Source organism: Pseudonocardia nematodicida (assembly GCF_040105385.1).
In the GTDB taxonomy this organism is placed as follows: Bacteria; Actinomycetota; Actinomycetes; order Mycobacteriales; family Pseudonocardiaceae; genus Pseudonocardia; species Pseudonocardia nematodicida.
Genome location: NZ_JBEDNQ010000018.1, coordinates 1 through 86,118, shown reverse-complemented (window position 1 = coordinate 86,118; position 86,118 = coordinate 1). Strand labels below are relative to the sequence as shown.

The following is an 86,118-nucleotide window of genomic DNA, read 5'->3' as shown; positions in this document are numbered from 1 at the left end:
CGGTATGGCCGAACTAAAGCGTCATGAGTGGGGTTCCAGATGGGGCGGGTGGGGCGGGTGGGGCGGGTGGGGCGAGGGGGCGGGTGGGGCGGGTCAGGCGCGGACGATGCCGGAGACGTGGGCGGCGACGCCGTCGCGGGGGATCTCGATCCGCTCGCCGGTGGCGCGGTCCTTCAGCTCCAGCTTCCCCTCGGCCAGGCCCCGCCCGACGACCAGGATGGTCGGGATCCCGACCAGCTCGGCGTCGGCGAACTTCACCCCGGGGCTGGCTTTGCGGTCGTCGAGCAGCACCGACAGGCCCGCCGCCTCCAGCTCGGCGGCGACCTCCTCGCCCCCGGCCAGCAGCTCGGCGGACTTCCCGGCGACGACCACGTGCACGTCGTAGGGCGAGACCGACCGGGGCCAGATGAGCCCGCTCTCGTCGTGGCTCTGCTCGGCGATCACCGCGACCAGCCGGGACACACCGACCCCGTAGGACCCCATGGTGATCCGGATCGGCTTGGAGTCCGGGCCCAGCGCGTCCAGGCCGAACGCGTCGGCGTACTTGCGGCCGAGCTGGAAGATGTGCCCGATCTCGATGCCGCGGGCGGCCTCCAGGACGCCCTGCCCGTCCGGCGACGGGTCCCCGGCGCGCACCTCGGCCGCCTCGATCGTGCCGTCCGGGGTGAAGTCCCGCCCACACACCAGGTCGACGACGTGGTGGTCGACCTTGTCCGCGCCGGTCACCCATGCGGTGCCGGTGACGATCCGCGGGTCGACCAGGAACCGGACGCCGTTCGCGGCGAGCGAGCCGGGCCCGATGTAGCCCTTGGTCAGGAACGGGTTGCGGGCGAAGTCGGACTCCTCGAGCAGCGCGACCTGCGCCGGCTCGCACGACGCCTCGAGCCGCTTCATGTCGACCTCGCGGTCGCCGGGCACGCCGACGCCGAGCAGCTCCCACTCCGTCGCCCCGGGCGGCTTGATCTTCACCATGACGTTCTTGAGCGTGTCCGCCGCGGTGAAGGTGCGCGTGCCGTGGGCGTTGAGGAAGTCGACCAGCGTCTCGATGGTCGGCGTGTCCGGCGTGTGGTGCACCTGCGCCGCGGGCAGCCCGTCGAGCGGAACGGGCGGGGGCGCGGGCGTCGTCACGGCCTCGACGTTCGCCGCGTACCCACCCGGGCCGCGGACGAAGGTGTCCTCGCCGGTCTCGCACTCGGCGAGGAACTCCTCGGACGCCGAGCCGCCCATCGCGCCCGACGTCGCCGCCACGATCACGTAGTCCAGCGCGAGCCGGTCGAAGATCCGGATGTAGGCGTCGCGGTGGCGCCGGTAGCTCTCGGACAGGCCCTCGTCGGTCAGGTCGAACGAGTAGGAGTCTTTCATGACGAACTCGCGGCCGCGCAGGATGCCCGCGCGCGGACGCTCCTCGTCGCGGTACTTGGTCTGCACCTGGTAGAGCACGACCGGGAAGTCCTTGTAGGACGAGTACTCGCCCTTCACCGCGAGGGTGAACAGCTCCTCGTGGGTCGGGCCGAGCAGGTAGTCGCCGCCCTTGCGGTCCTTGAGCCGGAACACGGCCGGGCCGTACTCGGTCCAGCGGTTCGACACCTCGTAGGGCTCGCGCGGCAGCAGCGCCGGGAAGAGGATCTCCTGGCCGCCCATGGCGTCCATCTCCTCGCGGACGACGGCCTCGACGCGACGGAGCACCTTCAGGCCGAGCGGGAGCCAGGAGTACACGCCCGGGGCGACGCGACGGACGTAGCCGGCGCGGACCAGCAGCTTGTGGCTGGGCACCTCCGCGTCGGCCGGGTCCTCACGCAGGGTGCGCAGGAACAGCGACGACATCCGGGTCAACACCCGCAGAAGGGTAGCGACGCCGGCGAGATCGCTTCATCCCGGTTCTCCGCGCGCGGGAACAGCCGGTCCCGCGCGGCACGTTGGCCGTACATGGGTGACGAACAGCACGAGCTCCTGGCGGCCGCGAAGCAGGGCGTCCTGGCGACGATCAAGCGCAGCGGGATGCCGCAGCTGTCGCCGGTCACGCCGCACTACGACCGGGCCGCGGGCACGATCGCGGTCTCGATGACCGACGGCCGGGCGAAGACCGCGAACCTGCGCCGCGACCCCCGGGCGGCGCTGAGCGTGGAGAGCGACGACGGCCGCGCCTGGGCCACCGCCGAGGGCCCGGTCGAGCTGGTCGGCCCGGACGACTCGCCGGACGGCCCGGCGGTGCAGGCTCTCGTCGACCACTACCGCTCCGCGGCCGGGGAGCACCCGGACTGGGACGAGTACCGCGCGGTCATGGTCCGCGACCGCCGGGTGCTGATGACCATGCACGTGCAGCGGGTCTACGGCGAGCGGATCGGTTAGCGGAAGCGGGCGTTCAGCCGGTGCCCGGCCGCACCGCCCACCGCCCGGGCAGGTCGTAGAGCCACGGGCAGCGCGCGCCCCGCAGCAGGCGGTGCAGCCCGATCGGGACGACGACGGCGGCCGCGGTCACCAGCGTGACCGTCCCGTACCCCACGGCGTCCGGCAGATCGGCCGGCAGCCCGGCCAGCAGCGCCGTCACGACGCCGATGACCAGGGTGTTCGACAGGTAGATCGGCAGCGTGCGGCGACCGAGCAGGACCGCGACCCGGCCGGCCCGCCACCGCACCAGCTCCGCGGCGACCAGCACCCCGGCCGTGACGGCGACGAGGTTCAGCACGAACGCCACCCCGGGGATCTCCCGCAGCCCGAGCAGCACCGCGCCCCCGGCCGCGGCGCCGGCGAGGACCCCGGCGGCGACCACCCGCAACGGCGAGGTCGCGGCGGCCAGGCGCTCGACCAGCGCGCGGCCGTGCCAGCCGAGCACGAAGAACACCGCGTAGCGCAGCATGAAGTCCCAGGCGAACGACCCGACCTCGAGCACCCCGGCGCCGACCAGGGCGCTCGAGGTCGACGTCACGGCGAGCAGCAGCCACGCGGGCGCCCGGCGCAGCGCGCGGGCCGCGACCGAGAACACCGCGAGCGCGTACAGGAACCACATCGACGGCGCCGGGAGGACCGGGCTGAGCAGCAGGCTCGTGAGGTCCTGGGTCGCGATCACCGGGGCGGTGCCGGCGGGCAGGACGGCGAACAGCACGAACTGCACGAGCGTCCAGATCAGGTAGAGCCAGCCGAACAGCGCGACGCGGCGGTGCAGCAGGGTCCGCCACGGCCGCCCCAGCACGGCCGCGAGGAACAGCCCGGAGGCGAGGAAGAACAGCGGCATCCGCAGCGACGCGAGCGCGGTGTTGAGCAGGTCCAGCGGGGCCGGGACCAGCCCCCTGGGCTCCAGGAACATCACCACGTGGTGCAGGACGACGAGCGCGATGCACAGCCCCTTCGCCGCGTCGACCCAGTCGGCGCGGCCGCGGGTCCGGTCGGCCGGGCGCAGCGGCTCCGGGGCGGGGCGGGCCGGGCCCGGCTGCACCGGAACCGGCACCACCGGCGACGGCGGCGCGTCCGGTCGCGACACCGGCCCGGTCTGCTGCTCGGGCACCGGGGTCGGCGCGGCGAACCGCTGCGGGCCCGGCGCGACGGGCTCCGCGTTCTGCTGCAGCGGGACCGACCACGGCCCGAACGGCCGCGGCTCCGCGCGCGACGACCGTGACATCGGGCTCCGGCCGGACTCGGCCGAGGTGTGCGGCGGGTTCCACGCCGCACGATCCAGCCCTGCTCGATGACGCGCCACGCTGTGCTCCGACCGACGGGTACACGATCGGGTGAACCCTAGGAAGCGGAACCTGTGAGGAGCCTGAGCGGACCGACCGCCGCTACGACGCCGGCTCGTCCAGCAGCTCTCCCAGCAGCCGCGCGACCGTGGGCGTCTCGATCAGGAACCCGTCGTGCCCGTAGGGCGAGTCGATGACCGTCAGCTGGTCGACGCCGGGGATCCCGTCGACCAGTTCCTGCTGCTGGGCGAGCGGGTAGAGCCGGTCGGAGGTGACGCCGGCGACGGTCGTCCGGGCCCGGACCCGGCCCAGCGCGGCGGCCGTCCCGCCACGTTCCCGGCCGACGTCGTGGTGGTTCATCAGCTGGGTCAGCCGGACGTAGGACGCCGCGTCGAACCGGTGCACCAGCTTGGCCGCATGGTGGTCCAGATAGGACTCGACGGCGTAGCGGCCGCCGTCGAACGGGTCCTCGCCGTCCTGCGGGGACCGGCCGAACCGGGTCGCCAGCTCGTAGCCGGACCGGTAGCTCAGGTGCGCGATCCGCCGGGCCACCCCGAGCCCGCGCCAGGGCCCCTCGGCCAGGTCGTGGTAGTCGCCACCGTGCCAGTGCGGGTCGGCGCGGATCGCCTCGATCTGCGGCGCGGCCCAGCCGATCTGGTCCGCCGACGACGCCGCGGGCCCGGCCAGCAGGAACAGCCGCCGGACCCGGTCCGGCTCGGTGACCGCCCACTCCAGGGACCGCATCGACCCCATCGAGCCGCCGAGCACGCAGGCGAACGTGTCGATGCCGAGCGCGTCGGCGAGGTGCTGCTCGGCGGCGACCGTGTCGCGTGCGGTGACCAGCGGGAACCTGCTCCCCCACGGCCGGCCGTCCGGCGCCGCCGATGCCGGGCCGGTGCTGCCCTGGCAGCCGCCAACCGCGTTCGGGGCGACGACGAACCAGCGCGCCGGGTCCAGCGGCCCGCCCGGGGTGATCAGGCCGGGCCACCAGCCGGGCGTCGGGTGCCCGGGACCGGCCGGGCCCTCGAGGTGGGTGTCGCCGGTGAGCGCGTGCAGGACCAGCACGGCGTTGGAGCCGTCCGGGGCGAGCTCACCCCAGGTCTCGTAGGACAGCCGGACCTCCGGCAGCTCGCCGCCCGCCTCCAGTTTGAGGGTGGAGGGCAGGTCGAGGAACCGTCGTCGGCCGGGGTCGTCCCCCTCCCGCCAGGCACCGCTGGCGGGAGGGTGTGCAACGTCGCTCACGACCAAGAGTGGATCAGGTGGTCTTGGCCGCCCGGAACCCGGCGTCCAGGTCGGCCTTGAGATCCTCGATCCCCTCCAGCCCCACCGAGAGCCGGACCAGGCCCGGCGTCACGCCGGTGGAGGCCTGCTCGTCGCCGGAGAGCTGGCTGTGCGTGGTGGACGCCGGGTGGATCACCAGGCTGCGCACGTCGCCGATGTTGGCCAGGTGGCTGTGCAGCTCGAGCGCGTCGACGAACTTCTTGCCCGCCTCGACCCCGCCACGCAGCTCGAACGACACGATCGCGCCGCCGCCCTTCGGCAGGTACCTCTTCTGCAGCTCGTGCCACGGCGACGACGGCAGGCCGGCGTAGTGCACCTGCTCCACCTCGTCGCGCTGCTCCAGCCACTCCGCGAGCGCCCGGGCGTTCTCGTTGTGCCGCTCGATGCGCAGCGACAGCGTCTCGATGCCCTGCAACAGCAGGAAGCTGTTCTGCGGCGAGATCGCCGGGCCCAGGTCACGCAGCAGCTGCACCCGCAGCTTGATCAGGTACGACTGCGGGCCGAGAGCCTCCCAGTAGTTCAGCCCGTGGTAGCTCGGGTCCGGTGTGGTCAGTCCCGGGTAGCGCTCGGCCTGGGCACCCCAGTCGAAGTTCCCGGAGTCGACGACGACGCCGCCGATCGTGGTGCCGTGCCCGCCGAGGAACTTCGTCGCCGAGTGCACGACGACGTCGGCGCCGTGCTCGATCGGGCGCAGCAGGTAGGGCGTCGGGACGGTGTTGTCCACCATCAGCGGCAGCCCGCTCTCGTGCGCGACCGAGGCGACGGCGGCGACGTCGAGGACGTTGCCGCGCGGGTTGCCCAGCGTCTCGGCGTAGAGGACCTTGGTGTTCGCCCTGATCGCGGCCCGCCACTGGGCCGGGTCGTCGGGGTCGTCGACGAACGACACCTCGATGCCCAGCTTCGGGAACGTGTAGTGGAACAGGTTGTAGGTGCCGCCGTAGAGCGACGCCGACGACACGATGTGCGATCCGGCCTCGGCGATGTTGAGCAGCGCCAGGGTCTGGGCGGCCTGTCCGGAGGCGAACGCGACCGCGCCGATCCCGCCCTCGAGCGCGGCGACACGCTGCTCCAGCACGTCCTGGGTCGGGTTCATGATCCGGGTGTAGATGTTGCCGACCTCGGCGAGGCCGAACAGGTTCGCGGCGTGCTCGGTGTCGCGGAAGGCGTAGGACGTGGTCTGGTAGATCGGCGTGGCGCGGGCGCCGGTGGTCGGGTCCGGCGCGGCGCCGGCGTGCACCTGCTTGGTCTCGAACGACCAGTTCGCGGTGATGTCCGGGTCGGTCATGTCGGCTCCTGTCGATCGGTGCCGTCCGTCGGCGACCGGGCCTCCCTGGGGTCGCGTACGCGGACCGGGCGGCGCCGCCGGCGTCGGCGGGTGGAATCGTGCGGAGGTGCCGGGCCCGGTCTGCACCGGTCCCGGGTCGAGCGCGTCGTCAGCGGCCGGGGCGACAGGACGCGCTCGTGATCCGCATGAGGTCGACATGCAGGCGCGCCACGAGGCAGGTCACACACCGAACCTAGCCACGCGTGGCCGGTGGCACAACGACAACTAGGCTCGTCCGCCGTGCTCGTGCTGCTGCCGCCCTCGGAGACCAAGCGCGCCGGCGGGGACGGCGCACCGCTCGACCTCGCCGCCCTGTCGCACGACGCCGACCTCGGCGCCGTCCGCAAGGAGCTGGTCGACGAGCTGGTGGCGCTGGCCGCCGACCGGCCCGCCGCCCGGGCCGCGCTCGGCGTCTCCGAGCGGCAGGACGCCGAGATCGACCGCAACGCGCAGCTCGCGGCCTCGCCGACGATGCCGGCCCTGGACCGCTACACCGGCGTGCTCTACGACGCCCTCGACGCCGGTTCCCTCACCGCCGCCGTGCGGCCGCGGGCGCGCGCCCGGCTGGCGGTGTGCTCGGCGCTGTTCGGGCTCCTCGGCGCCGACGACCCGATCCCTGCCTACCGGCTCTCGTCCGGCTCGAAGCTGCCCGGCTCCGGCACCCTCGCCGCGCGCTGGCGGCCCGCGCTGGACCCGCTGCTGGCCCGGATCTCCGGCGGCGAGCTCGTCGTCGACCTGCGCTCGGGTGGGTACGCCGCGCTCGGCGCCGTGCCCGGCGCGGTGACGGTGAACGTGCTCGCCGAGCGGCCCGACGGCAGCCGATCGGTGGTCAGCCACCACAACAAGGCGCACAAGGGCGGGCTCGCCCGGCTGCTGGCGTCGTCGCGGGCCGAGCCGTCCGACGCGGGAGCCGTCGCCCGGATCGCCCGCCGGGCCGGGCACACCGTGGAACGCACCGGCGACCACCTCGATCTCGTCATCCCGGCCTGAGGCAGGCGTTTCTGACATCCGTCACGGCTGCGCCGTGCACCGGTCTCGCGGACCCGTGACAACCGGGCGTACCGGACGATCCGGCGTTACTCCAGGATCAGGAGCATGGTGGAACAGCTCAATGCCTTCGTCAGCTCCTGGCCGCCCGCCCTGCAGCTGCTCGCGGTGTTCGTGATCGGGATCATCCCGTTCCTCGAGTCCTACGTCGGCGCGGGCGTCGGCGTGCTCGCCGGGATCCCGGTGGTGCTGGCCACGACGGTCGCGATCGTCGGGAACCTGGTGGCGCTCGGCGTGGCGGTCTGGCTCGGTGACCGGGCCCGGCGCGGGGTGACGGCCCGGCGGCAGAAGCCGGAGAGCGAGCGCCGGAAGAAGATCATCGCCCGGGTCGACCGCTACGGCGTCCCGGTCGCCTCGCTGGTCGCGCCCACCCTGATGGCCATCTCGCTCACCGCCTTCGCGATGGTCACGGCCGGCCTGAACCGACAGCAGGTGATCGTCTGGCAGGCCATCACCGTGGTCGTGTGGGGCGTGCTGTTCGGCGCGCTCGGGATGGGCCTCGTCTCGGTCGCGACCTGACGACGGCCGCGCGGCACGGCTGGACGCACGTCGGCCGGGGCGACGCCGAAAACCGATGGCGGCGCACGGCAGGTCGCGGCAGGGTACGGGGATCCGGAGGGACCGGGGCGCGGATCGACCGCGCGAGCGGACGGAGGAGGTGCGGACCGATGGACGCCACCCGTCATGGGGCGCCCTCCGCGCGCCCACGCAGCCCGTTCCCGCCCCGCGGCTGACCCCTCGTCGAGGAGGCCGCGCGGCACCCTGCCGCCTTCCGGAGCCTCGAGAGTGCATTCCTCGCCCCACACCGAACCCGTCCGCCGTCGTCGCCGCTTCGACGACGATCCCCGCAGCCACCGGGCCCCCGATCCATCCGATGTGGACGAGCGTGCCGGGCACGACCCGGACGCCCCGCCCGAGGGCGACCGGTGGAGCACCTGGACCTCGGTACCGGTCTCCTCCCGGGGGCCCGCCCCGCGGCCGTCCTGGCTGGTCACCGACGCCGGCGCGGTCGACCACGAGCGCGGCGTCCTGAAGACCGGCAAGGAGGCCGACGTCCACCTCCTCGAGCGCGCGCTACCCGGCCGGACCGGCGTGCTCCTGGCCGCGAAGCGCTACCGGGACTCCGACCACCGGATGTTCCACCGGGACGCCGGCTACCTGGAGGGCCGCCGGGTACGCCGCTCCCGCGAGACGCGGGCGATGGCGCGGCGCACCGCCGTCGGCCGCGAGCTGGTCGCGGGGCAGTGGGCGGCCGCCGAGTTCGCCGCGCTGTGCCGGTTGCACGAGGCCGGGGCGTCGGTCCCCTACCCCGTGTCGGTGGACGGCACCGAGGTGCTGCTGGAGTTCCTCGGCACCCCGGGCGGCGTCGCGGCGCCCCGGCTCGCGGCGCTCCGCCCGGACCCGGACGAGCTCGACGCGCTGTGGACCGGGCTGTCGGCGGAACTGGGGACGCTCGCCGACCTCGGCTACGCGCACGGCGACCTGTCGGCCTACAACGTCCTCGTGCACGAGGACCGCCCGGTCCTGATCGACCTGCCGCAGGTCGTCGACGTCGTCGGGAATCCGCAGGGGCCGGGGTTCCTGGAGCGCGACGTGCGACGGATCGGCGAGTGGTTCGGGGCCCGTGGCCTGGACCCGGCCCGGCCCGGGCGGCTGCACGCCGAGTTGCGGGCGCGGGCCCGGCTGGACTGAGCCGCGCGTTCCGGTCCTGTGGGCGCCGTGACGTGCCTCTCGCACGGCGCCCGGTACCGGGGCCGGGACGGGCCGGCCGGTGCATGAGGCGTACCGTCGATCTCCGAGTGCCCGGCCGCGACAGCCGCCGGGCCGAGCCTTCCCATCACGGAGCGCGGCCGCGACGACGCCGAGCCGCGCCCGGGCCCGTCGGCCGAGCACCGCTACCCAGGTCTCCGCAGGACGTGCCACGTCACGCGAGGAGCCCTGTGTCCAGGCCTCAGTTCCGTCCGCCGTCGCCCGATACCGCCGAGGCGCCGGGTGGTCGACGTCCCCGCCGCCGCGCCGCCCGGCCCGCCGGTCCGGCCGCCGCCGGCCACGAGCGCCGGAGCGAGTCCGGCGACCAGCGCCCGGCCGCACGCAGCGCCCGCGGCGCGCACCACGACCGTGCCCGCACGGCCGGCGACGAGGTGCCCGCCGGCCGTCCCGCCGGATCCGCCCGTCCCCGCGGCGGCGCCGACACCCGTCGTACCGACCGGGGAGCCGGGAACGCCTCGGAGGCCTCGGCGCGGCCGGGACGCTCCGGCCGGCGTCGCGGCGGCCGTGGCGGCGGGGAGTCCCGGCCCGCCGCGGCCGCCCCGGCCCGGTCGGCCGCGAACTCCCCGGCCGGCGGCCCGCAGAAGTCCTCGGCCGGCGCCGACGTCGCCGTCTGGACCGCCCCGGAGTCGGGGATGCCCTCGTTCGCCGAGCTCGGCCTGCCCGAGCGCCTGGTGAAGTCGCTCGCCGAGCAGGGGTTCACCGCGCCGTTCCCGGTTCAGGCCGCGACGCTGCCCGACACCCTCGCCGGCCGGGACCTGCTCGGTCGCGGCCAGACCGGCTCCGGCAAGACCCTCGCCTTCGGCCTCGCCCTGCTGGCGCGGCTGGCCGGCGAGCGCGCCCGCCCGACCGCGCCGCGGGGCCTCGTGCTGGTGCCGACCCGGGAGCTCGCGACCCAGGTCGTCGAGGTCCTGCGTCCGCTGTCGGCCGCGGTCGACCTGCGGGTCACCGACATCGTCGGCGGGATGTCGATGAACAAGCAGATCGCCGAGCTCCGGCGCGGCATCGACCTGCTCGTCGCCACCCCCGGCCGGTTGGCCGACCACCTGCAGCAGGGCACCTGTGCCCTGTCCGAGGTCACGATCACCGCGCTCGACGAGGCGGACCGGATGGCGGACATGGGCTTCCTGCCGCAGGTCCGCAAGATCCTCGACCGCACCCCGTCCGACGGTCAGCGGCTGCTGTTCTCGGCCACCCTCGACGGCGAGGTCGACACGCTGGTCCGCCGGCATCTCACCGACCCGGTGACCCGCTCGGTCGCGCCGCCGACCGCGAGCGTCGACACGATGGAGCACCACGTGCTCGTCGTCGACCGCGACGACCGCTCCCGGGTCATCGCCGAGATCGCCGCCCGCGAGGGCCGGACCATCATGTTCGTGCGCACCAAGCACGGCGCCGACCGGATGGTGCGGGTGCTGCGCCGCCAGGGCGTCGCCGCCGGGCCGCTGCACGGCGGGCGGTCGCAGAACCAGCGCAACCGGGCCCTCGACGAGTTCCGCAGCGGGGAGGTCCCGGTGCTGGTGGCCACCGACGTCGCCGCCCGCGGCATCCACATCGACGACGTCGGCCTGGTCGTGCACATCGACCCGCCGGCCGACCCGAAGGCCTACCTGCACCGGGCCGGGCGGACCGCGCGCGCCGGTGAGGAGGGCATCGTGGTCACGCTGGCGACGCCGGAGCAGCGGTCCGAGGTGAACCTGCTGACGAAGCAGGCCGGGGTGCGCCCCGAGGTCGCCGTCGTGACGCCGGGCCACCCGGACCTGGTGCGGGTCACGGGCTCCCGCGAGCCCACCGGCGAGCCGATCGCCGCGCCGAAGCGCGAGCAGCCCAAGCGCGCCCAGCCGAAGAGCGGCCAGCCGCGGCAGGCCGGACGCGGGCGCGGCCGGCGCCGCTGACGTCCGGCACGCTATCTCGGAGTACTTCACACCCCGAGACCGCACTTCACACCCCTCGCTGCGGGTGTGAAGTGCGGTCAAGGGGTGTCAGGCTGCTCAGTGCCTGCGGGCCTCGCGGCGCAGCTGCAGGATCCGGCCGGTGCCCGGGATCGCGACCAGCAGCACGCCGGCGATCGCCGCGAACAGCAGCGCGACGCCGGTGGGCAGGCTCCCGGTCAGCCACAGGAACGTGATCTCGACCGGCGTCGTGTTCTGCAGGATGAACACCAGCAGGAAGATCAGCACGATCGCCGAGAGGATCAGCGCCGACCACAGCCCGCCGGTGCGGGTGGCCGGGATCGCCCGTCGCACGGTCGTGGAGTCGTCGCCCTCCGGGCCGTCCGGGGCCTCGCCGGTGGGGACGGCGACGGTCGGCTGCTCCGAGACGGCGTCCGGGACGCGCAGGGCGGGGTGGGTCGCCGGGTCCGCCGTCGGGTCCTCCGGCCCGACCCGGCCCCAGGTGGGGCTGTCCCCGCCCCGTCGCTCGTCACTCATCCGTTCCGCTCCCTTTCCCACGAACGCCTTCCTCACCGCCGCCTGTCGTGCGAGTCGCATCGCTGCGCCGCGCGAGTATCTCCCACGCCGGTCACGATGTGAGCACGGCGTGCGAGCGCCGGCGACCGCGCGGCACGGACACCGCGCCGTGTGGGAGGGAGACGCACATGGACCACGCCGAAGCCGTCCGGATGTTCTTCGCACCGGCCCCCGACGCGACCATGATCCCCGCCCCGGTCACCGACGCCGCCCCGGCCCGATCGCTGCGCGACGCGCTGGAACCGATCGCGATGCACGACGTCTGGTCCAGCCGGGTCGGGGACGCGCTCGCCGCGCACGGCCACGACTTCTTCTCCGGCTACGTCACCGGCCGCGGCGGCCCGTTCGGCGAGGACGCCCCGCCGGAGCTGATCGCCGCCACGTTCGCGGTCTTCGAACCGGACTTCGTCGGTAGCACCTGGACCCGGGGACGCGCCCTGCTGCCGCTCGAGCCGTTCCAGGCCTTGCGCGACATGGAGACCACCGCGAGCCTGCGCGAGGTCCTGGGCGCCGACGCCGACGACCCGGCCATCGCCCACACCGCCGACGTGCTCGAGGAGGCCGTCGACGCCGTGTCCGGTGCCGGACGGCCGCTGTTCTCGGCGCTGCGCGCGCGGCCCCGGCCCGCCGACCCGGTCGGCCGGCTGTGGCGGGCCTGCGACCTGGTCCGCGAGCACCGCGGCGACGGGCACGTCGCGGCCTGTGTCGCCGCCGGGCTGGACCCGGTACGGATGGGGATCCTCGCCGAGCTCTGGGTCGGCTACCCGATCGGCGAGTACTCCGGCACCCGCGCGTGGCCGCAGGAGGCCGCGGCCGCGGGTGCCCGCAGCCTGGCCGACGACGGCCTGATCACCACCGCCGGCCCGGACGCCGCGCTCACCGCAGCCGGCCGCGCGTTCCGGGACGGGATCGAGGCCGCCACCGACGCGTCCCAGGACGCTCTGGTCGAGGCGCTCGGCACGGACCTGGAGCCGGTCACCGAGCGGCTGGCCGGCTGGTCGGCCCGGTGCGTCGAGGCGGGCGCGTTCCCGCCCGACGCCCGCAAGCGGGCCGCGGGCTGACCCGCGGTCTCAGGACCCTCCGCGCGCCATCGGCAGGTGCGGGATGCCGTCCTCCATGAACCGCTCGCCGGAGACGGCGAACCCGTGCCGCTCGTAGAACGCCACCTGCTGCTCCTGGGCGTCGAGCACGCAGCGCCCGGAGCCCACCTCGGCCAGCGCCGCCGCCATCAGCCGTCCGCCCAGACCGTGGCCGCGTGCGGGGAGCCGGGTGCAGACCCGCCCGATCCGGTACCCACCGTCGGGCTCCTTGAGCAGCCGGAGCGTGCCGAGGACCTCGGCGTCCGGACCCGCGAGCCAGTAGTGCCGGGTCCGGGCCTCGAGGTCCCGCCCGTCGAGCTCGGGGTAGGGGCAGTCCTGCTCGACGACGAAGACGTCGACGCGCAGCCGGATCAGCTCGTAGAGGGTGGCGGTGTCGAGATCGGAGGCCCAGCTGCGACGCACCGTCGCGCCCGGGGTGTGCACGGTCATGCACCGTGGGTACCAGAGCGTCTCCCGCGGCCGGTAGCGGTTAGCGTGGAGAGGTGGCCCACCATGATCTGGTCGTCATCGGCACCGGCTCCGGCAACACGTTCCTCGACGAACGGTTCGCCGGGCTGGACGTCGCGCTCGTCGAACACGGGGTGTTCGGCGGGACCTGCCTGAACGTCGGCTGCATCCCGACCAAGATGTACGTCTACGCCGCCGACGTCGCCGAGCTGGTGCACCGCGCCTCCACCTACGGCGTCGACGCCTCCGTCGACAAGATCCGCTGGACCGACATCCGGGACCGGGTGTTCGGCCGGATCGACCCGATCTCCGCCGGGGGCCGGGAGTACCGGGTCGAGCGCAGCCCGAACGTCACCGTCTACTTCGGGCACGCCCGGTTCACCGGCGAGCGCGAGGTCGCGGTGGAGCGCACCGACGGGTCGGGCTCCGACACGATCACCGCGGACCGGGTCGTCGTCGCGGCCGGTGGGCGCCCGTCGATCCCCTCGGTCGTCGCCGCGTCGGGCGTGCCGTTCGAGACCTCGGACACCGTGATGCGCGTCGAGGCCGTCCCGCGCCGGCTGGCGATCCTCGGCGGCGGCTACATCGCCGCCGAGTTCGCGCACGTGTTCTCCGCGCTCGGCGCCGAGGTGACGGTGATCTGCCGCAGCCCCCGGCTGCTGCGCCACCTCGACGACACGATCTCCGACCGCTTCACCGAGCTCGCCTCGGCCCGCTGGGACACCCGGCTGAGCCGGCTGGTCACCGGCCTGTCCGGGGACGGCTCGGGCGGCGACGGCGAGGTGCGGCTGACCCTCGACGACGGCAGCGAGGTCGTCGCCGACACCCTGCTCGTCGCGACCGGGCGGACCCCCAACGGGGACCGGATGGACCTCGACGCCGCCGGGATCACCGTGCACGCCGACGGTCGCCTCGCCGTCGACGAGTACCAGCGCAGCGTCTCCGCCGAGGGCGTCTGGGCGCTGGGTGACGTCAGCTCCCCGCACCAGCTCAAGCACGTCGCCAACCACGAGGCGAAGATCGTCGGGCACAACCTGGCCCACCCCGACGACCTGCGCGCGACCGACCACGCGTTCGTCCCCGCCGCGGTGTTCACCGACCCGCAGATCGCCTCGGTCGGGATGACCGAGACCGAGGCCCGCGCCGCGGGGCTGGACATCACGGTGAAGGTGCAGAACGTCGGCGACGTCGCCTACGGCTGGGCGATGGAGGACACCACCGGGCTGTGCAAGATCATCGCCGAGAAGGGCACCGGGCGGCTGCTCGGGGCGCACCTGATCGGCCCGCAGGCCTCCACGCTGATCCAGCCGCTGATCCAGGCCATGGCGTTCGGGCTGGACGCCCGGTCGATGGCGACCGGGCAGTACTGGATCCACCCGGCGCTGCCCGAGGTCGTGGAGAACGCGCTGCTCGGCCTGGAGATCTAGCCGACGAGTACGACGTCGACGTCCAGGGCCCGGTAGGTGCCCAGAGCACGTCGATCCCGCGTGACCAGCGGAACCGCCGCGTGCGCGGCCGCCGCGCCGACGAGCGCGTCGTAGACCGATCCACCGCTGATACCGAGGTCCGGCAGCCGTCGCAGGAGGTCGTCCGTAGTAGCCCCGTCGAGGTACGTGGTGTGCGGGAAATTGCGTCGGATCAGGGTCCCGACGGCCGACGCGGTTCGTCGACCGGGCGCGGGCAGCCGGGTGAGTACCGAGTACGTCTCGAACGCGGCATGGCCGGCGAGACCGATCCGGCGGCCCTCGACGACGGCACGGCAGGCCGGGCGGGCCTCGTGATCGGCGGTGCTCAGCGCGACCGCGACGCTCGTGTCGACCAGGAATTCGGGATCAGCGCTGGTCGGCATCGCGGAGCCGCTGCACGTCCTCGTCGGTCACCGGGTTGCCGGTCGGCGGGACCAGGAGCCAGCCGTCCTCCTCGACGAGCGCGTCATCGGCCGCTGGACGCACCCGCAGGTCCGCTCCGTCCGCTTCGACATCGACCTCACCGGGAGACAGGCCGAGCCGGTCCCGGAGCTGCTTCGGAATGACCAGCCGCCCGGCGCTGTCGATGGTGGCCTTCATGCCACGACGCTACCAGCGCCGTGGCATCACGAGAACCATCAGCTCGCCGGGCGCTCGGCGAGCCCGTCCCCGGTGCCGGCGACCCGACCCCCCGGTGACCCCGGCGACTCGGACCCCAGCGCCGGGGCCTCCGGGTCGAACGGCACGGCAGGACGGGCCTCGCCGCGCATCTCCTCGAGCAGGCCCGTCACCGCGTCCATGATCTTCTTCGTGGCCGCGTCCAGGGTCGTCCGGGTCAGCGGCTTGCCCGCGAACTCGGACAGGTCCACCGGCGGGCCGAGCACGATCCCGACCCGGCGACGCGGGAACAGCCGCGGCTTGCCCTCGGCGGGGAGCACGTCCTGGGTGCCCCAGTTCGCCAGCGGGATCACCGGGGCGCCGCTGCGGAGCGCGATCCGGGCGACGCCGTTCTTCGGGCGCATCGGCCAGCCGTCCGGGTCGGCGGTGTAGGTGCCCTCCGGGTAGACCGCGACGATCTCGCCGCGCTCGAGCGCGTCGATGGCCCCGGTGAAGGACTCCGCGGCCCGCTTGGACGCCCGGTAGACCGGGACGTGCCCCCCGCCGCCGAGCACCCACCTCACGACCGGGACGCCCCACAGCTCGGACTTGGCCATGAACCGCGGGATCCGGCCGTGCGTGGTCGCGAACGCGATGTCGAAGATCGGGTCGGAGAACGACACATGGTTGCCGACCAGCAGCGCACCCCCGGTGCGCGGGAGGTGCTCGCCGCCGCGCCAGCCCAGCCGGGTCCCCCACAGCACGAACGGCCAGATCACCGCGATCGCCAGGCCGAACCAGAAGCCCGACCCGCTCCGCCGGCGTCGCAGCGTCGCCGCGATCCGCTGCCGCACCGTCAGCTCCGGTGGCATCCCCGTCTGCTGAGCCGCCATCTCCTGGCCCTCCTGTTCCCCGGCCGTTCGCGTCCGCGTCGGCCCGCCGCGTCCGGTTCGTCCGGATCGGCCGCTGTCCTGCTCACATTGTCGTCTCCCGCCGGTGGCCGGATTCCCCGGGCCGGGTGATGATCCGACGGTGTAGGCGACGTCGGAGGCCATCGTCCACGCCGTCCGGCTCCGCGGCGTCGGTGCTCCTACGCATCGTCACCGCGTACCGGCGCGACCCGTATCCCACTCACCCGGAGGTGTCCGGTCCACCCGTCGCCAGGGTGGCGCCCGTCCCGCCCGGCCGGGCTGTGACACCCGTCCCACGAGCCCACCCGGGACGGGCATGTCCGACGAATGTCGAGAAGAGACGTCCACTCCGGTGCTGTCCGCACCGGCGCAGAAGGAGGTGCCCCGTGGCCGACCCCGCCCCGTGGCTCGAGCCCGCGGGAACGCCCCCGCCGGAACCGGCCGGTGTCGTCCTGCTGGCGCACGGCGGCAAGGCCCACTCGCCGGCTCCGGCGCGCCGCGGGCTCGCCTACTGGCGGATGCGCCCGTTCGCCCACGACCTCGAGCGGGCCGGCCGGGGGCACGTGACCGAGCGGGGCCGCGGGGTCGCGGTGTACCTGCTGCGGTACCGGGTCAAGGGCTGGAACGGCGCCGCGATGGACGCGCTCGCCGACGTCGAGTGGGCCCTCGCCGAGCTGGCCCGCCGGCACCCCGGAGGCCCGGTGGTACTCGTCGGGCACTCGATGGGCGGGCGGGCCGTGCTGCGCGCGGCCGGCGGCCCGGGCGTCGTCGCGGTGTGCGGGCTGGCCCCCTGGCTGGACGGCACCGACCCGGTCGGCCAGCTGGCCGGCCGGGGCGTGCTCATCGCGCACGGCGACCGGGAGCGGATGACCGACCCCGCGGCGTCGTTCGCCTACGCGGTGCGGGCCCGGGAGGTCACCGACCGGGTGGCGCGGTTCGACGTCCTCGGCGACGGTCACGCGATGCTCCGTCGGGCCGCCGACTGGACGGACCTGGTGCGCCGCTTCGTCCTCGGCGAGCTCGGCGCCGAACCCCCGGACCCCATGGTCACGAACGCCATGCGAGAGCCCGCGCCCGACGGGTTGCGGGTGGCCCTGCGGGGCCCGGCAGTACAGGAGAACCGATGACCGACCGGCCGACCGTCGCGGTGGTGGGCAGCGGGGTGTCCGGCCTGACCGCCGCGTACCTGCTCTCCCGCGCCTGTGACGTGACCCTCTACGAGGCCGACGACCGGCCCGGCGGGCACGCCCACACCCACGAGCTGGTGGCCTCCGACGGCGGCACCACCCGGGTCGACACCGGCTTCATCGTGCACAACGACCGCACCTACCCGAGCCTGCTGCGACTGTTCGGGGAGCTGGGCGTGGCCACCCAGGACTCCGACATGTCGATGTCGGTCCGGTGCGACGGCTGCGGGCTGGAGTACGCGGGCGCCCGCAAGCTCGGCGGGCTGTTCCCCCGGGCGTCGAACGCGGTGCGGCCGCAGTACCTGCGGATGCTCGGCGAGGTGGTCCGGTTCCACCGGCACGCGCGCCGGGTGCTGTCCGAACCGGACGCCGGGGACGTCACGCTCGGCGCGTTCCTCGCGATCGGCGGCTACTCGCGCTACTTCGTCGAGCACTTCATGATCCCGGTGGTGTCCTGCGTGTGGTCGTCGGGCTCGGGCGTCTCGACCGACTACCCGGCCCGCTACCTGTTCACCTTCCTCGACCACCACGGGATGCTCGGGATCGGCGGCTCGCCGCAGTGGCGCACCGTCACCGGCGGTTCACGGACCTACGTGGACCAGATCGTCAAGCAGATCCCGGCGGTGCGGACCGCGACACCGGTGCGGTCGGTGCTGCGCACCCCGGCGGGCGTCGAGGTCCGCGACGACGCCGACACCGTCGCCGGCTACGACCGGATCGTGCTCGCGACGCACCCGGACCAGGCGTTGGGCATGCTCGCCGACGCCTCCGACTCCGAGCAGGACGTGCTGGGCGCGTTCACCTACTCGCGCAACGAGACCTGGCTGCACCACGACACGTCGCTGCTGCCCCGCTCGCGCGGCGCGCGGGCGTCGTGGAACTACCTCAAGCCCACCTGCTCGTCCACATCGGACACACCGGTGCTGGTCAGCTACGACATGAACCGGCTGATGCGGCTCACCGACCCGGACCCGTGGGTGGTCACGCTGAACGGCTCCGGGCGGGTGGAACCGGACGCCGTCGTCGCCCGGATGTCCTACGAGCACCCGATCTACACGCCCACCTCGGTCGCCGCGCAGCGGCGGCTGCCGGAGCTGAACACCCCGGTCACCGCCTACGCCGGCGCCTACCACGGCTGGGGCTTCCACGAGGACGGCTGCGCATCGGGGGTCCGGGCGGCCGCTGCGCTGGGGGTGTCCTGGTGACAGCCGTCTACGACGCCGAGGTGCGGCACGCCCGCCGGCGCGACCTGGCGACGTCGTTCGCGCACCGGATCCACCTGTGGCTGGTCGACCTCGACGCGCTGCCGGACCTGCCTGCCTGGCTGCGGCCGTTCGCCCGCTTCTCCGCGCGCGACCACCTGGGCGACCCGGCGCGCACGATCCGGGAGAACGTCGACGCCTTCCTCGCCGCGCACGGCGTCGACCTCGGCGGCGGGCGGGTGCTGATGCTCGCCCACCCCCGCACGCTCGGCCACGTGTTCAACCCGATCTCGGTGTTCTGGTGCCACCACCGGGACGGGACGCTCGCCTGCGTCGTCGCGGAGGTGCACAACACCTACGGGCAGCGGCACTGCTACCTGCTGCACCCGGACGACTCCGGCCGCGCGAGTACGGAGAAGCAGTTCTACGTGTCGCCGTTCCTCACCGTCGACGGGCACTACACGATGTCGCTGCCGGTCCCCGGCGAGCGGCTCGGGATCACGATCACCCTGCACCAGGACGGCGCGCCCGCGCTGGTCGCGACGCTGACCGGCACCCGGCGGCCGACCGGGACGCGGGAGGTCGTGCGGACCCTGCTGCGCGACCCGCTGGTCACCCGGCGTACGTCGGCGCTGATCCGCCGGCACGGCATCGCGCTCTGGCTGCGCCGACTGCCCGTCGTGCGCCGCCCGGCCCGTCCCCCGCAGGACCAGACCACCCAGCTCGACCACACGGACGCACCGTCCCAGGAAGGGGTCACGCGATGACCACGCAGCAGGACCTGCCCCGCGGCACCGGCACCCCGGATCCGGTCACCCCGGGGCGGGCGCCGCGACGCCGCTCCCGCGCGGTGCCGCGGCCGAACGAGGGCGTCTGGCCAGGGCTCGCGACCCCGCCGGCCGCACCGGTGAAGGCGCGCATCGCCGAGACCCTGTTCCGCAACGCCGTGCGCACCCTGCCGGTGCGGATCGTGTTCCCGGGCGGCGAGCGGATCGGCTCCGGCGGGCCGGACTCCCCGGTGATGCGGATCGAGCGGCCCGGCGCGTTCTTCGCCCGGCTCGGCGCCGACTCCAAGATCGGGTTCGGCGAGTCCTACATGGTCGGGGACTGGACCACGACCGACCTGGCCGGACTGCTCACCCCGTTCGCCGCACGACTGTCCACTCTGGTCCCACCGGCGCTGCAGCGGATCGGCCGGCGCTTCGCCGAGGCCCGCCAGCCCGCCGCGGAGGTCAACTCGCTGGAGGGGTCGCGGGAGAACATCCACCGGCACTACGACCTGTCCAACGAGCTGTTCGCGCTGTTCCTCGACGAGACCATGTCGTACTCGTCGGGCTGGTTCGCCGACGGCAGCGACGACCTGGTCCTCGCCCAGGAACGCAAGATCGACGGCATCCTGGACATGGCCGGGGTGCGCGAGGGCATGCACGTCTGCGAGATCGGCACCGGCTGGGGCGGGCTCGCCACCCGCGCCGCGCAGCGCGGCGCCCGGGTCACCACGCTGACGATCTCCCAGGAACAGAAGGACCTCGCCGAACGGCGGCTGGCCGAGGCCGGCGTCGCCGACCGGGTGCAGGTCCTGCTGCGCGACTACCGCGAGGCCCGGGGTTCCTACGACGCCGTGGTGAGCGTCGAGATGATCGAGGCCGTCGGCGTCGCCTACTGGCCGACCTACTTCGCCGCGCTGGACCGGCTGCTCGCCCCCGGCGGCCGGGCCGGGCTGCAGTCGATCACCATGCCGCACGACCGGATGGTCGTGTCCCAGAAGGACTACACCTGGATCCACAAGTACGTCTTCCCCGGCGGGATCATCCCCTCGGTCACCTCGATCGAGCAGAACCTCGCCGCCGACACCGGGCTGCGCATCACCGAGCGGCGCAGCCTCGGGCCGGACTACGCCCGCACCCTGGCCCACTGGCGGGCCCGCTTCACCGACCGCTGGAGCGAGGTCGAGGCCCTGGGCTTCGACGAGACCTTCCGGCGGATGTGGGAGTTCTACCTGGGCTACTGCGAGGCCGGGTTCCGGGTGGGCTACCTCGACGTCCACCAGTTCGCGCTGGCGCGCCCGTGAGCGCCGCGCACCGCCTCGCGTCGTTGCTGGAGGACGTCCTCGGCGCCCCGCTGCCGGTGCGGCTGCGGGCCTGGGACGGCAGCGAGGCCGGGAAGTCCCCCACGCCCGACGACCCGCACCCGCCGACGGTGATCGTGCACCGCCGCCGGGCGCTGCGACGGCTGCTGTGGTCGCCCGGCGAGCTCGGGCTGGCCCGCGCGTTCGTCGCCGGGGACCTGTCGGTGGACGGCGACGTCGCCGACGGGCTGTCCCGGTTCTGGGCGCTGGCGCGAGCCCGCTCCGGGACCGGCGGGCGTGCGGTGCGGCTCGGGCCGCGGCAGAAACTGCGGGCGCTGGGCACCGCGGTCCGGCTCGGCGCCGTCGGCCCGCCCCCGCGCCCACCGGCGTCGGAGGCGCGGCTCGGCGGGCGGCTGCACAGCCGTCGCCGGGACCGGGACGCGATCAGCCACCACTACGACCTGTCCAACGAGTTCTACGCGTTCCTGCTCGACCCGCGGATGGCGTACTCCTGTGGCTACTGGACGCGGGACGAGGGGCCCGGCTACGGCCTCGCCGAGGCCCAGCGGGACAAGCTGGACCTGATCTGCCGCAAGCTCGGGCTGGCGCCGGGGATGCGGCTGCTCGACGTCGGCTGCGGCTGGGCGTCGCTGCTCGTGCACGCCGCCGAGCACTACGGCGTGCACGCGACCGGGGTGACGCTGTCCGCCCAGCAGCGCGAGTACGGCCTCGAGCGGGTCCGGCGGGCCGGTCTGACCGGCCGGGTGGAGATCCGGCTGCAGGACTACCGCGAGATCGACGACCAGCCGTTCGACGCGGTCTCCTCGATCGAGATGGGCGAGCACGTCGGGCAGGACAACTACCCGGTCTACGCCGCGCAGCTGCACCGCCTGCTGCGCCCGCACGGGCGGCTGCTGCTGCAGCAGATGTCCCGCGGCACGGCGGGCGCGAACACCGCGCCGGGCGGCGGGGCGTTCATGGAGGCCTACGTCGCGCCGGACATGTACATGCGCCCGCTCGGCGAGACGCTCGGGTTCCTGGAACGCGCCGGGCACGAGATCGTCGACGTGCACTCGTTGCGCGAGCACTACGTCTGGACGGTCCGGCCCTGGCTGGACACGCTGCAGCAACACCGGGACACCGCGATCCGGATGATCGGTGAGGAGCAGTGGCGGATCTGGCTGCTCTACCTCGCCGGCGCCGCGCTGGCGTTCGAGGAGAACCGGATGGGCGTGCACCAGATCCTGGCGGTCCGTCCCGGGACCGACGGGGCGTCCGGGCTCCCGCGCAGCCGTAGCGGGATCCTGGGACGGGACCCCGCGCTCCCGGGCCCGGCTCCCGACTCCGCACCGGAGACCGCGGCGGCGCCGTGATTCCCTTCCCCTGGGCGGCGTGGGCGGTGAACCTCGGCGTCACCGCGGTCGCCGTGGCCCTGCTGATGGCGGCCGCGCTGGCGATCGGCGTGCGCCGGGGCCGACACGACGGCGTCGACGTCGTCTGGGGTCTCGGGTTCGTCGTGATCGCGCTGGTGAGCGTCTCGACGGCGGCCCGGTTCGACCCCTCCGGCGAGGCGTGGCGGCGCTGGCTGGTCGTCGCGCTGGTCGCGCTGTGGGGGTTGCGGCTGGCCTGGCACGTCGAGCGCCGCAACCGTGGGCGCCCCGAGGACCGGCGCTACGCGGCGCTGCTCGCGAAGGCACCCGGCAGCCCGGTCGCCTACGCCGCGCGGACGGTCTACCTCACGCAGGGCGCGGTCATGTGGGTCGTCTCGCTGCCCGTGCAGCTGGCGATGTACGGCAGCGCCGCGACCTGGTGGGGATACCTGGTCACGGCGCTCGGGGTGCTGGTGTGGGCGGCCGGGTTCACGTTCGAGTCGGTCGGCGACGCCCAGCTGGCCCGCTTCACCGCCGACCCGGCGAACCGGGGCCGGGTGATGGACCAGGGGCTGTGGCGGTTCACCCGGCACCCGAACTACTTCGGCGACGCCTGCGTGTGGTGGGGGCTCGGGTTGCTCGCCCTGCACCGGCCGGCCGGCCTGATCGGGCTCGTCGGCGTCGCGGTGATCACGATCAACCTGGTCCGGGGCACCGGCGCCGCGCTCCTGGAGCGCGACATCACCGACCGCCGCCCCGGCTACGCCGACTACGTGCACCGCACGAGCGGGTTCCTTCCCCGGCCACCGCGCACGGGCGCATGACCGTGATCGAACCGGGTACCCGTCGTCGCACGAACACCGTCCGACACACGGTTCCGCCCCCGAGGAGAGATCATGCCCGTCGGTGACGTCGTTCCCGACTTCGAGCTGCCGGACGAGACCGGTACCCCGCGCACGCTCTCGGGCCTGCTGACCGACGGCCCGGTCGTCCTGTTCTTCTACCCGGCCGCGATGAGCGGTGGGTGCACCCAGGAGGCCTGCCACTTCCGCGACCTGCGGTCCGAGTTCGCCGAGCTGGGTGCCCAGCCGGTCGGGATCTCCAGCGACCCGTCCGACAAGCAGGGCATGTTCGTCGCCGCGAACGCGCTGCCGTTCCCGCTGCTGTCCGACACCGAGCACGCGGTCGCCAAGGCGTTCGGGGCCTGGCGGTCGTGGCTGCCCGGCAACTTCCACACCCGTCGCCGGACCTACGTCATCGGCACCGACCGGTCGATCCTGGCCGAGATCGGCTCGGAGACGGCGATGACCAGGCACGCCGACGACGCGCTGGCCGCCCTGCGGCGTGCCCGCGCGGCCTGAGGCTCGAGGCCTGAGAACGCCACCGCGGCGTCCGGGCACGCCGCGTGGCGCCCCGCGCGACGGGTGCCACGCGGTGTCCCGGGGCGCCACGGGCCTGTTCAGGGCAGGGTGAGGATCTCCGCGCCGTCGTCGGTGACGACGAGGGTGTGCTCGAACTGCGCCACCCAGGACCTGTCCTTCGTGACGACGGTCCAGCCGTCGTCCCAGGTGTCGTGCTCGATCCCACCGAGGGTGATCATCGGCTCGATGGTGAAGGTCATCCCGGGCTCGATCACCGTGTGCACGTCGGGCTGGTCGTAGTGCAGCACGACGAGCCCGGAGTGGAACTCGTGGGCGATCCCGTGCCCGGTGAAGTCGCGGACCACGCCGTAGCCGAACCGCTTGGCGTAGGACTCGATGACCCGGCCCACCACGTTGAGCTCGCGGCCCGGACGGACCGCCTTGATGGCTCGCATCGTCGCCTCGCGGGTCCGGTCCACCAGCAGCCGGGCCTCCTCCGACACGTCGCCGGCGAGGAACGTGGCGTTCGTGTCGCCGTGCACACCGCCGACGAAAGCGGTGACGTCGACGTTGACCACGTCGCCGTCGTCGATCACCGTGCTGTCCGGGATCCCGTGGCAGATCACCTCGTTGAGGCTGGTGCAGCAGGACTTCGGGAACCCGCGGTAGCCCAGGGTCGACGGGTAGGCGTCGTGGTCGACCAGGAACTCGTGCAGGACGCGGTCGACCTCGTCGGTGGTGATCCCGGGCCGCACGGTCTCCCCGGCCAGTCGCAGCGCCTGCGCGGCGATCCTCCCGGCGTGGCGCATGGCCTCGATGGTCTCGGGGGTCTGCACGTCACCGGCGCGGCTGCGCGCGGGAGCGGGCTTGCCGACGTACTCCGGGCGCGGGATGTGCGCGGGCACCCCGCGGATCGGGGACTGGGTGCCGGGGACGAGCAACGTGCGGGTGGCCATGGCCTCCATGGTAAGCCCGCCGCGCGGGCGCCTCAGCCCGTCGTGGTCTCGTGCGGTGCGCGACGGCGGCCGACCACGGCGGACAGGCCGCGCCAGCCGAGCAGCAGCACCGCGAGCGCGATCACCGCGACGACCGCGAACGACAGCGGCAGCCGGCCCAGGAACGCGAAGCGCAGCAGGAACCCGATGCCCGCGGTGCACGCCAGCACGATCGCCCCGGCCCACAGCGACACCGGCTGGGACCGGACCCACGGCGTCGCCCACGCGGCGCACGCGCCCACCGCGAACGGCAGCGCGGTGCCGAGCAGCCCGGCGATGCCGCCCGGCTCGGCGTGGTTCATCCGGCCGATTGCGGCGAACACGACGACGGCGATCACGTCGGCCGCCAGCGCGAGGGCGGGGATGCGGCGCGGATCCACGGCGACCAGGGTAGGCGGCGAGGCAAGGGCCGACCCGCCGGATGCGACCCGCGTCTCCCCCTCGGTGCGACGGGCGGCACCCGGCCGGGCGTGATGATCCGTCTCCGTGGAACCCGGCCGGCAGCGCAGTGGCACCCGGAATCCGCCGAGAAGGATCACCCGCCGGACACGCCGCCCAGGAACCGGGCGGTCATCTCCACCGCGGGCTTGGAGGACCCGCCGTCGACGATCAGCGTGGCGAACGCCAGGTCGCCGCGGTAGCCGGTGAACCAGCCGTGCGAGCGGTTGCTGCCGTCCGGGCCCGCGTACTCGGCGGTGCCGGTCTTGCCGAACACCTCGCCCTGCCCGTTCGCGGCGGTCGCGGTGCCCCCGGTGACCACGGCTCGCATCATCGGCCGCAGCTGCTCGAGCAGCGCCGGGTCCGGGGTGCCGGGTGCGACGGTCGGTTCCGTCGGCCGGCCGCGGATCAGTGTCGGCGTCACGGGCTCACCGCGGGCGACGGTCGCGGACACCATCGCCATCCCGAACGGCGAGGCCAGGACGTCGCCCTGCCCGAAGCCGTCGGAAGCGCGCTGCAGGTCGCCGTCGGCGGCGTCGACCGAGCCGGTGATCGTCGTCGCGCCGGGCATGTCCCAGTCGGCGCCGAAGCCCAGCTCGAGCCCGGCGGTGGGCAGCCCGTCCGCCGGCAGGCCGAGCGCGAGCCGGCCGAACGTGGTGTTGCAGGACTGGGCGAACGCCTCCTGCAGCGGCACGGCGCCGAGCGCGAACGAGTCCTCGTTGGGGACGGTCCGGCCCTCGATCACGGTCGTCCCGGGGCAGTCGACCTGGCTCGTCGGGGTCAGGTTCTCCCGCTGCATCGCCCCGTACGCGGTGACGATCTTGAAGGTGGAGCCCGGCGGGTAGCGGCCGGTGAGGGCCAGCGCCCCGTCCTGGTTCGCGGCGTCGTTCTGGGCGACCGCGAGCACCGCCCCGTCCGACGGCCGGATCGCGACGATCATCGCCTGCCGGGACTCGGCGTCGACGGCGGCCTGTGCAGCGTCCTGCACCCCGTGGTCCAGCTCCAGGGTGACCGGGCTGCCCGGTCCGGGCGGCGCCCCCGCGAGGGACTCCGCCTCGCCGCCGCCGGTACCGACCGCGTCGACCGACCAGCCGGGCGTCCCGCCGACCTGGTCGGAGATCGCGGGCCGGACGCCGAGCATCAGCTGGCTCGCGAAGCGCGCGTCGGACGCGAGCAGCCGGGTCGAGGACACGAAGCGGACGCCGGGCAGGTCGTAGATCCGGTCCCGGACCCGCTGGTAGTCGGGCTCGCGCAGGACGGCGACGGTGTAGGCCTGTCCCTCCGGGGTGCCGTTCGCGCCGGCGGTGATCGACTGCTGGGTGATGGCCGGGTCGATGGTGCCGAGGGCGGACCCCAGCGCGGCCGTGGTGGTGGCGAGGTCGCCCTGCCGCTTGTCGAGCGTGATGGTGACGACGGGGATCGGCGAGAGCAGGGTGCCGCCGTCGGCGTCGAGCACCGGCGCGGGTTCGGCGGAGGTCGTGCGGGTGACCGGCCGCTGCCCCTCGGCCAGGCCGGGGGCGAACGCGGCGGGCGAGAAGTCGACCGCCCAGCCGGTGTCGTTGGCCGCCGTCTCCGGCGCGGTGACCAGCGGGAGCTCCACGGTGTAGGTCCACCGCCGGCCCTCGCCGAGGTCCCAGTCGACGTCGACGGTCGACGTGGCCCGCTCCCCCTCGGTCCGGGTGCCGGTGACCCGCGCGGTCATCGCCGCCGCGGCGAGATCGCCGCGGGCACGCTCGAGGTAGGGCGTCGCCGTCCCGGGGTCGTCGGTGAGCGCTCCGGCGCCCGCGGCGTCACCGGCCGCCCACGCCGTCGCGTACCGCTCCGCGGTCGCCCCCGCGGTCTCCCACGGGCGCAGCAGCGCCACGACGACGCCGGCCGCGAGCAGGACGACGATCACGGCGGCGAGCACGAGCGGGCGGGTCCGCAGAGAGCTCAGCACGATCGTCGAGTATGCCGCCGGCGACGATCGCCGGAACGTGAGGGGGCCGCGGTCGGCCCGCACACCCGGTGTCCGCGCGCTGACCCAGCGTCCGTCCTGGGTGCGGCTCAGCCGTCGTCGGCCCCGAGCGTGTCCCGGACGGTGCGCAGCATCGTGACCAGCTCGGCGGACTGCCGTGTGGTCAGTCCGGTGGAGTCCGGCGCGTTGAACGCCTGCACGAGCGGCCACGCGCGCTCCAGGGCCGCCCGGCCGTCGTCGGTCGGCTCCAGCCCGGCCCGCCGGCCGCGTCCGCCCGGACCGTCCCGGCGGACGAGGCCCCGCTCGACGAGATCGGTCACCAGCTCGCCGACGCTCTGCGGGCGCAGCATGACGGTGCGGGCGAGCTCGGCCTGCGACGGCGACGGCGTCCCGGTGCGTTCGGCATGGACGAGCTCGGCCAGGACGCCGAACTGCGTCGCGGTCAGGCCGGCCTCGGCGAACACCCGGTGGAACCCCCGGGAGACGACGTGCGCGGTCCGCACGAGCTCCCAGAGCGGAACGTCGTCGTCTTGCATGCCGGGAGAGTATCAGGCACCTTATTGAATAACAGGTCCCTGATAGCTGGAGGTGGTCAGGATGCGGGTCGTCGTCGCCGGGGGTGGGATCGGCGGGCTGGCGCTGGCTCAGGGGCTGCGCAGCGCCGGGGTCGAGGTCGTCGTGCTGGAGCGCGACACGCGGCCGGAGCACACCGGCGGGTACCGCCTGCACCTCGACGACGGGGCGCGCGCCGCGCTGGCCCGGCTGCTCCCGGCCGGGGTGTACCGGGCGGTGCTGACGTCGTCGGCGGCGGGCCTGCACCGGTTCTCGTTCTGCGACCACCGGATGCGCGTGCTGGCCTCGGAGGTCCCGCCGCCCGGGGACCGGGTGATGATCGGCCGGATCCCGCTGCGGACGCTGCTCGCGCACGGGCTCGACGTGCGCTGGGGGCAGGCCTACGGCGGGCACGAGGCCGGCCCGGACGGCCGGATCCACGTCCGGGCCGGCTCGCCGATCACCGGAGCGCCGCGGTCCGGGACCTCGGGCGCTCCCGGACCGGATACCGGCACCGTCGAGATCGCGGACGTCCTCGTCGGCGCGGACGGGGTCGGCTCGGCCGTCGTCCGCACGCTGGCCGGACGGACCCTGTCGGCACCGACCGGCGTCGAGGGCATCGCCGGGCGCATCCCGCTGGACGACGACACGCGCGCCCTGCTGCCCGGCCCGCTGCGCGGCGGCGCGGCGCTCGCGATCGCCCCCGGCGGCGTCGGGGCCTTCCTCACCGTGCACGACCCGGCGACCGCACCGCGGCTCCCCGACCCGGCCGACGACCCGCCGGGGATCCTCGAGGATCCGTACCTGCTGTGGGCCCCGGGGATGCCCGCCGAGCGCTTCCCGCGCGACCCGCGCGCCCTGGACGGGCCCGGGCTCACCGCGCTCGCGGCCGAACTCGCCGAGGGCTGGCATCCCGCGCTGCGCGAGCTGGTGACCCGGCTGGATCCCGCCGCGACCGGGCACTTCCGGTTCCACGCCGCCGACCCGGACGCCGACCCGGCTCCGTGGACGACCGGCCCGGTGACCGCGCTCGGCGACGCGGTGCACGCGATGCCGCCGACCGGCGGTCGGGGCGCGGCGACCGCGATCCGCGACGCCGATGTGCTCGCCCGCCGGCTCGTCGCCGCCCGGGACGCGGGCACGCCGGTCGCGGACGCGCTGCGGGCCTACGAGGCGGAGATGCGGACCTACGGGCCGGACGCGGTCCGCGAGTCCCTGGCGCCGCTGCGCTGGCAGCGGCGGCTGTCCGGGCCGGTGGGCGGGATGTTGCTGCGCAGCGCCGGGGGCGCCGCGGCAGCTCGTGAGTGGTTGTCGCGGTCCCGACCGCGATAACTACTCACGAGTCAGAACAGGACGGTGGCGAACTGCGCGACCTGCCGGAACCCGACCCGGTGATAGGCGGCGCGGGCGGGCGAGTTGAACGCGTTCACGTACAGCGAGGAGCAGCGCCCCATCGACGCCAGCGCCACCGCGACCGACGCGGTCCCGGAGGTCCCGATACCGTGGCCGCGCCACGCGGGGTGCACCCACACGCCCTGGATCTGGCCGACCGTGCGCGACATCGCGCCGACCTCGGCCTTGAAGACGACCTGGCCGTCGTGGAACCGGGCGAACGCGCGGCCGGAGGTGATGAGCTCGGCGACCCGGGCGCGGTAGCCGGCACCGCCGTCGCCGTCCCGGGGGTCGACGCCGACCTCCTCGGTGAACATCGCGACCGCCGCGGGCAGGTAGCGGTCCAGCTCACTGATCCGGACCGGACGGACCTGCGGGTCCGGCGCCACCGACGGCATGCCCTGCAGGGTCATCAGCGGCTGGTCGGGACGGATCTCCCGGGCCGGGCCCCAGCCCGGCGCGAGGTCCTCCCAGAGCGGCATCACCAGCTCGGCGCGACCGACGAGCGACGAGCAGAGCCGCCCCGCGCGACGGGCGCGGTCGGCGAACGCGCGCATCGCGGCGCGCTCACCGCGCAGTGGCACGAGGTTGGCGCCGGAGAAGCAGAGCCCTTCGGCGGGGCCGCCGTACGACCACAGTTCGCCGCCCAGTCGCCACGGGTCCAGGCCGACCGCCTCGACGCGGGCGGCGACCATGCAGGAGGCGACCGGATCGTCGTCCAGCACGTCGTGCACCCCGGAGCGGTGACGATCATCGAGAAGCCGTGCCCCGGCCACCCTCAGCACGGGTTCATCATGCCACGCAGACGGGGCTTTAGCCGACGGTCACCTGCGGGTCACCCTCGGCACCCTCCATGCCCTCGGCGATCCGCATGGCCTCCTCGATCAGCGTCTCGACGATCTTGTGTTCGGGCACGGTCTTGATGACCTCGCCCTTGACGAAGATCTGCCCCTTGCCGTTGCCCGAGGCGACCCCCAGGTCGGCCTCACGGGCCTCCCCGGGCCCGTTGACCACACAGCCCATCACCGCCACCCGCAGCGGGACCTCCATGCCGGTCAGCCCGGCGGTGACCTCGTCGGCCAGGGTGTAGACGTCGACCTGGGCCCGCCCGCACGACGGGCAGGACACGATCTCGAGCTTGCGCGGGCGCAGGTTGAGCGACTCCAGGATCTGCTGACCGACCTTGATCTCCTCGACCGGCGGCGCGGACAGCGAGACCCGGATCGTGTCGCCGATGCCCTGGCGCAGCAGCGCGCCGAACGCGACCGCGGACTTGATCGTGCCCTGGAACGCCGGACCGGCCTCGGTGACGCCGAGGTGCAGCGGGTAGTCGCACTGCTCGGCGAGGATCTCGTAGGCGCGCACCATCACGACCGGGTCGTTGTGCTTGACCGAGATCTTGATGTCGTGGAAGTCGTGCTCGGCGAACAGCCCCGCCTCCCACATCGCCGACTCCGCCAGCGCCTCCGGGGTGGCCTTGCCGTATTTCTCCATCAGCCGCTTGTCCAGCGATCCGGCGTTGACCCCGATCCGGATCGGCGTGCCGTGATCGCGCGCGGCGTGCGCGATCTCGCGGACCTGGTCGTCGAACTTGCGGATGTTGCCCGGGTTGACCCGCACCGCCGCACAGCCGGCCTCGATCGCGGCGAAGACGTACTTGGGCTGGAAGTGGATGTCGGCGATCACCGGGATCTGCGACTTGGTCGCGATCGCCGGCAGCGCCTCGGCGTCGTCGGCCGACGGGCACGCCACCCGCACGATGTCGCAGCCGGCGGCGGTCAGCTCGGCGATCTGCTGCAGCGTGGCGTTGATGTCCGAGGTCAGCGTGGTCGTCATCGACTGCACCGAGATCGGGTGCTCGGAACCGACACCGACCGGCCCGACCTGGAGCTGACGGGTCTTCCGGCGCGGGGCCAGGGTCGGCGCCGGCGTGGAGGGCATACCCAGGGAGACGCTCACGGACGCCACTATCCCATCGCTGCGGAACGGTCGCCGCAGCCGGTGAGCAGAGACTCACGTCCGGCCCTGGTTCTCCTGAGCGTCCTGCAGGGTCGACGAGTGCGGCAGCCAGGTCGCCAGCTCGACCGGCCACCCGTCGTCGGTCAGGACCCGCACGACGGCCGGGTCGTCGTCGAGGATCATCGCGATCTCCCGGGACCGGGCCAGCCGGCGCAGCACCTCGCGCTTGACGTAGCGGGCCGGGCGGCGGTCGTCGTCGGGGCGCATGTAGAGCGGTCCGGTGGGCAGGTCGAACTCCGCGAGCCAGCGTTCGGTCAGCGGCCGGTTCCGTTCCGGGCGGCCGGTGAGGTAGACGACGTCGTACTCCTTCTGCGCCTCGCGCAGCCGTTCGGCGCCCTCGTCGAGCAGCGGGTCGTCGGCCGCGTCGGCGAAGAACCGCTCCCAACGGTGCACGTCGAGGTGGTGCAGGCGGTGCGAGACGTCGGCCAGGACGCCGTCGATGTCGAAGACCGCGAGCGGGCGTGCGCCGTCGTCGTCGGGGCGGCTCACCCGAACATCCGCACCGGGTTGACGACGTCGGCCACCGTCACCATCAGGAAGAAGCCCAGGAAGACGATCACGAAGACGTAGGCGAACGGCAGCAGCTTGGCCGCGTCCACCGGGCCGGGATCGGGTCTGCCGATCGCCCGTGCGGTGTTGCGTTTGATCGACTCCCAGATCGCGGGGACGATCTGTCCGCCGTCCAGCGGTGGGATCGGCAGCAGGTTGAGCAGGAACAGCGAGATGTTCACCGCGGCGAGCATGTTGAGGAACAGGCCGACGTCCTGCTGCCAGGGGACGTCCTCCTGCGCCAGGATCTCGCCCCCGATCCGCGACACACCCACGACGCCCATCGGGCTCTCGGGATCGCGCTCCTCGCCCAGGAACGCGGCGCCGAACAGTGCCGGCACCCGCTCCGGGATCCGGGTGATCGCCTCGGCGGTCGCGGCGACGCCGTCGCCGATCCGCTCGGTGGTCTCCACGGCGGTCAGTGGCTGGTAGCTCGTGTCCAGCAGGACGCCGAGGTAGCCCGCGGTGACGGTGGCGTTCGGGTCGTCGGAGTTCCGGTCCTGCAAGGTGTTCGGGATGACGTCCACCTCGAGCGGGAGCTGCCTCCCGTCCCGCTCGACGACGATCGGGGTCGGCCCGGACGACGCCCGGATCGCCTCCTGCAACGCCACGCCGTCGTCCGGCCCGAACTCCTGCCCGCGCACCGACAGGATGCGGTCGTCGGGCTGCACGCCGGCGGCCAGCGCCGGTGCCTGCGGCGCGCCGGCCGGACACCGGTCGGGCGCGCCGTTCTGCACCGCCGTGACCGGGAGGACGCACTCCTCCAGTGCGGAGATCTGCGTGTTCGGCGTGAGCACGCCGACGCCCATGAACGTCACGAAGAACAGCGCGATCGCCAGGATCAGGTTCATGAACGGCCCGGCGAACATGACGATGATCCGCTTCCACGGCGACCGGGTCCAGAACTGCCGGCCCACGTCGGCGGGCATCACCATGGCCTGGGACTCGCGCCGGGCGTCGTCCATCAGCCCCTGGAACGGACCGGTCCGCCGGTCCCGCCCCAGCTGCCCGCCCTTGGCCGGCGGCAGCATCCCGATCATCCGGACGTAGCCGCCGAGCGGGATCGCCTTGATGCCGTACTCGGTCTCGCCCCGGCGGACCGACCAGATCGTCCTCCCGAACCCGACCATGAACTCCGGCACCTTGATGCCGAACCAGCGCGCGGTGGCGAAGTGACCGAGCTCGTGCCAGGCGATGGAGACGAGCAGGCCGAAGAAGAAGATCGCGATCCCGACGACCGTCCAGAAGATGGTCACGTCCCCGACTTCTCCTTCGCGTGGGCGCGGGCCCAGTCCTCGGCCGCCAGCACGTCCGCCACGGTAGCGGGGTCATCCGTCCAGGCGTCGGCCGCGTCCAGGACGCCGGCCAGCAGGTCGGTGATGTCGGTGTAGCCGATCGCCCCGGCCACGAACGCCGCGACGAGCTCCTCGTTGGCCGCGTTCAGCACCGCGGGCAGGCAGCCGCCCCGCTCCCCTGCCGCGCGGGCGAGCCGGACGCCGGGGAACGCGTCGTCGTCGAGGGGGTCGAAGGTCCAGGACTGCGCGGCGCCGAAGTCGCACGGGGTCGACGCCCCGGCGATCCGGTCCGGCCAGCCGAGCGCGAGCGCGATCGGCAGCCGCATGTCGGGTGGCGACGCCTGGGCGATCGTCGAGCCGTCGGCGAACGTGACCATCGAGTGGACGATCGACTGCGGGTGCACCGTGACGTCGATCCGGTCGTACGGGATCCCGAACAGCAGGTGCGCCTCGATGACCTCGAGGCCCTTGTTGACCAGGGTGGCGGAGTTGATCGTGATGACCGGGCCCATGTCCCAGGTCGGGTGCTCGAGCGCCTGCTCGACGGTGACGCCGTTCAGCTCCGATCGTGTCCGGCCCCGGAACGGCCCGCCGGACGCGGTGAGCACGAGCCGCTCGACCTCGCTGTCCCGCCCGCCGCGCAGGCACTGCGCGAGCGCCGAGTGCTCGGAGTCGACCGGCACGATCTGCCCCGGCGCGGCCGCGGCCAGCACCAGCGGCCCACCCGCGACCAGGGACTCCTTGTTCGCCAGCGCCAGTCGCGCGCCGGTCTCCAGCGCGGCCAGCGTCGGCCCCAGCCCGCGGGACCCGGTGATCCCGTTCAGCACGATGTCCGCGCCGCACGCGGTCACCAGGTCCGCGGCCGACGACGGCCCGTCCAGCACCTCGACGCCGGGCAGCGCCGCCCGCAGCTCGGCCGCCGCCGTCGCCGAGGGCACCGCGACCCGCGGGACGCGATGCACGCGGGCCTGCTCGACGAGCAACGGCACGTCCGACCCGCCCGAGGCGAGCCCGGCCACGGTGAACCCGCCGGCCCTGGTGATCACATCGAGGGCCTGGGTGCCGATCGACCCGGTACTGCCCAACACGACGAGTGACTTCATCACCGCACATCATCCTCGCTCGCCCGGCTGTGCGACGATGGCCCCGCTTCGGCGGGAACGGTCTGGGAGGACGCAGGTGGCGAGCAACTCACGCGAGGTGGCGGTGCGGTCGGGTGTCGACCCGGCCGAGGAGCCCTCGGTCGACTGGGGCTGGCACGCGCGCTTCCCGAAGGGCATGAAGATCGCGGCCGGGCTGGTCGGCATCTCCCTGCTGCTGATGCTGATCGGGCACCCGGTCAGCTGGACCGAGTTCTCCTACATGGCGGTCCCCGCGGTCGCCTGCTTCGCCGGCGTCGTGTTCCTGCTGATGCGTTCCCGGCACAGCTGGCGGCGCTGACCCGCCCACCCGGTGGCCGCCGCCGGTGCCGGTGAGCCGATCGAGCTGACGGTCGGCGACCGTGTCGTGCGGCTGTCCAGCCCGGACCGGGTCTACTTCCCGGAACGTGGCGAGACCAAGCGGGACCTGGCCGCGTACTACTCGTCGGTCGGCGACGGGATCGTCCGCGCCCTGCGCGACCGGCCGTGCATGCTGCACCGCTTCCCCACCGGCGTGACCGGCGAGAAGGTGCACCAGAAGCGGCTGCCGCGGGGCGCGCCCGACTGGGTGCCGACGGTGCGCGTGCACTTCCCCCGCTTCAACCGGACCGCCGACGAGCTGTGCGTCGCGCACCTCGCCGACGTGATCTGGGCGGTGCAGATGTCCACCGTGGAGTTCCACCCGTGGAACTCCCGCGCCGCCGACGTCGAGGCACCCGACGAGTGGCGGATCGACCTCGATCCGATGCCCGAGTCCTCCTGGGCGGACGTGCGGCGGGTGGCGCACGTCGTGCACGAGGTGCTCGACGAGCTCGGCGCCACCGGGTTCCCGAAGACCTCCGGCGGGTCCGGGATGCACGTCTACGTGCGGATCCCGCCCGACCACGGGTTCGCCGACGTGCGGCGCGCCGCGCACGCGTTCGCCCGCGAGGTCGGCCGGCGCTGCGACCGGGTCGACCTGTCCTGGTGGCGCAAGGACCGGGCCCCGTCGAAGATCTTCGTCGACTACAACCAGAACGCGCGCGACCACACGATCGCCTGCGCGTACTCGGTGCGCGGCACCCCGGACGCCAGGGTGTCGACGCCGATCCGGTGGGACGAGATCGACGACTGCGAGCCGCGCGACTTCACCATCGCCACCGTCCCCGTCCGCTACGCGCAGCTGGGTGACCTGCACGCCGGGATCGACGAGGCCGCCTTCGCCATCGATCCGCTGTTGGAGTGGGCCGACCGCGACGCCCGCGACGGCGCCCCGCCTCCGGACCTCCCCGATCTCGACCGCTGACCCGCCCTCCATTTGTCCACTCATGACCCTTTGGTTCGGTGGTACCGGACTGAAGCGTCATGAGTCGGGCCGGGGGCGGTGATCGGCGGGCCTGGCAGGATGCCCGGTGTGGAGGACGACGTCCGCAAGCGGCAGCTCAACCGGCTCGGCTACGGCATCGGGGGTGGGCTGGTCGTCGGCAGCACGATCTGGACGCTCGGCGGCGCGTGGTGGTGGGTGCCGCTGTTCCTGGCGATCGGCCTCGGCGTCGGGTTGTTCCTGCGGGCGACGACGCCGCCCGGATCGGATTCCTGACTCCGTCTCCGGACGGATGTGCCGGGGCCTCGTCCTGCTTGGCTGGTCGACCATGACATCGGCGTCGCGATCGGGGTCGCGATGGCGGCGACCACCGGGCAGATCTGGTGGCTGGTCATGGGGATCTCGATCGGCATGATCCTCGTGATCTGCTGGTCGCCGTCGACGAAGGCCGACCCCGGCTCCTCCGGCGAGGACGCCGGCGATCGGCCGTGATCACCGGCCCGGTCCCGGCCGGTGCCATCCCGAGTCCATGATCACCGGCCCGGTCCCGGCCGGTGCCATCCCGAGTCCATGATCACCGGCCGGAACCCGAACGACGATCATCGGCTCGGCTCGGCGGCCTCCCGCAGCCGTCCGAACTCGGTGACCATCGCCTCCCGCGACCAGTGCGCGTTGAGCCCGGACGGGTTGGGCAGCACCCAGATCCCGGTCGTCCCCAGCCGGTCGTCCTGCTCCCCGACGCTCGCGTCCCGCCGGCCGAACGCGGTGCGGTACGCGCCGATCCCGACGACCGCGAGCCACCGCGGTTCCCGCGCCGCGACCAGGTCGCGGAGCCGCACACCCCCGGCGACCAGCTCGTCGTCGGACAGCTCGTCGGCTTTCGCGGTGGCCCGCGGCGCCATGTTCGTGATGCCCAGCCCGAGGGCGGCCAGTTCGTGCTGCTCGGCGGGCTGCAGCAGGCGTGGGGTGAACCCCGACTCGTGCAGCACCGGCCAGAACCGGTTGCCGGGCCGCGCGAAGTGGTGCCCGGTCGCGGCCGAGGTCAGGCCGGGGTTGATCCCGCAGAACAGCACCCGCAGCGCCGGGCCGGCCAGGCCGGGCAGGACGTCGTCGATCGTCCTGTCCCGCGCGCGTTCCCGCTCCCCGGGTCCCGGCAGGCGTCCCACGACGACCAGTCAAGCACCCGCGGCGATCAGTTCCCGCGCCCGGTGGAGTCCACCCGGGTGAGCGAGCCCTCGTGCCCGCGCGCCGTCGTCAGAGGAGACTCACCCGTCGTGGACCTGCCCGTGATGCCCCCGGTCAAGCCGATGCTGGCCAAGCCCGCGCCGTCGATCCCCGCGGGACGCCGCTACGAGCCCAAGTGGGACGGCTTCCGCTCGATCGTCTTCCGGGACGGCGACGACGTCGAGATCGGCTCCCGCAACGAGCGCCCGATGACCCGGTACTTCCCCGAGGTCGTCGAGGCCGTGAAGGCGAACTTCCCGCAGCGCGCGGTGATCGACGGTGAGATCGTCGTCGCGGACACCACCCGCAACGCCCTGGACTTCGAGGCGCTCCAGCAGCGGATCCACCCGGCGGCCAGCCGGGTGCGGCTGCTCTCGACCGAGACGCCGGCGTCGTTCGTGGCGTTCGACCTGCTCGCCCTCGGCGACGACGACCTCACCTCCCGGCCGTTCAGCGAGCGTCGCGCGCTGCTGGAGTCGGCGCTGGCCGACGCGGCCCCGCCGGTGCACCTCACCCCGCTGACCTCCGATGTGGACACCGCGCGACGGTGGTTCGAGACCTACGAGGGCGCCGGGCTGGACGGCCTGATCGCCAAGGACCCGGACGGGGTCTACCAGCCGGACAAGCGGGTCATGACCAAGATCAAGCACGAGCGCACCGCGGACTGCGTCCTCGCCGGCTACCGGGTGCACAAGTCGGGGCCGGACGCCGTCGGCTCGCTGCTGCTCGGCCTGCACGACGAGCGCGGGGTGCTGGTCTCGGTGGGGGTGGTCGGGGCGTTCCCGATGGCGCGCCGCCGCGAGCTGATGACCGAGCTGGCGCCGCTGGTGACGACGTTCGACGAGCACCCCTGGGCCTGGGCCAAGCAGCTCGAGGGCGAGCGCACCCCGCGCAAGTCCGAGACGAGCCGGTGGAACGCGGGCAAGGACCTGTCGTTCGTGCCGCTGCGCCCGGAGCGGGTGGTCGAGGTGCGCTACGACTACATGGAGGGCGAGCGGTTCCGGCACACCACCCAGTTCGTCCGCTGGCGCGACGACCGCTCGCCGGAGTCCTGCACCTACTCCCAGCTCGAGCGTCCGGTCGGCTTCGACCTCGGCGAGGTGCTGGCCGGGAACGGGTGATCCTTCTCTGCGGAATCCGGCCGGCACTCGACTACGACCCGGACTCCACGGGAAAGGATCTTCGCGACCGCGATCCGGCGGCGCCGATCGGCCGCGCAGGGCGGGCCGGTCCGTCACCGTGCGCCGATGCGGTTCGACGACGTGCTCAAGGCCCAGGACGGCGTCATCTCCCGCCGTCAGGCGATCGCCTGCGGAGTCTCTCCGTGGATGCTGCGGGCCAGGGTGGCCAGCGGCGCCCTCGCCGAGGTCGCACCGGGGGTCTTCCGATCGGCGGCGCACCGGAGGACGGCCTGGGGTGCGGTCGTCGTCGCGACGTTGTGGGCCGGGCGCGGCGCCGTCGTCGACGGTCCGGCGGCCGCGCACCTGCACGGGATGCCGGTCCCCGCGCAGGCCCGGAGGGTCGTCGGCATCACGATCCCGGTCTCGTCCCGGCGCAAGGCCCCGGCGGGGATCCGGGTGCGCCGGCGCGACCTCGACCCACTCGATCGCGGCGTGTGCCGAGGCGTGGCCGTCACCGCGCCCGCGCTGTCCGCCCTGGAGACCGCGGTCGCGCTGCCCGACGGGGCCGCCTTCCTGGACCGCGTGCTGCAGCGCGAGCTCGTGGCGTTCGAGGACCTGCTCGCCGCCTTCCGGCGTGCAGTCGGCTCGCACGGCTCGGCGCGGGCCCGCGAGCTGATCGTGGAGGCCGCGGACCGCGCCGACTCACGGGCCGAGCGCCGGCTGGTGACACTGCTGCGCCGCAAGGGGATCGACGGGTTCGAGCTGGGCCTGGCGTTCGAACGCTGGTTCATCGACATCGCGTTCGTCCGCGCCCGGCTGGCCGTGGAGATCGACGGCTGGGCCTTCCACTCCGACCCCGACCGGTTCCGCAACGACCGACACAAGCAGAACGCGCTCGTGGCGGCGAAATGGACGGTGTTGCGCTTCACCTGGCAGGACATCCGGGACCGGCCGGACGACACGGCCCGCCGGATCCAGCGCGCCCTGCGAGCATGATCCTTCTCCGTGGAACCGCGGGCACGGTGCAGCGGCACGCCGGTTCCACACAGACGGATCAACGCATGATCCTTCTCTGCGGAACTTGTCTCGCAGTCGAGTGGCACGTCGACTCCACAGAGAAGGATCGTGCGAGTGCGATCCCTTTCTGCGGAGCCCCGATGGCAGTGCGGTGCTGTCCAGGTTCCGCAGAGCAGGATCATGCCTCGCAGCCGCAGGACTCCCGGTGCACGAACCGCGCCGGCAGCCGCACCGAGCGCCGCTCCGCGTCCGGCTCGCCCATCCTCCGCAGCAGCAGCCGCACGGCCTCCCGGCCGATGTCGGCGAAGGGCTGCGCGACGACGGTGAGCCGCGGGCTGAAGGCGTCGGCCCAGGGGAAGTCGTCGAACGCGGCCAGCGCGACGTCACCGGGGACGTGCAGACCCAGGTCGCTCACGGCCTGCACGGCTCCGATCGTCATCGCGTTGTTGGCGGTGATCAGCGCCGAGGGCCGGTCCGGCCGCGCCAGCAGCTCCCGCACCGCCCGTCGTGCCGGCTCGGTCTCCGAGTGCCCGGCGACGTCCAGGCTGTACTCGAGCCCCGCCCGGCGCAGCCCGAGCCGGTAACCGTCGCGCCGCTCGACGGTCGTCGTCAGCCCGGCCTGGCCGGACACGAAGCCGATCCGGGTGTGCCCGGCGGCGGCGAGGTGCGCGACGAGCCCGGCGACCGGTTCGACGTTCTCGGTGCCCACCTCGTCGTGCTCGCCGCCGAGCATCCGGTCGACCAGCACCGTCGGCACCCGCTGCGCGATGAGCGCACCGACCGTCCCGCCGGAGTCCGCGGACGGGGCGAGCAGCACGCCGTCGACCCGGCTGCGCAGCCGCGCGACCGCCGTCGACTCGTAGGACGGGTCGTCGTGCGGGTCGGCCAGCAGCAGCGTGTACCCGGCGGCCGCCGCCTCGGTCTCGACCGCCTCGAGCAGCTCGCCCAGGTACGGGTTCGAGATCGCCGAGAGGGCGAGCCCGAGCGTGCGGGTGCGTGAGGTGGCCAGCGAACGGGCGGCGGCGTTGGGCGTGTAGTCGACCTCCGCGACGGCGGCCAGCACGAGCCGCCGGGTGTCCTCGCGGACCCGGCGGGTGCCGTTCAGCACGTGGGAGACCGTCGCGGTGGACACCCCGGCGAGCCGGGCGACCTCGGCCATGGTCGCGATCGTCCACCTCCGTCGTGGGTAACCGGGTCACTGGGTCACAATTGAGGCGCAGGATACAGGCAAGCGGTTGCGCAAGCGGTTACTTCGCGCATACGGTACACGAGTCCGCCAGACGGACGTGTGGAGAATCACACATCATAACGTCGAAAGCCCTCGACGACGAGGAGAGCGCCGTGAACGACGGCCGAGCCGAATGGAGCCCGCCGACGTGACCACCGGGAGCGTGCCCGCCCGTCGACGCCGGTCCGCCGTCGTCGGTGCGCTGGTGGGCGTGATGGCCATGATCCTCTCCGGATGTGCCGGCGCCGGTGCGCTGGGCCTGCCGGAGGGCGCGCGCGTGGTGACGATCGCGATCGTCTCCAACCCGCAGATGCAGGACGCGATCGCGCTGAGCCCGCGCTTCGAGGCCGAGAACCCGGACATCAGGCTGCGGTTCGTCAGCCTGTCCGAGAACGAGGCCCGCGCGAAGATCACCGCGTCGGTCGCCACCGGCGGCAGCGAGTTCGACGCCGTGATGATCAGCAACTACGAGACCCCGCAGTGGGCGGAGAACGGCTGGCTGGTCGACCTCGACCCGCTGATGGCCGCCACGCCCGGCTACGACCAGGACGACTTCACCCCGAGCATCCGCAGCGCGCTGTCCGGTTCCGACGGGCACCAGTACTCGGTGCCGTTCTACGGCGAGTCCTCGTTCCTGATGTACCGCAAGGACCTCTTCGCCGAGGCCGGGCTGACCATGCCCGAGCAGCCCACCTGGGAGGAGGTCGCCGGGTTCGCGAACCAGCTCACCGACCGGGACCAGAACCGGTCCGGGATCTGCCTGCGCGGCCTGCCCGGCTGGGGCGAGGTCATGGCCCCGCTGGACACCGTGATCAACGCCTACGGCGGTCGCTGGTACGACGAGCAGTGGAACGCCCAGCTGACCTCGCCCGAGGTCCGCGAGGCCGTCCAGTTCTACGTCGACCTGATCCGCGAGGACGGCATCCCGGGCTCGGCCCAGGCCGGCTTCTCCGAGTGCGGCACGCAGTTCACCCAGGGCAACGCCGCGATGTGGTACGACGCCACCGTCGCCGCCGGCCTGGTGGAGAACCCGGACGAGTCCGAGGTGGTCGGGCAGGTCGGTTACGCCCCGGCCCCGGTCACCGCCGCGAACGACCGCCCCTCGGGCTGGCTGTACTCCTGGGCGCTGGCCATCCCGCAGACCACCGCGGAGAAGGGCCCGGAGCAGGTCGACGCGACCTGGAAGTTCCTGTCCTGGATGACCGACAAGCCCTACCAGCAGCTGGTGGGCGAGGAGATGGGCTGGACCTCGGTGCCCCCGGGCGCCCGCCAGTCGACCTACGAGATCCCGGAGTACATCGAGGCCTCGGCGGCCTACGCCCCGCAGACCCAGCAGGCGATCAGCGAGGCCGACCAGGAGAACCCGACCCTGCAGCCGGTCCCCTACACCGGCGTGCAGTTCCTCGCGATCCCGGAGTTCCAGGACCTCGGAACGCGCGTCAGCCAGCAGCTCTCGGCCGCGATCGCCGGTCAGCAGACCGTCGACGAGGCGCTGGAGCAGGCCCAGAACTACGCCGTGACCGTCGGCGAGAGCTACCAGGACCAGGAGGGGGTGAACCAGTGAGCACCTCGGAGAAGAGCGGGTCGACCGCCGTCGCCGACCCCGCTACGAAGCCGGCCAAGCCGGAGCGGCCCGCAGTCGGGCCGGGGTCGCGGCGGGACGGCTGGATCCGGCGCGGCCCGCTGCTTCCGGCGCTGATCTTCACGATCATCGTCACGCAGCTGCCGTTCCTGTTCACGATCTACTACTCGACCCAGTCCTGGAACCTGGTCAACCCGGGCAGCCAGCGGTTCGTCGGGTTCGAGAACTACGTGACGGTGTTCACCGACTCGCAGTTCCGCGGCGTCGCACTGAACTCGATCGTCCTCACCCTGGGCTCGGTGTTCATCGCCATGGTCCTGGGGCTGGCGGTCGCGCTGCTGCTCAACCGGACGTTCCCCGGCCGGGGCGTCGTCCGGACGCTGCTCATCACGCCGTTCCTGATCACCCCGGTGGCCGGGGCGCTGATCTGGCAGACGGTCATGTTCGACCCGACCTACGGCCTGGTGAACTTCGTCCTCGGGCCGTTCGGGGCGGGCACCACCGACTGGATCTCGTCGTTCCCGCGGACCGCGATCGTCGTCGCGCTGGTGTGGCAGTGGACGCCGTTCATGATGCTGCTGATCCTGGCCGGGCTCGGCTCGCAGCCGCAGGAGGTGCTCGAGGCCGCCCGCGTCGACGGGGCGACCGGGTTCGCGGTGTTCCGCGAGGTCACCCTGCCGCACCTGCGCCGGTTCATCGAGCTGGGCATCGTGCTCGGCGCGATCTACCTGGTGAACACGTTCGACACGATCTACATGATGACCCAGGGCGGTCCGGGGACGGCGAGTGCGAACCTGCCGTTCTACATCTACCAGCGGGCGTTCCTGGGCTTCGACATCGGCCAGTCGGCCGCGATGGGTGTGGTGACCGTGATCGCGACGATCATCGTCGCGACCCTGGCCCTGCGCCTGATCTTCCGTAGCTTCTCCGCCGCCGAGGAGGTGTGATGACCGCCGTCGCAGAACGGACTCGCGACGAGTCCTCCGAGGTCGTGCCCCGCAAGAAGAGCAACATCGGTGGGTCGCTCCTGACCGTGCTCGCTTGGATCGTCGGCATCGGGTTCTTCTTCCCGGTGTTCTGGATGGTGCTGACGGCCTTCAAGCAGGAGCGCGCCGCCTACACCGATCCGCCCACCCTGTTCTTCACCCCGACGCTGGACCAGTTCGCGGCGGTGTTCGGCGGCGGGATCACCCCGTACCTGCTGAACTCGCTGTTCGCCACGGTCATGTCGACGGTGCTGGTGCTGCTGCTCGGCACGCCGGCGGCGTTCGCGCTGAGCCTGCGGCAGGTCAAGCGGACCCAGGACGTCCTGTTCTTCTTCATCTCGACGAAGATGCTGCCGATCGTCGCGGCGATCGTGCCGATCTACGTCGTGGTGAACTTCATCGGCGCGCTGGACAACGTCTGGACCCTCGTCGTGCTCTACACCGCGATGAACCTGCCGATCGCGGTCTGGATGATGCGCTCGTTCTTCCTCGAGGTGCCCAAGGAGCTCCTGGAGGCGGCGAGCATGGACGGCGCCTCGCTGTGGCGGTCGCTGCGCGAGGTCGTGCTGCCGATCATCTCGCCCGGCATGGCCGCCACCGGGCTGATCTGCATGATCTTCGCCTGGAACGAGTTCTTCTTCGCGGTGAACCTGACCGCCGCCCAGGCGGCGACCGTCCCGGTCTACCTGGTCGGGTTCATCACCTCCGAGGGCCTGTACTTCGCGAGCCTGTGTGCCGCCGCGACGGTGGCCGCGCTGCCGGTCGTCATCATCGGCTGGATCGCGCAGAACAAGCTGGTGCAGGGTCTGTCCTTCGGGGCGGTCAAGTGACCGGCCGAGTCGTGAACGTCGAGAACGGAATGGGGGCCCGTCGTGGCTGACGTGGTGTTCGACCAGGCGAGCCGGATCTACACTCCGGGCGCCAAGCCGGCCGTCGACCGGCTGGACCTGCAGGTCGAGGACGGCGAGTTCGTCGTACTCGTCGGGCCCTCGGGCTCCGGGAAGTCCACGGCGCTGCGGATGCTCGCCGGGCTCGAGGAGATCGACGGCGGCGCGATCAAGATCGACGGCGAGAACATGGTCGGGGTGCCCTCCCGGGACCGCGACATCGCCATGGTCTTCCAGAACTACGCGCTGTACCCGAACAAGACGGTCGGCGAGAACATGGCGTTCCCGCTGAAGATGGCCGGCATCGACAAGTCGGTGCGCGCGGAGAAGGTGCGCGAGGCCGCGGCGATCCTGGGCCTGACCGACTACCTCGACCGCAAGCCCCGGGCGCTGTCCGGTGGTCAGCGGCAGCGGGTCGCGATGGGCCGGGCGATCGTCCGGGAGCCGCGGGTCTTCCTGATGGACGAGCCGCTGTCCAACCTGGACGCCAAGATGCGGGTCTCGACCCGTACCGAGATTGCCTCCCTGCAGCGCCGGCTCGGGGTCACCACCGTCTACGTCACCCACGACCAGGTCGAGGCCATGACGATGGGCGACCGGGTGGCGCTGCTCGCCGACGGCAAGCTGCAGCAGTTCGCCAGCCCGGCGGACCTCTACGACAAGCCGAAGAACGCGTTCGTCGCCGGCTTCATCGGCTCGCCGGCGATGAACCTGTTCGACGCGACGGTGAGCGAGCGCGGCGCGACGATCGCGGGGCACGAGGTCGAGCTCCCGGCCGACGTGCGGTCGACGATCTCCGCGCAGAACCTGTCGTCGGTGACGCTCGGGGTCCGCCCGGAGCAGTGGAAGGTCGGCTCCGAGGGTGGCGGCGGGCTCACCGCGCGGGTCGACGTCGTCGAGGAGCTGGGCAGCGACGCGTTCCTCTACGGAACGCTCGCGGACGCGTCCGGGAACCTGGACGACACCGCCTCGCTCAACGGCGGCGACTCCATCTCGGTCGTGGTCCGGACCGGTGGCCGCTCGGGTGCCCGGCGCGGCGACCGGGTCAGCCTGATCCCGGAGACCGAGGGCCTGCACCTGTTCCACCCGGAGTCGGGCGACCGCCTCTGACCGGCCCCCTCCGGCACTCCACTCATGACGCTTTGGTTCGGTATGGCCGAGCCAAAGCGTCATGAGTCGTTTCAGGGGGTGGTCAGTCCCCGGCGAGGACGCCGATGGCGGTCGCGAGGATCGCGGTGTTGTAGAGGAACGCCAGCACCCCGTGCGCCAGGAGGCGCAGGCGGACCACCGACCCCCGGCTCTGCACGTCGGAGACCGCGAACGAGGTCCCGATCGCGAACGAGAAGTAGGCGAAGTCGGCCAGCGTCGGACGGCTGGTCCCGGGGAACTCCAGGATCCGCCGCGGCAGCGCCGCGTAGTAGTCACCCGCGTACCGCTCGGCGTAGCCGAAGTGCAGGATCGCCCAGGCCAGCAGCACCGCCGGGACGGCGCCGGCCTCACCGGCCAGCTGCATGTCCGGATCCGGGTCGCCGATCACGATCACCAGTGCGGCCGAGACGCCGGTCAGGCTGGTGATCGTCGTGAGGAGCAGGCCGCCGCGGCCGCCGAGCGCGGACCGCAGCCCGCTGCCGTCGGCCCCGGCCGGGGCGCGTGCGCTGCGCACCACCCGCCACACCCGGATCGTCAGGTAGACGACGGCGAGCAGGTCCCAGACCAGCAGGAACAGCGGGCTGCCGTCCACGACGACCGCGACGCCGAGTGCCAGCAGCGCGAACTCGATCACTCGTGCGGTGATCAGGGAGAGTCGTGCGGTCATGGGCCGCTCCTCCCGCGGAGAGGGAGCGCCGAACCTAGCCCCGCGACGTGCGCCGGGCCGCCGGAGTCACCCGCCCGGGTGGGAGGCGGCGAGCTGGCCGCAGGCGGCGTCGATCTCCTGGCCGCGGGTGTCCCGGACCGTGCAGGCGACGCCCGCGGCCCGCACCCGTCGCACGAACTCCTCCTCGACCGGCTTGGGCGAGGCGTCCCACTCGCTGCCCGGCGTCGGGTTCAGCGGGATCAGGTTCACGTGCACCCGGGACGTCCCGACCCGCTGCCGGAGCAGCTTCCCGAGCAGGTCGGCCCGCCACGGCTGGTCGTTGACGTCGCGGATCAGCGCGTACTCGATCGAGAGCCGGCGGCCGGTGGTCGTGGCGTAGCGGCGGCCGGCGTCGAGCACCTCGTCGACCTTCCACCGGTTGTTGACCGGGACCAGGGTGTCGCGCAGCTCGTCGTCCGGGGTGTGCAGCGAGATCGCGAGGGTCACCGGGATGCCCTCCTCGCGCAGGCGCTCGATCGCCGGGACCAGGCCGACCGTCGAGACCGTGACCCCGCGGGCGGAGATGCCCAGCCCGTCCGGCGCCGGTGAGGTGATCCGGCGGACGGCGGCGACGACCCGCTTGTAGTTGGCCAGCGGCTCGCCCATGCCCATGAACACGACGTTGGACAGCCGGGTGGGCTCGTCCAGCAGGCCGTCCCGGGCGGCGGCCGCGGCCTGCCGGACCTGGTCGACGATCTCCCCGGTGGACAGGTTGCGCTGCAGCCCGCCCTGCCCGGTCGCGCAGAACGGGCACGCCATCCCGCAGCCGGCCTGGCTGGAGATGCAGACGGTCGCCCGGTCCGGGTAACGCATGAGGACGGACTCGGCGAGCGTGCCGTCGTGCCCGCGCCAGAGCGTCTTGCGGGTGGCGCCGCCGTCGCAGGCCTTCTCGGTGATCGGGGTGACCAGGGCGGGCAGCAGCGCGCCGACCTTGTCGCGGACGTCGGCCGAGAGGTCGGTCATCTGCGAGACATCGGCGGTGAACCGCCCGAAGTAGTGCCGGGCCAGCTGGTCGAGCCGGAACCTGGGCACCCCGAGATCGGCCGCGACGGCGGCGCGCTCACCGGGGTCGAGGTCGGCGAGGTGACGGGGCGGGCGTTCGCGGCGAGGGGCGTCGAAGACGAGCGGCAGGCTGGACATGGCCCCACCAGTGTGCCAGCCCGTCCGGCCGCTACTTCAGGCCGGGGATCCGCAGGTCGAAGCGGCGCGCGAGATCTTCCAGGATGCCGAGGCGGCGCATCGCCGCCACCCACAGCACCAGCCCGCAGCCCATCCCGATCACCGGGACCGACGAGCCGGTCCCCTGCCCGGTCCAGGTCAGGGCCAGGAAGCCGCCGAACGCGGCGATCAGCAGGACCAGACCGCCGGTGGCGACCAGGCTGCGTTCCTCCAGCACGGCGGAGGCCTGGATGAGCAGCATTCCCACCAGCGCGGCGGACAGCGGCGTCGCGAGCTCGCCCCAGCCGGCCAGACCGAGGATCGAGGGCAGCAGGACCAGCCCCGCGACCCCGACGACGATCAGCCGTTGCATGCGGCGCTTGCGCTCGGGGTGCAGGGTGACCGCCATCGCCCGGTTCCGCCGGCGGACGATCCACAGGTACGCGGTCAGGAACAGGCCCAGCGCGATGAGGACGGTGCTGAACCCGCTGCCCAGGGCGGCCGAACCGACCGTCCAGGCCAGGGTGCCGAGAACGATCTCCAGGCTCGGCACGGGGACGCCGAGCGAGCGCTGTCGCATGGTGTACGGCATCTGACAACGGTAGCGAGGTCCGCCACCGCACCGGCGCGCGGCTGCCCTGGCGCACTCCCCCGGCGGCGCGGCCGGAAATCGGACATTGTGGGAGTCTGGCCCCACCTTCAGGCGCACGGCCGGGCCCCGAACCCCGTCCGTCCACCACCACCGCACCGGGCCGCGCCCGGCGCACCTCCCCGAGGAGCACGATGACCGTTCCCGAGAAGACCACCACCCCGGCCGAGCCGGAGACCCGCGGTCCGCGCCTCGGGCGCCGCGCGGCGATCGCGGGCGCAGGAGTGGTCGGCATCGGCGCCGTCGCCGCCTGCGGTGGCGGTGCCACCACGGAGAGCGGCGGCGGGCAGCAGCAGTCCGGCGACGCCCCGGAGGGGGCCCCGGGCACGGTGCTCGGGCCGTCGTCGGAGGTGCCGGTCGGCGGCGGCCAGATCTACGCCGACTCCCAGCTCGTGGTCACCCAGCCCACCGAGGGCGAGTTCACCGGGCTGTCGGCCATCTGCCCGCACCAGGGCTGCTCGGTCGGCTCGGTGACCGACGGCGCGATCGTCTGCCCGTGCCACAACAGCCGGTTCGCCCTCGACGGGACTGTGCTCGACGGCCCGGCGCAGCAGCCGCTGGAGTCCCGCCCGGTCACCGTCGCGGACGGTTCGATCACCCTGGCCTGAGCTACTTCTTGATCGTCGCGAGCTGGATCAGGTTGCCGCAGGTGTCGTCGAGGACGGCGGTCACCGCCGGACCGAAGTCGATCGCGTCCTGGGTGAAGACGACACCGAGCGCCGTGAGCCGCTCGACCTCGGCGTACACGTCGTCGACGGCGAACTGGGTGAGCGGGATGCCGTCGGCGACCAGCGCCTCCTTGAACGGCCGCGCCGCCGGGTGGCCGTCGGGCTCCAGCAGGAGCTCGACGCCGTCCGGCGCGGCGGGCGAGACCACGGTGAGCCAGCGGTACTCGCCGGCCGGCACGTCGGTCTTCTTCGTGAAGCCCAGCTTGTCGGTGTAGAAGGCGAGCGCCTTGTCCTGGTCGTCGACGTACACGCTGGTCACGTTGATGCGGATCACGGGTCCGGATTCCTCTCCTCGATCGGCCACCGCTCCACGATCGTCCGCAGCGGACGCGTGTCGAGGTGATGGAACTTGTAGCGGCCCTGCCGCCGGGTGAACACGAGACCGGACTGCTCGAGCACCGCGAGGTGCTGGGAGATCGCCTGCCGGGACGACCCGAGGCCGTGCGTCATCGTCAGCCGGCTGCACAGCTCGAACAGCGTCTGGCCGTCCGAGCGGGTCAGCTCGTCCAGGATGATGCGCCGGGTCGGGTCACCGATCGCCTTGAACAGCTCGGGCGACGCGTCCACTGCGCATTTATAGGCAAGTCACCACTTGCCTGTCAACGCCGGGCTACGGCAGCACCAGTCCGGACGCGCGACGGCGGGCGTGCAGGCGGTAGCCGACCCGGATGCTCAGCCCGGCGACGTCGTCGATCGCATGACGGGCGGTGCGCGCCGAGAACTCGATCCGCAGCACCTCCTCCAGGTCGGCCCGGGTCGCGAACCGCCAGGTCGAGGTCACCCGGCGCAGCCCGAAACCGTGCCGGGCGAAGAACCGGTCGACCCCCGGCGCGTCGTAACGCGGCAGGTCGGCACGCAGCCAGTTCCCGTAGGGCCGGGCGGTGAAGTCCAGGTCGACGACGGCGAGCACCCCGCCCGGACGCAGCACCCGGTCGGCCTCGGCGAGACCCGGCTCGCAGCCCGGCCCGAAGAAGTAGGCGGTGCGGGCGTGCACGACGTCGACGCTCGCGTCCGGCAGCGGCAGCGACTCGGCGCCGGCCTGCAGGACGGTGATCCGGTCGACCCCGGCGCACCGCGCCCGGGCCCGCTCGACCAGCGGTGGATGCGGCTCGATCCCGACCACCGAGGCCGCGTCCTGCGCGAAGCGCGGGAGGTGGAACCCGTCCCCGCAGCCGACGTCGGCGACGTCGCGCCCGGCCCAGCCGCCGGTCTCGTCGAGGAGCGCGGACCAGAGCGTGCCGTCGGCGTCCTGGGCGAGGTTCTCGGTCTCGTAGACCTCGGGCCAGTTCCAGATGTTCGGGCTCGGGATCGCGGGCCCCGGGCGCGCCTGCCCGCCGAACCCGGTGTAGCGGCGGGTCACGCGACCGGGACGAGGATCCCGAGCGCGGCCCAGGCCACGAAGGCGGTCGGCAGCAGCGAGTCGAGCCGGTCCATCAGGCCGCCGTGGCCGGGCAGCAGGGTGCCCATGTCCTTGATCCCGAGATCCCGCTTGACCAGTGACTCGACCAGGTCGCCCAGCGTCGCCGTCGCGACCAGCAGCGCGCCGACGAGGAGGCCCCAGTACCACGGGATGCCGAACAGCAGGGCCACGCACAGCGCGCCGGCGGTCATCCCGGCCAGCTGCGAACCGGCGAAGCCCTCCCAGGACTTCTTCGGGCTGATCGTCGGGGCCATCGGGTGCCGGCCCGCGATCACGCCGGCCGCGTAGCCGCCGACGTCGGAGGCGATCACGCAGATCAGGAAGGTCAGGACGCGGCCGACGCCCTGCGGCGCGACGGTCAGCTGCACCGCGAACGCGATGAACAGCGGGACGTAGACGGCCACGAACAGCGAGGCGCCGATGTCACGGACGAAGTGCGCCGCGCCGGTGCGCATCCGCCACAGCAGGCAGCCCAGCACGGTTGCGGCGAGCGCGATGACGGCGCCGCGCAGGCCGAAGGGCCAGGACAGCCAGACGACGGCCTGACCGCCGAGGAGCAGCACGGGCAGCGCGACCTGGATCCCGGCGCCGCGGCGCAGTGCGCCGGCCAGCTCCCAGGTGCCGATCGCGGTCACGATCGCGAGCAGCCCGACGAAGGCCTGCGGGACGATCAGCAGGCTGAGCAGGATGGCGGCGCCGAGGCCGAGGCCCACGGCGATGGCCGCGACGAGGTTGCGGCCGAGCCGCGCGCGTCGGGACGGGGGCGCCGCGGGCGCGCCGTCACCCGACGACGCCGGCGTCCCGGCCGGCCCCGCTCCGGGGAGGTCGGACGTCACGGGGACGGCGGCGTCGGAAGAAGGGGTCACCGGGCTTCAGACCTCGAGGAGCTCGGCTTCCTTGTGCTTGACCATCTCGTCGACCTGCGTGACGTAGCGGTCGGTGACGGTCTGCAGTTCCTTCTCGGCACGCACGACCTCGTCCTCGCCGGCCTCGCCGTCGCGCTGGATGCGGTGCAGCTCGTCCATCGCCTTGCGGCGCAGGCCGCGGACGACGACGCGGGCGTCCTCACCCTTGCCCCGGGCGACCTTGATCATGTCCTTGCGGCGCTCCTCGGAGAGCTGCGGGATGATCACGCGGATGATCTGGCCGTCGTTGCTGGGGTTCACGCCGAGGTCGGATTCGGCGATCGCCTTCTCCATCGCCTTGAGCTGGCTGGCGTCGTAGGGCTTGATGACGGCCATCCGGGCCTCGGGGATGGACACCGAGGCGAGCTGGTTCAGCGGGGTGGCGGCGCCGTAGTAGTCGACGACGATCCGGGAGAACATGTTCGGCGTCGCCCGGCCGGTACGCACGCCGGTGAGATCGTCGCGCGCGACGGCGATCGCCTTCTCCATCTTCTCCTCGGCGTCGAAGAGCGTTTCCTCGATCACGGTTGCTTCCCCCGGCCTGTCGTACTCGCTGGTCGTCCCCGATCCTCTCACCCCCGGGCCGGGCGGCGCGTGTCGCACCGCCCGGCCGGGGGCGGGGATCAGCTCTGGCCGACCTCGAAGCGGACGAAGTCCTTGACGGTCAGGCCGGCCTCGTCGGCGATGGCCTTCACGTTCTTCTTCGGGTCCTGCACCGACGCCTGCTCCAGCAGCACGACGTCCTTGTAGTAGCCGTTGACCCGGCCCTCGACGATGCGGGCCAGCACCTGCTCGGGCTTGCCCTCCTCGCGGGCGGTCGCCTCGGCGATGCGCTTCTCGTTCTCGATCACGTCGGCCGGGACCTGCTCGCGGGTGGTGTACTGCGGGCGGGCGGCGGCGACGTGCATCGCCAGGCCACGGGCGGCCTCGGCGTCGGCGCCCTCGTAGGACAGCACCACGCCGATCTGCGGGGGCAGGTCGGTCGCGCGCTTGTGCAGGTACACCGTGCTGGTGCCCTCGACGTGCGCGTAGCGCTTCAGCTCGAACTTCTCGCCGATCCGGGCCGACAGCTCCTGCACGGCCTCGCCGACGGTCTTGTCGTCGAGCTTGGTCTCGGTCAGCGCGGCGAGGTCGGCCGGCTTCTGCTCCACGGCGGCGGCCAGGATCTTCTCGGCCAGCGCGATGAAGTCGTCGGACTTGGCGACGAAGTCGGTCTCGCAGTCCAGCTCGACCAGGGTGCCGCCCTCGGCGACGACCAGGCCGTTGGCGGTGGTGCGCTCGGCGCGCTTGCCGACGTCCTTGGCGCCCTTGATCCGCAGGAACTCGACGGCCTTGTCGAAGTCGCCGTCGTTCTCCTCCAGCGCCTTCTTGCAGTCCATCATCCCGGAGCCGGTGAGCTCACGGAGCCGCTTGACGTCGGCGGCGGTGTAGTTCGCCATCAGGTGTCTCTCGCCCTCTGGGTCGTGATGGGAAGGGGTCACCGGACCACTCCGGGCGGGCCCGCACGCGCGGAACCCGCCCGGAGTGGGTCAGTCAGTTCTGGGTGCCGTTGCTGGTCGTCGCGGGGGCGGTGGCCGCCTCCGCGCCGTCGCCACCGGCCGGGGCGGCGGCGGCCAGGCTGGCGCCGTCCGAACCGACCTCGTTACCGGCCAGCACGTCCTGCTCCCACTCGGCGAGCGGCTGCTCGGCGGCGGCCTCGCCACCCTCGCCACGACGCTGACCGCGGGCGACCAGACCGTCGGCGGCGGCCTTGGCGATGACCTTGGTCAGCAGCGCGGCCGAGCGGATCGCGTCGTCGTTACCCGGGATCGGGTAGTCGACCTCGTCCGGGTCGCAGTTGGTGTCCAGGATCGAGACGACCGGGATGTTGAGCTTCCGGGCCTCGCCGACGGCGATGTGCTCCTTCTTGGTGTCGACGATCCACACCGCGCTGGGCACCTTGGACATGTCGCGAATACCGCCGAGGGTCTTCTCGAGCTTGTCCTTCTCGCGGGTCAGCGTGAGGATCTCGCGCTTGGTGCGACCCTCGAACCCGCCGGTCTGCTCCATCGACTCCAGCTCCTTGAGACGCTGCAGCCGCTTGTGGACCGTCTGGAAGTTGGTGAGCATGCCGCCCAGCCAGCGCTGGTTCACGTACGGCATGTTGACCCGGCCCGCCTCGTCGGCGATGACCTCCTGGGCCTGCTTCTTGGTGCCGACGAACATGATCGTCCCGCCGTGCGCGACGGTCTCGCGCACGAACTCGTAGGCGCGGTCGATGTACGACAGCGTCTGCTGCAGGTCGATGATGTAGATGCCGTTGCGCTCGGTGAGGATGTAGCGCTTCATCTTCGGGTTCCAGCGACGGGTCTGGTGCCCGAAGTGCACGCCGCTGTCGAGCAGCTGCTTCATGGTGACGACGGCCATGGCCTGGGTGTCACCTCTCTTCTCGGGCGCGGCGGGTGCCGCGCGTGCGGTTTCTCGCGGGGCCACCGGTGTGGTGTTCCCGCCCTGGCGCCCGACACGGGGCCGGACCCGGCTCCCCCGCCACGCCGGGACGATGCTCGGCAGCGGGTTCGCGGGACCGCCCGGCCGCCGCTCGCGAAGTACCGTCCCCCCCAGTTGCCCTGCGGGGACGGCGCTCCGGGTAGGCGGGCGCGCGAAGTCACCACGACGAGCGTGGTGCGGGACCGAGTGTACGCCCGGGCCTTCCGGGCGATCGCGGCGGAGCCCGGTCGGCGGCCCGTCCGTCCCCAGGGACGGCGTTCGGCCGGGATCGGTCCACAGGCCGGAGGTCCGCGGGTGCGTCCTGCGACGGCCGCCCCAGGCTGGTGACATGCCGAGGAGCCCCCGTGCGAGGCGCCGCCCACGCACCCCCGCCCGCACCGTCCGGTGGATGGTGCGCGGCGGAGCGGTCGTCGTCGCGACGGTGGTGATCCTCCTGGCGGTCGCGCCGCCCTGGGTCGCGCGCGCCGTGCCGGCCGAGCCGCCGCCCCGGCCGCCGGGCGCCGGCATCCCCGCACCGGGCGCCGAGTACTCCTGGCCGATGCTGCCGCCGCCCGCGGTGACCGCGGTGTTCCGCGCACCGTCGTTCCCGTACGGCCGCGGCCATCGCGGGGCGGACCTCGCCGGCGTTCCCGGACAGGTCGTGCTCGCCGCGCGGGAGGGCGTCGTGGTGTTCGCGGGCCCGGTCGCCGGGCGCGGCGTGGTGTCGGTGAACCATCCCGACGGCCTGCGCAGCACCTACGAGCCGGTCACCCCGGCCGTCACCGCGGGCGCCCGGGTCGGGGCGGGCGACCCGGTCGGTGTGCTGGACGCCGGGCACGCCGGGTGCCCGGTCGCGGCCTGCCTGCACTGGGGGGTGCGCCGGCACCGGCTCGAGCACCTGGACCCGCTGGTGCTGCTGCGCCCGCCCCGGGTGCGGCTGTTGCCGTGGGACGGCCCACGGGTCAGCCGGCCAGCGGTGCCTCCAGCCGGCCCCGCAGCCGGGTGAGCATGCGGGAGTGCAGCTGGCAGACGCGGGACTCGGTCACCCCGAGCAGCGCGCCGATCTCGGCGAGCGTGTGGTCCTCCAGGTAGTACAGCTGCAGCACCAGGCGGTCGCGCTCGCCGAGCAGCGAGATCGCGGTGCGCAGCTCGGCGCCGGTCTCGGCCCGCAGCGCGACGACGACCGGGTCCACGCCGTCGTCGGCCGCCAGCGTGGCGATGCCCCCGGTGCCGCCGTCGGCCAGGCTCTCGGCGCTCACCAGGTGCATCGGACGGGACGCCTGGCGTAGCTCGCGCACCCGGATCCCGAGCTCGGCCGCGAGTTCCCGGTCACTCGGCTGGCCCGCCCCACGGGACCGCACGGCCTCCCGGGCACGCTCGATCTCGCGGACCCGGGCCCGCACGGTCCGCGGGACCCAGTCCTGGGCGCGCAGCTCGTCGAGCATCGCGCCGCGGATCCGCTGCGCGGCGTACCCCTCGAACCGCACCCCGCGCGCCGGGTCGAAGCGGTCGACCGCCTCCATCAGCCCGAACGTGCCCACCTGCAGCAGGTCGGCGAGCTCGATCGACGACGGCAACCGGGTCGCGAGCTTCGTCCCGACCCCCCGGACCAGCGACGCGTGGTACTCCACCAGCCGTCGCCGGGCGGAGGGGTCGCGGTGGGCGAGGAACTCCCGCCACAGCGGGCGGGAGTCCGGCTCGACGGTCTCGAACGGGTGGTCCTGCGCGGCGCCGGGCGTGTCGCCCGCGGCCGGACCGCCGGCCACGGGCACGCCGAACCCGGCCAGTGGCGTGCCGCCACCGCCCGGACCGTGACCGGCCGGCGCCCCCTCCGGTGGTCGTGGATGCTCCTCGATCCACTCCGGCACCGCGGCGAGCGCCGGGGGCGGGAGCGCCGGAGCACCCTGCGCGGTGCGGTCGAGGGCACTGGCCAGCACACGGGGGAACTGGTCGGTTCGGGCGGACGTCGGCGGGGACGCCTCACGCCCGAGGGTGGGCCTGCTCATGAACCACCTTCAGCCGATCAACGGTCACATGCGTGTAGAGCTGTGTCGTTGACAGCGTAGCGTGACCAAGTAACTCCTGTACGTAACGGAGGTCGGCCCCGCCCTCGAGCAGATGGGTCGCCGCGGCGTGCCGGAGACCGTGTGGCCCGACGTCGGTCGTGCCCGGCACGGCCCGCATCGCGCCGTGCACCACGGTGCGCGCGACCCGCGGGTCGAGCCGCCCGCCGCGCACGCCGAGCAGCAGTGCCGGCGGGGAGGCCGCGGTGGCCAGCGCGGGACGGCCCTCCTCGAGCCAGCGCCGCACGGCCCGGGCGGCCGGGATGCCGAACACCACGGTGCGCTCGCGGTCGCCCTTGCCCCGCACCCGCAGCGTACGGCCGGCCTCGTCGACCCGGTCGAGGTCCAGGCCGCAGAGCTCGGCGACCCGGATCCCGGTGGCGTAGAGCAGCTCCAGGACGAGCAGGTCACGCAGTGCCTCGGGGTCGTCCTCGGTGGCCCCGGAGATCGCGGCGTCCAGCACCGCGGCGGTCTCGGCGGCGGCCGGGACCTCGGGGAGCTCGGTGGCCGCGCGCGGGGACCCGAGCCGGGCGGCCGGGTCGGCGGCGAGCCGCCCGGTGCGGACCGCCCAGGCGCAGAAGGTCCGGACCGCGGCCGTGCGACGGGCGACGGTGGCCCGCCCGGCGCCCGCCGCGTGCGTCGCGGTGAGCCTGCGGCGCAGGTGGTCGAGGTCCAGCGAGCCGAGCCCGGGCAGCCCGCGCAGCAGGTCGGTGAGATCGGAGCGGTAGGCGCGCACCGTGTGCGCGGAACGCCCGCGCTCGTGCTGCAGGTGACCGGCGAAGGCCTCGAGCGCGCCGGCGACGTCGGAGGCGAGCCCCTGCCCGCCGCCCTCCCCTTCCGGGACGCCGCCGTCCGGCCCGTCTGCGTCGTTCCCGGGATGCGCGCTCGCCATGACCGGACGGTGCGCCCGGCCGCGCGGGAGGTCAAGGACCCGCCCGGCGCGCCGCGCGCTGCCAGAGCCCCTGGTGGTACTCGGCGAGACCGCGCTCCTCGAGCTCGACGAGCGCCGCGCGGACCGCCGCGGGCGAGACGCCGGCCGAGGCACCGATCCGGCCGGTCGAGGACGCCGCCCGTGCCGGCAGGGCGTCGTACACCGCGAGGGCCTCCGGTGCGAGGCCGTCGGTCGGCCGGCTCTCCCCCGCCGGCGGGAGCGCGAGGTCGACGCCGAGCCGGCCGACGATCTCGAGGACGTCCTCGGGGCGCCCGACGAGCTGAGCCTGCTGGTTGCGCACCATCTCGTGGCACCCGACCGACAGGGCCGAGGTGACCGGTCCGGGCACCGCCATCAGCGGCCGGCCGAGTGCCCGGGTGTCCGAGGCCGTGCGCTTCGACCCGCTGCGGGCGCCCGCCTCGACGACCAGGCAACCCGCGCCGAGCGCGGCGAGCAGCCGGTTGCGGACGAGGAACCGCAGGCGGCCCGGGACGGTGCCGGGCGGGTACTCGCTGAGCACCGCTCCGGTCGCGGCGATCCGTTCGAGCAGCCCGGTGTGCGCGGCCGGGTAGGCACGGTCGGGGCCGCAGGCCAGCACCGCGACGGTCGGGGCCGCCCCGGCGGCGAGGGCGCCGCGGTGCGCGGCCGCGTCGATGCCGAACGCGGCGCCGGAGAACACCGTCACCCCGCGCCGGGCCAGCGCGGTCGCGAACTCCGCGGCGGTGTGCAGGCCGTACTGCGTCGCGGCGCGCGAACCGACGACGGTGACGGACCGCTCGGCGAGGGCCGACACCTCGCCGGGCCCGCGGGCCCAGAGCGCGACCGGTGGGGCGAGGTCCCGGCGCGGCGCGGTCGCGAGGGCCGTGAACGGCCACGCCGGCCAGTCCGGGTCCTCCGGCACCAGCAGGCGGGCCCCGGCGGCCGCGGCGGCGTCGAGGTCGGCGTCGATCTGCTCGTCGTCCCGGCGCGCGGCGGCGGCGCGCAGCAGCGCGTCCGGCACGGCGCCGTGGCGCAACCGGTCTGCGGCCTCGACGGGGCCGTGCCGGTCGATCAGCGCGACGAGGTCGCGGCTCGGGGGTTCCACCGCCCGCAGCAGGTAGGCCCGGGCGCGCAGGATCTCCTCGGGCACGCTCGGCCGCGGACCCGGCGACGGGTGGCCCGCCCCGGCAGCACGCCCCCCGGGCGGGCGACCCGGACCGGTCCCGTGGTGGGTACCCGTCCCGTTCACGAGCGGGCCGCGATCGGCCGCGGCGCTCATGCCGCACCCCGGTGGCGGAAGTACAGCGCGGCGTCGACCGCGGCGCGGTCCGGGCGGTCGGTGCCAGCGAGGTCGCTGAGCGTCCAGGCCACCCGCAACGCCCGGTCGGCCCCGCGGGCGCTCAGCTCACCGGCCTCGAGGCGCTTCTCCAGCGGCTCCACCACGACCCGCGGGAGCGGGAACCGGGCGCGCAGCTCGGTGCCGGGGACCTCGGCGTTGCACCGCCAGCCGTGCGCGGACCAGCGCTCGACGGCCGCGGCCCGCGCGTCGAGCACCCGGCCGCGCACGGTCGCGGTCCGCTCCCCCGGCTCGTCGGCCGCGGAGAGGGCGGTCAGCGGGTACATCGGCACGCGCAGGTCGACCCGGTCGAGCAGTGGCCCGGACAGCCGGGCGAGGTAGCGGCGGCGGACGTCGGGCCGGCAGGTGCAGTCCCGGTCGATCGGCGGCGCGCACGGGCAGGGGTTGGCCGCGAGGACGAGCTGGAACCGGGCCGGGTAGCGGACGGTGCCGTCCGCGCGCGCCAGCCGGACCTCGCCCTCCTCCAGCGGGGTGCGCAGCGCGTCCAGCACCGAGGCGGGCCAGTGCGGGCACTCGTCGAGGAAGAGGACCCCGCGGTGGGCGAGCGAGACCGCGCCGGGCCGGGCGACCCCGCTGCCCCCGCCGAGCACCGCCGCGGCCGACGCCGAGTGGTGCGGGGCGACGAACGGCGCGAGTCTCGGCAGCGGCCCGGCGGCCCCGAGCGGGCCGGCCACCGAGCGGATCGAGGCCAGCTGGAGTGCCTCGGCGGGATCCAGTTCGGGGAGCAGGCCGACGATCCGCTGCGCCAGCATGGTCTTCCCGGTGCCGGGCGGGCCGACCATCAGCAGGTGGTGCCCACCGGCGGCGGCGATCTCCAGGGCGTGCCGGGCGTCCGCCTGGCCGATGACGTCGGCCAGTTCGGGCGCGGCCGGTGCCGGGCCGCGGCTCACGTCCGGCACTGCCGGGTCGAGCTCGCGCAGCCCGTCGGCCCAGTCGAGCACGTCGCCGAGGGTGTCGGCGCCGAACGTGTCGATCCCGTCGACCAGCGCCGCCTCGGCGAGCCCGTCCCGCGGGACGACGGCGCGCCGCATCCCGGCGTCCCGGGCCGCGAGCAGGCACGGGAGGACGCCGCGGACCGGGCGCAGCCGCCCGTCGAGGGCGAGCTCGCCGAGCAGCACGGTGCCGTGCAGCCGCTCGCTCCGGATCGTGCGGTGCGCGGCCAGCACGCCCACGGCCAGGGCCACGTCGAAGCGGCTGCCGGTCTTGCGCAGGGTGGCCGGCGAGAGCGCCAGCACGATCCGTTCGTTGGGCCAGGTCCGGTCGGAGTGCACGATCGCGGACCGGACCCGGTCCTTCGCCTCCTGCAGGGAGGCGTCCGGGAGCCCGACCAGGTGCACCCCGGGGATGCCGCCGCCGATCGCGGCCTCGATCTCGACCGGGACGCCGTCGACGCCGTGCAGGGCGACCGACCAGACCCTCGCCAGGTCGCCCATCAGAACGCCGCCGGGTAGTGGGTGAGCGTGACCGGCCGTCCCGGGGGCATCAGCACCGCGACGACGTCGAACCGGATCTCGCACCACGCCACGTGGTGCGCCGACATCCAGGTCTTCGCCAGCCTGCGGATCCGCCGGACCTTCCGCGGGTCGATCGCCTCGGCGGGCTCGCCGTAGCGGGTGCCCGACCGGGTCTTCACCTCGCAGACGATCAGCCGGTGCTCCGGGTCGGTCGCGACGATGTCGAGCTCACCGTCCCGGCACCGCCAGTTGCGGGACAGCACGACCATCCCGTGCTCCCGCTGTAGGTACTCGGCGGCGGTGTCCTCACCGCGGCGGCCGAGCTCGTCCTTCGCTGCCATGCGTCCACGATCGGGCCGGGAGCCGCCGGCGGACCGACGGATCGGGCGGCTGTGGACAGATCGCCGGATACCGCCGGGTTGGGGACGGGCACCGGGAACCGCGGGTCGCGGGCCCCGTACCTGTCAGGGCGGTCCGGCAGGCTGGCCGGGGCCCGGCCGTGCCGCCAGGGTGCGACAGCGGGGCCCGGGGCTCAGCCGGAGAAGTTGTCGTCCTCGGGCAGCCGCAGGTCGGGGGTGTCGAGCTCCTCGATGTTGACGTCCTTGAACGTCACCACCCGCACGTTCTTCACGAAGCGCGCCGGGCGGTACATGTCCCACACCCAGGCGTCCGACATCCGGACCTCGAAGTAGACCTCGCCGTCGGCGTTGCGCGGGGCGACGTCCACCGAGTTGGCCAGGTAGAACCGCCGCTCGGTCTCCACGACGTAGGAGAACTGCGCGACGATGTCGCGGTACTCCTTGTAGAGCGTGAGCTCCATCTCGGTCTCGTACTTCTCGAGATCCTCGGCGCTCACCGGCCCGCTCCTCCCGTGACGATCTCCATCGGCTCCCGTTCCGGCACCGGCACCTCGTCGGCCCGGTACCCCTCACCGAACGACTCGGTGTCCTCCGGGACCGCCTCATTGTGGACCAGCCCGGTCCGCGCCCCGCGCCCGGCCACCGCCGCGACGTTCGCGAACGAGTACCGGTGCTCCGGACACGGCCCGTGCGCGCGCAGCGCGGTCTCGTGCTCGGGCGTGCTGTACCCCTTGTGCACCGCAAAACCGTAGGCGTCGTAGCTGCCGTCGAGCTCGGTCATCAGCCGGTCCCGGGTGACCTTGGCGAGCACCGACGCGGCCGCGACGCAGGCGGCGACCTGGTCCCCCTTGGGCACGGCCAGCGCCGGCCGGCCGAACCCGCGCACCGGGAACCCGTCGGTCAGCACGTAGCCGGGTGGAGCCGTGGTGAGCGCGGCGACCGCGCGCCGCATGCCCTCGATGTTCGCGACGTGCACGCCCCGCCGGTCGACCTCCGCCGCCGGAACGACGATCACCGCCCGGTCGAGCGCGCGACGGGTGATCCGCTCGTACCAGTACTCGCGCGCCGACGCCGTCAGCAGCTTCGAGTCGGTCAGCCCGTCGAGGGCCCGGGCGTCGGCCGGTCGCAGCACGCACGAGGCGATGACCAGCGGCCCGGCGCTCGCGCCCCGTCCGGCCTCGTCGACGCCGGCGACGGGGCCGAGACCGTAGCGCTGCAGGACCGACTGCAGGGTCCAGCTGCCGGCGTCGCGGACGACGGCCCGCGGCGGTCGCAGGCCGTCGGGCAGTACCCGGATCGGGCGGCGCCGGGCACGCCGGGGCGCCGCGGCCGTCCGGGCGCGGATGGGAGGAACCGGCACGCTGCTCCCGGTCAGGTTCTCCGGCGCCACCGGGGTGGGCGGCGCGTGGCGGGCAGGAACCGCTCGGCCTCGGCGCGGGCGGCGAGGAGACGACGCCGGCCGAGCGCGAACGGGACGGTCCCCATCATGCCCAGCGCCAGCGGGACGGTGCCCGGCAGCCCCGGTACCGCCGAGGCGGTGGCCGAGGTCTGCGGGTCGAACGAGTCGATCCGGCCGAACCGGTCGAACGGCAGCACGATCAGCCGCGCCTTGCCGATGACGTTCGCCTCCGGGATCGGCCCGTGTCCGGCCGCCCGAGAGTCGGCGGAGTTGTTCCGCGAGTCGCCCATCATCCAGTACTCGCCCTCGGGCACCGTGATCGGACCGAACGGGATCTGCCGCGCCGGACCCGCTTCGGGGAGGTAGTAGACGTAGGGCTCCTCGAGCGGTTGCCCGTCGACCATCACCTGGTTCAGCGCGTCGCAGCAGGCCACCGTCTGGCCGCCGACGGCGATCACCCGCTTGACGAAGTCCTTCTCGTCCGGCGGGGCGAGGCCGACCAGCGACCCGAAGCCCTGCAGGCCACGCACGAGCGGGTTCGACGATCCCGCGTCGGACGGGACCTCGGCCGCCCAGCCGTCGGTGCCGCGGAAGACCACGACGTCGCCCGGCGAGATGTCGGTGAAGTTGTAGGTGACCTTGTCGACGAGCACGCGGTCGTTGTTGCAGCCGCTGCAGCCGTGCAGGGTCGTCTCCATCGACCCGGACGGGATGACGTAGACCTTGGCCAGGAACGTCTGGATCAGGATCGTCAGCAGGAACGCGACGGCGCCGAGGAGCAGGAGCTCCTTCCAGAACGACAGCTGGCGCTTCTCGCCGTCGGCGTCCTTGCGGAGCCCGGCCCACACCATGAGCCTCGCCCCGGCCCCGACCGGCCCGACGCGCTTCCCCACGCTCGGACCGTCGTCGGCCGTGGCCGCCGCGGTGTCCCGGTTCTCCTCCTCGTCCCGCTCGTCCTCGTCCTCGTAGCCGGGTGGGACCCCGGTGTCGGGGGCGAGTCCGGCGGCGGCCGGCCCGCGACGGCGGACCGGGCCGTGCTCGTCGCCGCCGTAGAGCTGGTCGACGGCGTAGGGCACGTCCTCGTCGGGGCCCGCCTCGGCGTCGGGGACCGGGCGCCGCCGGGGCCGTTCGCCGGGTGCTCCCGGTGGTACGACGCCGGGACGGCCACCGGTCCCGAACACCGTGGTGGTCTCCGGGTGGGCCGGTCCACGGGGATCGGGGCCGCGCCGCGGGTGACCACCGGTGCGCGCCGGCGGTTCGTCGGGTCCGCGGCCGCGTGGCGGTCTCGGCCCGGGCACGCGGCGCGGATCGCCGTCGGGCGGCCCGTAGCGGGTCTGCCCGGAGTCGCCGGGGCCGCGCCGGGGTCCGGCCGGAGCGTCGTGGCCGGGAGCGCGTGTGGGGGATCTGGCGGGCGGGGGTCCGGCCACCGCGCCGGACGGCGGCCCGGCGTCGCGCCAGTGCCCGCCGGTGTGCCCGGGACGGGGGTCCCCGGCGTCGTCGGCGCGGGGTCGGCCGGGAGGCGGCCAGGACCGGTCGCCGGTGGGGCGACGTCCGTTCGGGGGACGCGGCGGGTCCGCGGGGACCTGGTGGGCGCCGGAGTCCCCGAGGTGTTCGGAGTAGCGGGCGCGCAGCGCGTCGAGCCCGTCCGGACCCGGGGCGCCGCCGTTGCGGGGCGCGCCGTGCCGGCCGGCGCCGTTCGTCGGGTGCGCACCGGAGTGTGCGCCCGGACCGGGCCGGCCGTTCGCCCGGTGTCCCGCGCCGCCCGGAGGGCCCTCCGGGCCGTGCCCGTTCGCGGGGCCGTGCCCGTTCGTCCCGGCCCGGCCGGGGTCGGGGGCTGCGGCACGGTGGTGGCCGTTCGGGACGCCGTTGCGGCCGGGGGCGTACCCGTTGCCCGGCTCGCTCTCGTCGCCGTTGCGCCGGCCGCCGTGCCGTCCGTACCGGCTGCCGGCGGGATCCTCGTCCCGGCGGCGGCGCGGACGGGACCGGCGGTCGTCGTAGCCGCCGTGGTCGTCCTCGTGGTCCTCGTCGTACTCGGACGCGTGCCGGGTCCGGAGGGCGCGACCGGCCCGGTCCTCCCGGCCGGCGGACTCGGGGTCCTGCCCCTCGTTCACCGGCACCCCCTGCTGGAGTGCGGCGCCCAGCAGCCAGTCCTGCTCGTCGGCGTTGCCGTACTCCGGCGCCGCGTCCTGGGCCCGCCGGCGGCCGGTGTGCTCGGGGGCATCACCACCGCGATACCGCCGGGGGCGTGCCCGGCGGTCGTCGGGGAGCTCGGGAAAGGCCACGCGTCGAGATTACGTCACCGGAGAAGTCACGACGGGGTGACGGTCAGGACGCGGACGGGGTCTCCCGACGCTCCTTGATCTTCGCGGCCTTGCCGCGCAGGTCACGGAGGTAGTACAGCTTCGCCCGGCGGACGTCGCCGCGGGTGGCGACCTCGATCTTGTCGATGTTCGGGGTGTGCACCGGGAAGGTGCGCTCCACGCCGACGCCGAAGGAGATCTTGCGGACGGTGAAGGTCTCCCGGGCGCCCGAGCCCTGGCGGCGGATGACCACGCCCTGGAAGACCTGGGTCCGGGTGCGGTTGCCCTCGATGACCTTCACGTGCACCTTGAGCGTGTCCCCGGGGCGGAAGCTGGGGATGTCGGAGCGCAGGGTCTGCGCGTCCAGTGCGTCCAGGGTGTTCATGTCGACGGTCCGTCCTCGTGTGTCGTGCTCGTGTTCGTGCAGGTCGTGCGGTGGTCACCCGGTCGTTCCCGGGACATCTCCCGGGCCGCCCCACTCCGGCGGCACCAGGGGCACCGACGCGCGTCCGGGCGGTGGGCTCCGGCGCGGCCCGCGGCGGAGGTGGTACGACCGGCGCGCGAGGCCGTCACTGAGCACCGCACACGGCGCTGGCAACCCGTCCATAGTGCCAGACGACCCGATCGCCACGGACACCCGGTGGTCCGGGTCCCCCGTCCCGGCCCGGTCAGCCCTCGCCGTCGGTGCGCCCTGCGGCCAGCGCCGTGCGGTCGGCGGCGTCCAGCGCACCGTCGGGGAGGGCGTCGATCAGGTCCGGCCGGCGGTCCCGGGTGCGCTGCAGGGCCCGGTCCCGGCGCCAGCGGTCGATCGCGGCGTGGTTGCCGCTGCGCAGCACCTCGGGCACGGCCAGCCCGCGCCAGGTCTCCGGACGCGTGTACGACGGTCCCTCCAGCAGCCCGTCGGAGAACGAGTCCTCCGCGGCCGAGCGCGGGTTGCCCAGCACTCCGGGGATCAGCCGGACGACGGCCTCGACCATCACCAGCACCGCGACCTCGCCGCCGACCAGGACGTAGTCGCCGATCGAGACCTCGTCGACCTCGACCCCCCGGCTGCGGACGTCGAGCAGGACGCGCTCGTCGATGCCCTCGTAGCGGCCGCACGCGAAGACCAGCCGCGGCTCGGTGGCCCAGCTCCGCGCGGTGGCCTGGGTGAACGGCCGCCCGGCCGGGGTGGGGACGACGAGGCGGGCCGGCGGGCGGGCGGGCGCGGCGTCGTCGGGTACGGCGTCGTCGGGTGCGGCGTCGTCGGGTGCTGGGGCCTCGGGTGCTGGGGCCTCGGGTGCTGGGGCCTCGGGTGCGGCGCCACCGAGCACCTCGTCGAGGGCGTCCCCCCAGACCTGCGGCCGCATCACCATGCCGGGTCCGCCGCCGTAGGGGGCGTCGTCGACGGCCTGGTGCACGTCGTGGGTCCAGTGCCGCAGGTCGTGCACCGCCACCTCCAGCAGTCCCCGCTCGATCGCGCGCCCGAGTAGTGCTTCGCGCAACGGTTCGAGGTAGGACGGGAAGATGGTGACGACGTCGATCCGCACGCCGCGGATCGTCGCAGGCGCCTCGCCGTGGTCACCGAGGGAGGTGTGCGGCGATGCCGGACGGATGGTGGGCCCCGTCGTGGTCGACCCTCGCGCAGTGGGACGTGCTCCCGCCGGTGCTGCTCGCACTGGTGCTGACCATCGCGATCGGCCTGGAACGCGAGGCCGCGGCGAAGAGCGCCGGGCTGCGCACGCACGTGCTGGTCGGCGTCGGTGCGGCGGTGTTCATGGTGATCTCGAAGTACGGCTTCGCCGACCTGCTCGACACGCCGCACGTAACGCTGGATCCGTCCCGGATCGCGGCTCAGATCGTCTCCGGGATCGGGTTCATCGGCGCCGGACTGATCTTCGTCCGGCAGGACGTGGTGCGCGGGCTGACCACGGCGGCGACGATCTGGCTGGCCGCCGCGGTCGGGACGGCCTCAGGTGCCGGCCTGCCGCTGCTGGCGGTGCTCGCGACGCTCACGCACTTCCTGGTGGCCCGCGGCCTGCAGCCGGTGGCCCGGGCGGTGCGGCGACGCCGGCGCATGCCCCCGCTGCTGCGGATCCGCTACACCGACGGTCTCGGCCTGCTCCGCGCGATCCTGGAACGCTGCACCGCGGCCGGGTTCTCGGTGGCCGGGGTGTCGGTGCACCGGGAGAGCACCGCCGACGACGGCGCCCGGGTCGCAGCCCTGACCCTGCGGCTCGACGGCCGCGGGGACCTGCCCGCCCTGGCGGCCGCCCTCGCCGAGACCCCGGGCGTCCGCTCCGCGGAGACCGGGGCGGACCCGGACGAGGAGTCCGACGAGGCCCCCGAGGACCCCGAGGACCCCGAGGACATCGAGCGCCGCGACGCCGCGCGCCCGAACCGCTGACCCGCCCCGCTGCACCGCCGCGACGCGTCGCACCGCCGGCGCCGAACCACCCTCCGATCCCCGCCGAGATACGCGCGGGCGGGCCACAGAGATCGACAAATCCCGCTGAGGCGTATCTCGGCGGGCATCGAGTCGAACACTCCGGGCGGCACACGGCACGGGGGCCGAGTCAGCCGGCCCGGCGGCCCGGGCGCTCGGCGACCGCCCGGCGCGCCGCGGCGAGGGTGACCCCGTGCGCGTCGAGCACCCGCGACGCCGGGGTGTCCGGGTGCAGCAGCCCCAGCAGGACGTGCTCGGTGCCGAGGAACCGGTCGCCCTGCCGGATCGCCTCGCGCAGCGCCAGCTCGAGCGCCTTCTTCGCCGACTTCTCGAACGGGATGTGCCCGAACGACCACCGCCTGCCCCGGCGACGGTCGAGCGCGCCCGGCCCGAACGACTCCTCGGTGCGCCGGCGGACCTCGTCGAGGTCGATGCCGAGCCCCGCCAGAGCCTCGGCGTCGTGCGCCGGCTCCGCGGCGAGCCACCGGTCGACCTCGGCCGTCCCGGCACCGGCCTCGTGCAGGATCCGCTCCCCCGGCGTCCCCGGGCAGCGCAGGATCCCGAGAAGCAGGTGCTCCGGGCCGATCCGGTCGGCCTTCCGTTCCCGGGCCTCCTCCTGCGCGATGACCACGGCCCGTCGCGCGGGGTCGGTGAACCTCTCGAACACGTGCCACTCCCCTCCTCTAGAGACCGAGCCGGCGGTACTTCTTGTGCACCGCCTGCCGGCTGACTCCCAACGCGTCGGCGATCTGCTGCCAGGACCAGCCCTGGTCCCGCGCACGGGTCACCTGGAGCTCCTCGAGGGACTCCTGCAGCACGCGCAGGGCGCGGACGGCCGACAGCCCGGTCGCCGGGTCCCGGCCCGACGCCGCCGCGGCCACCGCCGTCGCATCACTCATGCGTGTCAACGTAGATTGACAGAGTCGTCATGTCAACCCACGTTGACGTCCACGGCACGAGAAGGGCCCGGCGCCACCTGGGCACCGGGCCTCGGCTCGGTGACGGCTGTGCCGCCATCCGTCCGGCGTCAGTCCTCGGGGTCGAGGAGCCCGTCCGGCGGATCCAGCACGACCCGGCCGCCGTCGAGATCGACGGTCGGCACGATCGCCCCGACGAACGGGACGAGCACCTCGTGCCCGGCCGGTCTGCGCACGACCAGCAGCGATCCGCCCGGCCCGTGCACGACGTCGGCCACCGAGCCCGCGGGGGTCCCGTCGGCCAGCTCGGCCCGCAGGCCGGTCAGCTGGTGGACGTGGAACTCCTCGGGGTCCTCGGGTTCGGCCAGCTCGGCGGTGGGCACGAGCAGCTGGACACCACGCAGCTCCTCGGCGCCGTTCCGGTCGCCGACGCCCTCGAACAGGACCAGCCAGCGTCCCGAGTGCGCCCGTGCACTGCGCACCGTCAGAGTGCCGGGGGCGGCCGCCCCGCGCGGGCGGCGGCCCCGCAGGACCGCACCGGGAGCGAAGCGCTCCCCCGGCGAGTCGGTCCTGGACTCGACGACGACCTCACCGCGCAGGCCGTGCACACGGACGACGACGCCGACCAGGACCTCGGTGTTCCCGGGGTCCCGGCCGGCGTCGGTGGTGGATCTCGTCACCGGTCGGTGTCGACCACGTCGACACGGACGCCGCGTCCGCCGACGCCACCGATGACGTTGCGCAGCGCGGTGGCGGTGCGGCCGCCGCGGCCGATGACCTTGCCCAGGTCGTCGGGGTGCACCCGGACCTCCAGGATCCGGCCGCGCCGACCCGTCACCAGGTCGACCCGCACGTCGTCGGGGTGGTCGACGATGCCGCGCACGAGGTGCTCGAGCGCGTCCGCCAGAACGGTCATGACAGGACCTCCCCGCTACCCGGAAGGCCGGTCGTCACGACTCGGCGGCAGGCGCGTCGGCGTCCTTGGTGGCGGCGGCGACGTCGTCGCTCTTCGTCGCGGCCTCGGCCGGGGCGGCGTCGGCGGTCTTGCCGGCGCGCTCGGACGAGCCACCCTTCTTCTTCGGCGTGGTGGCGGCCGTGCTCGGCTCGTCGTTCGCCTCGGCCAGCGCCTTCTGGAAACGGGCGAGCTTGTCGACCTTCTCCGGCTGCGGCTTGAGGGTGCCCTCGGTGCCGGGCAGGCCCTTGAACTTCTGCCAGTCGCCGGTGACCTCGAGCAGGTTCTGCACCGTCTCGGTCGGCAGGGCGCCGACACCCAGCCAGTACTGGGCGCGCTCCGAGTCGATCTCGATCAGGCTCGGCTCGCTCTTCGGGTGGTACTTGCCGATGGTCTCGATGGCCCGGCCGTTGCGGCGCGTACGGGAGTCCGCGACGACGACGCGGTAGTACGGCTGGCGGATCTTGCCCAGACGCATCAGCTTGATCTTGACGGCCACGCTGTGGTGCTCCTCGCGAGAATCGTGTCGTGCTGCGATGAGTCAGCCGGCCGCGCGTGGGGTTACGGGCTCGCTCACTCGAAGGTCATCGGCCGTGGCAGGTAGAGGGCCGGCCACGGGCCCGACGCGTCATTCTGCCAGATGCCCGCTCAGAGGGTGGGTACGGCCCCGACCAGCATCAGCGCCAGCGCCAGGCCGGGCAGGAAGTTGTTGACCGCGTGCGCGACGATGCTCGCCGTGACCCGGCCGGTGAGGATCCGCGCGATCCCGAGCGGCAGGGCCACCACGAACAGCAGCGGCGCACGCAGGAACTCGAAGTGCGCGATCGCGAACACCGCGGTGGTGATCAGGAAGACCACCCACCGGTTGGCGACCCACTTGGCGACGGCGTTCCACAGCAGGCCGCGGTAGACGATCTCCTCGCAGACCGGCGCGATCACCACGACGCCGAACATCACCGCCAGCGCGACCGGCCAGGACGCCACGATGCCCTCGAACGCCACGCCGACCGAGGTGCCGACGTCCGGGCCCACGAAGTACAGGTAGACGAACGCGGCCGGCACGGTGACCAGCAGGCCGGCCAGCCCGATCAGCAGACCGACGCCGACGTCCTCCCAGCGGAAGCGCAGGCCGAGATCGACCGCAGGCCCGTCGCCCCGCCACAGGGTCCACAGGACGCAGGTGCCGGCGGCCAGCATCGTCGGGACGGCGAGGGCGAGCAGCACCTCCACCGCGGTGTCGACCCCGGTCGCCCACGCCACCAGCAGGGACGAGCCGAGAAAGACGACCTCCACGACCACGAAGGCCCACAGCCCCCAGCGGACCCGTGGGGTCGGCGAGGGCCGCAGGTCGAACCGGTCGAGACCGGACCCGCGCGCGGGCGGCGGCGCGCCCTGCGGGCCACCGGGCTGCGGCGGCCACGGCCACGGGGCCGGACCGGATCCGGTCGTGCCCGGCGGCCCGGGCGGAGAGCTCATGCCCCCAGAGATACCGGACGTCCCCGCATCACGACCACCGACGGGCTCCGCAGCGCGCCGAGGTCGTCGCGTGGATCACGGTCGTAGACGACCAGGTCCGCCGGTGCGCCCGGCACCGGGCCGGCCGGGCGGCCCAGCCAGGAGCGCGCCGCCCAGCTGGCGGCGCCGATCGGGTCGGGGTGCCCGGCCCGGGCCAGCTCGGCGACCTCGTCGGCGATCCGGCCGTGCGCGATGCCGCCGCCGGCGTCGGTGCCCGCGTAGACCGGTACCCCGGCCTCGATCGCCTTCCCGACCGTCTCCCAGGCGTGGGTATGCAGGTCGCGCATGTGCCCGGCGTAGCGCGGATACTTCGTCGCCATCTCCGCGATCGACGGGAAGGTCTCGACGTTGATCAGGGTCGGGACCAGTGCGGTGCCGCGGGCGGCCATCTCGGCGATCAGGTCGTCGGTCAGGCCGGGGCCGTGCTCGATGCAGTCGATCCCGGCCCGGATCAGGCCGGGGAGCGCGTCGGTGCCGAAGACGTGGGCGGTGACCCGCGCGCCGGCGTCGTGCGCGGCGGCGATGGCCTCGGCCAGCACGTCGTCCGGCCAGAGCGGGGCGAGGTCGGCGTCGTCCGCGCCGAGACCCCGGTCGATCCAGTCGCCGACGAGCTTCACCCAGCCGTCGCCGCGGGCGGCCTGGGCGCGGACCTCGTCGACGAGTAGCCGCGGGTCGTCCAGCTCGCGGGCCAGGCCGGGGATGTAGCGCTTGGGCCGGGCGACGTGCCGGCCGGCACGGATGATCTCGGGCAGGTCGTCGCGGGCCTGCAGCGCGCTGGTGTCGACCGGCGATCCGCAGTCGCGCAGCAGCAGGGCGCCGGCGTCCCGGTCGGTGCGGGCCTGGTCCTCGGCCTCGTCCAGGTCGACGGGGCCGGACGGCCCGAGCCCGACGTGGCAGTGCGCGTCCACCAGGCCGGGCACGATCCAGCCGGAGGTGACCAGGTCCTCGGCACCGGGCAGCGGTTCCGGGCTGATCCGCCCGGAGCCGTCGACGTACAGGTCCACCGATGACGCGCCGGACGGACCCAGCAGCGTTCCGCGCAGCCGCCACCCTGCGGCAGGAAGATCACCCATGCGAGCGGACCCTACGCGAGCGTCACTTCTTCTTGCCGAAGTTCAGCTTCGACGGGTCGAACCCGGCCGGCAGCTGGTCCATCCCGCCGAGGCCGGGCGGCAGCTGCTGCAGGCTCGGCGGCATGTTCGACAGGTCCGGGGCGCCCTGGCCGGCCCGGTTGGCCGGGTTCCCGCTGCGCCGGCCCTTCTTGGCCTGCTTCGCCTTACGGGCGTTCTTCGGCACCTTCTTGGTGGCGCTGCGACCGCCACCGCCCATGCCGAACTGGCCGGCCATCTGCTTCATCATCTTGCGGGCCTCGAAGAACCGGTTCACCAGCTCGTTCACGTCGGTGACCGTGACGCCGGACCCGTTCGCGATCCGCAGCCGGCGGGAGGCGTTGATGATCTTCGGGTCGTCCCGCTCGGCCGGGGTCATGCCGCGGATGATGGCCTGCAGCTTGTCGACCTGGCGGTCGTCGACCTGGTCGAGGGCGGCCTTCATCTGCCCGGAGCCGGCCCCCGGGAGCATGTTGAGGATGTTGCCGATCGGCCCCATCTTGCGCAGCTGCAGCATCTGCTGCAGGAAGTCCTCCAGCGACAGCTCGCCGGAGCTGATCTTCGCCGCGGCGGCCGCGGACTGTTCGGCGTCGAAGACCTGCTCGGCCTGCTCGATCAGGGTGAGCAGGTCGCCCATCCCGAGGATGCGCGAGGACATCCGGTCGGGGTGGAAGACGTCGAAGTCGGAGAGCTTCTCCCCGTTCGAGGCGAACAGGATCGGCTGCCCGGTGACCTCACGGACGGACAGCGCGGCGCCGCCGCGGGCGTCGCCGTCGAGCTTGGTGAGGACGACGCCGGTGAACCCGACCCCGTCGCGGAACGCCTCGGCGGTGGCGACGGCGTCCTGACCGATCATCGCGTCGACGACGAACAGGACCTCGTCGGGCTGCACCGCGGTCCGGATGTCGGACGCCTGGCGCATCAGCTCCTCGTCGACACCGAGCCGGCCGGCCGTGTCGACGACGACGACGTCGTACTGCTTGTCCCTCGCGTGCGCGATGCCGTCGCGGGCGACGCCGACCGGGTCACCGGGGCCTTCGGGCAGCTCCCCGGAACCGGTGGCGCCCGGGTGCGGCGCGAACGTCGGCACCCCGGCGCGCTCACCGACGATCTGCAGCTGGTTCACCGCGTTCGGGCGCTGCAGGTCGCAGGCCACCAGCAGCGGGGTGTGCCCCTGACCCTTCAGCCAGCGGGCCAGCTTGCCGGCCAGGGTCGTCTTACCGGCACCCTGCAGACCGGCCAGCATGATGACCGTCGGCGGTTCCTTGGCCAGGTTCAGTCGCCGGGTCTCGCCGCCGAGGATCGCGACGAGCTCCTCGTTGACGATCTTGACGACCTGCTGGGCCGGGTTCAGGGCACCGGAGACCTCCGCCCCCTTGGCCCGTTCCTTGACCTTCGTGATGAAGGCGCGGACCACCGGCAGGGCGACGTCCGCCTCCAGCAGGGCGATCCGGATCTCGCGCGCGGTGGCGTCGATGTCGGCGTCGGAGAGCCGGCCCTTGCCGCGGAGGTCGCGCAGCGTGGATCCGAGCCGCTCGCTGAGGGAGTCGAACACCCTTGCCAGCCTACTTGGCCAGTACCAGGCCGCGGCGGGCGCCGGACCGGTCCGTCGAGCGGACCGAGGCCCAGCCGCGTTCCCGGCCGTCCCGCACCCTCGACCCGACCCCCTCGGCGCGCGCGGCGTGCCGGGCGAACGGCCGGGTCCGCACCACCCGGCCGCGGGCACGCTGGCCCCGCAGGGCGAGGTCGGGCGGCACGTCGAGCCACAGCAGGTGCGGCGCGCGCCCGCAGGCGCGGGCCAGTAGCCGGACCGCCGTCCGCACCCGGGCCGAGGTCGCCGGCAGGTGCACGATGACGGTGTCGGCGGGCCCCAGACACGCGGCCACCACGGCCGAGCGGTGCAGGAGGTGGGTCAGCCAGCGGTAGGCCGGATACGGGGTGCCGGGCGGGAGCAGCCGTGCGAGCCGGGTCCGCACCGCGCCCGAGTCGAGCAGCCGCGTCCCGGCCGGGGCGTCGAGGGACTGCAGCAACGTGGACTTGCCGGCCCCGGGCAGGCCCGCGACCAGCAGCAGCGTCCGGCCGGGCAGCACCAGCCGCACACCCCCGCCGTCGGACGGGGCGGTCACGGGGTGTGCGGCGTCGGCACTGCCGGTAGTCATGTGTGACGAAACGGTCGATGTCGCCGAATCGTTCCGCCGCGACACGTCATCCGGCATGGTGGATCGCGTGGCCCTGCTCGTGCTGGAGTGGATCGTCGCCGCCGTGCTGCTCGCGGCCGGGGTGATGCTGCTGGTCGTGGGGGCGTTCGTCACCGGCGGGATCGCCACCCTGATCGCGGCGGCCTGGCTGGTGCGCTGCATCCGCCGGACGTAGAGACCCCGGCCGTCCGGATCGGACGGCCCGCCCCGACCGCCGCTCAGCGCCCCGGCTTCCCCCGGAACACTCCGTGCAACGCCACAACGGCGGATGATCCCGCTCGGTTCCCGCATCCCCCCGGCGTGACCTCCGTCGCGGCCGCGTCACGATCGCGTCAAGGTTCCCGGGCACGGCGTCAGGGTTCCGTTCACCCACCCCGTCCGGCCCCTCCCGCGGCGGGACGCTCGCACCGTTCGCCGGACGGTCCGGTGAGCGGAGCGAGAGGGGTGTTCCGGTGTCCGATGTGGTCGTCGCACTGCTGCTGGTCGGCGGGTTCGCCGTCCTGGTCCTGTGCCTGCGCGGCCTGGAACGGCTGTGATCCCGGTGAGTGCCGTGATCACGATGGGCGCCCCGGACCTGGTGGCGAACGTGGTGGGCGGGGTCGTCGCGTTCGCACTGCTCGTCCACCTCGTCGTGGCGCTGCTGCGGCCGGAGAGGTTCTCCAGGTGAGCGACGTCGTCGCCGGCCTCCTGCAGGCCGGCCTGCTGATCGTCCTGCTCGGGGCCTGCTACGTCCCGGTCGGCGACCACATGGCCCGGGTCTTCACCGACGAGCGGGACCTGCGGGTCGAGACCGCGCTGTACCGGCTGGCCGGCGTCGACCCGCGGGCCGGGCAGCGCTGGCCGACCTACGCCGCCGGCGTGCTCGGCTTCTCGTTCGTCTCGGTGCTGCTGCTCTACCTGGTGCAGCGGCTCCAGCCGCTGCTGCCGCTGTCGTCCGGCCGTGGCGCGGTGGACCCGCCGACGGCGTTCAACACCGCGATCTCGTTCGTGACCAACACGAACTGGCAGAGCTACGTGCCCGAGCAGACGACGGGCGACGCCGTGGCGACGGCCGGGCTCACCGTGCAGAACGTGGTCTCGGCCGCGGTCGGGCTGGCGGTCGCGATCGCGCTGGTGCGGGGGTTCGTCCGGTCCGGCGACGACCGGATCGGGAACGTCTGGGTGGACCTCACCCGCGGCGTCGTCCGGATCCTGCTGCCCTTCTCCCTCGTCGCGGCGGTGCTGCTCGTCGCGATGGGCGTGACGATGTCGCTGCGCGCCGGCGTCGACGTCCGCGGGGTCGACGGGGCGGCGTACACGCTGCCGATGGCGCCGACGGCCTCCCAGGAGGCGATCAAGCTGCTCGGCACCAACGGCGGCGGGATCTACAACGCCAACTCCGCGCACCCGTTCGAGAACCCGAGCGCGCTGACCAACGTGTTCGAGATCTTCCTGATGCTGGTGATCCCGGTCTGCCTCACCCGCACCTTCGGCGGGCTGGTCGGCGACCGCAGGCAGGGCACGGTGCTGCTGTCGGTGATGGGCGTGCTGTGGGGCGCGATGCTCGCCCTCGCCTGGTTCGCCGAGACCCACCCGAACGGCGCAGCGGCGCTCGCCGCCGGGGCGGCGACCGAGGGCAAGGAGGTCCGGTTCGGGATCCCGGGCTCGGTGCTGTTCGCGGTGTCGACCACCGGGACCTCGACGGGTGCGGTGAACGCGATGCACGACAGCGTCACCGGCGGCGCGGGCGGTGTGCTCCTGCTGAACATCCTGTTCGGTGAGATCGCGCCGGGCGGGGTCGGCTCCGGGCTCTACGGGATCCTGGTGCTCGCGATCGTCGCGGTCTTCCTGGCCGGCCTCATGGTCGGGCGCACCCCGGAGTACCTGGGCAAGAAGCTCGGCCGCCGGGAGGTCACCGCGGCGGTGCCGGCGGTGCTCGCCATGCCGGCGCTGGTCCTGCTCGGCACCGGGACCGCCGTCGCCCTGCCCGGGACCCTCGACGCGCTGACCAACGACGGCGCGCACGGCTTCTCCGAGGTCCTCTACGCGTTCGCCAGCGCGGCCAACAACAACGGGTCGGCCTTCGCCGGCCTCACCGCGACGGGCGACTTCTTCCAGGTCGCGCTCGGGCTGGCCATGCTGTTCGGCCGGTTCGTCCCGATCCTCGCGGTACTCGCGCTCGCCGGTGCGCTCGCCCGGCAGCGCCGCGTCGGACCCGGCGCCGGGACGCTGGCCACCGACGAGCCGCTGTTCGGCGTGCTGCTCGCCGGGACGGTCGTCCTGGTCGCCGCCCTCACCTTCTTCCCGGCGCTCGCGCTGGGACCGCTCGCGGAGGCACTCGCATGACCACCCCGACCCTGGAACGGTCCCCGGCCGGACCGGCGGGCACCCGCTCCCCCGCGCGGGCCGGCGCGTTCCGGCCGGCCCAGCTCGTGGCCGCGCTGCCCGGCGCGTTGCGCAAGCTCGGCCCGCGGACCCAGCGGCGCAACCCGGTCATGTTCGTGGTGTGGGCCGGGTCGGTGCTGGTCACGCTGGACGCGATCGTCGCCCCGTCGCTGTTCGGCTGGCTGATCGCGGTGTGGCTCTGGTTCACGGTGCTGTTCGCGAACCTCGCCGAGGCCGTGGCCGAGGGCAACGGGAAGGCGCAGGCCGACACGCTGCGCCGATCCCGGCGGGACACGGTGGCCCGCCGGCTCACCGCCGCCGGGTGCGAGGAGCGCGTCGGCGGGGCCGACCTGCGGGTCGGGGACCGGGTCGTCGTCGAGGCGGGGGAGAGCGTGCCCGGCGACGGCGACGTCGTCTCCGGGATCGCCACCGTCGACGAGTCCGCGATCACCGGCGAGTCCGCGCCCGTGGTGCGGGAGGCGGGTGGGGACCGCTCGAGCGTCACCGGCGGCACCACGGTGCTGTCGGACCGGATCGTCGTCGAGATCACCGCGGCACCCGGGGAGTCCTTCGTGGACCGGATGATCGTGCTGGTCGAGGGGGCGGCCCGGCAGAAGACGCCGAACGAGATCGCGCTGACCATCCTGCTCGCCGCGCTCACGGTGATCTTCCTGCTCGCGGTGGTCGCGCTGCAGCCGATGAGCGCCTACGCCGGCGGACCGCAGGACGTCGTCGTCCTGGTCGCGCTGCTGGTCTGCCTGATCCCCACCACGATCGGCGCCCTGCTCTCGGCGATCGGGATCGCGGGCATGGACCGGCTGGTGCAGCGCAACGTGCTGGCCACCTCCGGCCGCGCGGTCGAGGCCGCCGGCGACGTCGACACCCTGCTGCTCGACAAGACCGGGACGATCACCTTCGGCAACCGGCGGGCCACCGAGCTGATCCCGGTGCTCGGCCACGACGCGCACGACCTCGCGGTCGCGGCGCGGCGGTCCAGCCTGGCCGACCACACCCCCGAGGGGCGCAGCGTCGTCGAGCTCTGTGCGCGGGAGCACGGGCTACCCGCGGAGGCGTCGCCGGACGAGGCCCGCGCGGAGTTCGTCCCCTTCACCGCGCAGACCCGCATGTCCGGGATCGACCTCGGCGGCCGGCGGATCCGCAAGGGCGCCGCCTCGTCCGTGCTCGCGGCGACCGGGGTGCGCAGCGGCGAGGTGGACCGGCTGGTCGCGGTCGTCTCCGACGAGGGCGGGACGCCCCTGCTGGTCGCCTCCGACGACCGGGTGCTCGGCGTGATCCGGCTGTCCGACGTCGTCAAGCCCGGCATCGCGGCGCGGTTCGCCGAGCTGCGCTCGATGGGGGTCCGCACGGTGATGGTGACCGGGGACAACCCCCGCACAGCCCGGGCGATCGCCGCCGAGGCCGGCGTCGACGACCACATCGCCGAGGCCACGCCCGAGGACAAGATGGCCCGGATCCGCGCCGAGCAGGAGGGCGGGCGGCTGGTCGCGATGACCGGCGACGGCACGAACGACGCGCCGGCGCTCGCGCAGGCCGACGTCGGCGTCGCGATGAACACCGGGACGGCCGCGGCCAAGGAGGCCGGCAACATGGTCGACCTCGACTCCGACCCGGCCAAGCTGATCGAGATCGTGCGGATCGGCAAGCAGCTGCTGATCACCCGGGGCGCGCTGACCACGTTCTCGGTGGCGAACGACCTGGCCAAGTACTTCGCGATCCTGCCCGCGATGTTCGCGACCCTGTACCCGTCGCTCGGCCTGCTGAACGTGATGGGACTGCACTCACCCCGGTCCGCGATCCTCTCCGCGGTGATCTTCAACGCGCTGGTCATCGTGGCGCTGATCCCGCTCGCGCTGCGCGGCGTGCGGTACCGGCCGGGCCCGGCGTCGAGCCTGCTGCGCCGGAACCTGCTGGTCTACGGCCTGGGCGGGGTGCTGGTGCCGTTCGCCGGGATCTACCTCATCGACCTGCTGGTCCGACTGCTCCCGGGGATGTGACGTGCTCTCCACACTGCGCCGGCAGACCCTCACCGGTCTGCGCCTGCTGCTCGTACTCACCGTGCTCTGCGGGATCGCCTACCCGCTCGCGGTCTGGGGCGTCTCCCGGCTCCCGGGGCTGCACGGCCACGCCGAGGGATCGGTGATCGAGCGGGGCGGCACGGTCGCCGGGTCGTCGCTGATCGGCGTCGACCCGGTCCCGGCCGACCCCGCCGCGGACCCGTGGTTCCACACCCGGCCCTCGGCCTCGGCGGACGGCGCGCTCGGCCCGGCCGACACCGCGACGTCCGGCGGGTCGAACCTGGCCGGCGACTCCCCGCGGCTGCGCGACACCGTCGCCGGGCGCCGCGCCCTGATCGCGGCCCGCGAGGGGGTGGCCCCGGCCGCCGTGCCGCCCGATGCGGTGACCGCGTCGGGCTCGGGGCTGGACCCGGACATCAGCCCGGAGTACGCGGCCCTGCAGGTGGACCGGGTCGCCCGGGTCACCGGGCTGCCCGTGGCCCGGGTCGAGGACCTCGTCGCGCGGGCGAGCAGCGGGCGCATACTCGGGTTCCTGGGAGAGCCCCACGTGAACGTGACGGAACTGAACCTCGCGGTCGCGGACGCACGACAGGGCGGGTGAGGACGGATGACGGCCGGGCCGCCGGGCACGCTCCGGATCCACCTGGGCGCCGCCCCCGGCGTGGGCAAGACCTACGCGATGCTGTGCGAGGCGCACCGGCGGCGTGAGCGGGGCACCGACGTCGTCGCCGGGGTCGTCGAGACGCACGGCCGGGACCGGACCGCCGCGCTGCTCGACGGCCTCGAGCTGCTCCCCCGGCGCCACACCCCGGTCGGCGACGAGCTCGACGTCGCGGCGGTGCTCGCCCGCCGGCCCGAGGTGGTGCTGGTCGACGAGCTCGCGCACACCAACGCGCCCGGCTCGGCGCACCCCAAGCGCTGGCAGGACGTCCGGGACATCCTCGACGCCGGCATCGACGTGCTCTCCACGGTCAACGTGCAGCACCTGGAGTCCCTCGGCGACGTCGTCGAGCGGATCACCGGGGTCCGGCAGCGGGAGACCGTCCCGGACGGGTTCGTCCGCCGCGCCGAGCAGGTCGAGCTGGTCGACCTCACCCCGGAGGCGCTGCGCCGCCGGCTCGCCCACGGCAACGTCTACCCCGCGGAGCGGATCGACGCCGCGCTGGCGAACTACTTCCGGGTCGGCAACCTGATCGCGCTGCGCGAGCTCGCCCTGCTGTGGGTGGCCGACGAGGTGGACGTCGCGCTCCGCCGGCACCGCCGCGACCAGCACATCACCGAGACCTGGGAGACCCGGGAACGGGTGGTGGTCGCGCTGACCGGCGGCCACGAGTCCGAGGCGGTGCTCCGCCGTGCCGCGCGGATCGCGACCCGGGCCGGCGGGGCGGACCTGCTCGCCGTGCACGTGCTGCGCGGCGACGGGCTGGCCGGTCCCCCGGTCGCCGCGGTGCACGCCCTGCGGACCCTGGCCGACGACCTCGGCGCCACCTTCCACACCGTGGTCGGTGACAGCGGCGCGGCGGGGGTGACCGCGGCGCTGCTGGAGTTCGCCCGTGGCGCCAACGCCACCCAGCTCGTGCTCGGCACGTCGCGCCGCTCCCGGCTGGCCCGGCTGTTCGACCCGGGCATCGGGGCCCGGGTGGTGCGGGACTCGGGCTCGATCGACGTGCACATGGTCACCCACGCCGCGGCCGGCTCGGCGCTGCGCCTGCCGTCGCTGCGCAGCGAGGTGCCGGGCCGCCGGCACCTCGCGGGCTGGGCCGTGGCCCTGCTCGCGCCGCCGGTGGCGACCCTGCTCGGGGTCGCTCTCACCCGGGTCGTGGGGCTCTCGACCGACGTCGTCCTGTTCTTCCTCGCGACGGTCGCGGCGGCGCTCGTCGGCGGCCTCGGCCCGGCACTGGTCGCCGCCCTGTTCGGCGGGCTGCTGCTCAACTTCTTCCTGACCCCGCCGCTGTACTCGCTGCGGGTCGGCGCGCCGGAGAACGTCGTCACCCTCGTCGCGATGCTGCTCGTCGCCGTGCTCGTCGCGCTGGTGGTCGACCGGGCGGCCCGGCGCGGCGAGCAGGCCGCCCGGGCCCGGGCGGAGGCGACGCTGCTGGCGTCGTTCGCCCGGACCGTGCTGACCCGCTCCGACCCGCTGCCACGGCTGCTGGAGAAGGTGCGCGAGGCGTTCGGGCTGCGGTCGGTCGGCCTGCTCGAGCGCGACGGCACCCGGTGGAGCCGGGTCGCCGGCGCCGGTCCCCCGGGGTGCGCGCGGCCGGAGGACGCCGACGTCGACGTCGCCGTCGAGCCGGGGCTGCACCTCGTCGGCGACGGCCGGTCGCTGCCGGCCAGGGACCGGCGGCTGCTGGAGACCGTCGGCGGGCAGGCGCTGCTCGCGCTGCGCGGCGAGAAGGCGGCCGACGAGGCGCGTCGGGCGCAGCGGCGGGCGGAGGCGCACGAGACCCGCGGGGCGCTGCTGTCCGCGGTCGGGCACGACCTGCGCAGCCCGCTGACCTCGATCAAGGCCGCCGTCGGGAGCCTGCGCGATCCCGCGCTGCGGCTGCCCGACGCCGACCGGGCCGAGCTGCTGGAGACCGTCGAGGAGTCGGTCGACCGGCTGACCGGGCTGGTCGGCAACCTGCTCGACTCGTCGCGGCTGGCGGCCGGCGCGGTCGAGCCGCTGCGGGAGGCGGTCGGCTACGACGAGGTCGTGGCCCGCGCCCTGCACGGGCTGCCCGGCGCGCAGCGGGCCGGGCTGGAGCTCGCGGAGGACCTGCCCGACGTCGTGGCCGACGTCGGGCTGCTGGAACGGGTCGTCGCGAACCTGGTCGACAACGCGCTGCGGCACGGGCGGGGGGCTCCGGTCACGCTGCGGGCGAGCGCGCACGGCGGCCGGGCGGAGCTGCGGGTGACCGACCGCGGTCCGGGCCTCACGCCGGCGCAGCGCGAGCACCTGTTCGCGCCCTTCCAGCGGCTCGGCGACCGCCGTACCGGCGGGATCGGGCTGGGGCTCTCGGTCGCCCGCGGTCTCACCGAGGTGATGGGCGGCTCGCTGTCCGCCGAGGACACCCCCGGTGGCGGGCTGACGACCGTGATCTCGCTGCCGGTCGCCGTCCCGGCCGTGCCCGGGCCCGGCGGGGCCCGGCCGTGACCGGACCGGACGGCCCGGGACCGGACGGCCGCGCGGTGCGCGTGCTGGTGGTCGACGACGACCCGCAGATCGCCCGCGCGCTGCGGATCAACCTGACCGCGCACGGCTACCACGTCGCCGTCGCCGGGGACGGCCGTTCCGCGCTGCGGGCGGTCGGTGACCTGCGCCCCGACGTCGTCGTGCTGGACCTGGGGCTGCCCGACCTCGACGGCACCGACGTGATCGCCGGGATCCGCGGCTGGTCCGAGGTGCCGATCGTGGTGCTGTCCGCGCGGACCGGCTCGGCGGACACGGTCACCGCGCTGGACACCGGCGCCGACGACTACGTCACCAAGCCGTTCGGGATGCCCGAGCTCCTCGCCCGGCTACGGGCCGCGGTCCGCCGCGCGGCCACGACGCCGGGGCCCGGCGAGCGCACCGTCTCCTTCGGCGAGGTGGAGGTCGACCTCGGACGCAAGCGGGTCCGGCGGGCCGGCGAGAACGTGCACCTCACCCCCACCGAGTGGGGCATGCTCGAGATGCTCGCCCGGCACCCGGGCCGGCTCGTGTCGCAGCGGGACATGCTGACGCACGTGTGGGGCCCTCGCTACGAGGACCGCACCAACTACCTGCGGGTCCACCTCGCGCAGCTGCGCCGCAAGCTCGAGGCGGAGCCGTCCCGGCCCCGCCACCTGCTGACCGAGCCGGGCATGGGGTACCGCCTGGAGCCCGGCGACACCGCGAGCTGACTGCCGGGCGGTCAGAGCGCGTCGGTGCCGCGCTCGCCGGTCCGCACCCGCACGACGTCGTCGACCGTGGTCACCCAGACCTTCCCGTCGCCGATCTTCCCGGTGTGTGCCGCGTCGACCACGGCCTGCAGCACCCGCTCGGCGTGCTCGTCGTCCACCACGACCTCGACCCGGATCTTCGGCACGAAGTCGACCGAGTACTCCGCACCGCGGTACACCTCGGTGTGCCCCTTCTGCCGGCCGAACCCCTGCACCTCCGAGGTGGTCAGCCCGGCCACGCCGAGCCCCTCGAGGGCGTCCTTCACCTCGCCCAGCACGAACGGCTTGACGATCGCGGTCACCAGCTTCATGGCTCTCCCTCCGGAGTCCTGGCAGCGTGCGCCCGGTCGTCGCCGACGGCGCGGAGGCCAGCATCCCGCCGTCCGGCCGATCGCGGGAGACGATCACCACCGGCACCCCGTGTCGTGACCCAACCGGTACGGGCCGCTGCCCGGTGCCGGCCGCTCAGCGGTCGCCGGCGCGGGCCCGTTCGCGCCGGCCCGCGGCGACCCCGAGGACCGTGCGTTCGATCTCCCGGCGCGCGGCCCGGTCCGGGCTCCCCGCGATGCCGAACGAGTCGACGACCGAGGCGCCGAGCGTCTCCACCCGGGCCCACACCAGGTCCACCCCGCTGCGCTCCAGGGCGGCCGTGACGTGGTGCAGCAACCCGATCCGGTCCGTGGCGCGCAGCTCCAGCACCACCGCCCCGGTCGCCTCGTCGTCGAACCACAGCACCCGCGGCGGGGCGGTCCGCTCCACCCCGGGTGCCGACGGCGCGTAGTCCCGTTCCTTGCGGGCCAGCGCCGCGTCCAGCTCGAGGGTCCCGGCGAGCACCCGGACGAGGTCGGAGCGGACCAGCGCCGGATCGGGCAGCCCGCCGAAGCGCGGGGTGACGGCGAAGGTCTGGATGGCGACCGGTCCCCCGTCCCCGTCCTCGACCGTGAGCCCCGCGGTGTGCACCTGCAGCGAGTGCAGAGCGACCACCCCGGCGGTCGCGGAGAGCGCACCGCGCCGGTCCGGGAGCGCGACGGTCACGGTCGCGACGTCGTCGCCCGAGTGGAAGACGACCTGGGGACCGCCGTCGGCGCGCACCGAGCGCGCCAGCTCGGCGTGCTCCGGGTCGTCCGGGCCGGGCGCGTCGAACGGGCGCCCGTCGAGCTCGGTCAGGCACCGCCCGGTGAGCTCGCGGACCAGGGTCCGCCGCCACGGGCTCCACACCCCGGGGCCGGTCCCCAGCGAGTCGGCCTCGGCGAGGGCGTCGAGCAGTTCGAGGAGCACGGCGACCGCCCGGTCGCCGCCGTCGCCGACCGCGCCGCGCAGGGTGTCCAGCACCCGGGCGACCGTCGCCGGGTCGTCGGGGTCGCGGCGGGTCGCGGTGTGCGGCAGCAGCAGGTGGTGTCGGACCATCGCGGCGAGCAGCACGACGTCGTCGTCGCGCAGTCCCAGCCGTTCCCCGATCTGGCGCACCAGCGACTCGCCGACGACCGAGTGGTCGCCACCGCGGCCCTTCCCGATGTCGTGCAGCAGCGCACCGACCAGCAGCAGGTCCGGCCGCGGGACCCGGGTGGTCAGCGCGGCGGCGCGGACGCACACCTCGACGAGGTGCCGGTCGACGGTCCAGACGTGGGTGCGGTCGCGCGGGGGCAGGTCGCGCACCGCGCCCCACTCCGGGAACAGCCGGCCCCACAGCCCGGTGCGGTCCAGCGACTCGATCACCCCGACCATCGCCTCGCCGGTGCCGAGCAGCGCGAGCAGCTCGGCGAGCGCGGCACGCGGCCACGGCGTGCGCAGCTCGGGGGCGGTGTCGGCGAGCCGGGTCAGGGTGCCCGCCGAGATCGGCAGACCGGTCCGCGCGGCGGTCGCGGCGACCCGCAGGACGAGCGCCGGGTCCTTCGCCGCCGAGGCGTCCCGGGCCAGGCCGACCTCGCCGCCGTGCTCGACGACGCCGGAGTCCAGCGGGCGCCGGACCGGGGCCCGGCGCAGCGCGGCCAGCCCCCGTTTCGGGAGCGCGTTGCGGGCCTGGCGCAGCCCGACCTCGGTGGCGAAGGCGACCGCGCGGGCGGCGCCGGACAGCGACCGGGCGAGCTCGAACCGGTCACCGATCTCCAGCTCGGCCGCGATGTCGTCGGCGTCCTGGGCGCGCAGCACGTCGTGCGCCCGGCCGGACCGCCGGTGCAGCTCGGTGCGCACGTCGAGCAGCAGCGTGCGCGCCGCCACGACCTCGGCCGAGGGCCGGTCGACGAGCTGGGCGGTGGCCAGGGCGTCGAGCAGCTGGATGTCGCGCAGGCCGCCGTGCCCGCTCTTGAGATCGGGCTCGATGCGGTGGGCGACGTCACCGTTGCGGCGCCACCGCTCGGCGGTGGTCTCGACGATCTCGTCGAACCGGCTGCGCATCCCGGCCCGCCACGCCTGCCGGACGGCGTCGCGGACCTTCGCCGAGAGCTTGCCGTCCCCGGCGATGTGCCGGGTCTCGATCAGCCCCATCGCGGCCCGCAGGTCGGTGGTGGCGATCTGGACGGCCTGGCCGGGGGTGCGGACGGAGTGGTCGAGGCCGATCCCGGCGTCCCAGAGCGGGTACCAGAGCTGCTCGGCGAGGGTGTCGATGCCCTTGCGCCCGTCGTGCAGCAGGACGAGGTCGAGATCGGAGTACGGGCACAGCTCGCGGCGGCCGAGCGCCCCGACGGCGACGAGGGCGGCTCCGCTGCCGTCGCCGCCGAACCCGAGTGTGGCGCAACGGGACGAGAGCCAGAAGTCGTGCAGGTCCACCAGTGCCGCCCGGAGCGCCTCCGGACCGTGGTGGTGCCGGCCGTTGGACTCCAGCAGCACCGTTCTCGCCCTGACCAGGTCCGCCGCCTCGCCCGACCCGAGGACCGTCATCGCACTCCCTGTCGTCTTGCACCGATCGGCCCGGTTCCGGGTCCGATGTCCGGATCGGGTCCGGACGGCGGACGGGCCCGCCGCTCCCTGCGGGGAACGACGGGCCCGTCCGGTCTCGCGTCTGTCACAGGAGACGGAGCAACTCCGACTCAGATGGCGTCGGCGCCGCGCTCGCCGGTCCGGACGCGCACCACGGTCTCGACCGCGGTCACCCAGACCTTGCCGTCACCGATCTTGCCGGTGCGGGCGGCCTCGACGATCCCGTCGACCACCTTGTCCAGCAGAGCGTCGTCCACGACGACCTCCACCCGGACCTTCGGGACGAAGTCGACGGAGTACTCGGCACCCCGGTAGACCTCGGTGTGACCCTTCTGGCGACCGTAGCCCTGGACCTCGCTGATGGTCAGTCCGAGGACACCGATCTGCTCCAGCGCGCCCTTGACGTCCTCGAGGACGAACGGCTTGACGATGGCGGTGACGAGCTTCATCGGCTCAGCCCTCCTTCGTGGCGGTGGGGGCCTCCGAGGGCGCCGAGCCGGTCGTCGGCGCGGTGGCGGTGCTCAGACCGCTGCCGCCCCGCAGGCCGGAGAACTCGTAGCCGGTCTCGGCGTGCTGGCCCTCGTCGATGCCGGCGAGCTCCTCGTCGTCGTCGACCCGCAGGCCCAGGGTGGCCTTGACGACGAGCACGATGATCGTGGTGACCACGGCGCAGTAGACGATGGTGGCCAGCGCGGCGAGCACCTGGATACCCAGCTGGGTCACGCCGCCGCCGTAGAACAGGCCGTCGGTGGCGTCCGGCGCGACCGCGGTGCCGAAGAAGCCGATGGCCACGGTGCCCCAGAGGCCGGCGACCAGGTGCACGCCGACGACGTCGAACGAGTCGTCGTAGCCCAGCTTGTACTTCAGGCCCACCGCCCAGGCGCTCAGCACACCGGCGATACCGCCGACGATCAGCGCACCGATCGGCGAGATGGCCGCGGCGGCCGGGGTGATGGCGACCAGACCGGCCACGATGCCCGAGGCGGCACCCAGCGAGGTGGCCTTGCCGTAGCGGATCCGCTCGTAGAGCAGCCAGCCGAGGATGGCGGCGGCGGTCGCGGCGACGGTGTTGGTGAAGGCGAAGCCCGCGGCCCAGTCGGCCGCACCGGCGGAACCGGCGTTGAAGCCGAACCAGCCGAACCAGAGGAGGCCGGCACCCAGCATGACCATGGTCAGGTTGTGCGGGCGGGCGGCCTCCCGCGGCCAGTTGCGACGCTTGCCCATGATGATGCAGAGCACCAGGGCGGCGACACCGGCGTTGATGTGGACCGCGGTACCACCGGCGAAGTCCAGGGCGCCCAGGCTGGTGGCGATCCAGCCCTGGTCGAGGTCGAAGACCCAGTGCGCGACCGGGAAGTAGACCAGCGTCGCCCACAGGGCGGAGAACAGGATCCAGGCGCCGAACTTCATCCGGCTCGCCGCCGCACCCGCGATCAGCGCGGTGGTGAGGATGGCGAACATCGCCTGGAAGCCGACGATCGCGAGCGTCGGAACCAGCTCGGAGGCCTCGTCGTTCTCCAGGATGGCAGTCAGGCCGAAGTAGCTGGCCGGGTTACCGAGCAGTCCGAGGCCGATGTCCGGACCGAACACCATCGAGTAGCCGTACAGGATCCACAGGACGCCGACGACGCCGAGCGCGCTGAAGACCATCATCATCATGTTCAGGACGCTCTTGGCCCCGGCCTGTCCTGCGTAGAACAGTGCCAGGCCCGGCGTCATGAGCATGACGAACGCCGCACACGTCAAGATCCATGCGGTATCACCGCTGTTGAGCCCTTCCACGAGCTTCCATCCCTCCCACGTCTGTCATGTCTGACTGGGTGGGAAGAATGGTGATCGCGTGTTTCGCGCTGGGCGCCGATTCGTTTCACACCGGTTAACAGGCCCGGTTTATGCATGACGGTTCTGTTACACAACTGCGCTCCGGGGACGCTTTGTCGCCCGGACGGTCTTCTTTGTGAGCCCCCACACGGCGCAACGACGTCCGCATCGGACTGCTTGACCGTGCCGCGGCGGCACGGTGTGCAGTGGCGACCATGACCACGTCGACGCCGCAGAGCGCGCCCCCGGAGCTGATCGAGGTCGAGGAGTTCTTCGCCGACCCGGGGTTCCTCGTCCCGCAGATCTCCCCGGACGGCACCCGGCTCGCGTACCTCGCCCCGCACCGCGGGCGGCGCAACATCTGGGTCCGCGGCATCGACGAGACCCACGACGACGCGGTGCCGGTCACCCACGACACCCGCCGCGGGATCTTCACCTACTACTGGACCGACGACCCCCGCCGGCTGCTCTATTTGCAGGACACCGACGGCAACGAGGACTTCCACCTGCACCGGGTCGACCTGGACCGGCCGGAGGAGCCCGCCGTCGACCTGACCCCGATGGACCCGGGGTCGCGGGTGTTCGCCGTCGAGCCGCTGCCCTCGGTCCCGGGCAGCGTGCTGGTCACGATGAACCGCCGCCCGGCCCACTTCGACGTGTTCCGCGTCGACGTCGCGACCGGCGAGGTCACGCTGCACCAGGAGCAGGCCGACCCGCAGGTCGGCGTCCTGCTCGACCGCGAGGGCCGCCCGGCGTTCGAGGTGGTGACGGAGCCCGACGGCACGATCGCCGTCTCCGGGGTCGACCGCACCACCGGGGCCGCCCGGCTGCTGCGCCGGATCGGCGGGACGGAGTACCCGCTGGGCGTGCACCCGCAGCTGGTGACCCCGGACGGCGACGGGCTGCTGCTGGGTTCGTACGCCCCCGACGGGGACGACCTGCGGCTGGTCCGCCTCGACCGGGAGACGGGTGAGGAGACCGTCGTCGCCGCCGCCCGGGGCCGCAGTCTCGACGTCATGGGCATCATGGCCCCCGGCGTCCTGCCGCCCGTCGTGTACACCGACCGGCGCACCGGTGAGCCGATCGCCGCCCGCTTCGCCGACGACCGTCCGCACATCGAGGTCCTCGACCCGCGGTTCGCCGAGGTCTACGCCGAGCTGGCGACGCTGTCCGACGGGGTGCTGGGGACGTTGTCGTCGGACGAGGAGGGCCGGCGCTGGGTCGCGACCTTCGGCCACGACCGCGAGCCGGGTGTGACCTGGTTCTACGACCACGCCACCGGCGAGCGGCGCCGGCTGGGCCGGCCGTTCCCGGACCTGGACCCCGAGGACATGGCCCCGATGACACCGGTGCGCGTCCCGGCCCGCGACGGGCTCGAGCTGCCCGGCTACCTCACGCTGCCGGTCGGCGTGGAGCCCCGGGACCTGCCGATGGTGCTGCTGGTGCACGGCGGCCCGTGGTCGCAGGACTTCTGGGGGTTCAACCCGGAGGTCCAGCTGCTGGCCAACCGCGGCTACGCGGTGCTGCAGGTCAACTACCGCGGCTCCATCGGGTACGGCCGCCGGCACCTGACCGCGGCCGTCGGCGAGACCGGCCGGGCGATGCACGACGACCTCGTCGACGCCGTCGAGTGGGCGATCGCGCAGGGGTACGCCGACCCGGACCGGATCGGCATCTCCGGGGTCTCCTACGGCGGCTACGCCACCCTGTTCGCCATCGCCACCGAACCCGAGCGGTTCGCCGCCGCGATCGACTACGTGGGCGTCTCCGACCTCGTGGCCGCGCTGCGGGCGCTGCCGCCGTTCACCCGGGCCTACAACGCCAACAGCTGGTACGGCTACCTCGGCGACCCGGAGATCCCAGTGGCGTCCAGCAGAGTGGTGTGTGACCGGCCCGGCGACGGGCGGAACCTCGTGTAGGGCGGCCACCGCGTGATCTTCTTGAACACCTCTCACAGCACCCAAGAAGCGAGATCACGCGATGACCGC

At 73.9% G+C, this 86,118-nt stretch carries 89 protein-coding genes; 36 read left to right on the top strand and 53 right to left on the bottom strand.

The genetic code is table 11. The features are described from left to right. Positions 1-93: 93 nt before the first annotated feature. Complete coding sequence (locus WIS52_RS30970) at positions 94-1,836, bottom strand: proline--tRNA ligase (RefSeq protein ID WP_349301975.1); 1,743 nt, start codon at positions 1,834-1,836, stop codon at positions 94-96. A gap of 90 nt (positions 1,837-1,926) precedes the next feature. On the opposite strand from WIS52_RS30970, the gene WIS52_RS30965 reads away from it, so the two are divergent. Continuing rightward, positions 1,927-2,349 (top strand): PPOX class F420-dependent oxidoreductase, encoded by a 423-nt coding sequence (locus WIS52_RS30965; RefSeq protein WP_349301974.1) that lies wholly within the window; start codon positions 1,927-1,929, stop codon positions 2,347-2,349. A 13-nt stretch (positions 2,350-2,362) separates the two neighbouring features. Here WIS52_RS30965 and WIS52_RS30960 read toward each other — a convergent pair whose 3' ends face one another. The 3 genes from WIS52_RS30960 to WIS52_RS30950 all read right to left on the bottom strand — a co-directional run bounded on the left by WIS52_RS30960 (position 2,363) and on the right by WIS52_RS30950 (position 6,240). After that, positions 2,363-3,616, bottom strand: a complete 1,254-nt coding sequence (locus tag WIS52_RS30960) for an acyltransferase family protein (RefSeq protein ID WP_349301973.1) — start codon at positions 3,614-3,616, stop codon at positions 2,363-2,365. A 160-nt stretch (positions 3,617-3,776) separates the two neighbouring features. Beyond that, complete coding sequence (gene metX / locus WIS52_RS30955; protein ID WP_349301972.1) at positions 3,777-4,916, bottom strand: homoserine O-acetyltransferase MetX; 1,140 nt, start codon at positions 4,914-4,916, stop codon at positions 3,777-3,779. A gap of 13 nt (positions 4,917-4,929) precedes the next feature. Further along, complete coding sequence (locus WIS52_RS30950) at positions 4,930-6,240, bottom strand: bifunctional o-acetylhomoserine/o-acetylserine sulfhydrylase (protein WP_349301971.1); 1,311 nt, start codon at positions 6,238-6,240, stop codon at positions 4,930-4,932. Between the two features lie 279 nt (positions 6,241-6,519). On the opposite strand from WIS52_RS30950, the gene yaaA reads away from it, so the two are divergent. The 4 genes from yaaA (at position 6,520) to WIS52_RS30930 (ending at position 10,988) form a co-directional block, all read left to right on the top strand. Beyond that, the gene (yaaA, locus tag WIS52_RS30945; protein ID WP_349301970.1) at positions 6,520-7,269 is read left to right on the top strand and encodes a peroxide stress protein YaaA; all 750 of its coding nucleotides are present in this window, start codon (positions 6,520-6,522) and stop codon (positions 7,267-7,269) included. Between the two features lie 105 nt (positions 7,270-7,374). Then, entirely contained in the window at positions 7,375-7,845 is a 471-nt protein-coding gene (locus WIS52_RS30940; protein WP_349301969.1) for a hypothetical protein, read from the top strand. Positions 7,846-8,010: 165 nt separating this feature from the next. Beyond that, positions 8,011-9,018 carry a serine protein kinase RIO gene (locus WIS52_RS30935; RefSeq protein WP_432422483.1) on the top strand — a complete coding sequence of 336 codons (1,008 nt, stop codon included), beginning with the start codon at positions 8,011-8,013 and terminating at the stop codon, positions 9,016-9,018. Between the two features lie 248 nt (positions 9,019-9,266). Further along, positions 9,267-10,988 carry a DEAD/DEAH box helicase gene (locus WIS52_RS30930; protein WP_379611712.1) on the top strand — a complete coding sequence of 574 codons (1,722 nt, stop codon included), beginning with the start codon at positions 9,267-9,269 and terminating at the stop codon, positions 10,986-10,988. Between the two features lie 96 nt (positions 10,989-11,084). On the opposite strand, the gene WIS52_RS30925 is transcribed toward WIS52_RS30930, so the two are convergent. Further along, a complete protein-coding gene (locus WIS52_RS30925) occupies positions 11,085-11,522 on the bottom strand; it encodes a LapA family protein (protein WP_349301967.1) in 438 nt (145 codons plus the stop codon). Between the two features lie 167 nt (positions 11,523-11,689). On the opposite strand from WIS52_RS30925, the gene WIS52_RS30920 reads away from it, so the two are divergent. Beyond that, entirely contained in the window at positions 11,690-12,622 is a 933-nt protein-coding gene (locus WIS52_RS30920) for an SCO6745 family protein (RefSeq protein WP_349301966.1), read from the top strand. 9 nt (positions 12,623-12,631) lie between these two features. On the opposite strand, the gene WIS52_RS30915 is transcribed toward WIS52_RS30920, so the two are convergent. Then, a complete protein-coding gene (locus WIS52_RS30915; RefSeq protein ID WP_349301965.1) occupies positions 12,632-13,090 on the bottom strand; it encodes a GNAT family N-acetyltransferase in 459 nt (152 codons plus the stop codon). Between the two features lie 53 nt (positions 13,091-13,143). Here WIS52_RS30915 and WIS52_RS30910 point away from each other — a divergent pair, with 53 nt between their 5' ends. After that, positions 13,144-14,535, top strand: a complete 1,392-nt coding sequence (locus WIS52_RS30910) for a mycothione reductase (protein ID WP_349301964.1) — start codon at positions 13,144-13,146, stop codon at positions 14,533-14,535. Here WIS52_RS30910 and WIS52_RS30905 read toward each other — a convergent pair. The 3 genes from WIS52_RS30905 to WIS52_RS30895 are packed head-to-tail and all read right to left on the bottom strand — an operon-like array spanning position 14,532 to position 16,064. Then, positions 14,532-14,957, bottom strand: coding sequence for a type II toxin-antitoxin system VapC family toxin (locus WIS52_RS30905; protein WP_349301963.1), 426 nt, complete (start codon positions 14,955-14,957; stop codon positions 14,532-14,534). The genes WIS52_RS30910 and WIS52_RS30905 overlap by 4 nt on opposite strands. Then, a complete protein-coding gene (locus WIS52_RS30900; protein ID WP_349301962.1) occupies positions 14,941-15,174 on the bottom strand; it encodes an AbrB/MazE/SpoVT family DNA-binding domain-containing protein in 234 nt (77 codons plus the stop codon). Before WIS52_RS30900 ends, WIS52_RS30905 begins: the two co-directional genes overlap by 17 nt. 38 nt (positions 15,175-15,212) lie before the next feature. Then, the gene (locus WIS52_RS30895) at positions 15,213-16,064 is read right to left on the bottom strand and encodes a lysophospholipid acyltransferase family protein (protein ID WP_349301961.1); all 852 of its coding nucleotides are present in this window, start codon (positions 16,062-16,064) and stop codon (positions 15,213-15,215) included. Positions 16,065-16,468: 404 nt separating this feature from the next. Here WIS52_RS30895 and WIS52_RS30890 point away from each other — a divergent pair, with 404 nt between their 5' ends. The 7 genes from WIS52_RS30890 (at position 16,469) to WIS52_RS30860 (ending at position 23,270) form a co-directional block, all read left to right on the top strand. Next, a complete protein-coding gene (locus tag WIS52_RS30890; RefSeq protein WP_349301960.1) occupies positions 16,469-17,209 on the top strand; it encodes an alpha/beta hydrolase in 741 nt (246 codons plus the stop codon). Next, positions 17,206-18,474 carry an NAD(P)/FAD-dependent oxidoreductase gene (locus WIS52_RS30885; protein ID WP_349301959.1) on the top strand — a complete coding sequence of 423 codons (1,269 nt, stop codon included), beginning with the start codon at positions 17,206-17,208 and terminating at the stop codon, positions 18,472-18,474. Before WIS52_RS30890 ends, WIS52_RS30885 begins: the two co-directional genes overlap by 4 nt. After that, on the top strand, positions 18,468-19,238 hold the full coding sequence (locus tag WIS52_RS30880) for a DUF1365 domain-containing protein (RefSeq protein WP_349301980.1): 771 nt from the start codon (positions 18,468-18,470) through the stop codon (positions 19,236-19,238). The genes WIS52_RS30885 and WIS52_RS30880 overlap by 7 nt, the downstream gene beginning before the upstream one ends. Then, positions 19,235-20,542: a cyclopropane-fatty-acyl-phospholipid synthase family protein gene (locus tag WIS52_RS30875; RefSeq protein WP_349301958.1), complete on the top strand. Its 1,308-nt coding sequence runs from the start codon at positions 19,235-19,237 to the stop codon at positions 20,540-20,542. The genes WIS52_RS30880 and WIS52_RS30875 overlap by 4 nt, the downstream gene beginning before the upstream one ends. Next, entirely contained in the window at positions 20,539-21,912 is a 1,374-nt protein-coding gene (locus tag WIS52_RS30870; protein WP_349301957.1) for a cyclopropane-fatty-acyl-phospholipid synthase family protein, read from the top strand. Before WIS52_RS30875 ends, WIS52_RS30870 begins: the two co-directional genes overlap by 4 nt. Continuing rightward, positions 21,909-22,733, top strand: a complete 825-nt coding sequence (locus WIS52_RS30865; RefSeq protein ID WP_349301956.1) for a DUF1295 domain-containing protein — start codon at positions 21,909-21,911, stop codon at positions 22,731-22,733. The genes WIS52_RS30870 and WIS52_RS30865 overlap by 4 nt, the downstream gene beginning before the upstream one ends. A gap of 72 nt (positions 22,734-22,805) precedes the next feature. Next, complete coding sequence (locus tag WIS52_RS30860; RefSeq protein ID WP_349301955.1) at positions 22,806-23,270, top strand: peroxiredoxin; 465 nt, start codon at positions 22,806-22,808, stop codon at positions 23,268-23,270. Positions 23,271-23,368: 98 nt separating this feature from the next. On the opposite strand, the gene map is transcribed toward WIS52_RS30860, so the two are convergent. The 4 genes from map to WIS52_RS30840 form a co-directional block, all read right to left on the bottom strand. Continuing rightward, complete coding sequence (gene map, locus WIS52_RS30855; RefSeq protein ID WP_349301954.1) at positions 23,369-24,226, bottom strand: type I methionyl aminopeptidase; 858 nt, start codon at positions 24,224-24,226, stop codon at positions 23,369-23,371. 32 nt (positions 24,227-24,258) lie between these two features. Then, entirely contained in the window at positions 24,259-24,645 is a 387-nt protein-coding gene (locus WIS52_RS30850; protein WP_349301953.1) for a DUF3054 domain-containing protein, read from the bottom strand. 155 nt (positions 24,646-24,800) lie between these two features. Further along, positions 24,801-26,642, bottom strand: coding sequence for a penicillin-binding transpeptidase domain-containing protein (locus WIS52_RS30845; RefSeq protein WP_349301952.1), 1,842 nt, complete (start codon positions 26,640-26,642; stop codon positions 24,801-24,803). A gap of 107 nt (positions 26,643-26,749) precedes the next feature. Beyond that, positions 26,750-27,196 carry a MarR family winged helix-turn-helix transcriptional regulator gene (locus WIS52_RS30840; protein WP_349301951.1) on the bottom strand — a complete coding sequence of 149 codons (447 nt, stop codon included), beginning with the start codon at positions 27,194-27,196 and terminating at the stop codon, positions 26,750-26,752. A gap of 61 nt (positions 27,197-27,257) precedes the next feature. Between WIS52_RS30840 and WIS52_RS30835 the strand changes: the two genes are divergently transcribed. Next, positions 27,258-28,544, top strand: coding sequence for an FAD-dependent oxidoreductase (locus WIS52_RS30835; protein WP_349301950.1), 1,287 nt, complete (start codon positions 27,258-27,260; stop codon positions 28,542-28,544). Between the two features lie 11 nt (positions 28,545-28,555). On the opposite strand, the gene WIS52_RS30830 is transcribed toward WIS52_RS30835, so the two are convergent. From WIS52_RS30830 to dxr, 5 genes are read right to left on the bottom strand one after another with little or no spacing between them, the layout of a single operon-like run. After that, complete coding sequence (locus WIS52_RS30830) at positions 28,556-29,389, bottom strand: GNAT family N-acetyltransferase (protein WP_349301949.1); 834 nt, start codon at positions 29,387-29,389, stop codon at positions 28,556-28,558. A gap of 28 nt (positions 29,390-29,417) precedes the next feature. Beyond that, positions 29,418-30,563, bottom strand: coding sequence for a flavodoxin-dependent (E)-4-hydroxy-3-methylbut-2-enyl-diphosphate synthase (ispG, locus tag WIS52_RS30825; protein ID WP_349301948.1), 1,146 nt, complete (start codon positions 30,561-30,563; stop codon positions 29,418-29,420). A gap of 54 nt (positions 30,564-30,617) precedes the next feature. Beyond that, a complete protein-coding gene (locus WIS52_RS30820) occupies positions 30,618-31,112 on the bottom strand; it encodes a phosphatase domain-containing protein (protein WP_349301947.1) in 495 nt (164 codons plus the stop codon). Beyond that, entirely contained in the window at positions 31,109-32,428 is a 1,320-nt protein-coding gene (locus WIS52_RS30815; RefSeq protein WP_349301946.1) for a M50 family metallopeptidase, read from the bottom strand. Before WIS52_RS30815 ends, WIS52_RS30820 begins: the two co-directional genes overlap by 4 nt. Beyond that, on the bottom strand, positions 32,425-33,570 hold the full coding sequence (gene dxr, locus WIS52_RS30810) for a 1-deoxy-D-xylulose-5-phosphate reductoisomerase (RefSeq protein ID WP_349301945.1): 1,146 nt from the start codon (positions 33,568-33,570) through the stop codon (positions 32,425-32,427). The genes WIS52_RS30815 and dxr overlap by 4 nt, the downstream gene beginning before the upstream one ends. 76 nt (positions 33,571-33,646) lie before the next feature. Between dxr and WIS52_RS30805 the strand changes: the two genes are divergently transcribed. The 4 genes from WIS52_RS30805 to WIS52_RS30790 all read left to right on the top strand — a co-directional run bounded on the left by WIS52_RS30805 (position 33,647) and on the right by WIS52_RS30790 (position 35,401). Then, complete coding sequence (locus WIS52_RS30805; RefSeq protein WP_349301944.1) at positions 33,647-33,907, top strand: DUF2631 domain-containing protein; 261 nt, start codon at positions 33,647-33,649, stop codon at positions 33,905-33,907. A gap of 12 nt (positions 33,908-33,919) precedes the next feature. Beyond that, positions 33,920-34,891, top strand: a complete 972-nt coding sequence (gene ligD / locus WIS52_RS30800; RefSeq protein WP_349301943.1) for a non-homologous end-joining DNA ligase — start codon at positions 33,920-33,922, stop codon at positions 34,889-34,891. 108 nt (positions 34,892-34,999) lie between these two features. Further along, the gene (locus WIS52_RS30795; protein WP_349301942.1) at positions 35,000-35,185 is read left to right on the top strand and encodes a hypothetical protein; all 186 of its coding nucleotides are present in this window, start codon (positions 35,000-35,002) and stop codon (positions 35,183-35,185) included. A gap of 81 nt (positions 35,186-35,266) precedes the next feature. Continuing rightward, entirely contained in the window at positions 35,267-35,401 is a 135-nt protein-coding gene (locus WIS52_RS30790) for a hypothetical protein (protein WP_349301941.1), read from the top strand. Positions 35,402-35,508: 107 nt separating this feature from the next. Here WIS52_RS30790 and mug read toward each other — a convergent pair whose 3' ends face one another. Next, positions 35,509-36,075: a G/U mismatch-specific DNA glycosylase gene (gene mug / locus WIS52_RS30785; protein WP_349301940.1), complete on the bottom strand. Its 567-nt coding sequence runs from the start codon at positions 36,073-36,075 to the stop codon at positions 35,509-35,511. Positions 36,076-36,183: 108 nt separating this feature from the next. On the opposite strand from mug, the gene WIS52_RS30780 reads away from it, so the two are divergent. Further along, on the top strand, positions 36,184-37,254 hold the full coding sequence (locus WIS52_RS30780) for an ATP-dependent DNA ligase (RefSeq protein ID WP_349301939.1): 1,071 nt from the start codon (positions 36,184-36,186) through the stop codon (positions 37,252-37,254). 126 nt (positions 37,255-37,380) lie between these two features. Further along, a complete protein-coding gene (locus WIS52_RS30775) occupies positions 37,381-38,250 on the top strand; it encodes a type IV toxin-antitoxin system AbiEi family antitoxin domain-containing protein (protein ID WP_349301938.1) in 870 nt (289 codons plus the stop codon). Positions 38,251-38,449: 199 nt separating this feature from the next. Here WIS52_RS30775 and WIS52_RS30770 read toward each other — a convergent pair whose 3' ends face one another. Beyond that, positions 38,450-39,430 carry a LacI family DNA-binding transcriptional regulator gene (locus WIS52_RS30770; protein WP_349301937.1) on the bottom strand — a complete coding sequence of 327 codons (981 nt, stop codon included), beginning with the start codon at positions 39,428-39,430 and terminating at the stop codon, positions 38,450-38,452. Between the two features lie 283 nt (positions 39,431-39,713). On the opposite strand from WIS52_RS30770, the gene WIS52_RS30765 reads away from it, so the two are divergent. From WIS52_RS30765 to WIS52_RS30750, 4 genes are read left to right on the top strand one after another with little or no spacing between them, the layout of a single operon-like run. Next, on the top strand, positions 39,714-41,063 hold the full coding sequence (locus WIS52_RS30765) for an ABC transporter substrate-binding protein (RefSeq protein WP_349301979.1): 1,350 nt from the start codon (positions 39,714-39,716) through the stop codon (positions 41,061-41,063). Beyond that, complete coding sequence (locus WIS52_RS30760; RefSeq protein WP_379611699.1) at positions 41,060-42,028, top strand: carbohydrate ABC transporter permease; 969 nt, start codon at positions 41,060-41,062, stop codon at positions 42,026-42,028. Before WIS52_RS30765 ends, WIS52_RS30760 begins: the two co-directional genes overlap by 4 nt. Beyond that, positions 42,028-42,897, top strand: coding sequence for a carbohydrate ABC transporter permease (locus tag WIS52_RS30755; RefSeq protein ID WP_349301936.1), 870 nt, complete (start codon positions 42,028-42,030; stop codon positions 42,895-42,897). The genes WIS52_RS30760 and WIS52_RS30755 overlap by 1 nt, the downstream gene beginning before the upstream one ends. A 42-nt stretch (positions 42,898-42,939) precedes the next feature. Next, positions 42,940-44,064 carry an ABC transporter ATP-binding protein gene (locus tag WIS52_RS30750; RefSeq protein WP_349301935.1) on the top strand — a complete coding sequence of 375 codons (1,125 nt, stop codon included), beginning with the start codon at positions 42,940-42,942 and terminating at the stop codon, positions 44,062-44,064. Positions 44,065-44,146: 82 nt separating this feature from the next. Here the strand turns inward: WIS52_RS30750 and WIS52_RS30745 are convergent, their stop codons facing one another. The 3 genes from WIS52_RS30745 to WIS52_RS30735 all read right to left on the bottom strand — a co-directional run bounded on the left by WIS52_RS30745 (position 44,147) and on the right by WIS52_RS30735 (position 46,559). After that, positions 44,147-44,770: a DUF1345 domain-containing protein gene (locus WIS52_RS30745; RefSeq protein ID WP_349301934.1), complete on the bottom strand. Its 624-nt coding sequence runs from the start codon at positions 44,768-44,770 to the stop codon at positions 44,147-44,149. Between the two features lie 66 nt (positions 44,771-44,836). Next, on the bottom strand, positions 44,837-45,949 hold the full coding sequence (gene rlmN, locus WIS52_RS30740; protein WP_349301933.1) for a dual-specificity RNA methyltransferase RlmN: 1,113 nt from the start codon (positions 45,947-45,949) through the stop codon (positions 44,837-44,839). Positions 45,950-45,980: 31 nt separating this feature from the next. Beyond that, positions 45,981-46,559, bottom strand: coding sequence for a hypothetical protein (locus tag WIS52_RS30735; protein ID WP_349301932.1), 579 nt, complete (start codon positions 46,557-46,559; stop codon positions 45,981-45,983). 191 nt (positions 46,560-46,750) lie between these two features. Here WIS52_RS30735 and WIS52_RS30730 point away from each other — a divergent pair, with 191 nt between their 5' ends. Continuing rightward, positions 46,751-47,224: a Rieske (2Fe-2S) protein gene (locus WIS52_RS30730; RefSeq protein WP_349301931.1), complete on the top strand. Its 474-nt coding sequence runs from the start codon at positions 46,751-46,753 to the stop codon at positions 47,222-47,224. A gap of 1 nt (position 47,225) precedes the next feature. Here the strand turns inward: WIS52_RS30730 and WIS52_RS30725 are convergent, their stop codons facing one another. The 7 genes from WIS52_RS30725 to rpsB form a co-directional block, all read right to left on the bottom strand. After that, entirely contained in the window at positions 47,226-47,618 is a 393-nt protein-coding gene (locus WIS52_RS30725) for a VOC family protein (RefSeq protein WP_349301930.1), read from the bottom strand. Further along, complete coding sequence (locus WIS52_RS30720; RefSeq protein WP_349301929.1) at positions 47,615-47,911, bottom strand: ArsR/SmtB family transcription factor; 297 nt, start codon at positions 47,909-47,911, stop codon at positions 47,615-47,617. Before WIS52_RS30720 ends, WIS52_RS30725 begins: the two co-directional genes overlap by 4 nt. Before the next feature lie 43 nt (positions 47,912-47,954). Beyond that, the gene (locus WIS52_RS30715) at positions 47,955-48,704 is read right to left on the bottom strand and encodes a class I SAM-dependent methyltransferase (RefSeq protein ID WP_349301928.1); all 750 of its coding nucleotides are present in this window, start codon (positions 48,702-48,704) and stop codon (positions 47,955-47,957) included. Continuing rightward, a complete protein-coding gene (locus WIS52_RS30710) occupies positions 48,701-49,630 on the bottom strand; it encodes a phosphatidate cytidylyltransferase (RefSeq protein WP_349301927.1) in 930 nt (309 codons plus the stop codon). Before WIS52_RS30710 ends, WIS52_RS30715 begins: the two co-directional genes overlap by 4 nt. A 6-nt stretch (positions 49,631-49,636) precedes the next feature. After that, positions 49,637-50,194, bottom strand: a complete 558-nt coding sequence (gene frr, locus WIS52_RS30705; RefSeq protein WP_349301926.1) for a ribosome recycling factor — start codon at positions 50,192-50,194, stop codon at positions 49,637-49,639. Between the two features lie 98 nt (positions 50,195-50,292). Continuing rightward, positions 50,293-51,108 carry a translation elongation factor Ts gene (tsf, locus tag WIS52_RS30700; RefSeq protein WP_349301925.1) on the bottom strand — a complete coding sequence of 272 codons (816 nt, stop codon included), beginning with the start codon at positions 51,106-51,108 and terminating at the stop codon, positions 50,293-50,295. Between the two features lie 94 nt (positions 51,109-51,202). Then, positions 51,203-52,075 carry a 30S ribosomal protein S2 gene (rpsB, locus tag WIS52_RS30695; RefSeq protein ID WP_349301924.1) on the bottom strand — a complete coding sequence of 291 codons (873 nt, stop codon included), beginning with the start codon at positions 52,073-52,075 and terminating at the stop codon, positions 51,203-51,205. Positions 52,076-52,544: 469 nt separating this feature from the next. On the opposite strand from rpsB, the gene WIS52_RS30690 reads away from it, so the two are divergent. Beyond that, positions 52,545-53,141, top strand: coding sequence for a M23 family metallopeptidase (locus WIS52_RS30690; RefSeq protein WP_349301923.1), 597 nt, complete (start codon positions 52,545-52,547; stop codon positions 53,139-53,141). On the opposite strand, the gene WIS52_RS30685 is transcribed toward WIS52_RS30690, so the two are convergent. The 10 genes from WIS52_RS30685 to trmD form a co-directional block, all read right to left on the bottom strand. After that, the gene (locus tag WIS52_RS30685) at positions 53,098-54,141 is read right to left on the bottom strand and encodes a FliA/WhiG family RNA polymerase sigma factor (protein WP_349301922.1); all 1,044 of its coding nucleotides are present in this window, start codon (positions 54,139-54,141) and stop codon (positions 53,098-53,100) included. The two genes, WIS52_RS30690 and WIS52_RS30685, sit on opposite strands and share 44 nt — an antisense overlap. Further along, positions 54,116-55,090 carry a tyrosine recombinase XerC gene (locus WIS52_RS30680; protein WP_349301921.1) on the bottom strand — a complete coding sequence of 325 codons (975 nt, stop codon included), beginning with the start codon at positions 55,088-55,090 and terminating at the stop codon, positions 54,116-54,118. Before WIS52_RS30680 ends, WIS52_RS30685 begins: the two co-directional genes overlap by 26 nt. 31 nt (positions 55,091-55,121) lie before the next feature. Beyond that, the gene (locus WIS52_RS30675; protein WP_349301920.1) at positions 55,122-56,258 is read right to left on the bottom strand and encodes a DNA-processing protein DprA; all 1,137 of its coding nucleotides are present in this window, start codon (positions 56,256-56,258) and stop codon (positions 55,122-55,124) included. A 125-nt stretch (positions 56,259-56,383) separates the two neighbouring features. Further along, positions 56,384-57,898 (bottom strand): YifB family Mg chelatase-like AAA ATPase, encoded by a 1,515-nt coding sequence (locus WIS52_RS30670; protein ID WP_349301919.1) that lies wholly within the window; start codon positions 57,896-57,898, stop codon positions 56,384-56,386. Next, entirely contained in the window at positions 57,898-58,260 is a 363-nt protein-coding gene (locus tag WIS52_RS30665) for a YraN family protein (RefSeq protein WP_349301918.1), read from the bottom strand. The genes WIS52_RS30670 and WIS52_RS30665 overlap by 1 nt, the downstream gene beginning before the upstream one ends. 191 nt (positions 58,261-58,451) lie before the next feature. Next, positions 58,452-58,775, bottom strand: coding sequence for a DUF2469 domain-containing protein (locus tag WIS52_RS30660; protein WP_349301917.1), 324 nt, complete (start codon positions 58,773-58,775; stop codon positions 58,452-58,454). Further along, on the bottom strand, positions 58,772-59,554 hold the full coding sequence (locus tag WIS52_RS30655; RefSeq protein ID WP_349301977.1) for a ribonuclease HII: 783 nt from the start codon (positions 59,552-59,554) through the stop codon (positions 58,772-58,774). Before WIS52_RS30655 ends, WIS52_RS30660 begins: the two co-directional genes overlap by 4 nt. A 95-nt stretch (positions 59,555-59,649) precedes the next feature. After that, entirely contained in the window at positions 59,650-61,959 is a 2,310-nt protein-coding gene (gene lepB / locus WIS52_RS30650; protein ID WP_349301916.1) for a signal peptidase I, read from the bottom strand. A 43-nt stretch (positions 61,960-62,002) separates the two neighbouring features. Beyond that, positions 62,003-62,362, bottom strand: coding sequence for a 50S ribosomal protein L19 (rplS, locus tag WIS52_RS30645; RefSeq protein WP_349301915.1), 360 nt, complete (start codon positions 62,360-62,362; stop codon positions 62,003-62,005). 283 nt (positions 62,363-62,645) lie between these two features. Further along, positions 62,646-63,506 carry a tRNA (guanosine(37)-N1)-methyltransferase TrmD gene (gene trmD, locus WIS52_RS30640; protein WP_349301914.1) on the bottom strand — a complete coding sequence of 287 codons (861 nt, stop codon included), beginning with the start codon at positions 63,504-63,506 and terminating at the stop codon, positions 62,646-62,648. A 53-nt stretch (positions 63,507-63,559) separates the two neighbouring features. Between trmD and WIS52_RS30635 the strand changes: the two genes are divergently transcribed. Next, on the top strand, positions 63,560-64,363 hold the full coding sequence (locus WIS52_RS30635) for an MgtC/SapB family protein (protein WP_349301913.1): 804 nt from the start codon (positions 63,560-63,562) through the stop codon (positions 64,361-64,363). Between the two features lie 169 nt (positions 64,364-64,532). On the opposite strand, the gene WIS52_RS30630 is transcribed toward WIS52_RS30635, so the two are convergent. The 9 genes from WIS52_RS30630 to WIS52_RS30590 form a co-directional block, all read right to left on the bottom strand. Continuing rightward, positions 64,533-65,069, bottom strand: coding sequence for a Clp protease N-terminal domain-containing protein (locus WIS52_RS30630; RefSeq protein ID WP_349301912.1), 537 nt, complete (start codon positions 65,067-65,069; stop codon positions 64,533-64,535). A 16-nt stretch (positions 65,070-65,085) separates the two neighbouring features. Beyond that, positions 65,086-65,301 carry a helix-turn-helix domain-containing protein gene (locus tag WIS52_RS30625; protein ID WP_349301911.1) on the bottom strand — a complete coding sequence of 72 codons (216 nt, stop codon included), beginning with the start codon at positions 65,299-65,301 and terminating at the stop codon, positions 65,086-65,088. A 128-nt stretch (positions 65,302-65,429) separates the two neighbouring features. Next, entirely contained in the window at positions 65,430-65,999 is a 570-nt protein-coding gene (gene rimM, locus WIS52_RS30620) for a ribosome maturation factor RimM (protein ID WP_349301910.1), read from the bottom strand. After that, positions 65,996-66,235 (bottom strand): RNA-binding protein, encoded by a 240-nt coding sequence (locus WIS52_RS30615; protein WP_349301909.1) that lies wholly within the window; start codon positions 66,233-66,235, stop codon positions 65,996-65,998. Before WIS52_RS30615 ends, rimM begins: the two co-directional genes overlap by 4 nt. Positions 66,236-66,269: 34 nt before the next feature. Further along, the gene (gene rpsP / locus WIS52_RS30610) at positions 66,270-66,770 is read right to left on the bottom strand and encodes a 30S ribosomal protein S16 (protein ID WP_349301908.1); all 501 of its coding nucleotides are present in this window, start codon (positions 66,768-66,770) and stop codon (positions 66,270-66,272) included. A 149-nt stretch (positions 66,771-66,919) separates the two neighbouring features. Then, complete coding sequence (locus WIS52_RS30605) at positions 66,920-67,747, bottom strand: CPBP family intramembrane glutamic endopeptidase (RefSeq protein WP_349301907.1); 828 nt, start codon at positions 67,745-67,747, stop codon at positions 66,920-66,922. After that, positions 67,744-68,859: an amidohydrolase family protein gene (locus tag WIS52_RS30600; protein ID WP_349301906.1), complete on the bottom strand. Its 1,116-nt coding sequence runs from the start codon at positions 68,857-68,859 to the stop codon at positions 67,744-67,746. Before WIS52_RS30600 ends, WIS52_RS30605 begins: the two co-directional genes overlap by 4 nt. 22 nt (positions 68,860-68,881) lie before the next feature. Next, positions 68,882-70,450 carry a signal recognition particle protein gene (gene ffh / locus WIS52_RS30595; protein WP_349301905.1) on the bottom strand — a complete coding sequence of 523 codons (1,569 nt, stop codon included), beginning with the start codon at positions 70,448-70,450 and terminating at the stop codon, positions 68,882-68,884. A gap of 10 nt (positions 70,451-70,460) precedes the next feature. Next, positions 70,461-71,054 carry an AAA family ATPase gene (locus WIS52_RS30590; protein ID WP_349301904.1) on the bottom strand — a complete coding sequence of 198 codons (594 nt, stop codon included), beginning with the start codon at positions 71,052-71,054 and terminating at the stop codon, positions 70,461-70,463. A gap of 67 nt (positions 71,055-71,121) precedes the next feature. On the opposite strand from WIS52_RS30590, the gene WIS52_RS30585 reads away from it, so the two are divergent. The 7 genes from WIS52_RS30585 (at position 71,122) to WIS52_RS30555 (ending at position 79,354) form a co-directional block, all read left to right on the top strand. Beyond that, positions 71,122-71,268, top strand: coding sequence for a hypothetical protein (locus WIS52_RS30585; protein WP_349301903.1), 147 nt, complete (start codon positions 71,122-71,124; stop codon positions 71,266-71,268). A 366-nt stretch (positions 71,269-71,634) separates the two neighbouring features. After that, complete coding sequence (kdpF, locus tag WIS52_RS30580; protein WP_379611687.1) at positions 71,635-71,760, top strand: K(+)-transporting ATPase subunit F; 126 nt, start codon at positions 71,635-71,637, stop codon at positions 71,758-71,760. Then, positions 71,757-73,418, top strand: a complete 1,662-nt coding sequence (gene kdpA, locus WIS52_RS30575; RefSeq protein WP_349301902.1) for a potassium-transporting ATPase subunit KdpA — start codon at positions 71,757-71,759, stop codon at positions 73,416-73,418. The genes kdpF and kdpA overlap by 4 nt, the downstream gene beginning before the upstream one ends. Continuing rightward, positions 73,415-75,472 (top strand): potassium-transporting ATPase subunit KdpB, encoded by a 2,058-nt coding sequence (gene kdpB / locus WIS52_RS30570; protein ID WP_349301901.1) that lies wholly within the window; start codon positions 73,415-73,417, stop codon positions 75,470-75,472. Before kdpA ends, kdpB begins: the two co-directional genes overlap by 4 nt. Before the next feature lies 1 nt (position 75,473). Next, the gene (gene kdpC, locus WIS52_RS30565) at positions 75,474-76,094 is read left to right on the top strand and encodes a K(+)-transporting ATPase subunit C (protein WP_349301900.1); all 621 of its coding nucleotides are present in this window, start codon (positions 75,474-75,476) and stop codon (positions 76,092-76,094) included. Positions 76,095-76,100: 6 nt separating this feature from the next. Then, positions 76,101-78,626: a DUF4118 domain-containing protein gene (locus tag WIS52_RS30560; protein ID WP_349301899.1), complete on the top strand. Its 2,526-nt coding sequence runs from the start codon at positions 76,101-76,103 to the stop codon at positions 78,624-78,626. Then, positions 78,623-79,354, top strand: a complete 732-nt coding sequence (locus WIS52_RS30555; RefSeq protein WP_349301898.1) for a response regulator — start codon at positions 78,623-78,625, stop codon at positions 79,352-79,354. The genes WIS52_RS30560 and WIS52_RS30555 overlap by 4 nt, the downstream gene beginning before the upstream one ends. Positions 79,355-79,365: 11 nt before the next feature. Here the strand turns inward: WIS52_RS30555 and WIS52_RS30550 are convergent, their stop codons facing one another. The 4 genes from WIS52_RS30550 to WIS52_RS30535 all read right to left on the bottom strand — a co-directional run bounded on the left by WIS52_RS30550 (position 79,366) and on the right by WIS52_RS30535 (position 84,034). Beyond that, positions 79,366-79,704, bottom strand: a complete 339-nt coding sequence (locus WIS52_RS30550) for a P-II family nitrogen regulator (protein WP_349301897.1) — start codon at positions 79,702-79,704, stop codon at positions 79,366-79,368. Positions 79,705-79,858: 154 nt separating this feature from the next. Beyond that, positions 79,859-82,270, bottom strand: a complete 2,412-nt coding sequence (locus tag WIS52_RS30545) for a [protein-PII] uridylyltransferase (RefSeq protein ID WP_349301896.1) — start codon at positions 82,268-82,270, stop codon at positions 79,859-79,861. Positions 82,271-82,419: 149 nt separating this feature from the next. Beyond that, positions 82,420-82,758, bottom strand: a complete 339-nt coding sequence (locus tag WIS52_RS30540) for a P-II family nitrogen regulator (RefSeq protein WP_349301895.1) — start codon at positions 82,756-82,758, stop codon at positions 82,420-82,422. Positions 82,759-82,762: 4 nt separating this feature from the next. Further along, positions 82,763-84,034, bottom strand: coding sequence for an ammonium transporter (locus tag WIS52_RS30535; RefSeq protein ID WP_379611734.1), 1,272 nt, complete (start codon positions 84,032-84,034; stop codon positions 82,763-82,765). Positions 84,035-84,345: 311 nt separating this feature from the next. Here WIS52_RS30535 and WIS52_RS30530 point away from each other — a divergent pair, with 311 nt between their 5' ends. Beyond that, the gene (locus WIS52_RS30530; RefSeq protein WP_349301893.1) at positions 84,346-86,049 is read left to right on the top strand and encodes a S9 family peptidase; all 1,704 of its coding nucleotides are present in this window, start codon (positions 84,346-84,348) and stop codon (positions 86,047-86,049) included. Positions 86,050-86,118: the final 69 nt, after the last annotated feature.

Excerpts from the sequence above, each read along its gene's own strand:
- WIS52_RS30965 (WP_349301974.1), top strand. The coding sequence starts at position 1,927 with ATGGGTGACGAACAGCACGAGCTCCTGGCGGCCGCGAAGCAGGGCGTC.
- WIS52_RS30960 (WP_349301973.1), bottom strand. The coding sequence starts at position 3,616 with ATGTCACGGTCGTCGCGCGCGGAGCCGCGGCCGTTCGGGCCGTGGTCG.
- WIS52_RS30950 (WP_349301971.1), bottom strand. The coding sequence starts at position 6,240 with ATGACCGACCCGGACATCACCGCGAACTGGTCGTTCGAGACCAAGCAG.
- WIS52_RS30940 (WP_349301969.1), top strand. The coding sequence starts at position 7,375 with ATGGTGGAACAGCTCAATGCCTTCGTCAGCTCCTGGCCGCCCGCCCTG.
- WIS52_RS30935 (WP_432422483.1), top strand. The coding sequence starts at position 8,011 with ATGGGGCGCCCTCCGCGCGCCCACGCAGCCCGTTCCCGCCCCGCGGCT.
- WIS52_RS30925 (WP_349301967.1), bottom strand. The coding sequence starts at position 11,522 with ATGAGTGACGAGCGACGGGGCGGGGACAGCCCCACCTGGGGCCGGGTC.
- WIS52_RS30920 (WP_349301966.1), top strand. The coding sequence starts at position 11,690 with ATGGACCACGCCGAAGCCGTCCGGATGTTCTTCGCACCGGCCCCCGAC.
- WIS52_RS30915 (WP_349301965.1), bottom strand. The coding sequence starts at position 13,090 with ATGACCGTGCACACCCCGGGCGCGACGGTGCGTCGCAGCTGGGCCTCC.
- WIS52_RS30905 (WP_349301963.1), bottom strand. The coding sequence starts at position 14,957 with ATGCCGACCAGCGCTGATCCCGAATTCCTGGTCGACACGAGCGTCGCG.
- WIS52_RS30900 (WP_349301962.1), bottom strand. The coding sequence starts at position 15,174 with ATGAAGGCCACCATCGACAGCGCCGGGCGGCTGGTCATTCCGAAGCAG.
- WIS52_RS30895 (WP_349301961.1), bottom strand. The coding sequence starts at position 16,064 with ATGGCGGCTCAGCAGACGGGGATGCCACCGGAGCTGACGGTGCGGCAG.
- WIS52_RS30885 (WP_349301959.1), top strand. The coding sequence starts at position 17,206 with ATGACCGACCGGCCGACCGTCGCGGTGGTGGGCAGCGGGGTGTCCGGC.
- WIS52_RS30875 (WP_349301958.1), top strand. The coding sequence starts at position 19,235 with ATGACCACGCAGCAGGACCTGCCCCGCGGCACCGGCACCCCGGATCCG.
- WIS52_RS30860 (WP_349301955.1), top strand. The coding sequence starts at position 22,806 with ATGCCCGTCGGTGACGTCGTTCCCGACTTCGAGCTGCCGGACGAGACC.
- map (WP_349301954.1), bottom strand. The coding sequence starts at position 24,226 with ATGGCCACCCGCACGTTGCTCGTCCCCGGCACCCAGTCCCCGATCCGC.
- WIS52_RS30840 (WP_349301951.1), bottom strand. The coding sequence starts at position 27,196 with ATGCAAGACGACGACGTTCCGCTCTGGGAGCTCGTGCGGACCGCGCAC.
- WIS52_RS30835 (WP_349301950.1), top strand. The coding sequence starts at position 27,258 with ATGCGGGTCGTCGTCGCCGGGGGTGGGATCGGCGGGCTGGCGCTGGCT.
- dxr (WP_349301945.1), bottom strand. The coding sequence starts at position 33,570 with ATGAAGTCACTCGTCGTGTTGGGCAGTACCGGGTCGATCGGCACCCAG.
- WIS52_RS30790 (WP_349301941.1), top strand. The coding sequence starts at position 35,267 with ATGGCGGCGACCACCGGGCAGATCTGGTGGCTGGTCATGGGGATCTCG.
- WIS52_RS30775 (WP_349301938.1), top strand. The coding sequence starts at position 37,381 with ATGCGGTTCGACGACGTGCTCAAGGCCCAGGACGGCGTCATCTCCCGC.
- WIS52_RS30770 (WP_349301937.1), bottom strand. The coding sequence starts at position 39,430 with ATGGCCGAGGTCGCCCGGCTCGCCGGGGTGTCCACCGCGACGGTCTCC.
- WIS52_RS30765 (WP_349301979.1), top strand. The coding sequence starts at position 39,714 with ATGGCCATGATCCTCTCCGGATGTGCCGGCGCCGGTGCGCTGGGCCTG.
- WIS52_RS30755 (WP_349301936.1), top strand. The coding sequence starts at position 42,028 with ATGACCGCCGTCGCAGAACGGACTCGCGACGAGTCCTCCGAGGTCGTG.
- WIS52_RS30745 (WP_349301934.1), bottom strand. The coding sequence starts at position 44,770 with ATGACCGCACGACTCTCCCTGATCACCGCACGAGTGATCGAGTTCGCG.
- rlmN (WP_349301933.1), bottom strand. The coding sequence starts at position 45,949 with ATGTCCAGCCTGCCGCTCGTCTTCGACGCCCCTCGCCGCGAACGCCCG.
- WIS52_RS30735 (WP_349301932.1), bottom strand. The coding sequence starts at position 46,559 with ATGCCGTACACCATGCGACAGCGCTCGCTCGGCGTCCCCGTGCCGAGC.
- WIS52_RS30730 (WP_349301931.1), top strand. The coding sequence starts at position 46,751 with ATGACCGTTCCCGAGAAGACCACCACCCCGGCCGAGCCGGAGACCCGC.
- tsf (WP_349301925.1), bottom strand. The coding sequence starts at position 51,108 with ATGGCGAACTACACCGCCGCCGACGTCAAGCGGCTCCGTGAGCTCACC.
- rpsB (WP_349301924.1), bottom strand. The coding sequence starts at position 52,075 with ATGGCCGTCGTCACCATGAAGCAGCTGCTCGACAGCGGCGTGCACTTC.
- WIS52_RS30690 (WP_349301923.1), top strand. The coding sequence starts at position 52,545 with ATGGTGCGCGGCGGAGCGGTCGTCGTCGCGACGGTGGTGATCCTCCTG.
- WIS52_RS30685 (WP_349301922.1), bottom strand. The coding sequence starts at position 54,141 with ATGAGCAGGCCCACCCTCGGGCGTGAGGCGTCCCCGCCGACGTCCGCC.
- WIS52_RS30680 (WP_349301921.1), bottom strand. The coding sequence starts at position 55,090 with ATGGCGAGCGCGCATCCCGGGAACGACGCAGACGGGCCGGACGGCGGC.
- WIS52_RS30670 (WP_349301919.1), bottom strand. The coding sequence starts at position 57,898 with ATGGGCGACCTGGCGAGGGTCTGGTCGGTCGCCCTGCACGGCGTCGAC.
- WIS52_RS30665 (WP_349301918.1), bottom strand. The coding sequence starts at position 58,260 with ATGGCAGCGAAGGACGAGCTCGGCCGCCGCGGTGAGGACACCGCCGCC.
- rplS (WP_349301915.1), bottom strand. The coding sequence starts at position 62,362 with ATGAACACCCTGGACGCACTGGACGCGCAGACCCTGCGCTCCGACATC.
- WIS52_RS30635 (WP_349301913.1), top strand. The coding sequence starts at position 63,560 with ATGCCGGACGGATGGTGGGCCCCGTCGTGGTCGACCCTCGCGCAGTGG.
- WIS52_RS30625 (WP_349301911.1), bottom strand. The coding sequence starts at position 65,301 with ATGAGTGATGCGACGGCGGTGGCCGCGGCGGCGTCGGGCCGGGACCCG.
- WIS52_RS30615 (WP_349301909.1), bottom strand. The coding sequence starts at position 66,235 with ATGACCGTTCTGGCGGACGCGCTCGAGCACCTCGTGCGCGGCATCGTC.
- WIS52_RS30605 (WP_349301907.1), bottom strand. The coding sequence starts at position 67,747 with ATGAGCTCTCCGCCCGGGCCGCCGGGCACGACCGGATCCGGTCCGGCC.
- WIS52_RS30600 (WP_349301906.1), bottom strand. The coding sequence starts at position 68,859 with ATGGGTGATCTTCCTGCCGCAGGGTGGCGGCTGCGCGGAACGCTGCTG.
- WIS52_RS30590 (WP_349301904.1), bottom strand. The coding sequence starts at position 71,054 with ATGACTACCGGCAGTGCCGACGCCGCACACCCCGTGACCGCCCCGTCC.
- kdpB (WP_349301901.1), top strand. The coding sequence starts at position 73,415 with ATGACCACCCCGACCCTGGAACGGTCCCCGGCCGGACCGGCGGGCACC.
- WIS52_RS30560 (WP_349301899.1), top strand. The coding sequence starts at position 76,101 with ATGACGGCCGGGCCGCCGGGCACGCTCCGGATCCACCTGGGCGCCGCC.
- WIS52_RS30550 (WP_349301897.1), bottom strand. The coding sequence starts at position 79,704 with ATGAAGCTGGTGACCGCGATCGTCAAGCCGTTCGTGCTGGGCGAGGTG.
- WIS52_RS30545 (WP_349301896.1), bottom strand. The coding sequence starts at position 82,270 with ATGACGGTCCTCGGGTCGGGCGAGGCGGCGGACCTGGTCAGGGCGAGA.
- WIS52_RS30540 (WP_349301895.1), bottom strand. The coding sequence starts at position 82,758 with ATGAAGCTCGTCACCGCCATCGTCAAGCCGTTCGTCCTCGAGGACGTC.
- WIS52_RS30535 (WP_379611734.1), bottom strand. The coding sequence starts at position 84,034 with ATGCTCATGACGCCGGGCCTGGCACTGTTCTACGCAGGACAGGCCGGG.
- WIS52_RS30530 (WP_349301893.1), top strand. The coding sequence starts at position 84,346 with ATGACCACGTCGACGCCGCAGAGCGCGCCCCCGGAGCTGATCGAGGTC.